This is a genomic window from Yersinia sp. Marseille-Q5920, assembly GCF_946902935.1.
Taxonomy (GTDB): domain Bacteria; phylum Pseudomonadota; class Gammaproteobacteria; order Enterobacterales; family Enterobacteriaceae; genus Yersinia; species Yersinia rochesterensis.
In genome coordinates this window covers 1-115,343 of sequence record NZ_CAMPQA010000007.1, presented here as the reverse complement: position 1 = coordinate 115,343, position 115,343 = coordinate 1, and the positions used below count along the sequence as shown (strand labels likewise).

Here is a 115,343-nt window from a genome sequence, read left to right as displayed (position 1 = left end):
AATGGCAGGATAGTCACACCTGAGTGACCACCAATAACTGGCACTTCGATATCCTGAGGTTGTTTGCCTTTCAGTTCAGCCACAAAGGTGTTTGAACGGATGGCATCCAGCGTAGTAATACCGAATAATTTGTTTTTGTCGTAAACACCGGCTTTTTTCAGCACTTCAGCGGCGATAGCAACCGTAGTATTCACTGGGTTAGTAATGATACCAATTAATGCTTTCGGGCAAGTGCGCGCGACTTGCTCAACCAGATTACGCACGATACCGGCGTTAACATTGAACAGATCTGAACGGTCCATACCAGGTTTACGTGCTACGCCCGCAGAGATCAGAACAATATCTGCCCCTTCCAGGGCTGGGGTAGCATCTTCACCGCTGAAGCCTTTAATATTAACAGCAGTCGGGATATGGCTCAGATCAACCGCAACACCAGGAGTCACTGGCGCGATATCATATAATGAGAGGTCTGAACCTGAAGGAAGCTGGGTCTTGAGTAGAAGAGCGAGGGCCTGGCCGATACCACCAGCGGCACCGAGAACTGCAACTTTCATCCTATACTCCTTATTATATTTAATTTAAATTTGCCGTGAATTCATCTATTTACGAACCATAATTTATTGCGATTTTAAACACAATCTATTAACAGTCAGATTGAGATATCACGCATCAAAAAGGCGCATAAGGTTTGTATATTTTAGAGTAAATCGCTTATTCATTAATGATATAGCGCACATTATTCTAAAATTCCTCGCAGTATTCATGACAGGTTAATCGGCGGTTACATTACACCCTTTTTTCACATCAAAACAACATCATTTTAATAACATTTTAGCTACCCAAACCAAATGTTAATAAAAGTATATTTAGCATAATTGTAACAGCGAGATGATGTTAACATTCCAGCGCACCTTGATATCAGGGCTTTTATCGCCAATACTCCATAGTCATGTTGCATAAAAATTCATTTATATGCATAATAATCCTATTCACGATTGACTGTTCAGGGCATAAACAATGCGTAACCCCGCCAAACAAGAAGATCTTATCAAGGCGTTTAAAGCGTTATTGAAAGAAGAGAAATTCAGTTCCCAAGGTGAAATCGTTTTAGCCTTGCAAGAAGAAGGTTTCGAAAATATTAACCAGTCCAAAGTTTCGCGTATGTTGACCAAATTTGGTGCGGTCAGAACACGTAATGCAAAAATGGAAATGGTTTATTGTTTACCGGCTGAATTAGGGGTTCCGACAACCAGCAGCCCACTAAAGAACTTGGTATTAGATGTCGATTATAACGATTCGGTAGTCGTGATTAATACCAGCCCAGGAGCGGCCCAATTGATTGCCCGCCTGCTGGATTCATTAGGTAAAGCGGAAGGTATTCTAGGCAGCATTGCCGGTGACGACACCATTTTCACCACGCCGGCCAGAGGTTTCACTGTCGAACAGTTACATGAAGCTATCCTCCGCTTGTTCGAGCAAGAGCTTTAACTCGGCACTTTATCTGGTGCGGCGTGATACGCCGCATTATGCTTTTGAGCCTGTTTCTCTATTCTCTCTATCATCTGCCTCTTTAGCTCTAAACCAGAGTATCCGACTTCCTATTCCTTTCTACACCACAAAATAATTCTGTTTTCCTCTTATTAACGGTCAAACCCACCAGACTCTTTCGCACTTTTAGTCAAAAATACTCATTTCATTGAAATTAATACCTTTTTTAACAAACCTGCTGTTTTTTAATCATTTTTTATTCCTTTTAGTTCTTAAAAAGTAATAACCAAGGGTAAAGTGACTCTAAATATTATTAGCGGACTATTAATATTCTCCGTTACTAGATGTATACTCATTTTCGTGACGTAAATCACACTTCCTTTGAAGTGATAAAAGAATAAATAGAGGCAATAATATGAAAGTTAAAACTACCATCGCGACCATTAGCATTCTATCTGCGCTGTCATTTGGTGTTTTTGCAGCCGATTCAATCAGCGAAAGCCAGGCCAAAAACTTACAGCCGATGGGCACTATTACCGTCAGTGGCCTGAATGGCGCACCTTCTGATATTCGTCAGGCGCTGTCTGAGAAAGCCGATGCTATGGGCGCTAAAGCTTACAAAGTGATTGAAGCTCGTGAAGAGAATAATTGGCATGCCACCGCCACTATCTACCAATAATTGTTGAGTTGGTCGTCATTTATCATCGAGATATAAAGAATGGCGGCAAAGCCACAGTTGAGATTTAAGTTGAATCAGCAGTAAAACCAACAGGCCAAAAGCACCAAAATGCATAATAAGCGCTGTTGGATTGTTAAATTTTATCTAGGAAATCATCATGAAAATCAAAACAACGCTAACCGCTTTAAGTTTACTTTCTGTTGTCGCCTTCGGCGCATCAGCAGCACAATCAGTCGATGCTGCTCAAGCTAGCAAAATGACGGATTTGGGTGCGATTAGTGTTAGCGGCATTACTGGCGCACCTTCTGATATTGAGCAGGCAATTGCCGATAAAGCAGACAGCAAAGGCGCGACTGCTTACAAAGTCATTGGCATTAATGATGACAATGGCTGGCACGCAACAGCTAAGATTTACAAATAAGATTATGCGCTAAGCATGAAAGTAAATGCCCCGCTCGTAGGGGCATACTTTCCAGCATGATGGTTTATTCAATCTGTTGAAACATTCATTTCCAGCATATTGAATAGAGTATCGATTGAAAAAAGTTGGTGAATTACATCAGCACCGCAACAGAATAATCCCTCGTCGTCTATCCGACGAACCCTTTTACCCCCGCTATGCGGGGGATTTTTTTATCCGGCTTATTCCTGAGATTGAGCTTCGCACTCTGCTTTTTGGCTCAAGGTATTCAATAACTTGTCATGGATCCCGCCGAAACCGCCATTACTCATCACCAGAATGTGATCCCCTGGTTGCGCTGTTTTGACAACCATATCAACTAACGTATCAATATCAGCACTCCAATGCGCTGGCTGAATACAGGCTTCGGCAACTTCGACCACTTGCCAAGGAATATGCTGCGGCTGGAACAGGAACACTTCATCAGCTCGGCCCAATGAAGGCGCCAGTTCGTTTTTACACATCCCTAATTTCATGGTGTTAGAACGCGGTTCTAATACAGCCAAAATTCGTGCAGTTCTACCCACTTTGCTGCGCAGGGCCGCCAGTGTCGCGAGAATTGCCGTGGGGTGATGAGCAAAATCATCATAAACCGTGACCCCATGAGCTTCACCGCGTAATTCTAATCGGCGGCGCGCATTAATAAAATCACCCAGCGCCCGACAAGCATCTGCTGGTAACACGCCGACATGCCGGGCGGCGGCAATGGCCATCAAACCATTATGCATATTATGCTCGCCCACCAATGACCAGCTGACCTCGCCCACTAACTCATTGTCGAGGAACACTTCATAGACACTGGCATCTACCGCAACTTTACGTGCAAACCAACTGCCCGTTTCGCCCACCATTTCTTGTTCGCTCCAGCAGCCCATTGCCATCACTTGTTTCAAATGATTGTCATTATCCGGCACGATAATTTTGCCTGTCCCTGGAACTAAGCGCACCAAATGATGGAATTGCTTCTGGATCGCCTTAAGATCATCAAAGATATCAGCATGATCGAACTCGAGGTTATTCATGACCAAAGTTCTTGGGCTGTAGTGAACAAATTTAGAGCGCTTATCAAAGAAGGCGCAATCATATTCATCCGCTTCAATAACAAAGAATGGGCTATTACCTAAACGGGCGGAGACATCGAAATTACCCGGCACGCCACCAATGACAAAACCGGGTTCATAACCGCAAGCTTCCAGTATCCAGGTCACCATCCCGGCAGTGGTGGTTTTACCGTGAGTACCGGCGATGGCCAATACCCAGCGCTCCGGCAACACATGATCATGCAGCCATTGTGGGCCAGAAGTATAAGGAATACCTCGTTCCAATACCGCTTCAACACAGGGATTTCCGCGAGTCATGGCATTGCCGATGATGACGAGATCTGGAGCAGGATCCAGTTGAGTCGGAGAGTATCCCTGGATCAAGTTGATCCCTTGATTCTCCAGCAATGTGCTCATCGGTGGATACACGTTAGCATCCGACCCCGTCACTTCATGACCTAATGAGCGAGCAAGCATAGCCAAGCCGCCCATAAAAGTGCCGCAGATACCTAATATGTGAATGCGCATAAATTTTCCGTATTAATAAGCTTCGAGTTTGTCACCATTCTACCGCTCAGAATCAAAGAGAAGAAATGGAATTGCCTATGAATCATTCTCACCTTTGGGCTACACTGCTGCCATTAAGTGAGTTGTTCGTTAATAAATCGATATTTAACCGTAGATTCAGGGATTGTGTCATGAAAACGTTAGGCGAATTCATCGTTGAGAAGCAGCTAGATTTCTCTCACGCCACCGGCGAATTAACTGCATTACTTTCAGCAATCAAACTCGGCGCAAAAATCATTCATCGCGACATCAACAAAGCAGGTCTGGTTGATATTTTAGGTGCCAGTGGTGTTTCAAATATTCAGGGCGAAGACCAGATGAAACTGGACTTGTTTGCCAATGAAAAATTGAAAGCAGCCCTAAAAGCGCGTGGCGAAGTGGCCGGTATCGCTTCCGAAGAAGAAGATGACATTGTTATCTTTGATGGTGGCCGCGCAGAAAATGCCAAATATGTGGTTCTGATGGACCCACTGGATGGTTCTTCAAATATTGACGTGAATGTGTCCGTCGGTACTATTTTCTCTATCTATCGTCGCATCACACCATTTGGTACACCGATTACTGAAGCTGACTTCCTGCAACCGGGCACCAAACAAGTTGCCGCAGGTTATGTGGTATACGGTTCTTCAACCATGTTGGTGTATACCACCGGTTATGGCGTTCATACTTTCACTTATGATCCGTCGTTGGGTGTTTTCTGTTTATCCGGCGAAAAAGTACGCTACCCCGCAACCGGTTGCATGTATTCCATCAACGAGGGGAACTACATTAAATTCCCGCTGGGTGTGAAGAAATACATCAAATATTGCCAGGAGCAGGATGAAGCCACTCACCGCCCTTATACCTCGCGCTATATTGGCTCATTGGTCGCTGACTTCCATCGCAACCTATTGAAAGGCGGGATTTATATTTATCCAAGCACCGCCAGCCATCCGCAAGGGAAACTGCGTTTGCTGTACGAATGCAATCCAATGGCGTTCCTGGCAGAACAAGCCGGCGGGAAAGCCACCGATGGGGTTAACCGCATTCTGGATATCGTGCCGGAGAAACTGCATCAGCGCGCACCTTTCTTCGTCGGGACTAAATCTATGGTGGAAGATGCCGAAGGCTTTATCGCCAAATTCCCGGATGAAGAAGCTCAGTAATATCATAAAAGCCACCTATTGGGTGGCTTGATATTTACGTTTTGTATCCGAGAACAGCGGCCACTAAGCCGCTGTTTTTTTATGCTACAACCGCCAGCTCATCACCCTGTAATTTAAATACCGCCATACTGGCTGACAATGCATCAGCTTGCTCCTCCAATGAACGCGTCGCCGCAGCGGCCTGTTCAACCAATGTCGCGTTCTGCTGCGCAACCTGATCCATTTGAGCAATTGCCACATTCACTTGTTCAATACCGCTACTTTGCTCATAAGAAGCTGCTGATATCTCGCGCATCAATGCCGTCACGCGACTGACTTCATCAGCAATCTCATGCATAGTTTTCCCTGCGGATTCAGCCATATCCGCGCCTTCCCGCACACGATTTTGCGATTCAATAATCAAATCTTTAATTTCTTTTGCTGATTGCGCACTGCGCTGTGCCAGGTTACGGACTTCGCCCGCGACCACCGCAAAACCACGGCCCTGCTCACCGGCTCTGGCTGCTTCAACCGCCGCATTAAGCGCCAGAATGTTAGTCTGAAACGCAATGCCGTCAATGACGGCAATAATATCGGAGATGCGGCGCGAACTGGTGGTAATTGCCTGCATTTTATCAACCACATGGCTGACGACTTTGCTGCCTTTATTGGCGATGTCCGACACACTCATCGCCAAGCGATTAGCCTGATCTGAGTTTTCAGCATTCATTTTCACTGTCGAGGTCAGTTGCTCCATACTGGCCGCAGTCTGTTCTAATGAAGATGCTGATTCTTCCGTTCGTTCAGCTAAATGGGTGTTACCTGCGGCTAACTCCCGCGAACCCACCCCAATTTGCCCACCAACATCACGAACATTACTGACCGACACCACCAGCGATTGCTGCATGGTTTCCAGTGCTCTTGCTAGCCGAGCCAATTCCGTGTTGCCTTCACTGTTAATACTGTGGGTTAAATCACCAGCGGCTATATATTCCAACTGGTGAATTGATTGCTCCAATGGCCGCAAAATAATGTATTTAAGCGCAAACCAGGCCAGTACCGCAGAAACTAAGGTAATTATCCCCGCAACCACAATGATCGTCAGTTTGATGTTGGCGGCACTATTGGCTTTATCAATTTGTAGACGGCCGGCATTCTGCGCATAACTGCGAAAGGCCACGACATCATTATTAAAAGCTTTACTGATAGCAGTAATGCTCTTTTCCAGCACCTCATAATACTCATCCGCATAGCCCGCTTTAATAGCAGCGAGCATGGGATTCACGCCCTTATCTACATAATCTTTATAGCTTTTCTGGATATTAGTCGCCAGTGTCTGTCCATCTCCCCGCTCAGATACTGCGCTAATAAAATGGGCCATCTCCTTTTGTGATAATGCCAATGACTCTTCGGCCTGCTTTGCCGTTTCTAATGATTCATCAATTAGCCCAATTTCTAACTGATGGATTGCCAGCGCGGCTTCAGTTCTGGCGCTTAATGTGGCGTTGAAGCTATTCGATAGCGCTCCCAGTTCCTCCCCCTGGATTTGATTGATAGCTTGCAATGCGCGTGAGCTTTCTCGAATTGAATTTACGCCAATGATACTAACAATTAATAAAATCAATGACATAATGCTTAACTGAGCAATAAGCCCATTTTTAATGGTAATCTTTTTTAACATCGGTTTTTTCCGGTTATATGCAAATGGTTAAGATTACAAAGTATTAGCAGTACAGAGGACGGTCTTATTGTTTGATTAAGTTATCGGCGGTCACAGAGTCGTCTTGAACTATCACCGGAAAAACAGCTTAAAATAGATACATTTAGCTAATGACGGGATTTTATCTCAATGAAATAGCCCTGATTCAGGCAATCTCACCGCCATCAAGCAATGAAAAGGACAGGAATTCAGATAAGACTTGGCTATAATAGCCAGCACTCCATTTCTGGTTTGATAAAAGGAAACCGACATGAGCTTGAACGACGTACCTGCAGGTAAAGACCTGCCAGAAGATATCTATGTTGTGATCGAAATCCCTGCCAATGCAGATCCGATCAAATATGAAATCGATAAAGAGACTGGCTCTCTGTTTGTAGACCGCTTCATGTCTACAGCTATGTTTTATCCGTGCAACTACGGCTACATCAACAACACCTTGTCATTAGATGGTGACCCGGTTGATGTGCTGGTGCCAACGCCGTATCCGTTGCAGCCAGGTGCAGTGATTCGTTGCCGCCCAGTTGGCGTGTTGAAAATGACTGACGAAGCGGGCGAAGATGCCAAGCTGGTTGCGGTTCCGCACAGCAAACTGACCAAAGAATATGATCACATTAAAGACGTGCAAGATCTGCCAGAGCTGCTGAAAGCTCAGATCAAACATTTCTTTGAGCATTACAAAGATCTGGAAACTGGCAAGTGGGTAAAAGTTGACGGTTGGGAAGATGCCGCCGCAGCTAAAGCTGAGATCTTGTCTTCTTTCGAGCGTGCGAAGAAGTAACTCTCTGTTTTACATTGAAAAAAGCACATGGCAAAAAAGGCACCTTCTGAAAAGGTGCCTTTTGAGTGAACAGCAAAAAACACCGCCATTGCGCGGTGTTTTTATTTTTCTTTATGTGGATATCTAACTTTGTGGCTTTTCATTTTCGTCATTGCGCTTGAGCCAATCACCACTGTAAATGCGCGGTAACCCTTCAATCGGTAAACGATAAAGATATATCCAAGCACTGCCGTAAGGCGTTTGGATCAACTCACGCCGATAATCCTTGGTATTACTTTTTAGTTCATCTAACTCATTCATAATAGACGAGTTAATCCGATAAACTTCACAATGCACAGTGCCGTCTCCGGGAACAACTGCCGGATAATGACCTAAATTGTACATATCAAAGCCTTCAAGGTCATGTTCGCCCAATAACTGGGCGTCCGTCATCCAGTGACTATTACCTTGCTTGCGCCGTAAACTACCGTAGACAATAATTCGCATTGTTAGAACTCAAACTGATAAAGCACATCTAATGCCTGATCAATACCAGACACCGCTTCCAGATACAACCTTGGCATCAACCGATAACGTAATGTTAACGTAGCCAGCGAATCAAATATACCTACACCGTATTTTACTTGTAGGTCTTTGGTGACATAGCCACTCACCACCACTTGTGAGCTATCGCCAACTCCTTGAGTGTCCAGCGCCAGGTTACTGACACCAAATGCCTCGCCGATTTTACCCACCAGTTTACCACTTTGCGCTACGCCCATGCCGACCAGCATTGAGGTCATCATGCCGCTGTCAGCCCCGGAATTGCCCAAGCCCTGCCCACGTAACAGATAGGATAATGCTTCTTGCTGCGACATCGCCGGGTCTGAGAATATTTCTAGCCGTGGTGAATCCGCCATGCCGGTCACCCGCACGCCCGCTGTTACGCCGTTGGCGGTCGCATCAGGGTTACGAATTGCCTCAATATTGAGTAACGGCTGATCCGGCGGCCCGGAGAACAGCAATATCCCTTTGTTAACAATCAAGTCTTGGCCATAAGCGCGGAAGCTGCCGGATGGGATATTAATCTGCCCATTCAGCCCTAACCCGCGCTGATCCTGCACCATTTTTAAATTGCCCTGTAAACGCGCTTTCAGGCCAAATGCATTCAGACGAACATCATTACCCACCCGAATCACCAGATTACTGTTAATCGGAATACTGGCTGAGCGCGGTGAAATTGGCTTCAAATCATTATTGAGCATCACTTCATCAGGCGAGACGCCGACCGCGCTTTCCGGCACTTCTTGCACGGTAATGCGCGCCCACGGGATATCAACCGAGCCATTGAGAGTAAACAGTTGCGGCGTGGCTTCAAAAACAATATCCGGCGAAACATCAATCCGCACCATCGGTGGGACAGTGACCCGCAACTTATCGCCTTTCGCCGCAATTCTGGCCCGCCAGGCATTAATATCACGCCAGTCGGCATCGCCAGAGAGATTAAGCTGCCCCTGAGAGGTGCGAATCAACCCCTCCAGTGTCGAGGTCATCCCGTCGAAATTCATCGCCAGACGCCCTTCAGTGATATCAAATGGCATCCAGCTACCATCGACATCCACGTTATCCAGCGCCAGACGGCCAAAGACTAACGGGCTTTTCGCATTGCCGCCCAAACGGAGGTTGGCGTTTAGTGTCCCAGCGGCTTTTTCACCGTCACTCAGAATCGGGTTAATCATTGCTAGCGAGAAATTACTGATAGCAATGTTACCGGATAAATTACGCCGCCCTTCCGGGTCAGCCACCTGCACCTGCCCGGAGAATTGACCATTATTCACCAGTTTAATCAACCAGTCGGCCCGCACCTGCCCATTCGCCAAACCGCCATTCAGATTCAGGGTTTCAAAAGCAATTGGCAGCGGGTTGCCCTGCACCGTTTGCTGGACTTTGACGCCATTCCCACTGAGTGACACCCGCACATCCGGCAAGCTGCCACCTGCCTTCCAGCTCACATCAGCCCGCCCGCTGAACACGCCACTCATGGTGGTATCTGGGCCAAGGAAAGGTTTTATCATGGCTAAATCAAAGCGATTCAGTACCACCGCCGCCTGCCCACTCGGGCCGGCTTCAATTGCGCGCGGCACACAAAGCTCGGCATTCGGGTTAAGCCAACAATGTGGCCCGATGGTGACCCGCTCGAGGGTGTTTTGGTAATCCAATGCAATAGCACGGCTTAAGCGCCATTCACCGACCGGTGTATCAAAGCGCGTATTATTCAGCGTTCCACGCCAGCGCTCTTGCTGCCGGTCGAAGCTTCCCTCCAACGCCAACTGCCCGGAAACCGGCTCGCCCTGCATATTGAGGCGTAACTGATGCTGTTTTTCACTGCCACGAGCATCCAACGTCAGGAGGCTGACCAGCAAGTCAGCTTGCTTGAGTTGCTCGACTCTGATGGCCAACTGGCCCTGAATTTGATCTGTCGAGCGAACATCGCCATCAATTTTGACCCGGTTAATGGTCAATTCTTGCCATTGCAGACGATTCGCCGTGAGATCCGCCAATAACTGCGGCGCTTTCAGGTTCCCGCGTAATTTCAGCGTCCCTTTAACCACACCGCCCAACCCCGGCAACGCGCCATCCAGTTGTGGCGCATCGACATTGGCATCAAGCAGCCAGTTATCATTCAGGTCGCCTTTGACATCCAGCTTATTGCGCCCTAATGCCAGATTGATGCCCGGAATATGCCACTGACCCGCTGCATTGCCGGTCAATGAACCGCGCGCAGTGACGCGATTTTGTTTTACATTGCCGTCCAGTGTTAGCTCCGGCACCTGTAATTGCCAGCTACCGCCGTGGAGACTGCCGCGCGTCACAATCTTGCCATCCAGTTTTGCTGGCCATTCCGGCCACTGTTTGGCGGTATTAATGCCCGATAAAGTTAATACCGAGTTCCAACTGATCGCTTTGCTCCAATCCACCACCCCGGTCAGGTCAGAATTACCTTGCAGTGCCGCCAGACGTAAACGTGTCAGATTGAATTGCTCGACATTCCCTTTGCCATCCAAAGTGAAAATCGCGGGCGGCAAGTCGGTTCCTTTAAAATCCGAGCGAATGGAGAGCGCATAATCTGTCGCCGCCCCATTGAAGCGCATTCTAAGATTATCGAGTTGAAACTGAGGTTCGCCGCTCAGTGGCCAATGCAATTGCTTGCTTTGCAGAGTGAGTGCCATTGGCAAACCCGCCTGCGCCAACGCGGTTTCGGCCTCTAGTTGCGCACTGACCGGGCCGGACAAATTAAGCGCGACCTTGAGTTGATCACGTAGTGCGCCGCCCACAGTCAGCTTCACTTTCTCGCCTTTCAGTGGCTCAATATTCAACCCACTATTGATGGTCATACTCAGCGGCCACTTATCCGCCAGTGTCGCCTCACCTTGGGCGGACAATGTCCCCTGCGGCGATTTTATATCTAGCGTATTCAGTATGATGCGATTTTCTTGGGTACTGGCTTGCAGTAAAACATGGGTGATAAGCACATCGGTATCACCGGTCAGCCGGAGCTGTTGCCCTGAAATTTCTTTAATCTGTAAATCCAGCGGCAGCCGGAAGTCCGGCAAATCGGGCAATAACGGCTTGGCAAACAATTCTTTTAAGGTGTCGCCCAGCGGAGTTTCAGGTAGTGCGGGAGCCGCGGCCTGTTGCTCAACCGCTTCTTTGACGGCGATGGCGGTTTCAACTGCAGGTTTAGCGGCATCAGGGACAATAGCGGGCACGGTTTTCGGCAATGCTATCAATAACCCACTGATTTTAGTCGGCATCAAATCTAACGCCCGTTGCTGCCAATGTGCGCCCGAGCGAAATTCATCCAGTGAAATCGCGGTGTCATCAATAGTCACTTTGACATTATTCAGCGATAGCAAACGTAAAGTTATGGGATACGGGGTACTCAGTTCGCCCATCGGCTCAGTGCTGGCCGGGGTTTCTGCCGCCGGCGGCATGGCTTTGGTATCCACCACCACATCCACATCTTGTGCGGTCAGCGCATTGACGCACAGTTCACTGCGTTTCAAGCATGAAAGCTGTAAAGACAGATGAAGCTGCCCGGTTTTCACACTGACACCCGGCATTTGGTACTGAATACCTTTGAGTGTCAGGTCACGCCAGCCCCCACTGACACTGGCTATATCCAAGCCAGGTACCCAACGCGCGGCGCTGTTGATCAAAAAATGCAAACCGCTGGTGGTGCCGAGTAAGCCCGCCACAGTTCCGACCAACAGCAGGATAATGAGCAGAAACGCAATACTAAGTCTCTTTACCCACCTCAGTCTCTTTACCGGCATCGGTTTCTCTACCGGCACCTGTTCCTCTATCTGCGTCGGTTCTTTTATCTGAGTCATAGTTCAGGCCCCAAACCGATATAAAATTGCACGCCACGTGCTTCGTTGTCACCAATAGGTTTCGCGATATCCAGCTTAATCGGGCCAACCGGGGAAGCCCAGCGCACCCCGACCCCGGCACCGGTTTTTAAATTACTCTTGCGAATATCATTTACCGCTTCACCGGTATCGACGAATACCGCCCCCCACCAGCGGCCGGTGACGTTATATTGATATTCGAGGGAGCCGGTGGCTAATTTAGAGGCACCGGTTAACTTACCTTCACTGTCGCGCGGAGAAACATCACGGAATTTATAGCCGCGAATGCTGCGGTCCCCACCGGCGAAGAAGCGTAATGACGGCGGCACGCGGTCAAAGTTATTGGTTTCAATCCAGCCCAAATTGCCGCGCACGACAAAACGGTTTTTCTCACCCAAGGTGCGTATCCACACGTTTTGCGCCTGGAAGATGCCGAAATCAACATCAGACCCCCAAGTGGTATCAGACCAATCAATGGAATAGCGCTGGCTATCACCCCAGACCGGCATTGCTCCACCGCGCTGGCGGGTGCGGTTAATGCTCACCCCCGGATACAGCAGCATGGTGGTGTCCGTCACACTGCCCTGAGTAAAGTGATCCAGACTCCAGCGCAAGTTGATTGCCCGCTGCCAACCACTGGATAAATCCCAGAAGCGGGCGACGTTAAGGGTGGTGGTATCTGATTCGGTGTCATTCAGATCCGTGCGTCTAAACCCGCCCTGCAACAGGTAATATTGTTCAAGCGGGTTTTTTAACAGCGGGATTCGATAGCTGAAATCCAGCGTCTGCTCAGGAGCCGAGAGAGTGGTGCTGGTGGTGAGGCTGTGGCCGTAGGAGTTCACCCAAGGTTTACGCCAACTGGCGGTCAAACGCGGGCCGATATCAGTAGCATAACCGCCCCCCAACTCAACGGTATTCTCTGTTCGTGGCGTCACGACTGCATCGAGCGGCAAAGTTCTGGTTTTTTTCGCATCGCGGAAATCGGGTGAGACGACCACGGAGTTAAACCAGTTAGTCGCAGAAAGACGGCGGTTCAGTTCAGCCAGATCATCTGCGGAATACAATTGCCCCTCATGAAATGGCACTAAATTTTGCAGAAAATCCTCGCGGATTTGTGAGCCTTGGAAGATAACTTTACCGAAGCGATAGCGCTCGCCGCTGTCGAAATCAATATCCCAGAAAGCTTGGCGCAGTTCTGCGGCAACACCTAACTGGCTTTTGATCATATTGGCATCGAAATAACCCCGGCGTAATGCCAGACCGGTCAATGAACTTTTGAAATTATCAAAAGCGCCATGATTAAGAACCGAGCCAATTTTGGGCGTATCGCGGCGCACCAGTGCCAAATAGTCGGGATCTGTTTTCGCCCCGCCTTGCAGCACAATATCCACACCAGCAATCAAGACTGGCTCTCCGGGAACCACGGTGACGACTAAAACGGAGCGCGCGGGTGCTGGGCGCTGTTGTAAATCAAAAGTGATGGTGGGGTCGTAATAACCCAAAGCCCGTAGCCCTTGGCGAATGGCTTCATCCACCCGCGAGCGAAAACGCCCATCAGCCGTGATTTCATCAGTGCCAATTGTGGATAAACGCGCCCTGACGTTTCTCTCTAAATCCCCGCTAAGGCCCTCTACCTGCAACCGAACATTGGCCGCATAGGCGATGGGTGTGGCGAGCAATACACACAAAAAACATAGAATAGGGTATCGTGGCACGCGCACTCCTAGTGAATTGTACTTTCCTATAAAAAACGATCTTACGGGCATGTAAAAAAGTGGCATCAAACGCACTATACTCTAAATAATTCGAGTTGCAGGAAGGCGGCAAACGAGAGAAACCCGATGAGCTTACTGTTTTGTAAGTGATTCGGGTGATTGAACGTAGCCAACGCACATGCAGCTTGAAGTATGACGAGTATATTATCCCGCGTACAAAGACCGATTAAAGCCTGTTTCCCCTAAAACTCCACCTTAAGCCGCTACATTAACGTGGAATGGGTCTTATTGTGTGCAAACTCGCAATCAGATACAACTGTCTATAACCATTCACTGTAAACATCTTGTTAGTTATTTACTGTAAACTTTGGACTAACTGTAAACATTGGAGCCTATTGTGGTGCAAAATTTTGATAAAACTACCGTCATTGATGTGGCAAATGCTTTACCGGGGCGACTGACACCAATGCCAGTGGCAACTCTCCATGTGGTTAATGGGCACTCCATGACGCATGTACCTGAAAATAGTGAAGTTGCTATCTTCGCCATGGGCTGTTTCTGGGGTGTCGAGCGCCTATTTTGGCAGCAACCGGGCGTTTATAGTACCGCTGCGGGCTACAGTGGTGGATATACCCCAAACCCAACTTATCATGAAGTGTGCAGCGGGCACACCGCCCATGCCGAAGTCGTGCGCGTTGTTTTTGACCCCGCCGTGATTAGCTATAAGCAACTATTACAGATTTTCTGGGAAAATCACGATCCCGCTCAAGGAATGCGCCAGGGGGGAGATGTCGGAACTCAATATCGTTCAGCCATTTACGTGCTGACACCCGAGCAGGAAGTGCAAGCGCAAGAGAGCAAAGCACTGTTCCAGCAAGCCATGGAAAAAGCCGGTGACCGCCGGATGATTACCAGTGACATCACTGCCGCCCTGCCGTTTTACTATGCTGAAGATGACCATCAGCAGTATTTATACAAAAATCCGCAGGGATATTGCGGCCTGGGCGGCATTGGCGTTTGTATGCCACCTAATTTGTAAGGCTGGCGGTGCTCTCGTCGCAACTGCTAACCCTAATGACTTGGCGTTGCAGGTAGGCAACAAGTGAATAAATCCCGATGAGCTGACACGGGTCAGTGATTCGGGTGACAAATCGGTCAGGAACCGATTTGAACGCTGCTTGCAGCGGCCTCGCAGAGGCGAGGCCCATGGACGGGCCGAGTAACGAACGTAGCTAACACCGCTGCAACTTAAAGTAAGACGGGTTATACTACTTCAGGCTGTTTACTCAGCCCGATAGCGGCTTTCTGCCGTCATCTTGAATTCAACATTGAACTCATTGAATTAACCCAATAAAACAGTATGGCCCTTCCTTACGAGCGCCGGCGCTATCGTCGGTACGACACGGACAGATTATGTTAAACAGTATTTTACTGATTCTATTTTTAATCGCAGTGAGTGCCTTTTTCTCGTTATCCGAGATTTCACTGGCAGCATCGCGAAAAATTAAATTAAAACTTCTGGCAGATGAAGGCGATATCAACGCCTTACGGGTACTTAAATTACAAGAGACTCCGGGGATTTTCTTCACCGTGGTGCAGATTGGGCTGAATGCCGTTGCTATCCTCGGCGGTATTGTCGGTGATGCCGCATTCTCCCCTTCTTTCAAAGTGATATTCGAACGCGTTATGTCGCCGGAGCTGGCTGATCAAGTCAGCTTTATCTGCTCATTTGTGCTGGTGACCAGCTTATTTATCTTGTTTGCAGATTTAACCCCGAAGCGCATCGGTATGATTTCACCTGAAGCGGTTGCCGTTCGTATCGTCAACCCGATGCGCTTCTGCATAATGATTTGTCGCCCATTAGTTTGGTTCTTCAATGGGATGGCGAATCTGATCTTCCGCCTATTCAAGCTGCCAATGGTTCGCAATGATGACATCACATCGGATGATATCTACGCCGTGGTAGAGGCTGGTGCATTGGCGGGGGTATTACGCAAACAAGAGCACGAGCTGATTGAAAACGTCTTTGAGCTGGAATCTCGCACCGTCCCCTCTTCCATGACATCCCGCGAAAGTGTGATTTATTTTGATCTGCGGGAAAGTGAAGACAGCATCAAAGAAAAGATTTCGACCCATCCGCATTCAAAATTTTTGGTCTGTGATGGTCATATTGATCAAGTGGTAGGTTATGTTGACTCTAAAGACTTACTGAACCGGGTATTGGGCAACCAAAGCTTGGTACTCAGCAGTGGGGTGCAAATCCGCTCGGCGTTGATTGTGCCGGACACACTGACACTCTCTGAAGCCCTGGAAAGCTTTAAAACGGCGGGTGAAGACTTCGCAGTTATTCTCAACGAATATGCTTTGGTCGTAGGGATAATTACTCTGAATGACGTAATGACCACGCTGATGGGCGATTTAGTCGGCCAAGGGCAAGAAGAACAGATTGTGGCCCGTGATGAAAACTCGTGGCTGATTGAGGGCGGCACCCCAATTGAAGATGTCATGCGCGTTCTGCATATTGATGAATTCCCGCAATCCGGCAATTATGAAACCATCGGCGGCTTTATGATGTATATGCTGCGCAAAATTCCCAAGCGCACCGATTTCGTCAAGTATGCCGGTTACAAGTTTGAAGTGGTGGACATTGATAGCTACAAAATCGACCAGTTGTTAGTGACCAGATTCAGTGACCAGCCGACCCCCATATTGCCAAAAGCGCCACATGAAAGCAGCGATGCATAGCCGGCCAACTAACCAAAATCGTGATTCCTGAAAACATTAGCGGCCCCTAATTAGGGGCCGCAATTAATTCTGTACGGACTGATGTCATACCCAAAGTTATTGGAGCTACAGCTAGGCAGCAAGCGAATAAACCCCGATGAGCTTACCCAAGTAAGTGATTCGGGTGAGTGAGTGCCGCTAACAACGCTGTGACTTCAAGAAAGAAGGGTATCTGTTTGTAGGCGCATCACTTGCCGGTTAACTTCCGACATCACCTCAAAATGGCGTTTATCCCTAACTTTCGGGATTAAAATTTTGCCCTTATCAAACTCAAAAGCCCCCATATCCTTGATATACAACCGGCCACGAAACAGTGTTTTGACATACATCGCGATTTTTGCCGGATTGTAACGTTGGAAGATCCTCATTGTTTTACTTTCCTCCCATAGCACTGATACGCACCCTTTGGCGCCTTAGCGACCAAGTGAGCAGGTAGCGTAAGATAATTGCAGAGTAATAGACCTAGAGTATCGTGTTAAGTTCCCGCAAAACCAGTCATTAATGCTGGACTTACACAATATTACAGTGTTATTGAGAGAAAGTGAGAGTTTGTAACAGAATAACCATCTAGTTACTGTCAGAAATAATTATTTTAGACAAACAGGACAGACCTCTGATCTGCACCTATTATTGGGTAGCTTGCCTGTTTACAGGAATAAGCACCGACATGATTCATAATAGCCATAAGATCCCAAAGGACATCCCATGATAAAAAATAGCCTGCTTATACTGTCGCTGCTGTTAACCCCCTTTATGGCTAGCGCGCTCACCATCCAAGTTGGCCAGCGGGTTCCGCCGGTGGGTGTCAGCGATAAAGGCGAATTAAATTACGATAAGGCTACTGATCAGTTTAGCTATAAAAACTGGAATAGCGCGCAATTGCCCGGAAAAGTGCGAGTTGTCCAGCATATTGCAGGCCGCACATCAGCAAAAGAACTGAATGCGCCGTTAGTGGAAGCTATCAAGCACGCTAATCTGCCACACGAACATTACCAAACGACGACAATCGTCAATACCGATGACGCTATCTTCGGTACCGCGGTGTTTGTGCGTAATAGCATCGAAACCAATAAGCGGGAATTCCCCTGGTCGCAGTTTGTAGTCGACAGCACCGGGAATGTCAAAAAGGCTTGGGGTTTAGCAGAGAAAGGCTCGGCTATTGTGGTACTGGATCAGCAAGGAAATGTTAAATTTTTCAAAGACGGCGCGCTGCCCCCCACCGAAGTGCAGCAGGTCATCGACCAACTGCACCAGCTCGTAAAACAAGAGAACTAGAATAAAGACACCCGAAAGCCGGGGTTCAGGAAAGATTCACGGGGGGTATAAGACAGTGGTTTACCCTGCCAATCGTGAACCTGTGCCCCAGCGGCCATAGCAACAACATGTCCGGCCGCAGTATCCCATATATTCGTTGGCCCGAAGCGGGGGTATAATTGTGCTTTTCCTTCGGCTACCAAACAAAACTTGAGTGATGAGCCGACAGATACCGTCTGATGCTCGCCCAATTGTGCCAAATAATCTTCCAGTTCGGCATCACTGTGGGAGCGGCTGACCACCACCAGCGGCGGGACGGCATCGCGCACCTCAATCTGCATGCGCCGACCACACTCTTCTTTCCACGCCTGACCGTTTTCCGCGCTGTACATCACCTCGGTCACCGGGGCGTAGACTACTCCCAGCACCGGCACCCCTTGGTCAATCAAGGCGATATTGACGGTAAACTCGCCATTACGGTTTAGGAATTCCTTGGTACCATCCAGTGGGTCAACTAACCAATAGCGCTGCCAGTGCTGCCGCACCGCCCAAGTCGGGGGATCTTCTTCCGATAACAGCGGGATATCGGGGGTCAATGCCGCTAACCCGGCTTTGATAATCTGGTGAGCCGCTAGATCCGCCGCCGTGACGGGAGAATCATCCTTTTTGTGGGCCACATCCAGGGGCTTCTCGCCCTGATAGACCGCCATAATCGCCACGCCTGCCTCGCGGGCCAGTTGGCAAATTTGCTCTAACATCATCCACCCCTTGGTATTATGAGTCATGTCGAATATTGATAGTGATGCTTAAATCAATAAGGGTTCCTGTAAGGTCTCACTCTATATTCATTTTAGAACGTAAAACTAAAATAAAAATTAATCATGACAAAGCCGAGCACCCCTTTGGCAGACTAATAATTTTCCAGCCAAATAGCCACCTTTGCAGGATAAGGCCCAATGAGATCAGGGGAATTAACCTGCTGCAACTGTGAGCATCTCGGCGTTATCCGAAACCATTTTCTGCCAAACTTCACACTTTGCTATGACGACCTATTAAATTTACATATTCTTTTGCGATACAGGTCGAATTGTTTTGTTAATGGAAAAGACACAATGGAGAAAGCCATGTTTAAACGTCCACTGACGTTATCCCTCCTTGCCAGCCTGATTGCTGTCGCAACCTCAACCGCGCAAGCCGCTACTGTTGATTTGCGAGTACTGGAAACCACCGACCTGCACAGCAATATGATGGATTTTGATTACTACAAAGATAAACCTACCGAGAAATTTGGTCTGGTTCGCACCGCGAGCCTTATTGAAGCCGCTCGCCAACAAGCCACTAACAGTGTGCTGGTGGATAATGGCGATCTCATTCAGGGCAGCCCTCTGGGCGATTATATGGCCGCCAAAGGGCTAAAGGCCGGTGAGATTCACCCTGTTTATAAGGCGATGAATACACTGGACTATACCGTGGGTAACATCGGCAACCATGAATTTAATTATGGTCTGGATTACCTAAAAAAATCACTGGCGGGGGCCAAATTCCCCTATGTGAATGCCAACGTCATTGATGTCAAAACCGGTAAACCGCTGTTTCAGCCCTATTTAATTGTCGACACCCCGGTCAAAGATCGCGACGGGAAAAGCCATAATCTGCGTATCGGCTATATTGGCTTCGTGCCCCCGCAAGTGATGATATGGGATAAAGCCAATCTCACCGGCAAAGTCACCGTCGATGACATCACCGAAACCGCCAAAAAGTGGGTGCCGGAAATGCGCCAGCAAGGTGCCGATTTAGTGGTCGCCATCCCCCACTCCGGCCTCTCCAGTGACCCCTATAAAACCATGGCGGAAAACTCGGTTTATTACCTCAGCCAGGTGCCGGGAATTGATGCCATTATGTTTGGTCATGCCCATGCTGTCTTCCCAAGCAAAGATTTTGCCGCTATCAAAGGGGCGGATATCGCGCAAGGGACACTCAACGGTATTCCGGCAGTGATGCCCGGTCAGTGGGGTGACCATCTTGGCGTGGTTGATTTTGTGTTGAATAATGACCAAGGCCAATGGCAAGTGACTCAAGCCAAAGCCGAAGCTCGCCCTATCTTTGATAAAGCCACACAAAAATCATTAGCCGCCGAAAATACAAACCTGGTCAAGGTGTTAGCTGCCGATCACCAAGGCACCCGCGATTTTGTCAGCCAGCCGATTGGCACAGCCTCGGATAATATGTACAGCTATTTGTCACTGATCCAAGACGATCCGACAGTACAAATTGTCAATAATGCCCAACGCGCCTATACCGAACACTTTATTCAGGGCGATCCTGATTTAGCTGATTTACCGGTGCTTTCTGCCGCCGCCCCCTTTAAAGCCGGTGGCCGTAAGAATGACCCAGCCAGTTTTGTCGAAGTGGAAAAAGGCGAACTGACTTTCCGCAATGCCGCCGATTTGTACCTTTACCCGAACACCTTAGTGGTGGTCAAAGCCAGTGGCGCGGACGTCAAGCAGTGGCTGGAGTGCTCTGCCGCGCAATTTAATCAAATTGATGTCAACAGCAGCAAGCCGCAATCGCTGATTAATTGGGACGGTTTCCGCACTTATAATTTCGATGTTATCGACGGAGTTAACTATGAAATTGATGTCAGCCAACCTGCCCGCTATGACGGCGAGTGTGCGCTGATTAATGACAAAGCCGAGCGCATCAAAAATCTGACTTTCAACGGCAAACCCATTGATCCAAAAGCGACTTTCCTGATTGCGACCAACAATTATCGCGCCTATAGCGGTAAGTTTTCCGGTACCGGTGATAGTCATATCGCGTTCGCCTCACCGGATGAAAACCGCGCGGTTCTATCAGCTTATATCAGTGCGGAAACCAAAAAACAGGGGCAAGTGACCCCGCAAGCAGATAACAACTGGCGTCTGGCGACTCTTGAGAGTCAGCATCCGCTGGATATCCGCTTTGAAACCTCGCCAAGTGCCAAAGCCGCTGAATTTATTCAGCAAAAAGCACAATACCCAATGAAAGCAATGGGGACGGACGAGATTGGTTTTGAAGTGTATCAAATTGATTTACAGAAGAAATAACTGCTAGCAACAGCGCTTTACGGAGCGCTGTTGCTAGCTCGCTTACCTCTTTAGAGCTATATCGCGAACCATAACATGTATTTATTATGCATGTTATAGATATTTAATTACTCAATGAGGTGTCATCATGGATTACCGCAATCAGTCTCTGGGTGCTTTGGCTATCGCCATTCCACGGGCAACAAAATTATTTCGTCAGCATCAGTTGGATTTCTGCTGTGGTGGCAAGCAAACACTGTTACGAGCAGCCACTAAGCTAAATCTGGATATTGACGCGCTAGAGGCGCAGTTGAGCGCCTTGCAAACCGAGCTACAATCATCTGAAGATTGGCAGCAACAACCGCTGGCAAACATCATTGATTTTATTATCAGCCGCTATCACAACCGCCATCGCGAGCAACTGCCAGAATTGATTCTAATGGCTGAAAAGGTTGAGCGCGTTCATGGCGAAAAACCAGCATGTCCTCGGGGGGTGGCGGCCGAACTTAGCGCTATTTTAGAAGAACTTACCCAGCATATGTACAAAGAGGAGCAAATTCTGTTCCCGATGATCAAACGCGGTATGGGGTCACAAGCCGGTGGGCCAATATTTGTCATGGAAGCTGAGCATGATGCGGTAGGACAACAGTTAGAAGTGGTTAAACAACTGACACAAAATATGACGCCACCAGAGGGTGCCTGTAACACCTGGCGGGCGCTTTATACCGGTATCAATGAATTCATAACTGACCTGATGGAACATATTCATCTGGAAAATAATTTGCTGTTTCCCCGCGCACTGGATGGCGAATAACCTCACTGTAGATTACAGACCCGTTCAATAAACGCAAAAAGGGCGACATCATGTCGCCCTTTCTCATGCCATTCTCTGTCTAACTTACAGAATTTCCAGCAGTTCCACTTCAAACATCAATGCGCTGAATGGTGGGATAGTCGCACCAGCACCACGCTCGCCATAGGCCAGGTTATGTGGGATATACAGCTTCCACTTAGACCCAACTGGCATCATGGACAGAGCTTCAATCCAGCCGGGAATAACGCCGCTGACTGGGAACTCGGCTGGTTGGCCGCGCTCAACTGAGCTATCAAATACCGTGCCATCAACCAGGCGACCAGTATAGTGCACACGTACACGGTCTTGGCGAGATGGAATTGGGCCATCACCCGCCTGTAATACAGAGAATTGTAAGCCGGACTCGGTGGTGGTGACATCATCACGCTTGGCATTTTCTTCCAGGAATGTTTTCCCTTCTTCTACCAAAGCCTGTTGGCGTTCAACGCGAACTTTATCAGCTTTTTCATGCACTTCTTGCAATGCGCGATGTATTACATCAACAGGGACAGTCGGTGTATTCCCTTCCATCGCGTCACGCAAACCTGCCAACAATGCTTCTGGCAATAAACCTTCCAGCCCGGACTCTTGCAATTGCTGCCCGATTTGTAAACCAATTCCGTAGCTCGCTTGCGCTTCAACGCTATCAAAAGAAGGGATTGTCATGGATTTTCCTTTAGTCACTAATCATGTCGAAGCCGCCAGCATAACAGCAGCAGGGGAGCGCGGTAAAATCTTGCTTCGTGAATGATGACTTTTATCGTAGAAAAAGAAACAATGGTAGCAAGCTAATGGGGAATATCCCCGTTTATACCCGTCATGCTTCAAGCAAGAAAGGTTATACTTAGAAGCCTATGGGTAAATTGCCCTTTTGTTATTTATGTTGTTGAAGAGAGGTCACCATGGGCAGAATCGCGCCCAGGAGAAGGAAAAACACTCGAGTTTATCAGCCATTGCTACACGCCTGGCTGAGTATCCGGCAGAAGGTATTGCCGGAGACTAAAAATGCTGATGATCAAAATCTGATGTCAGAAGTCAGTGTGTCTGAACACATTTCTCCTGCTGAGGATATCGCCTCGACTGAAAATAATGTGTCCCCGCAAACTGCCGCAGCAGTTGCACAGGAAAAAGGGATTAAAGGGCTGTTACTGAAAATCTGGCATTTACCGGACAGTTTTGAGTGGATGGAGCCGTTGCCTCTCTTTCACCGCCGCTGGGTCATTATTGCGACCACGGTATTACTGCTGGCACTGCTGTGGCCGGCTTCCCGTGATAATACCAATAACACCTTCCCGGTGAGTGCGCCGTCCACTGACGTGCCACTACAGGCCCAATTACAAGGTAATCTTGATGCTCCGCCACCTCCAACGGTGGCGTCTCCACAGATACCGCCGTTACAAGGGAACTGGCAGAGTTATCAAATTCAATCAGGAAAAACACTGGCGCAGTTGTTCCGCGATAATAACTTGCCGGTGAATGAAGTTTTTGCGATGGCGCAAGTTGAAGGGAATGATAAACCGCTCAGTAACCTCAAAGCCGGACAAGAAGTTAAAATCATGCTGGATGCAGAAGGCGTGGTGGCGGCGCTGGCCATTGAATCTACCAAAGCCATTGAATCTACCAAAGCCATTGAATCTACCAAAGCCATTGAATCTACCAAAGCCATTGAATCTACCAATAGTACGGAAGCGCTATTTACCCGGCAAAATGATGGCAGTTATCGTCGCGAACGTTAACCCCAGCCGCCCAGAACCACTTCTGTTTACCGCCTTATTTTCTTTGATAATGTTATCCCGCCGCTCCCGCAGTAGGTTGTTTATGGATGGTCCACACCATTCATAACACCAGCGAATACCCATACTTACAAGGGAGTGATTATGAAATATAAATTGCCTGTTTTATGGCTACTTTACGCCCCATTTAGCGCAGTGGCTCAGCACTGTCCGGCGATTAATACTATCCAACAAATAGGGTTATTTTATTCCGCCGAAGCCGACGGTGACGAGCAATGGACAGGCTCCTTGCAAGGGTCTATACCGCAAAACAAAACCGCGATTAAAGATTTCAGTGAGGCACTTTTAATTCTCAATAGTGAAAATGAGGAGGGAAACAGCGTCCATCAGGGGATATTTCAAAAGTGTATTTATAACTTGCAGGCCGAGGGTTGGCAGTTAGATATGTATTACGGGAATAAAACCTGGCCGGTCTCCATCAGTGGCAAGCCTCATTGGCAATATCAGCAGACGGCTTTTCTTGAAATTTACCACTGTTCAAAAGTGGCGGCTGAGGAGTGTCAGTTTGATATTTTGCCATCGGAATCAGCATCCTAACGGCCATTTACTCTTTACCAGAAAGCCAGACACTGTCAGAAAACAAAGCACCGCCAGAAAGCAAAACGCCAGCACAAGGCTGGCGTTTTAGCAGGTTAACAGCAGCGTAACTTACGCTTCTGCAACCACAATCACGTTCAGTTTAGCGAATACGTCGCTGTGTACCTGGAAGTGAACTTCATGCTCACCAGTGGTACGCAGAACGCCATTCGGCAAACGAACTTCGCTCTTGGCCACTTCAACGCCAGCTGCAGTTACAGCGTCTGCGATGTCGCGAGTACCGATAGAGCCGAACAGTTTGCCTTCATCGCCAGATTTAGAAGCGATAGTAACGCTAACCAGTTCGTTAATTTTAGCAGCGCGAGCTTCAGCAGCAGCCAGAACGCCAGCCAATTTGGCTTCCAATTCTGCACGGCGTGCTTCAAAGAACTCTACGTTTTTCTTAGTTGCCGGAACAGCTTTACCTTGTGGAACCAGGAAGTTACGAGCGTAGCCCGCTTTAACATTCACTTGGTCACCCAGGCTGCCCAGGTTTGCTACTTTATCAAGCAGAATAACTTGCATTACCTTATCCTCTCAAAGTCGTTAATGGACAGTGGCCGATTACTGATGACGATCAGTGTACGGCAACAAAGACAGGTAGCGTGCGCGCTTGATACAACGGGCGAGCTGACGCTGGTATTTTGCGCGAGTACCGGTAATACGGCTCGGGACAATTTTGCCACTTTCAGTGACATAATTTTTCAGCGTAGCGATATCTTTATAATCAATCTCTACAACGCCTTCCGCGGTAAAACGGCAGAACTTGCGACGACGGAAATAACGTGCCATTTGGCTAGTCTCCAGAATCTATAAATTCAATCTGCTCGGCATGCAGAACCAATTTGTTCAGCCCATTGCGACCTTGATGGCAGCTAATGAAGCCTTCAACGGTTAACTGACTGCCGACCGTTATGCTGTGAGTTAATGCTTGTGACTTTTGTCCGCTGACAATAACAGGCATTCTGCACCATGTTTGTCGGCTGAATCCGGCTTCCTGCTGTGTTGATCGGTGCTCAAGCACAAATTGACAATGCGGAATGCCAGAAGGACTGACTTTTCGAACCGGTGTCTTGCACACAGTGCCAGAGAGTACCAGACGATTAGTGGTCACCACGGCAATTACTCTTCAGAATCCCCAGCTTCAGAATCATCATTGGCTTCTGACGCGAAGTCGTGACGCTCACGGCGTTCGTCTTTCGCTTTAACCATTGGTGATGCTTCAGTTACCGCGTGTTTAACGCGCATAACCATGCTACGGATAACGGCGTCGTTGAAGCGGAAGTTTGTTTCCAGCTCATCGATCGCTTCCTGCGGGGCTTCAACGTTCAGCAGAACGTAGTGAGCTTTGTGCAGTTTATTGATCGGGTAAGCCAGCTGACGGCGGCCCCAGTCTTCCAGACGGTGGATCGTACCAGCAGCATTAGTGATTGTTGCACTATAGCGCTCGATCATGCCCGGAACCTGTTCGCTTTGGTCAGGATGGACCATAAAAACGATTTCGTAATGACGCATCGATTATTGCTCCTTACGGATTATTCAGCCTCCTGATAGGGTCAACCGCGGCCCATGGAGGCAAGGAACGTGTTTGTGTGCGGCTGAAAAATGACGCGTAACTATACTTGCGGGCGGATTGAAACTCAAGGATTGCCGGGGATTTATTCTTGTTCTAACCATTACTCTGCTAAAACCGCACTTTTTGTTCATGACAGAACCTATGGATGTTAATCCATTAGTCCGCTAAATCTTTCAATGAAATCATTAGCTCCGCATGAATATTATTCATTTTTTTTGACAAAGTGAATCAATTATCACGTATTTTTAAATTAACAAAAGAGACTAAAATTAATTACATCCACCGCAAAACAAGCGGCGCAGCTAACTGAAAGTTATTCAAAGTATATAAATAAGATATTGGAGTCACCGATGAAACATACACTCACCATCGCAACCCTACTCGGCTTGGTCTTATCGACCAGCACTTTCGCTGCCACAGAAATAACCGCCCAACAAGCTATGCAGCAACAGCGCGTCAGTATCGGCGCATTGTCACTGGGCCACAATGTTGTTTCTCCTGATGACGCCACGGCGCAAATCAGTCAATTAGCCGATGAACGCGGAGCCAGTTCTTATCAGATAATTGCTATGCATGAACCTGGCGATAACAGTTCCATACACGTTAATGCCGTTCTCTATCGCTAAGATTCAATAGATAAATACAACACCAGAGAAACACCCAGAAATACAGAGAAAGAAAAAGATTGCCCGCAGACCCATTCCCCCCGCTTGTCGGGGGTTTTTTATAGATATTTACTAAAGAAAAGCGTCCCCGCAGCCAAGGCGGTTGGGGTGATTTTATGCCCAATCCCTGCTTCGGTGAGATAGGTTAGGTGCTTATCGCGCCCACTGATTTGCAGAGCTTGAACCAACCGCGCACTCTCTGCCGCCGGTACCACCTCATCCGCTTCACCATGCCAAACCAATAATGGCCGATCAGCAATTTTTTCTAACTGATGGGTAAGGTCATAATCTGTCAAAGGTGCCAGACGGCGCTCAAACTCTGCCGCGCTGACCTCGCGTCCGTCCTCCAAGGGAGGAAACAGCGTGTGCGCCAGCGAGGTAAAATAACCCGACCCCATAAAATCGGCGGCGACACTGACCCACGGATAGCGGGCAAACGCGCCCAACGTCGTCATCCCGCCCATTGATGCCCCCGCAACACCAATCCGCTCTCCCTCAATCAATCCCGCCTGTTGATAATGTTGTTTAATCGCGGGCAACTCATCAATATTAGATTTCAGGATCTCCCAAAAATGAGAAAGTCGCCGAGTTTCATTACCCTCAAAACGCGCGCCATGCATGTCCGCATCCGGCACGATAGTGCGAAAACCTGCTTGTGCGAAAGCATAAGCAAAATAGGAATAAACCTCTTTTGACGAGGTGTAACCGTGATAAAAGAAAATGGTCGGTAGCGGCTGCTGGCGCTTACCCGCAGGGGCCGCATGGATGACCTCAATCCCATTAATGTTTTCCAGCGACATCTCAATCATGGCGAGAATCCTTTATTTATCAAGCACAGCATCAATACGAAAAACTGATTTATAGACTTAAAAACTTAATGCAGTTTGAAGTATGGCGGGTATAAAGTCTTAAACTAATTTCTTCCAAGATATTCCCTCATCTTGGCGCTTGAGCGTTACACTTGAGAAATAATGGGCAGGGCGGTGACGGCCCTGCTGACAAAGAGGTAAAAATGAAGATAAAACGCGCAATGGTGTTCCTACTGATCACTCTGGGACTTTCAGCTTGCAGTGCTTTTCACGTCACCCCGGCCCCGCCGCCTGTGGCTCAGCCCTATGCTCAGGAAATTACCCGCGCACAGAGCCTTAATTTACAAAAAGTGGGCACCGTCTCAGCTCAAGTATTTGGCAGCCCAATGGATATCGAAGCTGAAATTAAACGCAGGGCAAATGCCAGTGGCGCGCCCTACTATTTGATTATCATGATGTCTGACAGTATTTATCCGGGCATTTGGTATGCCAACGCACTGTTGTATAAGTAAATTATTGAATTGTCAGCCCGCAATCCCGGTGGCGCGGCTCAACAACCGCGCGCAAACAGCTTCCGGCAACATATATTGATCCCGATGATCGAGCGTCATATGGCACCAGGCATCGGCTAACGGCGGTGAGGTAAACCGCAGTAATTGCGATGCACAGCATAAATCAAACAGTTGCTGGGTTATTGCCCGCCCTTGTTCTTCCTTAGGATTTTTCAGCCGCTGCTGCAATTGCCGCCATGCGCGGTCAAATAGCCGGTTTTGCCCTCGTACGGGATAAAACTCTTGCTGAAGCATGTCTATCGCAGAGGGGAGTTTGCGGAATGTGCGCAGCACATCAAGACACATAATATTGCCGGAGCCTTCCCAAATACTATTGACCGGCATTTCCCGATAAATCCGCGGCAACTCACTTTGTTCGCAATAGCCAATCCCGCCGAGCACCTCCATCGCCTCCGCAACAAACCCACTGCCCAGCCCACAGACGCGGTATTTTGCCGCCGGTGTCAGTAATCGACTGAATATCTGCTCATGAATTTCGCCGGTTTTTTCCCATGCGCTGGCTAAGCGCATTAATAGCGCGGTGTGGCCCTCTAAACGCAATGCCATGCGGCTTAAGACTTGCCGCATCAAAGGTTGCTCAACCAGTGCTTTACCAAAAGCCTGCCGCTGCCAGGCATGATATAACGCGACGGAAAAAGCGCGCCTCATCAGGCCATGGCTACCGAGCGCGCAATCAAAACGGGTATATCCGCCCATTTTTAGAATTTGGCGAATGCCGTCGCCCTCCTCCCCCAATAACCAGGCGGTGGCGTGATCAAATTCGACCTCGCTGCTGGCATTCGAGCGGTTGCCGAGTTTCTCTTTCAAGCGCTCTAAGCGGATGGCGTTATCGGTGCCGTCCGGCAATATTTTCGGCAGGAAGAAGCAAGATAAACCGCCCTCAGCTTGCGCCAGCACCAGATGCGCATCACTTTGTGGCACCGAGAAAAACCATTTGTGCCCGACCAGTCGATAAGCTTCTCCATGGCCGCGCACTTCCAGCGGCTCGGCTCTGGTAGAGTTACTTAATACATCAGAGCCGCCCTGTTTTTCCGTCATGCCCATGCCAATCAATAAACCCCGCTTCTGGCTACCGACGGTTTGATGAGAGTCATAGCGGTCTGAAAGCAGTGGCGGTAGCCAATTTTGGAATAGTGGCGGAAGTGTTTGTTGCAGCAGCGGGATCGCGCCAAATGTCATGGTTATCGGGCATAACGTCCCTGCCTCCACCTGGGCATGCAGGATAAAGCGCGCCGCACGGGCAACAAAAGAGCCTCTCCGGGCATCTTCTTGCCACGGCAAATTATGCACCCGGTGGCTGACCAACTCTTGCATTAACACATACCAAGCCGGATGAAATCGCACCTGATCCAAGCGCTGCCCAGCGGCATCGTAGCGCAATAATTCTGGCGGATTAGCATTTGCCAGCCGCCCTAGCTCAAGTGACCCCTGCGAACCCAGTTGCAGTCCAATCCGAGAAAGATTTTCCCCATCCCAGCTAGCATGTTCCCGCAACACAGCTTCCCGCAGGGCCATATCAGACAGAAATAAATTACTGTTCGATAATGGCTCTGGTTGGTTGAAAACTAAGTGAGTCTGCCACTCCATACTTTCCTCCATTCCGATATTCATTATGAAACCGTCATTCATAAATCAGGGTTAAGTATGGTGCAGACGTGGCTTTTTGCTGGCGGACTTATCACAAACAGATATTGATCTACTCGATATCACTGATAGTGGTGAAAAATCCCCCTATCTGACAAACAAAAGGCCAACATCCGAAAATGTTGGCCTTTTTGACATGCAGGGATGAAATGAATATTAGATTTTCAGTGTTCGCTGACGCACTGCTTCAAACAAACACACACCGGTAGCGACCGACACATTGAGGGAGGAAACACTCCCCGCCATCGGGATGCTGATCAGCTCGTCGCAGTGTTCGCGGGTCAAGCGGCGCATACCTTCACCTTCGGCCCCCATCACCAGCGCCATCGGGCCGGTCATTTTGCTCTGATATAACGTGTGGTCAGCTTCGCCAGCCGTCCCGACAATCCAGACATTGTGCTCTTGTAACACTCGCAGCGTACGCGCCAAATTTGTCACTTTAATTAATGGCACGTTTTCGGCAGCACCACTGGCGACTTTCTTAGCAATAGCATTAAGCTGCGCTGAGCGATCCCGCGGCACGATAACCGCGTGGACACCCGCCGCATCCGCACTGCGCAAGCACGCGCCCAGATTATGGGGATCAGTGACCCCATCCAGCACCAACAGGAAAGGCGTTTCGACACTTTCCAGTAATGCTGGCAAGTCATTTTCCTGATACTGACGCCCTTCACGGACTCGCGCCACAATCCCCTGATGGACACCGCCTTCAACCTGTGAATCCAGCCATTGACGGCTGGCAACCTGAATCACTAAACCGGCAGCTTCCAGTTCAGCAATCAAGGGCTGTAGGCGACGATCGTCACGACCTTTCAGAATAAAAACTTCCAAAAAGCGTTGTGGATCATTGTCTAACAAGGCTTTGACGGAATGAATGCCGTAAATAATTTCGCTCATGATGCTCTTTTATAAATGATTAAATATCAATGAATTCGGGCGACCAGGGCCGCCCGACAATCAGCAGGCCATTATTGGTCGCTGCTGGTTTTTTTCTTCGCGCGCTTGGCCTTAGTGGCAGCGGCAATTTTCTTAGTCTTAGCTGATGCTCTTTTCGCTTTCGCTTTGGCTTTTTTCTCGGCCAATGCTTTTTCATCTAACTTAGCGGCAGCATCTACCGGACGGAAAGCACTATCCGGCTCAAAGTTTGCCGGTTTTTTAGCACGACGAGGGCGTTTCTGCCCACTTCCTGCCGGTGCACTATCACGGCGCGGTGCTCCAGATGAAGCGCCGCGTCCACCACGCCCCGTGGAGGTATCGCGCAGAGTGCGCTGACCATCAGCTTTTTTGGCTTTATCACGCGCCGTTTTGCCTTCGCCGCGCGGTTTACGGGTACTGGAGACCAGTGCAAAGTCAATTTTGCGCTCATCCATATGTACCGCTTCAACGCGAATTTCTACGGTGTCGCCCAGCCGATAGGTCATACCGGAAGACTCGCCGATCAAGCGCTGGCCGATGTTGTCGTAGCGATAGTAATCATTATCCAAGCTGGAAACATGCACCAGACCATCAATAAACAAGTCATCGAGGCGCACGAAGAAACCAAAGCCGGTGACACTGGCAATGATCCCGGTGAAGACTTTACCGACCTGATCCTGCATAAAATCACACTTCAGCCAATCCGCCACATTACGGGTAGCTTCATCAGCGCGGCGTTCAGTCATTGAGCAATGTTCGCCCAATTGCAGCATCTCGTCATATTCACTGTGCCAGCCACCGGTGGGTGTCCAGCGCTCTTTCACATTGCCGTGCTCTTTAGCGAGCTGGTATTTGATAGCCCGATGCATGGCTAAATCAGGATAACGGCGAATTGGCGAGGTAAAATGCCCATAAGACGCTAATGCCAAGCCAAAGTGACCCCGGTTTTCCGGATCGTAAATCGCCTGTTTCATCGAGCGCAGCAACATGGTTTGCAGCATTTCATGATCCGGACGATCCGCCACTTCATCCATCAGCACCGCATAATCTTTTGGCTCTGGTTTTAAACCGCCACCAAGAGTCAGGCCCAGCTCACCCAGCACGCTACGCAGTGCGGAGATATGGTCATCACTTGGACGGTCATGCACCCGGAACAGCGCCGGCTCGTTGTGTTTTTCCACAAAACGCGCCGCAGCAATGTTCGCCAGAATCATGCACTCTTCAATCAACTTATGCGCGTCATTACGCACCGTCGATTCAATCCGCTCAATGCGCCGTTCGGCATTGAAGATAAACTTGGCTTCTTCGGTTTCAAAGGCAATACCGCCGCGTTCAGCACGGGCCTGATCCAGCGCTTTGTACATGGTGTGCAGCTCTAACAAATGCGGCACCAGCGGCTTATATTGTTCACGCAGCGACTCTTCACCATCAATAATCCGCCACACTTTGGTGTAGGTCAGACGCGCGTGGGAGCTCATCACTGCTTCGTAGAACTTATACGACGATAACTTACCCTGGGCGGAGATGGTCATCTCACACACCATGCACAGGCGGTCTACCTGTGGATTCAGGGAGCAAAGGCCGTTGGACAGCACTTCCGGTAGCATCGGAACAACTTGTGACGGGAAGTAAACCGAGTTACCACGGCTGCGAGCTTCATCATCCAGCGCAGTGCGCGGGCGTACATAATAGCTGACATCAGCAATCGCCACCCACAAGCGCCAGCCACCACCGCGTTTTTTCTCACAATACACCGCATCATCGAAGTCACGGGCATCTTCACCATCAATAGTGACCAAAGGTAGGTTGCGTAAATCCACCCGCCCTTTTTTCGCTTCTTCCGGCACTTGCTCTTTCAGATCCGCAACTTGCTTTTCAACTTGTGGCGGCCAGGTATGCGGGATTTCATGGGTGCGCAGCGCGATATCTACCGCCATGCTGGTACCCATATTCTCGCCGAGCACTTCAACAATCTTACCCACCGCTTTAGAACGGCGAGTCGGGCGCTGAGTTAACTCGACCACGACCATATAGCCCATCCGCGCACCGCAGATAGCATCAGGTGGAATCAGGATATCAAAACTCAAGCGGCCATCATCCGGCACCACAAAACCGGTACCGGCATCAGTAAAGTAACGGCCGACAATCTGGCTGGTTTTCGGGACTAATACGCGCACGATACGTGCTTCACGGCGGCCTTTGCGGTCAGCGCCAACCGGCTGGGCCAAGACCACATCACCATGAATCGCGGTTTTCATCTGTTCTGCGGAGAGATACAGATCGTCTTTACTGCCTTCAACACGCAAAAAGCCGAAACCATCACGGTGGCCAATAACTGTCCCGCGCAATAAGTCCAGACGCTCAGGTAAGGCATAGCACTGACGGCGGGTGAAGACCAATTGCCCATCACGCTCCATTGCGCGCAGGCGGCGACGCAGCGCCTCTAGCTGTTCTTCACCAGATAAATTAAGTTCATTGGCCAGCTCTTCACGGCTGGCGGGTGTTTCGCGCTTGGCGAGATGAGCCAAAATGAATTCCCGGCTAGGGATCGGTGACTCATATTTCTCTGCTTCTCGTTCCAAGAATGGATCTTGTGACATTGCGGTTCCTCCGTTGTCAGCAGCAGGTTGCTATCCCCGTCTTACTTGAAGCCGCAGGGGCTTTAGCTGCAACTCCACGTTCTTTGGGTATATGTATCTTTTTATTAAACAAAAAGCTACTCAACAAGTAATAGCTTATAGAGCGGGGCATTATCTTGAACCATATCGGCTAAAGTATAGTTATCCAACTCGTTAAGGAAACTTTGTACTGCCTGATTAAGCACTTGTTTCAGGCGGCAAGCGGGGGTTATATGACAAAAATCACTACTGCAATTCACCAGAGAAAGAGGTTCTAACTGGCGAACAACATCACCAATTCGAATCTGGTCAGCCGGTTTACCTAACCGTATGCCGCCGTTTTTCCCCCGCACGGCAGTGACCAACCCGACACGGCTCAACTGATTGATTATTTTAACCATATGATTGCGAGACACGCCATAGACCTCAGTTACCTGAGAAATGCTGGTCATTTGGCCTTCAGGTAGCGAGGCCATATAAGTCAGCGCCCGCAAACCATAATCGGTAAAACTTGTTAACTGCACGTATACCCCTGAGTATCAGTTTACTCGGCTTAAACCCATCTAAGATGACACGTTTTGGATAGATTATAAGTGCGATTCTAAGTGCTATTTAGAAACTTATAGTTTGAATGATAAACCAGCCATAAAGCTTGCGGCTAATCTTTTAGATGGAGGGCGAGTCTTTTGATGTAAAACGGCTTATCCGAGGTCACTTCTGCACACAGTCATACCCAAAAATCTTAGCTTTGCAACTAACAACACGGCAACATCAAGTAAGAAAGGTATAAACAATAAACCGGACGTAAGCCCGGTTTATTGGAATCTGAATTCTGATTATTTAGCTATCAGCTAACTAATCATGCATCAAATGGGTCGCGCAGGATCATGGTTTCTTCACGATCTGGGCCGGTAGAAATAATATCAACCGGAACACCTGTCAGCTCTTCTACACGTTTGATGTAGTTCAGGGCTGCCTGTGGCAACTTACTGTGTTCTTTCACGCCAAAAGTAACGTCTGACCAGCCTGGCATGGTTTCGTAGATTGGCTCGATACCTTCCCAACCTTCAGCAGCCAGCGGAGTGGTCGTCACTTCGCGACCATCTGGCATGCGGTAGCCAACACAAAGCTTAACTTCTTTCAGGCCATCCAGCACGTCCAATTTAGTCATGCAGAAGCCAGACAAGGAGTTGATCTGCACAGCACGACGCACCGCAACGATATCCAACCAGCCGGTACGACGGCTACGGCCAGTGGTCGCACCATATTCGTTGCCTTGCTTGCGCAGGAATTCGCCGGTCTCGTCATTCAGTTCAGTCGGGAATGGACCTGCACCTACACGAGTGGAATAAGCTTTAACGATACCCAGTACATAATCAACATAACGTGGACCCAGGCCAGAACCTGTCGCTACGCCACCTGCGGTGGTGTTAGATGAAGTCACATACGGATAAGTACCGTGGTCGATGTCCAGCAAGGTGCCTTGTGCGCCTTCAAACATCATGAAATCGCCACGTTTGCGGGCACCGTCCAACAATTCAGAAACATCAACGACCATTGCGGTCAGAATATCGGCGATAGCCAATACTTCATCCAGCACTTTCTGGTAGTCAACCGCTTCTTCTTTGTAGTAATGCACCAACTGGAAGTTGTGGTAATCCACAATTTCTTTCAGTTTGATCGCGAAAGTTTCTTTGTTGAATAAATCGCCTACACGCAGACCGCGGCGAGCAACTTTATCTTCATAGGCAGGGCCGATACCACGACCGGTAGTACCAATAGCTTTTGCACCACGTGCTTTTTCACGCGCATTATCCAGAGCTACATGATAAGGCAGGATTAATGGGCATGCTTCGGAGAGTAACAGTCGCTCACGTACAGGCACACCGCGCGCTTCAAGTTCTGTCATCTCTTTCATTAAAGCGTCAGGTGCCAGTACAACACCGTTGCCGATGATGCTGATTACGTTTTCACGCAGAATACCTGAGGGAATTAAATGAAGAACGGTTTTCTCACCGTTAATAACCAAAGTATGGCCAGCGTTGTGACCACCTTGATAGCGCACAACATATTTAGCCCGTTCAGTCAGCAGGTCAACGACCTTGCCCTTACCTTCGTCACCCCATTGGGTGCCCAGTACGACGACGTTCTTACCCATCTCAAAAATCACCAGGTTGCTTAAAAAAGGATTCTAACATCTCATTCGGCTGCTTTCAGTAATTTTTAACACATAACTGCACAATTTTTGTGCTTACATTTAGCCACCCATGCGGCTACGCAACATGTAGTAGATAACGACGCCTGCAACCACTAATCCTCCGCCAAAACGACGTAAAGTGGCATCAGGTAATTCAGTCATTGCCTGAATCATTTTGCGCCAGGTTTTGGGGTAAAGCATCGGGCCAAGCCCTTCCAGCACCAAAACCAAACCCAATGCTAACAAGATGGTTGAATTCATTTTCTGTCTCAATCAAATGGAAAAGGCGGCCTAAAATAGAAAAGGCCCGCGTGAACGGGCCTTACTGTTGCTGTCAAAAACCGGCTGTCACGGCAGTCGTTATGGACGTTTGCTAGAGTTATCTGGCGATTTCATGTAGCGGAAGAAATCACTTTCAGGGCTCAGAACCATCACATCGTTGCCGCTGCTGAAGCTATTTTCATACGCGCGCAAGCTACGGATGAAAGCATAGAAGTCTGGATCTTTACTGAATGCGTCAGCAAACAGACGAGCCGCTTCTGCATCACCGCCACCACGCGTAATACGCGCCTGACGTTCTGCTTCTGCCAGAGTACGCGTCACTTCATAGTCAGCTGTTGCACGCAACTTCTCGGCTTCTTCCTGACCTTGCGAACGGTGACGACGGGCTACCGCTTCACGTTCAGCACGCATACGCTGGAAGATAGCGTCAGAGACTTCTGCCGGTAAGTTGATTTGCTTGATACGCACGTCAACCACTTCAATCCCCAGAGCCGCCATGCTGTTCGGGTTAACCGCTGGCTGTTTGCCACGGGTTTCCTGTTCAACACGGGCTGCCGCAGAGGCAATAGCATCATCCGCTTCAGTAGTAACGGCTTCATCGCCCACACTACCGGTATTCAGCGCATCACGAACATCTGAAGTCAGACGACCGCGTGAATCTGTTACGATGTCGCGCACATTCAGGCGACCGATTTCAGAACGCAAACGGTCACTGAATTTACGTTTCAACAGCACTTCAGCCTGAGATACATCACCACCACCGGTGGCCAGATAGTAACGGCTGAAATCGCTGATACGCCATTTCAGGTATGAGTCAACAATCAGGTCTTTTTTCTCGTTGGTCACGAAACGGTCGGCCTGGTTGTCCATGGTTTGAATACGGGCATCCAACGTCTTCACTGTTTCGATAAATGGTATTTTGAAGTGCAGGCCCGGCGCGTACACCAGCGGCTTGTTCTCACTATCACGTAATACCTTGCCAAAGCGCAGTACAATACCGCGTTGACCTTCTTGTACCACAAACAGCGAAGCGTAGAGTGCGACTAACACCACAACGACGATAAGTAAAATAGACTTACGCATTGGTTATTCTCTCCCTACGCGAGTGGAAGTATCACGCTGAGCATTCGCCCGGCGCTGATCCATGATAGAGCCACTGGTTGAACTGGTATTCGAGTTACTTGCACCAGATTCTTGGCTGCTATTAGCAGAGGAAGGCGGATTCAAACGAATCAGACTGGTGTCTTTGTTGCCATCCGTTTTCTCTGTAGCACCTTGTCCACGCAGCAGTTGATCCAACGGCAGCACCATCAGACTATTACCTTTGTCATTCGCCAGCACTTTGCGGGTATGACCGAGGACTTTCTCCATGGTTTCGATATACAGACGCTCACGGGTAATTTCCGGTGCAGCCTTATACTCAGGCAACAACTTAGCAAAACCAGCAACTTCACCCTGCGCTTCCAGCACTTTACGTGCGGCATATGCACGAGCATCTTCTAACAGACGCTGCGCCTGACCATTAGCACGAGGCTGAACTTCGTTGGTGTAAGCTTCTGCTTCACGAATATATTGTTGTTCGTTTTCACGGGCAGCAATCGCATCATCAAATGCCGCTTTAACTTCTTCCGGCGGACGCGCTGCCTGGAAGTTAACGTCCAGCAAAGTAATACCCATTTTGTATGGACGAATAGTTTCTTCCAGTACACGCTGAGTATCGCTACGCACGATGGTACGGCCTTCGGTGAGGATTTTGTCCATGGTGTATTTACCAATAACACCACGCACTGCGCTGTCAGTGGCCTGACGCAGACTGTCATCCGGGTTTGTCACGCTAAATAGATAAGCGGCCGGGTCAGTTACGCGGTACTGGACGTTCATTTCGATACGAACGACGTTTTCATCAGAGGTCAACATGACACCTGAAGCCGCCAATTCACGTACAGACTCGACGTTAACCGGAGTAACTTCATCAATAAAGGTCGGTTTCCAGTTCAAACCTGGCTGTACAATGTGGCTTAATTTACCCAAGCGAGTCACAACACCGCGCTCAGCTTCTTTAATTGTATAGAAACCACTTGCCGCCCAGATAACCACAACCGCAACCACAGCGATACCCACAATACGCCCACTGAAAGCAGGGCCTTGTGTCGCGCCATTATTGCCATTGCCGTTGCCGCCACCCTTGCCTGTGAGGCTACTTAGCTTTTTGCTCAGTTTCCGGAAGATATCATCCAGATCGGGCGGCCCTTGGTCACGGCCACCTTTATTATTATTGTTATTGTTATTTCCGCCAGAGTTGCCGCCATTATTATTGCTGCTCCCCCACGGATCGCGGTCCTGTCCGTTATTACCGGGCTGATTCCACGCCATGTTTTAGCTCCATTCTTCTATGATTGGTTTTCTTCAGGCCAAGAGCACACGCCAAAGAAGCTGGCTCTTAATCTCGCAAAATCAATCAGATAATCAATTAATTAGCCGTACTGGCTCATTAGTAATATAACTGACCAAATCTTGCTCTTGCTTACAGAGACGACGCCAATCAACGATAGGCATTCTTACCACCATACCGACGTTCCCGTCCTCGTCTATCCACTCTTTTTCAATTGCCTGAAGCTGGTAAAAACGGCTGCGTAAACGGCCTGCCTGAGGCGGCAAACGTAATTCAAAGTGTGCGATCTCACCTGAAAGACGCTCCGTTAACGCTTGAAAGAGCAACGGGATACCTGCGCCAGTTTGGGCCGAAAGCCAAACTCTGACTGGCAGATTGTCTTCGTTGCGATCAATTCGCGGGACGAAATCATCCAACAAATCAATTTTATTCATTACTAATAATGTAGGGATTTCATCCGCCTCGATTTCTGCCAATACAGAATCGACTGCGGCCATATTCTCGGCCACCCGAGGATCAGCTGCATCAATAATGTGTAGCAGTAATGAGGCTTGCCGCGTTTCTTGTAATGTCGCTTTAAAAGCAGCAACCAAATCGTGCGGCAAATGCCGGATAAAGCCTACCGTATCCGCCAACACTGTATCGCCCACATCAGCCACAGTAATACGGCGTAAAGTGGGATCCAGCGTGGCAAATAGTTGGTCAGCCGCGTAAACATCAGCTGCCGTAATTTTGTTAAACAGGCTAGATTTACCGGCGTTGGTATATCCCACCAAAGATACTGTCGGAATATCAGCACGGGTGCGCGCGCGCCGCCCCTGCTCACGCTGCTTTGCAACTCGCTCCAAACGGCTCAAAATCAAGCTGATGCGGTCACGTAGCAAACGGCGGTCGGTCTCCAACTGGGTTTCACCTGGCCCTCTTAGGCCGATGCCCCCCTTTTGACGCTCAAGATGCGTCCAACCACGTACCAAGCGGGTCGCAATATGACGCAATTGCGCTAATTCGACCTGCAATTTACCTTCATGGGTACGGGCCCGTTGGGCAAAAATATCTAAAATCAGCCCAGTACGATCAATAACCCGACACTCACACAAACGCTCAAGATTTCGCTCCTGCGCTGCGGAAAGGGCATGATCAAACAAGACAACAGACGCACCACTGGCTTTCACTGCATCAGCAATTTCTACTGCCTTTCCCTCGCCCACAAAAAACTTAGGATGTGGAGCTTTGCGACTACCCGTCACAATTTGCAAAGCTTCTACGCCCGCAGAAGATACCAGCGCTTCGAACTCACGCAGATCCTCTGAGTTTTTGTCTTGCGAGAAATAGATATGAACCAGTACGGCCTGCTCACCGCCTTCATAACGGTCAAACAAACGTGCAACCTCTCAAACGGATCAAAACCGCTAGTGCGGAGAACATAAACCCGAATCCGTTGCTTATGTTCCCCGTCATGGTTGACCAGCAATGCGCTTTATTCAGCGTCATCGCTATCCTGCTGCGGTGATTGCGGCGCAGATGGATTACTACCATGATAATTATTAGTGCTACCACTCGGACTATTGCTGTGATGCGAAACCGGGCGAGAAGGCACAACAGTAGAGATGGCGTGTTTATAAACCATCTGGCTGACTGTATTTTTTAACAGAATGACAAACTGATCAAAAGACTCAACTTGGCCCTGCAGTTTAATACCATTCACTAAATAAATAGAAACCGGAACCCGTTCACGACGCAATGCGTTCAGGAACGGATCTTGCAAAGATTGCCCCTTAGCCATTCTGTATTTTCCTTATTTGCTTGTTGTTATTAACTAAGAACCTATCGGCTCGAAAATAAACTGCGTAAAAAAATCCGCGCGTTGAGTACTAATCAATTGTACACAATCATTCAACCTATGCACTAACAACCTGTATTACAGAGTCTAAAGCCTCTCCCGGCTTATCGCTGTCAAGCCACTGGACTGAACCCCAGCCCCGCAACCAGGTCATTTGGCGCTTTGCCAGTTGGCGTGTCGCACAGATTCCGCGGTAAACCATGTCGTCGTAATCAATCTCACCGGACAGATAAGACCACATCTGCCGATATCCCACACAACGAATGGCTGGCATATCCGTATGCAAATCACCGCGGCCAAAAAGCGCCCTAGCCTCGGTTTCAAACCCTGCATCCAGCATTTGACGAAAACGTAATTCAATCCGCTGGTGCAACAGTTCTCGGCTAACAGGCGCAATCGCAAATTGGTGAACCCGATACGGTAAGGTTTCACCCGAAATTTTAGTCAGTTCTGTTAGAGTTTTACCTGAAATAAAAAAAACTTCCAGTGCTCTGGAGAGCCGTTGGGGATCATTAGGATGAATTCGCGCCGCCGCGACGGGATCGATTTCAGCCAATTGTTGGTGTAATGCTTCCCAACCCAGTAATGCTGCCTGCTGTTCAATACGCTGGCGCACTTGCGGGTCTGCGCTCGGCAATGGCGATAACCCATCCAACAGCGCTTTAAAGTACAACATCGTGCCGCCCACCAGCAGCGGAATACGCCCGGCTGCGGTAATCTCGGCCATTTCTTTTAATGCGTCTTTACGGAAATCAGCGGCAGAGTAGGATTGCGCGGGATCACGGATATCAATCAGCCGATGTGGCGCTAATGCCAGCTCTTCTGCACTGGGTTTCGCGGTACCGATATCCATACCGCGATAAATCAGGGCAGAATCGACACTGATAAGTTCGACAGGTAGCCGCTGTCTCAGCGCAATGGAGAGCGCCGTTTTACCCGAGGCAGTTGGCCCCATAATAAAGATTGCCGGTGGCCGGTCTAGATTTTCAATATCATTCATGTTTCAGGGTTGCCAATGCAGCCTTTATATCAATAGGTTGTAATAGCCCAGTTGGTGGTGATTTTACCAACTGTGGACAAAGACGTTCAACATCTGCCAATAATTGTATCGCTTGAGACACATTCCATACCTCATGTTCACTGCCAAGATGGCGAGAAATCCATGTGGCGAGAGCATCTGGCGATATCTCTTCATGCTGCGACAGATAGCCTAACAGTTCCGGCATCAGTTTTTGTAAATTTTGTTGGCGTAATGGTAAAGATACTGCGCGTAAAGTCGCCTTTTCGTGTTCCACGGCCAATTCTATTCCCATGGTCACTAACAATTTCTGATGACGCTGGCACGCGGCTGCTTCATTTTTATCCAATGTCAGTTTTAAGGGGATTAATAGCGGCTGAGGGCGCAACCCTTCCGCGGGCGGATTCAACTGAGCTTGTTTCAACCAACGCTCAGCAACCCTTAATTCCAGTAATGCCACGCCCTGTTTATATTCAATAAGAGCATAGCAAGGCGGAAACACGGTGAGCACCCGGCCAAAGCTGTAATTATCGCCGTGCAGTGGCTCGTCATTAAGTCTCTGACGTGGCGCAGGCGAGGCCGGAGGTTGGCTAACCGCCGCCGGTTTATTCACTACGGCCGGTTGCACCAGTTGGCGATATAATTCACCTTGTTGTTTTTGGTAGGGTTGACCGGCGTTATAAGTCGGGGCGGGTTCACGAGCGACTGGCCGTGCTGCCATGGCAGCCCGCTCCGGAGAAGAAACTCGTGCTACTGGCGCGGTTTTCGCCGGTTCCGGTTGGGCATATTTATTCCCCCCTGCTGCCACGCGATTTTCTGGTTGCCAGCGCGGGGCTTCGATTTCTTCACCATCTTCATTGATGTTCAGCAGCGGGGTAGCGGCTTGCTGTAAAACCGTGGTAACCGCTTGATAAATAAAATCATGCACCAGCCGTGCTTGATGGAAACGCACCTCATGCTTAGCCGGATGCACATTGACATCCACCTGATGTGGGTCAATATCCAAATACAACACATAGGCGGGTTGCTGGTCGTCTTTGAGTAAATCTTGATAAGCCTGGCGGATTGCGTGATTAATCAGCCGATCACGCATCATCCGGTTATTAACGTAGCAATATTGCATTTCACTCAGTGTGCGGCTCGCGGCGGGATCTGCCACCCAACCGCGAATGGTCAAATCACCGTGCTGCCAGGAAATCGCCAGCGCATGTTGCAAAAACGCCGGGCCACAGATACTCGCCAGCCTGCGTTCATGTTGGGAAGGATCTGTCGCGGCACGGTACTGCCGCATTAACTTACCGTTATGGCTGAGATTGATCGCCACATCAAAGCGCGCCAGCGCAATGCGCCGCACCACTTCATCAATATGACCAAATTCGGTTTTTTCGGTACGCATAAATTTGCGGCGAGCAGGCGTGTTATAAAACAGATCCAGCACTTCAAGGGTGCTGCCGACCGGATGAGCAGCAGGTTTGATGGTCACCGCCATATCGCGACCTTCGGCATACGCCTGCCAGGCTTCATTTTGTTCCGCCGTGCGCGAGGTCAAAATCAGGCGCGAGACTGAACTGATGCTGGCTAATGCTTCGCCACGAAACCCCATACTAAGGATGGCTTCCAAATCTTCCAGCGAACTGATTTTACTGGTGGCGTGGCGCGCCAACGCCAATGCCAAATCGTCTTTACCAATGCCACAGCCATTATCACGGATGCGAATCAGTTTCGCGCCACCACGGTCGATATCAATATCAATTCGGGTAGCACCGGCATCCAGACTATTCTCTACCAACTCTTTCACTACCGAGGCAGGCCGCTCTACCACTTCACCGGCGGCAATTTGGTTAGCAAGCTGTGGGGGTAGAATCTGAATTGGCATAGCAGTTCCTTTCGCTTACGACTGTGGAATAGTGAGGGTTTGCCCCAGTTGGACATTCCCTGACTTTATCTTATTCGCCCGCTCAATCTCACTCATCGACACACCATATCTGGCAGCAATAGCCGACAATGTATCACCGCGTTTTACCTGATGTTTAACCGGCTGGCTTTTGCTCGGCTTTGCTTTAGCCACTGCTCTTGGCGCGGCAGCCGCAGCGGTGCCCGAGGCGGGAACTTTCAAGCGCTGCCCGACCCAGACGACATCATTTTTCAGGGTGTTATTTTGCCGCAACAGCGCCATGCTGACGCCGTATTGGCTAGCAATACCGGATAAGGTTTCGCCACGCTGTACTTTATGAATCTGACTTTTACCCGTCGCAGCCGGTTTGGCGGCAGATGGCCTGCCGCTGCTTGCTATGTTGTTAACCACCGGCTCTGGCTGGCTAACACTTGAGCGCTGTGAAGATGAATCAACCGCCGCGGTTTCAATAAGCGGGCGGTTTTCGACCTTTGGGTCGGCTTGTAGCGGATGCGCAAGGAAATAACTGCGCAAACCTTTATAAATGGCTTGAGCAATTTTCTCCTGATACGCGCTACTGCCAAGCAGCCGCTCCTCCGTACTATTACTGATAAAGCCGGTTTCCACTAATAATGACGGAATATCCGGTGAACGTAACACCCCAAGACTGGCGTGTTCCGGCCGACGTTTGTGAATATCGCCCACTCTTTGCAGCTCATTCAGCACCTTAGTGGCGACGTCATAACCTACCCGCTGTGAGTGACCAAATTGTAAATCCAGCACCGCCTGACTTAAATAAGGGTCAGAGGCGGTGTTGGCCAATACATCACCGGCCCCACCAAGCAGTTCGGATTGTTTCTCATGCTGCTCCAGCCAATTACCCATTTCACTGTTAGCGCGGCGATTCGACAATACCCAAACTGACGCCCCGGTTGCGCTGCGGTTAGGCGCCGCATCAGCATGAATGGAGACCAACACGTTAGCGCCCTGCTTACGCGCCACATCAGAACGGCCCATTACCGAAATAAAATAATCGCCATTGCGGGTCAATACCGGTTTAAACATCGGGTCACTGTTAAGCAGTGCTTCAAGCCGACGGGCGATGGCGATAGTGACACTCTTCTCTTGCAAGCCATTTTGCCCAATCGCACCGGGATCCTGACCACCATGACCGGCATCAATCGCTACCACCACTCGGGAGCTGTTCGCCGCACTGGCAGTGTTGGTCTGGCGGGCAGTTTTGATCGGTCGCGCAGTATTCGTCGTGATGTTCTCGCTGCTCACCACCACAGTCGGCTTGTTGTTAAACGGGTTTTTAGCTACTGACGTGGTATTGGCGCTCGTGATCCGTGATTCCGTATTCGCATTCGTCGCCGGTGAAGTTAACCGCCCGGCATTAGGGCTAGGCGTATTGGTTTGGTTCAGCGGCGTATTATTTGGGCTTAAAGACTGAGTTTGCCGCACAGGGGCACTCGCCGACGCTGTCATGGTGATCACGACGGTGTAATTGTTACCCGACTGCTGAGTCACCGCGTGAGTTTTGACTTTTTGTGTCAATTCCAGCACCAGACGGGTGCTTTGTTCATCTTTCGGGGTACTGGAGCGGATTCTTTTCAGCAGATTCTGCCCACTGAATTCCAGTGGTAATCCGGAAAGATTGCCGCTTTGACGGACATCAAGCACCACCCGCTCGGGTGAATTTAAAGAAAAGAAAGCATAAACCGGCTGACCATCAAAACTGAGTGTCACTTTGCTTTCAGTCGAGCCATTGTTCACCTTAATATCGGTAAGCTTGGCGGCGAATGCAGAAGGCAGAGCAAATAAACTCACCATAATCAGCATTACGGCAGCCAATGATGGTCGCCAGAAAGTCTTTTTCGTCCAACAACCTGGTCGCGTAAAGCTATTTATTAGTCGCGTAGAGCTATGCATCATTATTAAATCGTCCTTGCACAGCAGCTAAACGGCGCAATACATCCGCGCCGGCATCAGAAAGGGCCACCAGGCGGGCTTCGCGCCCCTCGGCCTGATAAGTCAAATGCAGCTCAACATCCGCTTGAGGTAAGAACCCAGCCCCTTGTTGTGGCCATTCCACCAGGCAAATTGCTTGCTTATCAAAGTAATCACGAATGCCCATAAACTCCAGCTCCTCGGGGTCAGCCAGACGATATAGGTCAAAATGGTAAACCGGCCTTGGGGCTAGCGCATAAGGTTCAACCAAGGTATAAGTCGGGCTTTTAACATGCCCTGAATGGCCAAGGGCCTGAAGAAAGCCACGGCTAAAAGTTGTTTTTCCGGCACCTAAGTCACCGAACAGATAAATAACGCTGGCACCCTCGAAGGCCTGAGCCAAAGTGCCCCCTAATGCAACGGTCGCTGCCTCATCAGGCAGAGGTAAAACGAGTTCTTTCATTCTGTGATATCTATTTTGCTAACTCAGGATTAACGTACTTCGGAATAACTGACAGCAAATCTGTGGCCAGTAAACCCCGGGTGCCTTGAACTTCAGCCAGTTTGTCTGCGGCAACGCCATGCACAACACAACCTGCACAGGCGGCATCATACAGCACCAGCTTTTGTACTATCAAACTCCCAATAATGCCGGACAGAATATCCCCCATACCGCCGGAGGCCATACCCGCATTACCGACATCAGCAATCGCCATCTCGCCCTGTTCACTGGCAATAAGAGTACCAGCCCCTTTCAAGACCACCACACCACCATATTGTTTAACGATGTTACGGGCAGAAAGTAAGCGGTCACTCTCAATATCAGCAACGCGGCAACCGAGCAGGCGGGCAGCTTCGCCAGGATGGGGAGTTAATACCCGATTCTGACGCTTCAGCGGATTTAATGCCAGCAAGTTGAGTGCATCAGCGTCCCATAATGCTGGTTTATCACTTTGTTGCAATAAATTCAGAGCATTTCGGCCCCAATCAGATTGCCCTAACCCCGGGCCGACCACCAATACATCAGCCCAACTCATACTTTGCGCCAGGGTTTCAGGGGTTAACTCCTGCACCATTAGCTCTGGACGAGCGGCCAAAATCGGGGCCACATGCTCAATGTGAGTGAGCACTCGCACCAGCCCAGCACCGCTACGCAGCGCAGCTTCTCCCGCCATGCGAATCGCGCCGCCAAACCCTTTATCGCCCCCTACCAGCAATAACCGCCCATGCTCACCTTTATGGGCGCAAGGGCGACGCGGTTTCAACCATTGTGGCAAATTACCGGCGGTCAGGCGCTCAATTTGGACGGGTTGAGCAGCCAGCCAGGGTGTCAATCCTAAATCATTACAGTGTAAATGCCCGACCCAATCACGGGCTTGCCCAGTGAGCAAACCGGGCTTTAGGGTGACAAACGTCAGAGTGTGATCCGCGCGAATGACGGAGCCGGGAGCCGCGCCGCTATCAGCACTCAGCCCTGACGGGATATCCAAGGCGATTTTTGCTGCACGGTGGCGGTTTGCCGTGTCAATCAACGTAGCATAAACACCTTGCGGCGCGGCTCGCAGGCCAATACCTAGCAAACCATCAATAATTAAATCGATATGTTGTGGCCATAAGATATCAGGTTGATTAATCACGCCGCCCGCTGCCAGCCATTGAGATTGCGCCTGATGGGCTTCTGCGGGCAGGGGCCGATTGCCAGGGCAAGCAATCAGTGTCACATTCAGACCCGCGGCCAATGCCCGGCTGGCAACAATGTAGCCATCGCCACCGTTATTACCGTGGCCGCATAAAATTAACCAGTGGCGCGCGGCGGGGTATTGCTTTCGCGCCAGTTCAAATGCTGCATTTCCGGCTCTCACCATCAGGTCAAATAAGCTCAGGGAGAAGTGTGCCGCGGCGATCGCCTCATTCTGGCGCACCCAGTCCGCAGAAAAAACAGAGTGTGGTAAACTGACACTGATTTGTTTCTTACTATGGTCCGTCATGGCACATCCCCTCGATCTGAATCAATTAGCCCAACATATCAAGCAATGGGGGCAATCGCTAGGTTTCCAGCAAGTCGGCATCTGCGATACAGATCTGTCAGCGGAAGAACCGCGCTTACAGGCCTGGCTTGATAAACAATATCATGGCGAAATGGCCTGGATGGCCCGCCACGGTATGCTGCGCGCGCGCCCCCATGAATTATTACCCGGAACTTTGCGGGTAATTAGCGTGCGAATGAATTATCTGCCTGCCAAGGCCGCATTTGCCAGCACATTAAAGAATGCAGAACTCGGTTATGTCAGCCGTTATGCATTAGGCCGCGACTATCATAAATTATTGCGCCAGCGCCTGAAAAAGCTGGGCGATATGATCCAGAGCTATTGCCTGGAACAGACCGGTGACGATATCAATTTCCGCCCGTTTGTCGATTCAGCCCCGATAATGGAGCGGTCACTGGCGGCTAAAGCAGGGATTGGCTGGGTTGGTAAGCACTCACTTATTTTAAATCGTGAGGCCGGATCCTGGTTCTTCTTGGGCGAGCTGCTCATTGACCTACCGCTGCCGATCGATAAACCCCAAGAAGAACAATGCGGGCGTTGTGTTGCTTGCATCACCACCTGCCCGACCGGGGCCATCGTCGCGCCCTATACTGTTGATGCGCGCCGCTGTATCTCCTATCTGACCATTGAGTTGGAGGGCGCAATACCGGAAGAGTTTCGCCCGTTAATGGGCAATCGTATTTATGGTTGTGATGATTGCCAGCTTATCTGCCCGTGGAACCGCTTTTCGCAATTAACTGACGAAGAAGATTTCAGCCCTCGTGTTGTGCTGCACACCCCACAGTTGCTGGATTTATTTAGCTGGAATGAAGAGAAGTTCTTACGGATAACCGAAGGCTCTGCCATCCGGCGAATTGGTCACCTGCGCTGGTTACGCAATATCTCAGTGGCATTGGGTAATGCGCCCTATCTCGATAATATCGTGTTGGCATTGGAAGCGCGCCGCGGCATAGATCCGATGTTAGATGAACATATTGAATGGGCCATCTCACAGCAATTGAAAAGACGGTCTACACTGATTGGGGATGTTCAATCGCCGCAGAAAAAACGGCTGGTGAGAGCGATTGAAAAAGGCCTGCCACGAGATGCCTGAAGCCGCTTTTGCCTGATATCACATGATATTGAGCAGGGTTTTTTCAATTATTTTTAATATGAATGAACCCAGACTTTTCCTGTGCATAAAAATAAAAACACCTTGGCAATCAAGTGCGAAAAAAAGCACAAGTGATCGGCATAACGTTTTTACATAAAAATATATGCAATAAAATCAAATTGTTATTAAATCAGGAATTTAAGTGGTTAAATAATGAACTGAATATAAAAACAGCAGAATCTGTGGATAACTCTGTTGAAGAAGTTAATACAATGTATGTGAAACGAGGTGCAGCGCACGATTGGGCTGTGGATAATTAAGACAAGATTGAATGAAACATTTTGGAGCGGGAAACGAGACTCGAACTCGCGACCCCGACCTTGGCAAGGTCGTGCTCTACCAACTGAGCTATTCCCGCATTGAGATGCCGTTAAAACAGCATTTGACTATCTGAAATGACCAGCGCAAAAAAATAAAAATTTGGAGCGGGAAACGAGACTCGAACTCGCGACCCCGACCTTGGCAAGGTCGTGCTCTACCAACTGAGCTATTCCCGCGTCGCTGTCATGCACTATAAAAGAAAAACAGCGCATCAATTTCTATACTTTTTATCTCTATACTGATTATTTCTTTATGACCAATCTCTTTTGATTCAAGAAATTGGAGCGGGAAACGAGACTCGAACTCGCGACCCCGACCTTGGCAAGGTCGTGCTCTACCAACTGAGCTATTCCCGCTCTGTGTCATACTTTCCAGTACTGAATCTGTTTGCGCAAGCTCGCGAATTCTTCATCGGTACGGGGTGCGCATTATACGAGAAATCCGTTTTGCCGCAAGCCCCTGAAAGCAAAAAAATCATTTTTTGATTCAAGTGCCGATTAAAACAGCAATATGCTGTTTTTACCAGCGCCTGACACAGTATATACCCAAAGTTATTGACATTGCAGGCCGGGCTACTCGCAAGCCCCCCACAGCTTCAAGGCCGAAAGGTTCCCCAAAGTCATTGGAGTTGTAGGTAGGCAGCCAGCAAACGCGCCCCGATGAGCTTACATCAGTAAGTGATTCGGGTAAGTGCGCGCAGCTAACACCCCCACAGCTTCAAGGCCGAAAGGGACTAAGATTGAATAAAATGCTCGCGATAATAAGCAAGTTCAGCGACTGACTCGCGGATATCATCCAGTGCCTGATGAGTATTTTTCTTTTTAAAACCAGCCAGAATCTCGGGTTTCCAGCGGCGGGCCAGTTCTTTTAAGGTGCTCACGTCCAGATAACGGTAATGGAAGTAGGCTTCAAGCTCTGGCATATAACGGAACAGGAAACGCCGGTCTTGGCCCACGCTGTTACCACAAATAGGGGAAACGCCTGCCGGAACCCACTGCTTTAGAAATTCAATAGTTTGCAATTCAGCATCACTATCACTAAAGGGGCTGTCTTTAACTCGCTGAACCAACCCACTGCCGGTATGCGTACGCACATTCCACTCATCCATTAGCCCAAGCTGCTCATCAGACTGGTGGACGGCCAACACCGGGCCTTCTGCCAGGATATTAAGGTTAGCATCGGTAACCAGAGTAGCTATCTCGATGATCCGATCCCGCTGCGGATCAAGACCGGTCATTTCCAGATCGATCCAGATTAGATTATTTTGATTTTCTGTCATGATTTTTCCTGCCTGTTAGCGGGTGAGCTACCGAACAAACGGTTAATTGATAAAATAATGTGTATCATAGCCCTTTTGGTCGCAACCAGCGATATACCCAAAGAAATTGGAGTTGCAGGCAGGCAGCAAGCGAACGAGTTCCGATGAGCTTACTCAAGTAAGTGATTCGGATGAGTGAACGTAGCGAACACCCCTGCGGCTTCAAATACTAAGGGTATTAATGCAGATTCAAGTGAGGCACAGTGAGTAAGAATAAACTGTCGAAAGGTCAGCAACGCCGTGTACAGGCTAACCATCAGCGCCGGCTACGCACTGATAGAAAACCTGAGTTAGATGACTCTCAGCTTGGCGATGCGCAAGAAGGTATCGTAATCAGTCGCTTCGGTCAGCATGCTGATGTCGAAGCTGCCGATGGTGTTCAGCATCGTTGTAATATCCGCCGTACCATCAAGTCACTGGTGACGGGTGACCGTGTGGTTTGGCGTCCCGGCCTGCAAGCGCAGGAAGGTGTGCGAGTTAAAGGTATTGTCGAAGCCGTTCATGAGCGGACATCCGTTCTAACGCGCCCTGATTTGTATGACGGTGTGAAGCCGATCGCCGCGAATATTAATCAGATTGTGATCGTTTCGGCGATTTTGCCCGAACTTTCGCTCAATATCATCGACCGCTATCTGGTGGCCTGTGAAACATTAGATGTCGAGCCGTTAATCGTACTGAATAAAATCGATTTACTGGACGCCGATGGCCGTAAATTCGTTGATGGCATGATGGATATCTATCGCCGTATTGGCTACAACGTATTAGAAGTTTCCAGCCAAACCCGTGAAGGGATGGAAGCCTTTGAACAGGCGCTAGCTGGGCGGATAAGTATCTTTGCCGGTCAGTCAGGGGTGGGTAAATCCAGCCTATTGAATGCCTTGTTGCCGCCAACAGATAATGAAATTTTGGTCAATACCGTGTCCGGCAACTCAGGGCTGGGCCAGCACACCACCACCGCCGCTCGTTTATATCACTTCCAGCATGGTGGTGATGTGATTGATTCACCGGGGGTACGTGAATTCGGTCTGTGGCATCTGGCTCCGGAACAAATTACGCAAGGTTTTGTCGAATTCCGTGATTATCTTGGTCATTGCAAGTTCCGCGATTGTAGCCACACCACCGATCCCGGCTGTGCGCTGCGCGAAGCGGTAGAGCAAGGTAAAATTGCCGAGGAGCGCTTTGATAATTATCATCGCATTCTGGAAAGTATGGAGCAGGCGAAGCCGCGCAAGACATCAGATAGTGATGAGAAATAGTGGCGAAAAATGATGTTTTAGTCGCAGCTTTCTATTCGATACAATTTATCACAAACAGCTTACCCAAGAGGTCTACGTGCTGGATAGTCTCAAAATCAGATTACAATATTTACTTCCTAAGCTTGGTCTGACCCGTTTGGCGGGCTGGGGCGCAGATAAACAAGGTGGCTGGTTGACGCAACTGGTTATCAAGGCGTTTGCTCGCTATTACAAAGTTGATATGAAAGAAGCACAAGCACCTGAATTCTCTGCTTATCGCACATTTAACGAATTCTTTGTGCGCCCGCTCCGTGCCGGTGCGCGCCCCGTTGTGGTTGAAGAAAATCTATTAGTTCAACCCGCTGATGGCGCTATCAGTCAGTTAGGCACCATTCATGATGGGCAAATCTTGCAGGCAAAAGGCCACGACTACAGTGTGGAAGCTTTGTTGGCAGGTAACTATATGCTGGCTGCTGAGTTCCAGAATGGGCAGTTCGTCACCACTTATCTGGCTCCGCGCGATTATCACCGCGTGCATATGCCATGTGATGGTGTGTTGCGTGAAATGATTTATGTTCCGGGTGATTTATTCTCGGTCAATCCATTGACCGCAGCGAATGTTCCTAACCTGTTCGCCCGTAACGAGCGCGTCATTTGTATCTTTGACACCGCCTTTGGCCCGATGGCACAAATTCTGGTGGGTGCCACTATCGTGGGCAGCATAGAAACCGTCTGGGCGGGCACTATTACCCCACCGCGGGAAGGTGTGATTCGCCGCTGGACTTACCCGCAGGCTGGGGCTGAAGGTGCTGTCACGCTGGAGAAAGGGCAAGAAATGGGCCGCTTTAAGTTGGGCTCGACGGTGATTAACTTGTTTGCTGAGGGCAAAGTACATTTAGCGCCACAGTTAAACAGCGGTTCGGTTACCCGCATGGGTGAAGTATTAGCCGAAGCTATCCCCGCGACCCCGCCGTGCTAGCTCTCGGCTGACAAGACATTGATGTTAAGGAACCCTTACGTGCGCCTAATAATTTCATGGTTTTCAGCCATTTTACTGTCATTAGTCATGTTGTTGTCCCTGCCGCTTCATGCGGCAACTCAGCCGAATGAAGATCAGCTCAGACAAGAGCTGAAACAGGCTGAAGCCAATAAAGGGATGGTAAATCAGGCAGAAATTGTTCAGGCGCTGCAAGGGGCTCTTAGTTGGTTAGCGGATGCCAAAGAATCTGATATCCGCGCCCAGCAGTATCAAAAAGCCATTGATGACTTTCCTAAGCTCACCCGTGAGTTACGCCAACAATTGGCGCAGGAAGGGGATAAACCCCTGCCAGTCCCTAATAATCTGTCCACGTCCGAACTGGAACAGCAAGTGCTGCAAGTCAGCAGCCAATTATTAGAGTTAAGCCGCCTGTCACAGCAGGAGCAAGACCGCGCACGGGAAATCAGTGAGTCACTGAATCAGCTGCCGCAACAACAATCAGAAGCCCGGCGCATTCTGGCAGAAATCAGCACGCGACTTCAGGCGCAAAGTAGCCCCACCACCCCAGTAGCACAAGCGCAGTTGGCATTATTGCAAGCTGAAGCCGTGGCCCGCAAAGCGAAAGCCAATGAGCTGGAGCTTTCCCAACTCTCCGCCAATAATCGCCAAGAGCTTTCCCGGCTACGGGCCGAGCTATACAAAAAGCGCCAGGAGCGGGTCGATGCTCAACTCCAGAGCTTGCGTAACAACCTGAATAGTCAGCGCCAACAAGCCGCAGAACAAGCGCTCGAGCGCACAGAATTACTGGCCGAACAAGGCGGTGATTTACCTGAATCTATTACCCAACAGTTGCAAATAAACCGCGATTTGTCTCAAGCGCTAAATCAGCAAGTGCAGCGCATTGACCTGATTTCCTCGCAGCAACGCCAGGCCGTCACACAAACTCAGCAGGTTCGTCAGGCACTTAGCACTATCCGTGAGCAAGCTCAATGGTTGGGGGTTTCAACCGCATTGGGTGAAGCATTGCGAGCACAAGTGGCGAGGTTGCCCGATGTGCCCAAAAATCAGCAATTGGATCGCGATATGGCCCAATTGCGAGTTCAACGTCTGCAATATGAAGACATGCTGGAGAAGTTACAGCAGCAAAATGTCAAATTAACACAAGACGATGGCACGCCACTGACCACTGAGCAACAGCGAATTCTCGATGCTCAGTGGCGCACGCAGCGCGAATTACTGAATTCTCTGTTATCCGGTTATGACACTCAGATTCTTGAGCTGACCAAGCTGAAAGTGGCCAACAGTCAGTTAGTGGATGCCTTAAGTGAAGTTCGCGAAGCGACCCACCGCTACCTGTTTTGGGTGGCGGATGTTAGCCCGATATCACTCTCTTATCCGCTTAACGTCGCCCATGACCTCACCCGTTTGCTGTCACTCGACACCCTTTCGCAGCTCAGCCAAGCCTTTGTCATGATGATGACTAGCCAAGAAACATTGCTGCCAATTATTGGCGCGCTACTGTTTGTCGGTTTCAGTATCAGCTCTCGCCGCCATTATCATGCTTTCCTGGAGCGCGCCAGCAGCCGTGTTGGCAAGGTTACACAAGACCATTTCTCCCTGACGTTGCGCACCGTATTCTGGTCCATTCTGATGGCGTTGCCGTTGCCTGTCTTATGGGCGGCGGTCGGATATGGTTTGCAAAATGCCTGGTCATATCCGATGGCTATCGCCATTGGTAATGCTGTCACCGCGACCGTGCCGGTGCTGTGGGTATTTATGATAAGCGCCTCATTTGCCCATCCACATGGCCTGTTTATTACCCACTTCCGCTGGTCACCAACCCAAGTGGGCCGGGCAATGCGCTTCTATCGCATGTCAGTGTGGTTGATTATCCCACTGATGATGGCGCTGATTACATTCGAGAATTATAACGACCGCGAATTCGCTGGCACACTGGGCCGGCTGTGCTTTATTTTGCTGTGTATTGCCTTAAGTTTGGTCACCAACAGCTTGAAGCGGGCGGGTATTCCACTCTATCTGGATAAAAAAGGTTCTGGCGATAATATTGTTAACACCGCGCTGTGGGGGCTTTTACTGTCTGCGCCATTGATGGCAGCATTGGCATCTGCTCTGGGTTATCTCACCACGTCACAAGCATTGTTAGCCCGTCTGGAAACCTCGGTCGCTATCTGGTTCTTCTTGTTGGTGGTTTATCATATTATCCGCCGCTGGATGCTGATTCAGCGCCGCCGCATTGCCTTTGATCGCGCCAAACAGCGCCGTGCTGATATTCTGGCGCAACGTGCCCGTGGCGAAGACGATACAATACCGCACAATAACAGCACGGAAGGCTCCATTGATGTTGAAGAACCGGTGATTGATCTGGATGTGATCAGCGCGCAGTCTCTGCGACTGGTGCGATCCATTCTGACCATGATCGCGTTAGTTTCTGTGATAGTGCTGTGGTCTGAGATTCATTCAGCTTTTGGTTTCCTGGAAAATATTCGCTTGTGGGACTCGTCATCGACGATAAACGGTATTGAGTCAGTACAGGCGATCACCATGGGATCACTGCTGATCGCTATTCTGGTGATGATCGTGACAACCCAACTGGTGCGTAATTTCCCAGCCCTGCTGGAGCTGGCACTGTTACAACATTTGGATCTGACCCCCGGAACCGGCTATGCCATCTCCACGATTACCAAATATCTGTTGATCCTGATTGGGGGTTTGGTTGGTTTTTCTATGCTGGGAATCGAATGGGCGAAATTCCAATGGCTGGTTGCTGCTCTGGGTTTGGGGCTAGGCTTTGGTTTGCAGGAGATTTTCGCCAACTTCGTCTCCGGCTTGATCATCTTGTTTGAAAAACCGATCCGCATCGGCGATACCGTGACTATCCGTGACCTCACCGGTAGCGTCACCAAAATTAATACTCGCGCCACGACCATCTCAGATTGGGATCGTAAAGAAATTATCGTGCCGAATAAGGCCTTTATTACTGAGCAATTTATTAACTGGTCGCTGTCGGATTCCATTACCCGTGTGGTCTTGACGGTACCGGCCCCAGCAGAAACCAGTAGCGAAGAAGTGACGGAAGTATTACTGACCGCGGCGCGCCGCTGTACCTTGGTCTTGGATAACCCGCCACCCGAGGTCTATTTGGTCGATCTCCAGCAAGGGATCCAAATTTTCGAGCTGCGTATTTACGCCGCCGAAATGGGCCACCGTATGCCGCTGCGTCATGAGATTCATCAGTTGATTCTGGCCGGTTACCGCGAGCACGGTATTACTCTGCCATTCCCACCTTTCCAGGCCCGTCTGGAAACTTTGGGCCGTGGGCGCGTGGTTTCGTCGAATCGCAGCCGCACACCGGGCAGCTTGTAAGATCAGTGAGTAAGAAACAAAAATGCCCTGAGCCTTCACAGGTCAGGGCATTTCTTTTAGCACCGCTGCGGCGCCAAGAACACTCGCATTCCTCAAAGTCATTGGTGTTACAGCAAGGCAGCAAATAAGCGCATCCCGATGAGCTTACTGTAGTAAGTGATTCGGGTGAGCGAGTGCAGCGAACACCGCTGCGGCGCCAAGAACACTCGCATTCCTCAAAGTCATTGGTGTTGCAGCAAGGCAGCAAGTAAGCGCATCCCGATGAGCTTACTGTAGTAAGTGATTCGGGTGAGCGAGTGCAGCGAACACCGCTGCGGCGCCAAGAACACTCGCATTCCTCAAAGTCATTGGTGTTGCAGCAAGGCAGCAAGTAAGCGCATCCCGATGAGCTTACTGTAGTAAGTGATTCGGGTGAGCGAGTGCAGCGAACACCGCTGCGGCACCAAGGACGAAGAGGAATTAGGCAATATCGACCGGGAAGGCAATAACATCACTCAACCTTTCTGCGCCCAGCGCCAACATCACCAGACGATCAACCCCGAGCGCCACACCGGAACAATCCGGCAGGCCGTGCTTGAGGGCGGCAATCAAATTCATATCAATCGGATGCTGTGGCAAACCACGTTTTTCACGGCTGCGATTATCTTGCTCAAATCGTTTCAGTTGTTCATCACCGTCAGTCAGCTCATGGAAGCCATTCGCCAGTTCCATACCTTTAAAGTAAACCTCAAAACGTTCTGCTACACGATGATCTTCAGTGCTGATCACGGCGAGGGACGCCTGAGAGGCGGGGAAATGATAGACAAAAGCCGGTTTTTCGCGGCCAATGTGAGGTTCAACCCCGACGGTGAACAGTAATTGCAGCAGCGTATCGCGATCTTCTTCGGTATCGGCAATATTGCTTAAATCCAGTTTTGCCGCAGCTTCGCGTAATTGCGCTTTGTCCGCCGACAAGGGATCAATATCCAAATGGCGCAAGAATGCTTGTTGATAGGACAAGGTTTCCGCGCTGTTGCAATCCAGAATTTGCTGCAACAGGTCATCGACCTCATTCATTAAGCGGTACATATCATAATGCGGGCGATACCATTCCAGCATAGTGAATTCAGGATTGTGATGACGGCCAGCTTCTTCATTGCGAAAGCTGCGCCCCATTTGATAGATAGAACCACTGCCCGCCGCTAGCAGGCGCTTCATGTGATATTCCGGGCTGGTCATCATGTACAGCGTCAAACCATCGGCAGCGCCCGGGCCAACAAACCGGGTTTCGAATGGGACCAAATGAATGTCCGTCACTGTCGCTTGGCTCATGGTGGGCGTTTCAACTTCTAATACGCCGCGATCGGTAAAGAAACGCCGGATCTCTGCCATTATTGCTGCGCGCTTCAACAAATTGGCGATGGGTGCACTCGGCTGCCAGCTTGCCGTTTCGCTCATGGTGGTTAACTCCGAAATCAAACAGGGGGTGCAGTCTACTCGTATCTACTCACTCAGACAAATCTGTCACTCACTTGGCCGATTTCCCGCCCGGATTCAGCATTTCACTCTGCGAAAAAGACTTTTGCCCAGCATATCCTGTTTGGGATCACGTTTTTGCTAGTAATGCCCTTGAGGCGGTTCAAATAAAACAAAACAATCGATCACATCAAATTTCTACTGATTAGCATTGGGTATAATTATTCCCATGCAAAAAGTAAGAAATAGCTATTCTTAATAACATCATTCTGGTTAACAACCAATCAGTTAGCCAGCTAATAATATTAAAAGCCATTAAGAATAGAGATTCACTTTATATATTTTTCACTTGAACATTTGAACAATGGAGAAGCGCAGTGCAAACCTTTAACGCCGATCTTGCCATTATCGGGGCCGGGGGCGCTGGTTTACGTGCAGCAATAGCCGCAGCGGAAGCCAACCCTCAGCTGAAGATTGCTCTGATCTCGAAAGTATACCCAATGCGCAGCCACACTGTGGCCGCCGAAGGGGGATCAGCTGCTGTCACACAGGACCACGATACCTTTGACTATCATTTCCACGATACCGTCGCTGGTGGTGACTGGTTATGCGAACAAGATGTTGTCGACCACTTTGTTCATAGCTGCCCGGAAGAAATGGCGCAGTTGGAAATTTGGGGCTGCCCATGGAGCCGTAAACCCGACGGCTCTGTTAACGTTCGCCGCTTTGGCGGGATGAAAATTGAACGTACGTGGTTTGCTGCGGATAAAACCGGCTTCCACATGCTGCATACCCTGTTCCAAACCTCGTTAAAATATCCGCAAATTCAACGTTTTGATGAGCATTTCGTGCTAGATATTCTGGTCGATGATGGCCAAGCTCGCGGTGTTGTTGCCATGAATATGATGGAAGGCACGCGGGTGCAAATCCGTGCGAATGCTGTGATCATGGCCACTGGCGGCGCAGGTCGTGTTTATCGCTATAACACCAACGGCGGTATTGTTACCGGTGATGGTATGGGGATGGCATTCCACCACGGCGTTCCACTGCGTGACATGGAGTTTGTGCAATATCACCCAACCGGCCTACCGGGTTCTGGCATCTTGATGACGGAAGGTTGCCGTGGTGAAGGCGGTATTCTGGTCAATAAAGACGGCTACCGTTATTTGCAGGATTACGGCATGGGGCCAGAAACCCCGCTCGGCGAGCCAAAGAACAAATACATGGAATTAGGCCCGCGCGATAAAGTTTCGCAAGCTTTCTGGCATGAATGGCGTGCTGGCCGCACTATCGCGACTCCGCGTGGTGATGTTGTCTATCTGGACTTGCGCCACCTTGGCGAGAAAAAACTACTTGAGCGCTTGCCATTCATTTGTGAACTGGCAAAAGCTTATGTCGGTGTCGATCCGGTTAAAGAGCCCATCCCAGTGCGCCCAACCGCGCATTACACCATGGGCGGCATTGAAACCAACCAGCAGTGTGAAACCCGAATCAAAGGGCTGTTCGCCGTCGGTGAATGTTCTTCTGTTGGTCTGCACGGTGCAAACCGTCTGGGTTCTAACTCATTGGCAGAACTGGTGGTCTTTGGCCGTCTTGCTGGTGAACAAGCCGCTTTGCGCGCCATGGAAACCGGCCCGGCTAACGGCAGTGCGCTGGATGCCCAGGCCCGTGATGTGGAAACCCGCCTGAGCAACTTGATGAAGCAGGAAGGGACTGAAAACTGGTCTAAAATTCGCGATGAGATGGGTCTGTCAATGGAAGAAGGCTGCGGCATTTACCGCACACCGGAACTGATGCAGAAAACCGTGGATAAACTGGCAGAGCTGAAAGAGCGCTTCAAACGCGTGAAAATCACCGACAACTCCAGTGTTTTCAATACTGACCTGCTCTACACCATTGAGCTGGGTTATGGTCTGGATGTGGCCGAATGTATGGCTCACTCAGCACTGAACCGTAGAGAGTCCCGCGGCGCGCACCAGCGCTTGGATGAAGGTTGTACCGAGCGTGATGATGTTAATTTCCTCAAGCACACACTCGCTTTCCATAATCCAAACGGCGCACCACGCCTTGAACTCAGCGACGTAAAAATCACCAAACTGGCACCAGCAAAACGCGTTTATGGTGGTGAAGCCACCGCGCAAGATGCTAAAGACGCCAAAGATGCGAAAGATTTAAAGGATAAGGAGCAGGCGAATGACTGATATGAAACTCCTGAAAATGGAAGTCATGCGCTATAACCCAGAACGTGATAGCGAACCTCACTTCGAAACCTTTGAAGTGCCTTACGATGAGCAGACTTCTCTGCTGGATGCACTGGGTTATATCAAAGATAATTTGGCACCTGACCTGTCTTATCGCTGGTCTTGCCGGATGGCGATTTGCGGTTCGTGCGGCATGATGGTCAACAAAGTGCCAAAACTCGCCTGTAAGACTTTCCTGCGCGAATATACCGGCGGGATGAAAGTCGAGGCACTGGGTAACTTCCCTATCGAGCGCGATTTAGTGGTTGATATGACTCACTTTATTGAGAGTTTGGAAGCTATCAAACCTTATATTATTGGTAATGAGCGCAAACCAAAAGACGGCCCGAATAAGCAGACTCCGGCTCAGATGGCGAAATACCACCAGTTCTCTGGCTGCATTAACTGTGGCCTATGCTATGCCGCTTGCCCACAGTTTGGTTTAAATCCTGAGTTTATTGGCCCAGCAGCCATCACTCTGGCCCATCGTTACAATCTGGATAACCGTGACCACGGTAAGAAAGAGCGTATGCCACAGCTTAACGGCAAAAATGGTGTCTGGAGTTGTACTTTCGTCGGCTACTGTTCTGAAGTTTGTCCAAAACACGTAGACCCTGCCGCAGCTATCCAGCAAGGCAAGGTTGAGAGTGCGAAAGACTTCATGATCGCCATGCTGAAACCACAATAAGGGAGGGGAAACAGTAATGACTACTAAACGTAAAGCTTACGTCCGTACCATGGCCCCGAACTGGTGGCAACAGCTCGGTTTCTATCGTTTTTATATGTTGCGTGAAGGCACCTCCGTGCCCACAGTGTGGTTCAGTATCCTACTGATTTACGGAGTGTTCGCACTGAAAAGCGGCCCGGCTGGGTGGGAAGGTTTCGTCGGATTCTTGCAAAATCCGCTAGTGTTATTAATCAATATCATTACGTTATTGGCCGCCGTGTTACATACCAAAACCTGGTTTGAACTGGCACCGAAAGCCGCCAATATTATTATTAAAGACGAAAAAATGGGTCCAGAGCCAGTTATCAAGGCGCTGTGGGTTGTGACTATCGTGGCTACCGCGATTATTCTGGCCGTTGCCTTACTCTAACCCGGAGGAGAACAAGATGAATCAAGTCCCTAAGCGCTCCGATGAACCTATCTTCTGGGGTCTGTTCGGTGCGGGCGGCATGTGGAGTGCCATCATTGCACCGGCTGTTATTCTGTTGGTCGCTATTTTGCTGCCTCTGGGTGCTTTCCCCGGTGAAGCATTGAGCTATGAGCGGGTGCTGGCATTTTGTCAGAGCTTCATTGGCCGGGTATTCCTGCTGCTGATGATTATTCTGCCACTGTGGTGCGGTTTACACCGTATCCACCACGCCATGCATGATTTGAAAATCCACATCCCTGCTGGGAAATGGGTTTTCTATGGTCTGGCTGCCATTTTGACTGTGGTTGCTATCATCGGTGTTTTGACACTGTAATTGCCCAAGCTCTCTCAGCGGCCCGTGCTTATGCCGGGCCGTTTTTTTGCTATACCGCCAACAGCCCATCCCGCCAATACCCATTTTGCCAATAACTCGGATTCATCCATTTGCCTCTTTCATAGATGATAGCTATTCTCAGTCACAGACTAATAATTGAAATACTAAGGAATACAGATGCGTCTGTGGTCAAAATTATCCGTAATAGCAGCAACATTACTTTCGGTCGCTTGTAGCGTAACGCCGCCAAAAGACGTGAAAGTCGTCGATAATTTCCAATTACCCCGCTATCTCGGCACTTGGTATGAAATTGCCCGGCTGGACCATTCCTTTGAACGCGGGTTAGACCGTGTCACGGCCAATTACTCACTCCGCGATGATGGTGGCGTAAAAGTCATTAATCGGGGTTATAACGCGAAGAAACAGCAATGGCAGGAAAGTGTCGGTAAAGCCTATTTCATTGGCTCGCCGCAGCAAGCTTCATTGAAAGTCTCTTTCTTTGGCCCATTCTATGGCGGCTATAACATCATTGATTTGGATGATGAATACCAACATGCTTTGATTGCTGGCCCTAGCCGCGAATATCTGTGGATTTTATCGCGCACGCCGACGATTGATAACCAAACTCGCGATCGCCTGATTGCCATCGCGAAGAATTATGGTTTCCCGGTGGAACAATTGATCTGGGTGAAACAGGGGAAAGTTATCGCCGGGCAATGATATTGAACTCTATAATCGACTAAGGGGGGAAGCCCCCCCTTGTCATTTATGACGCTAATTTCAACCCAATTATTCCCGCTAAAATCAGCCCCAAACTGAATACTCGCGCCAAACTGGCCGATTCGCCAAGCAGCACAATACCTAAAATGGCCGTCCCCACCGCACCAATACCAGTCCAAACCGCGTAAGCCGTGCCCGCCGGTAAGGTTTTCATAGCATAAGCCAATAAGAAAACACTGGCGGCCATCGCGATCAAAGTGATAATACTGGGTGTCAGCCGCGTAAAACCATGGGAATACTTCAGACCGATAGCCCAAATCACTTCCAATAAACCTGCAATAGCCAGAATAATCCAAGCCATGGTAAACCCCTTCACTCAGGCGGGGTCGTCCCCAGAAAAATAGATGCGTGCTAGGTCGTCCCAGACAGCAGATAGATAAGAATGATAGGTTAGCATGCTAAATAATAAGCAGCAATCTCTTACCCTGCCAAAGAAATCCGGCGGCAATGGCCGCCGATAACAATGCCTATATACCCTAAATAATTCGAATTGCAGGAAGGCGGCAAGTGAGAGAGTCCCGATGAGCTTACTGTATTGTAAGTGATTCGGGTGATTGAACGCAGCCAACGCACATGCAGCTTGAAGTATGACGGCTATAGCTATTTATTCAGCACTGCGTTCAATAGCACTACCCGCGCTTTGAACATCTTTACCGACACCTTTGGTGGTATTGCAGGCGCTCAATGAAGAGATAACTAATAATGAGAAAATAATAGCGATGCTTTTCTTCAACATGATAAAAATTCCTTATGGCGCGTGAGTATATTCACCCTATAAGGATAGTCAAAAAAACAATATTGCACTTTTTCTGACTTAAATAACTTTTATCAATGGGTCAAACCCAGATAGCAGAAAACCGCCGATTAAGCGGTTTTCTTTTGTTCTCAACGCAGTTTTATCACAGCTTAACGGCTGTAGCTTACTTAACGCGAGAAACGTATTCGCCAGAGCGGGTATCAACTTTGATGACTTCGCCAACCTGTACGAATAGTGGCACTTTGACCACTGCACCGGTGCTCAGAGTTGCAGGCTTACCACCGGTACCGGCAGTATCACCTTTCAGACCTGGGTCAGTGTCAACAATTTCGAGTTCAACAAAGTTTGGTGGGGTGACAGCGATAGGCTGACCATTCCACAGAGTTACAATACATTCAGCTTGGTCAATCAACCACTTAGAATTTTCGCCAATGGCTTTAGCATCGGCTTGCAGCTGTTCGTAAGTCTCGTTATTCATGAAGTGCCAGAACTCACCGTCGTTGTACAGGTAAGTCAGGTTCAGATCGTTAACGTCAGCGCCTTCCAGAGAATCTGTTGATTTGAAGGTCTTTTCAACGCGTCCGCCGGTCAGCAGGCGGCGCATTTTAACACGCGCGAAAGCCTGGCCTTTGCCGGGTTTTACGAACTCGCTGGACTCAACTGAATAAGGCTCGCCCTCGAACATGATTTTAAGACCGGGACGAAAATCGTTGCTATAATAACTGGCCATGATGGTCCTCAAGAAACTGGTAATAAGCCTAAAAAATGGCAAGTATTGTAACCCGAAACATGCCAATTAGAGAAGATTGGTTGCAACAACTCGCCGATGTAATTACTGATCCGGACGAATTGCTAAGAATTTTGCTGTTAAATGAACATCCTAGCCTACAACAAGGTACTGCTGCGCGCCGTTTATTTCCCTTAAGAGTGCCCCGCGCATTCGTTTCGCGCATGCAACCGGGGAACCCATCAGACCCATTATTGCTTCAAGTGCTCACCGCACGGGAAGAATTTATTGCAGCTCCCGGTTTTACCAACGATCCGCTTGATGAACAGCGCAGTGTTGTTCCCGGCCTATTGCACAAGTATCGTAACCGCGCGCTATTGCTGGTCAAGGGCGGCTGCGCTGTCAATTGCCGCTATTGCTTCCGCCGTCATTTCCCTTATCAGGATAACCAAGGCAACAAGGCCAATTGGCGCCAGGCGCTGGATTATGTGCGCCAACACCCTGAACTGGATGAGATCATTTTTTCCGGCGGCGATCCGTTAATGGCAAAAGATAGCGAACTCAACTGGTTATTGGACGAGATCGAAAATATCTCTCACATCAAACGGCTGCGTATCCATACTCGCTTGCCGGTCGTCATCCCGGCGCGTATTACCACTGAGTTATGTCAGCGGCTGAGTGACTCGCGATTACAGGTGGTGATGGTGACACATATCAACCACGCCAATGAGATTGACGCATCTTTCCGTGACAGCATGGCGCTGCTGAAACAGGCCGGTGTAACCCTGCTAAATCAGAGCGTGTTGTTACGAGGGGTCAATAATGATTCAGAGGTGTTGGCAACATTAAGTAATGCATTATTTGATGCCGGAATTCTACCTTATTACATCCATGTGCTGGATAAGGTACAAGGTGCAGCTCATTTTATGGTCGATGACGATGAAGCTCGGCAGTTAATGAAAGGATTACTGCGACGCGTGTCTGGATATCTGGTGCCGCGCTTAACGCGAGAAGTTGGGGGGCAACCCAGTAAAACACCACTAGACCTCCGGTTAATGCAGGATGAATGATTTGGGTGACAAATCTGCCGGTTACAGCCAACATACCTGTAACTTGAAAGATGACGGCAAATATACCCTATAGATTTCGAGGTTCAGGAAGGCGGCAAGCGAAAGAACCCGATGAGCTTACTCAGGTAAGTGATTCGGTGATTGAGTACAGCCAACACACCTGCAAATTGAAAGATGACGGGTATAACAGGGGACGCCATTGCATCCCCTGTGCACCCTTAAAATATATCAAGGGCACTTGTAAACTTCGCCGACCATTTTGCTGTCTAGCGGTGCAAAGCTTGATAAGAAAGTTTCACTCGGGCTGGTTGCGCCATAGATAACATTACCGCCCATTGCCGCTGCTTTATTGCGTAGGTCATTTGCCGCACCGCGCATAGAGCTGCTTTCACCGCTTGAGATCCAATTGCTCTGAGTACCCGTCACCTGCCCAACCAACTGGCATTCACTACCCGGTTTGGTATCAGAGAACTTCACTTGCTCGCCCGCTGAACTCAATTGATTAGTGGAGCTACAGCCTGCCAGCAACAATGCCGCTGAAAGACCAAGTAACACTTTAATCCGCATTTTTTTCCCCATTCTAAGTTGAGAATCACGCTAAAGATTACCAGAAAGCACCGCTGCCGTTGGGGCATTCGCTGCCGAAATTATCCAAGTACCCGATGTCGAGACTGATGGCTAATGATTAACAGTTTACACATTAAATCTGTCCCGCAGATAAAAAAAGTCCTGCAATCATCACACCGAGCAAAATAAAACTGCTTTTGAGGCGCGAGTTTGCAAAATGTGAATCAGAAAAGGCTGAGTGTAAAACGTGGACGAGGCAAGGTTATGACAGGTATTGGCTGTATAGCCGTTTTTTTCCTATAAAAAAAGCGAGCAGGTTTCCCCACTCGCTTTAGGTTTATAGCTTAATCGAAGCTATAGGGTGGGGCATTACATCATGCCGCCCATGCCACCCATACCACCCATGCCGCCAGCACCCATATCACCGCCTTTGTCATCACGTGGCAGATCGGTGATCATGCACTCGGTGGTGATCATCAGGCCAGCAATAGAGGCTGCGTACTGCAGAGCAGAACGAGTCACTTTAGTTGGATCCAGGATACCCATCGCGATCATGTCGCCGTATTCTTCGCTGTAAGCGTTGTAACCGTAGCTACCTGAACCCGCTTTAACGTTGTTCGCGATAACTGAAGCTTCTTCACCGGCGTTAACTACGATCTGGCGCAGTGGAGATTCCATCGCACGCAGCGCAACTTTGATACCTACGTTCTGGTCTTCGTTGTCGCCTTTCAGGCCAGACTTAGTGATAGCAGATGCAGCACGAATCAGTGCAACACCTCCACCCGCAACCACGCCTTCTTCTACCGCAGCACGAGTTGCGTGCAGAGCATCTTCAACGCGCGCTTTTTTCTCTTTCATTTCAACTTCAGTTGCAGCGCCAACTTTGATAACGGCAACGCCGCCAGCCAGTTTAGCCACGCGCTCTTGCAGTTTTTCTTTGTCGTAGTCAGAAGTTGCATCTTCAATTTGCTGACGGATCTGAGCAACACGGCCCTGAATCGCAGCTTCGTCGCCTACGCCATCGATGATGATGGTGGTGTCTTTGTTGATAACAACACGTTTCGCCTGACCCAGATCTTCCAGAGTGGTTTTTTCCAGTTCCAGACCGATTTCTTCAGAAATCACGGTACCAGAAGTCAGGGTAGCGATGTCTTGCAGCATGGCTTTACGGCGATCGCCGAAACCAGGTGCTTTAACCGCTGCAACTTTAACAATGCCGCGCATGGTGTTAACCACCAGAGTCGCCAAGGCTTCGCCTTCAACGTCTTCTGCAATGATCAGCAGTGGTTTACCGGCTTTCGCTACGGCTTCCAGAACTGGCAGCATTTCGCGGATGTTAGAGATTTTCTTGTCAGCCAACAAGATGAATGGGCTTTCAAGTTCAATAGAACCCGTTTCTGGTTTATTGATGAAGTAAGGAGACAGGTAGCCGCGGTCGAACTGCATACCTTCTACTACGTCCAGCTCGTCTTGCAGACCTGAACCTTCTTCAACAGTGATAACGCCTTCTTTACCGACTTTTTCCATCGCTTGTGCAATCAGCTCACCCACAGTTGAGTCTGAGTTTGCAGAGATGGTGCCTACCTGAGCAATCGCTTTAGAATCAGAGCACGGCACAGACAGTTTTTTCAGCTCTTCAACAGCTGCGATCACTGCTTTGTCGATACCACGTTTCAGATCCATTGGATTCATGCCGGCCGCAACTGCTTTCAGGCCTTCAGTGATAATGGATTGAGCCAATACAGTTGCAGTAGTGGTACCGTCGCCCGCTGCGTCATTCGCTTTAGAGGCAACTTCTTTAACCATCTGTGCACCCATGTTCTCAAACTTGTCTTCCAGTTCGATCTCGCGCGCAACCGAAACACCATCTTTGGTGATAGTTGGGGAGCCAAAAGACTTGTCCAGAACTACGTTACGGCCTTTCGGGCCCAGGGTCACTTTTACTGCATCAGCAAGAATGTTTACGCCGCGTAGCATTTTGATGCGTGCGTCGTTACCGAATTTTACGTCTTTAGCTGCCATTGGTATGATTTCCCTTAACTTGTTCAGTTCAGAAGATTAGAGAGCGTGAATTACGCTTCAACAATTGCCAGAATGTCGCTTTCGGACATGATCAACACTTCTTCATGGTCGATCTTCTCTGACTTCACGCCGTAACCATCGTTGAAAATAACGATGTCGCCAACTTTCACATCCAGTGGTTTGATCTCACCGTTATCCAGGATGCGGCCATTGCCGACAGCTAGAACTTCACCACGGGTAGATTTACCCGCTGCTGTGCCAGTCAGAACGATGCCGCCAGCAGATTTGGATTCAACTTCTTTGCGCTTGACGATAACGCGGTCATGCAATGGACGAATTTTCATTGATAGCTCTCCTATTGAGAAGGTCCGTATCAGGTTTAGGATGAGTACCGGCTTGCCTTCATAACCGATACCGTGGCTATCTTAATGGGGGCGACTTCACATCCCTTCAAGGGAGAGGACAAAAAAAAATTCAGTTTTTTCTTGTCCTGAGAGGGCTAATTTTAGCCATCTCTCCACCGACCAACCATAGAAAGCACTGTCATTTACTTTATGAATTTATGATTAATAAACAATAAATTAGAAAGTATCGCGAGTTACTTATCATCTTTAAAGCGGTTATCTGTCGATTTATCATCCTCTTCCGGATGATGCTCTACGATGAAGTGGTCATCGGCTTTGCGCTGAAACTCACCATCAAAGGTATTTCCGCCGCCCATAGGGCCAGAATTATTGTGATTAAAACCACCAGCACTAAAACCGCCACGATAAATATTCAAATGTGGCATCAACTTTAGTGTCAAGGATTTTTGAATTGGTGGTAATAACAGCAACAAGCCGATGAAGTCGGTAAAGAAACCGGGGATCAATAATAAGAAACCGGCCAATACCAGTGAAACACTTTTCACCATTTCAGCCGCAGGGCTTTCACCCGCCGCCAGTTTTTGCTGCATCTGCATGAAAGTTTTTATCCCCTGATTACGCACCAGAGATATCCCCACACAGGAACTGAAGATCACCAGCAATAGGGTAACCATCACACCCAATACGGCTGCGACCTTGATAAATATCGATATTTCTATATATGCCAATAAAAATATCAGCGCTAACGGTAACCAACGCACCGCATTCTCCTTATTCCAATCATTCAGTACCTCTCATCAGGGTAAACCTGCCTGACAGATACCATGAAAACCTTGACCCGACTGGCGCTGACACTGTTTTTTCCTTTTTTAGCGGATTTCAGCATCAGCAACCCCTTCAACGAGGGTCGACCTTAATAAAATGGTGATGGCTGAATCGCTTTTCAAGTTAGGGGAATACTTTTATTACTTATTAGTACAACTGTGAGAGAAATCACAGATATCAGATCATCTCAATTAATTCCGACCATATAGTGATCCTAGTTCAAGGCTTTTTATCATTAAGCAGCATATGATCCTGTCAGCAATAAGATGAATGGTTAATCTTTCCGTACTCAAGGTTCATTTCCGCATCATATTGCTCACGGCGGCATAATGTAGTTAACAAATACAAAACAAGACAGCAGATTAGAGAAGGTTCTCATGTCAAATAACATTCGCATTGAAGAAGACCTGTTAGGTACACGAGAAGTCCCCGCAGAGGCTTACTACGGTGTTCATACCCTGCGTGCGATTGAAAACTTCTATATCAGTAACAGCAAGATCAGTGATGTGCCAGAATTTGTACGCGGCATGGTCATGGTAAAAAAAGCAGCGGCGATGGCGAACAAAGAGTTGCATACCATCCCACGCAAAATTGCTGATGTCATTATTCAGGCATGTGACGAAGTTCTGGATAAAGGGAAGTGTATGGATCAGTTCCCGGTTGACGTGTTCCAAGGCGGCGCCGGTACCTCTTTAAACATGAATACCAACGAAGTTCTGGCCAATATCGGTCTGGAACTGATGGGTCACCAAAAGGGGGAATATCAATACCTCAACCCTAACGACCATCTGAACAAATGCCAGTCCACCAACGATGCCTACCCAACGGGCTTCCGCATCGCGGTTTATGCTTCCATCATGAAGCTGATTGATGCCATCAATCAGTTAAAAGAAGGCTTCGAAAGAAAATCCAAAGAATTCGAGAAAATTCTGAAAATGGGTCGCACCCAATTGCAGGATGCAGTACCCATGACGCTGGGGCAGGAATTCAAAGCTTTCTCGGTGTTATTAAAAGAAGAAACCAAAAATCTGCAACGTACCGCAGAATTGCTGCTGGAAGTTAACCTGGGTGCCACCGCCATCGGTACTGCGCTGAACACACCTGAAGGTTACTCACAGTTAGCGATACAAAAACTTTCTGAAATCAGTGGGTTGGCTTGTGTTCCAGCAGAAGACTTGATTGAAGCGACATCAGACTGTGGTGCTTACGTGATGGTGCACAGCGCCCTGAAACGTTTGGCTGTTAAGATGTCAAAAATCTGCAACGACTTACGTTTGCTTTCTTCTGGCCCACGCACGGGTCTGAATGAAATCAATCTGCCAGAATTGCAGGCCGGTTCTTCCATCATGCCCGCTAAAGTGAACCCGGTGATTCCTGAAGTTGTTAACCAGGTTTGTTTTAAGGTGATCGGTAACGACACTTGCATTACTATGGCGGCCGAAGCAGGTCAGCTCCAATTGAACGTCATGGAGCCGGTAATTGGCCAGGCGATGTTTGAGTCTATCCACATCCTGACAAATGCTTGTTATAACCTGTTGGAAAAATGCATTAATGGCATTACGGCCAACAAAGAAGTCTGCGAGCGTTACGTCTTTAACTCTATCGGTATCGTCACCTATCTGAACCCATTCATTGGTCACCATAACGGTGACATCGTGGGCAAAATTTGTGCAGAAACTGGTAAAAATGTGCGGGAAGTGGTTCTGGAACGCGGCCTATTAACTGAGGCCGAGTTGGACGATATTTTCTCTGTCGAGAACCTGATGCATCCGGCCTATAAGGCAAAACGTTATACCGATGAAAATGAACAATAAAATAATCATCCGGTAGCCCTATAAGGCACGCATGCTCCTCTGGACAGCGTGCCTTTTTACTTTCTAGCAAACACAACTTTTTAACTTTAATTTTTCATTTGGATCAAGGAGTAAACACTATGATAGCCGTAGAATTAGTCATCGTTCTGCTGGCCATTTTTTTAGGGGCCAGGTTAGGCGGTATCGGTATAGGTTTTGCAGGGGGTATTGGTGTTCTGGTATTGGCGATTATTGGTGTCAAACCCGGCAGCATTCCATTCGATGTTATTTCAATTATTATGGCTGTTATTGCCGCCATCTCTGCAATGCAGGTTGCGGGCGGTATGGATTATCTGGTGCAACAAACTGAAAAGTTACTGCGCAAGAACCCAAAACACATCACCATCCTTGCTCCGCTGGTCACGTATTTTCTGACCATCTTTGCCGGGACAGGTAATATTTCTCTGTCAGCCCTGCCGGTGATTGCAGAAGTGGCGAAAGAACAAGGCATCAAACCTTGCCGCCCACTGTCTACCGCGGTAGTCTCCGCGCAAATCGCCATTACCGCATCCCCAATTTCTGCGGCAGTAGTCTACATGTCTTCCGTCATGGAAGGTCATGGCGTCAGTTACTTACACTTATTGATGATAGTCATCCCATCCACCCTGTGCGCGGTGTTTGTGATGTCACTGATTGTTTCCTGGTGCTTTAACTCCAAACTGTCTGATGACCCAATCTATCTAAAACGTTTAGAAGAAGGTTTGGTCACTCTGCGTGGCGACACGGTCAAAGTGATTAAACCACGGGCTAAAACCTCCGTGCTGTTGTTCCTGGCCGGTGTGTTGTGTGTTGTGGCCTATGCCATCATCAACAGCCCAAGTGTCGGTTTGGTGGCTACACCGCTGATGAACACCACTAACGCCATCCTGATCATCATGTTAAGCGTAGCAACTATCACTACCTTAGTGTGTTCGGTTGATACTGATTCAATCCTGAATTCCAGCACATTTAAAGCAGGGATGAGTGCGTGTATTTGTATCCTTGGTGTAGCCTGGTTGGGCGATACCTTTGTACAGCACAACCTGGACTGGATTAAAGAAACTGCTGGTAGCTTGATTCAAGCTCACTCATGGTTGCTGGCCGTAATTTTCTTCTTCTGTTCAGCACTGCTTTACTCTCAAGCTGCAACTGCCAAGGCATTGATGCCAATGGCAATGGCACTGAATGTTTCACCACTGGCGGCCATTGCTTCTTTCGCAGCGGTTTCTGGTCTGTTCATTCTGCCAACCTACCCAACACTGGTTGCAGCAGTACAAATGGATGACACCGGCACAACGCGTATTGGTCGTTTCGTGTTCAACCATCCGTTCTTCATCCCAGGCACCATTGGGGTTGCACTGGCCGTTTGTTTCGGCTTCGTGATGGGCGGTCTGGTTCTGTAATCTATCAGCTGTAAATGGGGCGCGCGATGCGCCCCACTCTCATTTGCGAGCGTCATCGCATCTATTCCACTGCGATATAAATCATCTTCTGACCTACCCCTGCTTCAGGGTATAGTGCGTTTTATAAGCCGATGACTTCACACATTGCGCTATCTCGTAACTTCCCACGCCACCATAGAACAGCACTACCAATGAGGTTAAAATGTCTGATTGTGATGCAATTGTGGTATTGTGCACCGCACCTGATGAGGCCAGCGCGCAGGATTTAGCCGCGCAGGTTCTGGGTGAAAAACTGGCCGCCTGCGCCACATTGTTGCCGGGTGCGACCTCAATTTACTACTGGGAAGGTAAACTCCAGCAAGAGTATGAAGTCCAGCTTTTGTTCAAGAGCAATACTGGCCATCAGCAAGCGCTTCTCAGTTATATCAAACAACATCACCCCTACCAAACACCGGAATTACTGGTGCTGCCGGTACGGGACGGAGATAAAGATTACCTGTCATGGCTCAACGCTTCATTACTCTGATTCTACTGCTGTGCAGCATTTTACTCGCACCGCACAGCGCACAAGCGTCACTGTTTGGTGATAATGCCGCTTTTGGCCAAAAAAGCGCCCAGAGCCGATTTATTCCGGTCGATCAAGCGTTTGCCTTTGATTTTCGCCAACAGGGTGACCAGCTCACCTTAAGTTGGCAGGTTCATCCTGATTATTATCTGTATCGCCAGCAAATCAAAATTGTGCCGCAAGACGCCACGCTCGGGGTATTTACTCTGCCGGAGGGTATCGCGCATCACGATGAGTTCTATGGCGAAGTCGCTATTTTCAAACAACAGTTAATACTGACAATACCCATTACACAAGCCGGTGAGCACGCCAGTGTCAGTGTGACTTATCAGGGCTGCGCCGAAGCGGGTTTCTGCTACCCCCCGGAAACACGGGTGGTTCCACTCTCCGCTATTACTGCCGGTTCATCCGCAGTCACTGCGCCGCCAATCACCGCCCCTGCAACTCCAGCGCCAGCTGAGTTGCCATTCTCCCCTTTGTGGGCGCTACTCATTGGTATTGGTATTGCTTTTACCCCTTGTGTCTTGCCGATGTACCCGCTGATTTCAGCTATTATTCTCGGGCGTGAAAAGCCCCACAGTCAGCGGCGGATATTGCTGTTGGCAGTGGTGTATGTGCAAGGGATGGCGCTGACTTACACCTTGCTCGGCTTAGTGGTGGCAGCGGCGGGCTTACAATTTCAAGCCGCGCTACAACACCCTTATGTGCTGATTGGGCTATCGGCGTTGTTCGTGTTGCTGGCGCTCTCCATGTTTGGCCTCTATTCGCTGCAACTGCCCTCGTCACTGCAAACCCGATTGGTACAGTGGAGTAGCAGCCAACGCGGCGGCTCACTGGCAGGCGTTTTTGCTATGGGCGCACTGGCGGGCCTGATTTGCTCACCCTGCACCACTGCCCCGCTGAGCGCCATCCTGCTCTATATCGCGCAAAGCGGTAATATGCTGGCCGGTGGTGGGACGCTATATTTATATGCTTTAGGAATGGGTATTCCACTGGTGATTGTGACGCTGTTCGGCAACAAGCTGCTGCCGCGCAGTGGCCCGTGGATGCAGTACGTCAAAGAAGCTTTCGGTTTCGTGATTCTGGCGCTGCCGGTGTTCTTGCTGGAAAGAGTGCTAGGCGATGTTTGGGGCTTACGTTTATGGAGCTTGCTGGCGATTGCCTTCTTCGGTTGGGCCTTTGTCTTGAGTCTGAAAGCCCACTCAGGATGGGCGCGAGCCTTCCAATTGCTGCTGCTGGCGGCCTTGCTGGTAGCCGCCCGTCCGCTACAGGATTGGGCTTTCGGTAATCACATACAACAGAGTGAAATTAAGCACTTAGGTTTTAAGTCAGTGGCCGATTTACCTCAGTTACAGGCGGCATTAGCCCAAGCAAAAGGTCAGCCGGTGATGCTGGACTTGTACGCCGACTGGTGTGTCGCCTGCAAAGAGTTTGAAAAATACACTTTCAGTGATGACAAAGTTCAGCGCCAGCTAGCCGATACTGTGCTGCTCCAGGCTGACGTGACAGCCAACAGCACCGAACAGGCCGCGATGTTGAAAAAACTAAATGTATTGGGCTTACCGACCATCCTGTTTTTCGATGCACAGGGGAACGAGATAACCGCCGCCAGAGTGACCGGTTTTATGGATGCCGCGCAGTTCTTGCAGCATCTACAAAACCAGCAGCGGTAACCCGTTTAGCCCAGTAGTGACAGCTCTGCCGTTACTGGACCATCGCCGCATCGAGTAGCCGTTTTTTCAGCAGGTGATATTGCTGCTCGACATACTGCTCGGCCGCACTTTGATCGCCGATAGCCTCCACCTTGACCGCACAGTGTTTGAATTCCGGTGTTTTTGACACCGGATCAACATGATCCACCGTCAGCTCATTACAGGCACCAATCCACCACTGATAGGTCATGTACACTGCGCCGCGATTAGCCCTCTCCGTCACACTGGCGCGCGCAATCACCTTGCCGCGTCGGGAAGAAATCCAGATAAGTGCTTGATCAATAACACCTAACTGACTGGCATCATCAGGGTGAATCTGAACATAACCCGGCTCATCAGCCAAAATTTTCAGGGTGGCGCAGTTACCGGTCATGGAGCGGCAGCTATAGTGCCCCACTTCGCGCACGGTACAGAGTGCCAGCGGATAATCGCGGTCAGTCTGCTCATGGGGCGGCTGCCATGGCGCACAGCTCAGCACACCTTTGCCATCCTCGGTCGCAAACTGGCTATCAGTATAGAGATAAGGCGTGCCGGGGTGATCCTCACTCGGACAGGGCCATTGTACATAGCCCAAACCGGCCATTTTTTCGTAGGTCGCGCCATAAAATGGCGGGCACAGGTTGCGCATCTCATCCCAGATTTGCTGGGTATTCTGGTAAGCCATCGGATAGCCCATCGCCGTGGAGATGAGACTGATTATCTCCCAATCCGGCTTCACATCCCCTTTCGGTTCAATGGCTTTGTTAAAGTGCTGGAAACCACGATCCGCGCTGGTATAGACCCCTTCATGCTCGCCCCACGATGTCGCGGGCAGCACCACATCTGCCAACTCGGCGGTTTTGGTCATAAAAATATCCTGCACCACCACCAGTTCTAATGCCGCAAAAGCGGCGCGCATGGCGGCCAAATCCGGCTCAGTCTGAATTGGATCTTCGCCAAAGACGTAATAGGCTTTCAGCTTGCCATCCGCCACTTTATGGGGGACATCGGTAATCGAGTAGCCCACATGGGCGGGCAACTCAGGCACCCCCCAAGCCGCCGCAAAACGCCCTCTGGCCGCATCGTCAGTGACTTTCTCATAACCGGGGAAGGTATTGGGCAAGACGCCCATATCACAGGCCCCCTGCACATTATTCTGGCCGCGCACCGGCCCGACACCCACATTGGGCCGCCCGAGATTGCCAGTTAATAGCGCCAGCGAAGATAGCCCTTTCACCACATCCACCGCCTGCCCCCATTGTGTCACCCCCATGCCCCATAAAATGGTGGCAGCCGGGGCGGCGGCATAGGTGCGCATCGCCAGACGAACCGCTGATGCAGGTAATCCGGTGATCTGCTCGACCGCCTCTGGGCGGTAATCCGCCACGCCCGCTTTCAGCTCCTCAAAGCCGCGAGTATGGGCACGAACATAATTATCGTCGTAGAGTTTCTCTTCAATCAGCACGTAAATGAAGGCATTTACCAAAGCCATATTCGCGCCATTGTTCAGCGGTAGCCATTGATCGGCAATGCGGGCGGTTTCAATGTGCCGTGGATCACAGACGATCAGTTTCGCCCCCTTGCTTTTGGCCTTTAAGATCCGCCGTGCGACGATCGGGTGAGAGTCGGCGGCGTTATAGCCAAAGACCAATACGCAGTCAGTATTTTCGATTTCGCCGATGGAGTTGCTCATCGCGCCATTACCCAGCGTTTGCTGCAATCCCGCCACCGAGGGGCCGTGACATAAGCGGGCGCAGCAGTCGATATTGTTGGTGCCGATGGCGGCGCGGGCAAACTTTTGCATCACATAATTGGCCTCATTCCCCGGCCCTCGGGAGGAGCCAGTCATCATGATGGCATCTGGCCCACTCTCTTTTTTGATAGTTTTCAGTTTAGCCGTGATGAAAGCAATGGCTTCTTGCCAGCTCACGCGCTGAAACGCCTCGCCCCGCTGACGGCGCAATAAGGGGGCTGTCAGCCGTGGGGTTAGCAGGCGGGTATCATTGAGAAAATCCCAGCCATAGTAGCCCTTCAAGCACAACTCGCCTTGATTAGTAACGCCATTGGCGGGCTGTGCGCCAACAATTTCGCCGCCTTCAACCAATAAATTCAATTTACATCCGGAGCCACAATAGGGGCAGACCGTGAGGATCTTGTCCATTTTCTTATCCTTACTTATGGCCACAGAAACTTATGACCACAGGAGCTTATGACCATAAAATTTAGCGGGTGATACCCGATGTCGCGCCACGAGCCGCTCGCCATTGCCGCTCCCGCTGTAGTGTTTCCAAGGCCATCGGCGTCACCAGTTTCAGTGCTTTGGTAGGGCAAACCTCAATACAGGCCGGGCCTGCCTCCCGCGTATGACACAAATCACACTTGTGCGCCCGCGCCCGCTCGGGGCTGTGATTATTCGCCTGCTCAATGATATTCATCGCCCCAAATGGGCAGACCAACATGCAGGTTTTGCAGCCGATACAGTGCGAAGCCAACACCTGCACCCCATGCTCGCCAGTAACAATCGCCCCATTTGGGCAAGAGTTCTCACAGGGGGCATCCTCGCATTGATGGCAGAGAATCGGGGTGCTGACCGCAAAACTTTTCATCACGCTCAGACGCGGGTGGAACTGTTCCGGCGTAAGGGTGCTGGCCCTATTATCCGCGCTGTGGGCCACCACACAGGCGATTTCACAGGTGCGGCAGCCAATGCACTGGGTCATATCGGCAATAACAAATCGGTTCATCTTCTCTCCTGGCCACCAGCTAAAAAACATTAATCACTTACAAAACATGAAGATAATAAGCAATGCTTTCGGCCGCTTTGCGCCCCTCGGCAATGGCAGTCACAATCAGGTCCGCACCGCGCACGATGTCCCCCCCAGCAAAGATCTTGGGATTACTGGTTTGATACGGATAGCCTGAGATGGTCGGCGCAACCACCCGCCCCTGTTTATCCAGCACCACATTGTGCTCGGCCAGCCACGACATGCGGTGTGGGCTGAAACCAAATGCCATGATCACCGCATCGGCAGGAATAATATGTTCGGAACCGGCGATAGCCTGCGCCTGCCGCCGCCCTTTGGCATCCGCCTGACCCATTTCGGTACGCACCATTTTGATACCCGTCACCTGCCCCTGTTCATCGACCTCAATCCGTTGCGGTTGGAGATTAAACATAAAATCAGCTCCCTCTTCGCGCGCATTTTTGACCTCGCGCTTGGAACCTGGCATGTTCTTTTCATCGCGACGATAGGCGCAAATGACATTCGCGGCTCCATGACGCAATGAGGTGCGCACACAATCCATCGCCGTATCACCGCCACCTAATACCACCACCCGCTGGTTTTCCATGCTGACATAGGGGTGAGCGCTGCTGGCGGTATAGCCCATCAGATGTTGGGTATTACCAATCAGGAATGGCAGGGCATCGTAAACCCCTGAGGCATCTTCATTTTCCAGCCCAGAGCGCATCGAGCGGTAGGTGCCGACCCCCAGAAAGAGCGCGTCATAATCACTGAGCAAACTCTCCATCGTGATATCGCGACCAATCTCGGTATTCAGGCAAAACTCGACCCCCATCTCGCTGAAGATCTCACGCCGGCGGCTCATCACCCCTTTTTCTAATTTGAATGCGGGGATACCAAAGGTCAGTAAACCGCCGATTTCGGGATAGCGGTCAAACACCACGGGCGTGATGCCATTGCGCACCAAAATATCTGCACAACCTAGGCCCGCAGGCCCTGCGCCGATAATCGCCACCCGCTTGCCTGTCGGTTTGACCTGCGACATATCGGGCCGCCAGCCCGTGGCTAATGCGGTTTCCGTGATATGCCGCTCAATCTGACCAATGGTGACGGCACCGTCATGGTCATTGAGTGTGCAAGCCTGCTCACACAGGCGATCTTGTGGACATACGCGGCCACAGATCTCTGGCAAGCTGCTGGTTTGATGGGATAATTCTGCCGCTTCATGGATGCGTCCCTGATGGGCCAAAGCAATCCATTTTGGAATCTCGTTATGTAGCGGGCAAGTCCACTGGCAGATAGTTTTATCGCCACAATTCAAGCAGCGCTCCGCTTGCTCATTGATCTGACCGTCGGTGAACGGCAGATAGATTTCAGCAAAGCTGCTTTTCCGTTCCGCCAGTGGAATCTTTTTCGGCTCCCACCTTGGGGTGCGTGGGCGCTGCAACAAATTGACGGGGGCAGCATCGCGGATATTTTTGCTTAGCGGGCTGAAAGAGTGCGTCACACCGGCAGAAGTGGCGCTGCTAAACAGGCGGCCATTGTGCTCATTCAGTGCCGTGCGCTGACGTTTTAGCCGCTGCTGGTTCAGCAGATAGTGCTGATCGACCAGTGTCAGCGCCTGAGTTGGGCAGGTTTTGATGCAGGCGGGGCCATCAGGCTGGTCAATACAAAGGTCGCATTTCTGTGCCTCAGTGCGCTGATAAGCATCGGCCAGACGATGGCTGGCGGGCTGGACGGTCTCAGTCACCACCGTCATCATGCCAAATGGGCAGGCAATCATGCAGGTTTTACAGCCGATACATTTTTCCTGAATAACCTGAATACTATTATTCATCTCAACAATGGCCCCATTGGGACAAGTGCTGGCACAGGGGGCGTCTTCGCAGTGATGGCAAAAAACTGCCGTCGCACTCAATGTGCCATTAACACTCTGCGGGTCATTGAAATCTTGCCGGCCCTTAAACACCTTAAGCCGGGGCGTGAAGTATTCCGGTTTATCAGGGAATTTGCCCTCATGATGTGCCACCACACAAGCAACTTCACAACTCCGACACCCAATACAGCTCTCGGCGTCAGCAACAATAAATGGATTCATCTTATTTTCCCAGAAGTCATACTATTGCCGGATAAATAGTTATTATTTGCAACAACGTTTCACAACTCTATCAATTCATTAACCTTACAAACATAGTGGCTATAATGCGATATTATTACAATTAATTTTTGATGCAAAAGAATTGGGTTAATGCTGATATTTTTGGTTAATTAAATTGGCAAACGCCCTAATGAAAAAGAATTAAATCCAGGAGGAAGAGATTCAAAATAGGCGATTACCCCGTTTATTCTTTTTTATAAAGGGGATTAATTGGTTCAGGATGAACTGACCCTTTAATTAATCTCGTAGTTTCACTGATTAAAGAGTGATCTAGATCACTTTAATTCCAGATATCAACCGGATTTTATTAAAATCAAGATGAATTGTGATGTTAAGCCCATTGTGCTGTACAGCCACACAACAATTAAATGATTTACCCACATTTTTTTGGGCCGATGCACAATGCGATTTATTGCCCATCTCCATATAATGTCCACAGCGCTAATGAAGACATTTTGATAATTAAATTTTGCACTTATATGACACCAAATAAAAAATAGGTTATTGCATCTGATTCATAACGAACATAAATGCGGCAACCTAAAAAATGATTTATAGAGGGTATAAAAATGAGTCTGGAAGCCGCTGTACCTGAAAAACGGACCCACGTCCGATATATAATATTATTGATTATCTTTATTGTGACGGCAATTAACTATGCTGACCGGGCAACATTATCTATTGCGGGCACCGAAGTAGCAAAAGAGCTGCAATTAGATGCCGTGGCAATGGGCTATATCTTCTCTGCATTCGGTTGGGCTTATCTGCTGATGCAAATACCAGGCGGCTGGTTGCTAGACCGCTACGGCTCCAAACGTGTCTACACCTACAGTTTATTCTTCTGGTCACTCTTCACCTTTATGCAAGGCTTTGTTGACATGTTCCCGATAGCTTACGCTGCTATCTCCATGTTTATCATGCGCTTTATGTTAGGTTTTTCTGAGGCACCCTCTTTCCCGGCTAACGCCAGAATTGTCGCGGCTTGGTTCCCGACGAAAGAGAGGGGCACCGCATCAGCCATATTTAACTCTGCACAATACTTCTCACTGGCTATATTCTCTCCACTGTTAGGGTATTTAACCTTTGCTTGGGGCTGGCAGCATGTATTTACCGTCATGGGCGGGTTGGGTTTTGTATTAACCATCGCTTGGGTTAAATTTATTCATAACCCAACGGATCACCCTGATATGTCCGCTTCAGAGCTTGAATACATCAAACAAGGCGGTGCCGTTGTTGATATGGATCACAAGAAACCTGATGGTCATAAAAGTGGTCCTAAATTAGATTACATGAAGCAATTGTTATCCAGTCGAATGATGTTGGGCGTCTTCTTCGGGCAATACTTTATTAATACCATTACCTGGTTCTTCCTCACCTGGTTCCCTATTTATCTGGTGCAAGATAAAGGAATGTCTATTTTAAAAGTGGGTATGGTGGCCTCAGTTCCCGCCTTATGTGGATTTGCCGGGGGTGTATTAGGCGGCGTATTCTCAGACTCACTCATTAAGCGCGGCCATTCACTGACCTTCGCCCGTAAACTCCCTATCGTGTTAGGGATGCTATTGGCATCCAGTATTATTCTGTGTAACTACGTCGACAGTGACGTTGTGGTCGTGGCATTAATGGCATTAGCCTTCTTTGGCAAAGGTTTCGGTGCCTTGGGTTGGCCGGTCATTGCCGATACCGCACCTAAAGAGATTGTTGGCCTGTGCGGGGGAATGTTTAACGTCTTTGGTAATGTCGCTTCTATCGTCACCCCTTTGGTTATCGGCTACTTGGTGAGAGAGTTACACTCCTTTAATGCCGCATTAATCTTTGTGGGTTGTTCTGCCCTAATGGCGATGTTCTGCTACTTATTTATTGTCGGTGATATTAAGCGACTGGAATTAAAAACTTCCTAATGGCATAAAAATAGAATTTAAGATGAATAGTATTCAAGATAAATAATGGCTGTATTGAGAAGAATAACAGTTATATTATCGATATAAATATTATAAGGATAATATTATGAGCACTTGTAATCGTCCTGTAGATAACCCGCTTTATATTAAAGTACAGGACGCGGATAACGTTGCCATTGTGGTGAATAACAATGGGCTTTGTGCTGGCACCCGGTTTAAATGTGGCCTCGAACTGATTGAGCATGTCCCACAAGGCCATAAAGTCGCCTTGGTCGATATCCCTCAAGGCGGGCCGATTATCCGCTATGCCGAGGTGATTGGCTTGGCAGTCCGCGATATTGCCCGTGGTGGCTGGATAGATGAATCACTGGTCGAGTTACCTGCCGCCCCCGCGCTGGAAACTTTGCCCCTTGCCACCGCCGTCCCCGCCCCATTGCCGCCACTGGAGGGTTACACCTTTGAGGGCTACCGCAACGCGGACGGCAGTGTCGGCACCAAAAACCTGCTCGCCATTACCACCAGCGTCCATTGTGTGGCGGGCGTCGTCGATTATGTAGTCAATATCATTGAGCGCACGCTGCTGGCGAAATACCCAAATGTCGACGGCGTGGTCGCGCTCAATCACCTTTATGGCTGCGGGGTTGCCATCAATGCCCCCGCAGCGGTTGTGCCCATTCGCACCATTCACAACCTGGCACTCAATCCCAATTTTGGCGGGGAAGTCATGGTGGTGGGCCTCGGCTGTGAAAAGCTGCAACCTGAACGCCTACTGGAAGGGACGCCGGATGTGCAGGTTATCTCACTGGATGAGAGCAATATTGTGCGCCTACAGGATGAGAAACACGTGGGCTTCCGCTCAATGGTCGATGAGATCCTGCAAGTGGCTGAAAAGCACCTGCAACGCCTGAACCTGCGCCAGCGCGAGACCTGCCCGGCCGCTGATCTGGTGGTGGGCATGCAATGTGGCGGCAGTGATGCTTTCTCTGGTGTGACCGCTAACCCTGCGGTGGGCTACGCCTCTGACTTGCTGGTGCGCTGCGGGGCGACAGTCATGTTCTCGGAAGTGACCGAAGTCCGCGATGCCATCCATTTGTTAACACCGCGCGCCGTCAACGAAGAGGTAGGCAGACGGCTGCTCGAAGAGATGAAATGGTACGATGACTATCTCGAAACCGGTAAAACTGACCGCAGCGCTAACCCTTCTCCGGGGAATAAAAAGGGCGGGCTGGCAAATGTGGTTGAGAAAGCACTGGGTTCAATTGCCAAATCGGGCCGCAGCGCCATTGCGGAAGTGCTCTCTCCCGGTCAGCGCCCAACTCAGCGGGGGCTGATCTTTGCCGCCACACCCGCCAGTGATTTTGTCTGCGGCACCCAACAATTGGCCTCTGGCATTACCGTGCAGGTATTTACCACCGGGCGCGGCACCCCCTATGGGCTAGCGGCAGTGCCGGTGATCAAAATGGCGACGCGCACTGATCTGGCTAACCGCTGGCATGATTTGATGGATATCGACGCCGGAACCATTGCCACTGGTGATGCAACCATTGAAGAGGTCGGCCAGAAATTATTTGAATTGATTCTGGATATTGCCAGTGATCGCAAGCGCACGTGGTCAGATCAGTGGGGGCTGCGCAATGCCTTGGCGGTGTTTAACCCCGCGCCGGTGACCTAACACTCTCTGCACCGCGACTTTCTGCACTGCTCTTGGCCGAGTCACTGACTCGGCCTTGTTTGTTCACCCCACGACTTTTGCTCACCCCGCTACTCCTGTTCCCCCAACTGCAAGGCCACATACAGCAACAGACGGTCATCAAAGTTCGCCAAATCCAGCCCTGTCAGCTCCGAAATACGATTCAGTCGATATTCCAAGGTGTTACGGTGAATGAAAAGCGCTTTTGCCGTCGCCGTCGGCTGTACATTGTGGCGAAACCAACAGGCTAACGTCCGGCGCAGCAGGCCATTGCTGTCCATTGCCCGCAATTTGGCTAACGGCAACGCCAGCTCATTGGCTTGCCAGCCGCCGCGCAGACTGTCCAGCAGAACCGGCAGCACCAAATCCTGATAGTAATAGCTACGTTGCTCCGGCAACCGCTGTTTGCCCACCGCCATCGTGGTGCGGGCTGTTCGGTATGAGCGGGCGATGCTGCCGGGGCCAGTAAAAAAGTTCCCCAATGAGAGCCGCACCCGCAGGCGGCCTCGCTCCGTCATGCGGGAGAGTAACAACTCCATCCGCCGCCGATGGTCAATAGCATCCCAGCGGCCATGACTGTTCAGCGCCGGTTTCAGCACCACCATTTCAGTCAGGGAGACAATCGCGATCAGGTTGTTGCGCTCCGGCGTCGTCAGCAGGGTTTGCAGCTCCTGCAACTCCGACATGGCGCTGTCGACACTCAACTGGCCGCTGTCCACATCCACCACCGCCACCACCCGCGGCTCATTGATATCTACCCCAAGCCGCTGCGCCCATTCAATCAGCGCGGGTGATATCTCTTCAGTACGAATTAGGTTGAGTACCAGCTCTTCACGTAAACGGCTGTCTTGCGCCAGCAGATGCACTAGCCGCGCCTGCTCCATCATCATCTCTGCGGCCATGCAGACCAGTTCGCCATATTGGCGCAGTTGGCCCGGATTGCCAGTCAAACCAATCACCCCGACGATCTCCCCCTCAAGGCGCAACGGCAGGTTGATCCCCGGCCTCACGCCGTGCAACTGGCGAGCCACCGCGTCATCAATATCGACGATCCGGCCATGAGAGAGCGACAATAGCGCCCCTTCATGCAGCTCGCCGAGGCGCTCTTCATCGCCGCTGCCAATGATCCGCCCTTTGCCATCCATTACATTGATATTGGTATCAATGATCTTCATGGTACGGGTGACGATCTCTTGGGCTAGTCGGGGGTCAAGATTATATACACTCATGGAAGGGCCTCAATCTGGGCTGATGCACCAGCATATGAGGTCTGACGAGGGATTACATTGGACAAATGCCCAACTTACATCATGAAGAGAAAGAGTTGCGGCGAGGGTCACAAAAATGGCGAATACAAGCGGGGTGTTGTGGGAAATAGGGGCGGTCAGACAGGAGATCGGGGCCAATCCATCGTCAGCCCTGATCACCTGCAAATTAGGCTTTGCCCGCCGCCATACCTATCGCCAGTGTCGCGGCGATATTCCGTGCGGTTCGGAACACATTATCGGCGGCATTATCCAGCGCCTGCTCTAAAGTGCAAATACTGTAAATCACACTGAATACCGCATCCAGACCCTGCTCATACACCACATCCACATCGTCTGTCAGGCTACCGGCAATCCCAATCACCGGTTTGTTATAACGTTTAGCCACTCTGGCGACCCCAATAGGAACCTTGCCGTGAATGGTTTGGCTGTCGATGCGCCCTTCGCCAGTAATCACAAAAGTGGCGTCCCGCACCAGTGCGTCCAGACCGAGCGCATCCGTCACAATATTGATGCCAGGACTTAAGGTCGCCCCACAAAATGCGAGCAGTGCCGCACCTAATCCCCCTGCCGCACCCGCCCCTTCAACCTGATCAACGTCAATATCCAGATAACGTTTTATCACGCCAGCATAGTGCAATAACCCCTCATCCAGTTGGGCGATCATGTCTGGTGTCGCGCCTTTTTGCGGCCCGAAAACTGCCGAGGCCCCTTCGCTGCCGGTTAGCGGATTAGTGACATCACAGGCGACATCAATTTGGCACTGCTGAATACGGGGGTCGAGGGCGGTGATATCAATCACATCCAGATCAGCCAGTTTATCGCCCCCCAACCCCAGCGGCTGGCCCTGCTTATTCAGCAGCTTAACCCCCAGCGCCTGCGCCATACCTGCGCCACCATCATTGGTTGCGCTGCCACCGATACCGATAATGATATGTTTCACCCCCTGATTCAGCGCGTGCAAAATCAGTTCACCCGTGCCATAGGAGGTGGTTTTCAGTGGATTACGCTGTGCGATGGGGACAAGCTCCAGCCCGCTGGCGGCGGCCATTTCAATAAATGCGCACTTTTCATCACCGGAGATACCGTAAAAAGCATCGACGTTATCCCCTAACGGGCCGGTCACATCGACCTTGATAATTCTGCCAGCAGTCGCCGCGACCATGGCTTCTACTGTGCCTTCGCCACCATCAGCAACCGGCAACTTGATATAGTGCGCGTCAGGAAACTGGGTGCGAAAACCCGCTTCAATCTGCACCGCAACCTCTAGCGCGGATAAACTTTCTTTATAAGAGTCCGGGGCGATGACTATTTTCATAAATGATTCAATCTCATGAGCTATCCGACATCACGCAGGCTCAGACTTTATCAATCAGCCGTTCAGGATATCGGGATGCTTATCAGTATAGCTTTGCTACTCAATGGTCGGCACCTGAGAGTGCCGACATCACTGATTAACGTGTCACTTCAACAACTAACGTGTCACTTCAACCTTGGCCAATTTCTCGTAATAACAGGCCAACGCGCTGTGGTCGGCATCACCCAACCCATCCGCTTTCAGTGCCTGCATCATCTCCATGACGGCCGCAGTCAGTGGCAATTGCGCCCCTACGCCGTGAGACGTGTCGAGAGCATTAGCCAAGTCTTTGATATGTAAATCAATGCGGAAGCCCGGTTTGAAGTTACGATCCATCACCATTGGCGCTTTGGCTTCCAGTACGGTACTGCCCGCCAGCCCACCACGAATGGCCTGAAACACCAGATCAGGATTCACGCCCGCTTTGGTCGCCAAGACCAGCGCTTCAGACATCGCCGCAATATTCAGCGCCACCACCACCTGATTAGCCAGTTTGGTCACATTACCAGCACCGATATCTCCGGTATGCACCACAGAGCCACCCATAGCTTTCATGATGTCGAAGCACTTATCGAACACCGCTTTATCGCCGCCGACCATTACGGACAAGGTGCCATCAATAGCTTTTGGCTCGCCACCACTGACCGGCGCATCTAACATGGCGACCTGTTTTACCTCCAGTGCTTCGCTGATTTCACGGCTAACCAAAGGGGCAATCGAACTCATATCAATCAGCACAGCCCCCGGTTTTGCCCCTTCAATCACGCCATTCTCACCTAACACCACCTCTTTCACATGGGGGGAGTTAGGCAACATGGTGATAATAATGTCGCACTCTGCTGCTAGCGCTTTTGGGGTGGCCGCCGCAGTCGCACCGGCACTGAGCAGCTCATCCAGTGCCGCAGAATTCCGATCAAGAACCATTAATGAGTAGCCTGCTTTCAACAGATTTTTACTCATTGGCTTTCCCATAATCCCTAAACCAATAAAGCCGATTTTCATTTGTCACTCCTCAATTTAAGTCGCAAGGCCGTCAATACGGCAGCGCTGAATGCTTGATACAGACTCACTACTATTTCTTAAATTTGTCGCACAGCGCCTGAGTTGCACTGCGGAATACCCCCAAATCACTGCCGACCGCCACAAAAGTGGCGCCCCACTCCAGATAGCGGCGGGCATCAGCATCAACAGGGGCCAGAATACCGCTCGGCTTACCCTGCGCTTTGGCACGGTCAAAAATATGACGAATCACTTTTTGTACTTCGGGATGGTTTGGCTGCCCCAAATAACCCAGCGCAGCGGAGAGATCCCCCGGCCCGACAAATATGCCATCCACCCCCTCGACTGCGGCGATAGCATCTAGATTGTCGACCCCTAGCTGACTTTCGATTTGCACCAGCACGGTAATGTTGTCATTGATGGTAGCGAAGTAGTCCGGCACAGTGCCGTAATGGTTGCCACGATGGGAGACGGAAACCCCGCGTATCCCTGCGGGCGGATAGCGGGTTGAAGCCACCGCACGTACCGCCTCCTCCTCACTCTCAACAAAAGGAATCAGGAAGTTGTAGAAACCGATATCCAATAAGCGCTTGATAATAATTGGCTCATTGCAAGGTGCGCGTACCACGGGGGCGCTGCCGCTACCTGTCAGAGCCATAAGCTGCGGAATAAATGTCGTGACATCATTCGGGGCGTGTTCACCGTCCAATACCAACCAATCAAACCCCGCCAGACCCAGAACTTCCGCTGAGATATGATTTGCCAGCGCACTCCAGCAGCCAATCAGGGTTTGCCCTTGCTGTAGGTTGCGGCGGAACTGATTAGGATAATTTGGGAGACTCATTTTCGATCCTTATGATAGAACGCCCGGCCTGAAACGAAGGCTCGATGCAGGGCGTTATGCAATTCAGGTTGCCAGCGCACACAGCACGCATTTTGTGGCTTAATCTTGTGCCTGTTTCTGTACGATTCGGTATCGCTACAATTCACGGTAATCATTATAAAAACTACGTTCCAATAAACCATCGGGCAAAAGAACAAGAATAATAAGTTATTCGCGAATGCTTATAGGCAGATGCACAATACAATGCAGACTGCTTCACAGACTCTGGCCGCGTAAAATCACCTAATACTTAGGATGCTATCGATGAGCCACTAAAGAGTTCACCAGATCTCGCCACAGTAGTGATAAGGTACAGAGTCGGCAGGTGGAGAGTGTCAATCCGTTTTGAACTCTCTGCCGCTGGCACTATTTGCGCAATAGGCCAAGGTAAACCACACTTGCCAGAGACGAAGTTGGAGGAGAGCAACGTGCAACGTGAACAAGTATTAAGCAGTGCGCTCAATCTGTTAGAGCTACAAGGATTGGCAAATACGACTCTGGAGATGCTGGCAAAAGAGGTCTCGGTTGAAATCAGTGACCTAACCCGTTTTTGGCCCGACCGCGAGGCACTACTATATGACTGCCTGCGCTACCACGGTCAGCAGATAGATACCTGGCGGCGTCAATTGCAGTTGGATGAGACATTATCGCCGAAACAAAAGCTACTGGCGCGCTATCAGGCGCTCAGTGAACAAGTACAAAATCAGCGCTATCCCGGCTGCTTGTTTATTGCAGCCTGTAGCTTTTATCCCGATGATATCCACCCTATCCACCAATTGGCAGAGCAACAAAAAGAAGCCTCGCTGCACTATACTCTGGAATTGCTGAGAGAGATGGAGGCTGATGATGCCGAGATGGTCGCCCAGCAAATGGAGTTGATTTTGGAAGGTTGCTTGAGCAAGTTGCTGGTAAAACGCCAACTGGCCGATGTTGACGTCGCTAAATGTCTGGCAGAAGATGTATTGGCCGTCGCCCAGTGCCGAAAAAATGGTGCATTAAGCTAAGCTATGCCAGGGTAGGATTTCAGGCCAATTTGCGCAGAACTTTGCACTTTTGCCTGAAAAGAGAGCGATCAACACGCTTTTAGGGATTTTAAGCTATAAATTCGTTGACGATCAGCGCCCAATACGGTTTAATGCGCCCCGTTGCCCGGATAGCTCAGTCGGTAGAGCAGGGGATTGAAAATCCCCGTGTCCTTGGTTCGATTCCGAGTCCGGGCACCAATTTCAGAGCCTGTTCGTTAAGAGTTGAGATCCTTAACGTGCATGACATAAGTACCCGAAACAGCGTCGTGTGATAAATATACTTATCGCATCGATTGTTGAACACTCGGGACTAAGAAGCCGGAGAGTGTTTAGACCACTCTCTGGCTTTTCTCGTCCTTCCGATAAGAATTCTTACAGTTTCTGACCGGTAGTGTCAATCTTATGTAAAGGAAAGCAGCATTTTTTTGCTTTCAATCACTTAGATTTGACTTAAGATTAATCTTGTCCGCCAAAAACCTCCTCTAACGCTATACGTAAACTGTCCATATTGCCTTCAACATACTCCAGCGTCACAGCCACACTTGAATGTCCCAACAGTGTTTGAACCACTTTCAGGTTACGGTCCGGGGATTTCATCATGTCAGTAGCAATGGTATGTCGGAAACGGTGTGGAGTGATGGTGCACTGACACTCCGTTGAGAGCCGGCGGAAAAAACCGCGCAGGGGTTGATAAGCCATCACATCTGTTAAGATATTTTTTCGCCCATCAAACCGGCTTGCGTTAAACAACATATCACCGTGCGTAGCACCACGCTCTGTGGCAGACAAAACTAGCCGTTCCAGTCTTGGCCGCAGTAATCGGGTTATAGGTACCCGGTGTTCCCGGTGATTTTTTGAGGCTTCCGGCCGTAAATTTATCCATCCCCCCTCTAGATGCACATCCTCAAGACGAATATTGAGCAGCTGATTCTGTCTCATTCCCGTGTAGCGAAGCGTATCTACCACACTGAGCCAGAACCAGGCTGGTCGCAGAGCTGAGCGAAACTTTCCAATCACACCTAAGCTTTCCTCTCTTTCCCTCGCTTCCAGCAGCAAATAGATTTTTTTTATCTCTGTCTGAGTGAGCGTTTTTTTCCGTTTAATATCGGGTCTGGCAATCACGCCATTAAAGGGATTGTCTTTTAGGGAAATAAATTCTTGCAGCAGCGCATGATTATAAATTGCACGCATATGAGCCACTTTGTTATTCCATGTTATCGATGACAGTCCCTGTTCACTTAAGACATGCCGCCGCCAGTTTAATACGGTCAGCCTGTTGACCTGACCAGGTGAAACCTTATCGCCTGTGTAACGTCTGAATGAATTAACAACCTTCCTGTAACTCCACTCTGTAGCGGGCCTCAATGTTTTGCTGAAAAAATAATCCTGCAGAATATCGTCATAATTAGTTGAATCCATTTCATTCTCCCTATTACTTAATTAAATAAGCCCTAATGCTATTTATTGGGTGACAACCACCGGCTGTCTGCGAGCACGACACCTGGTTTAAAGAGTTGTGAGGCCAAAATCATATAGCCTGACATTCGGGTAAATCGCCCTTCCCTGCTCTCACTCTCATATTTCCTGTAGATATATATCCCCTTACCACTCCTCGAATAATGCTTATTCAGTGCTTCAAAGCTTTTTTGGGTCTCATCTTTATCTCCCGCCATATTTTCCTGCGCGGCCAGGTACCGGTAAAAACAATCCGGTGTCTGAATAAAGACGTACTGCGCCATAGCATGCAGCAGGCTGTCCTGCCCATTCACACTTAAAGCGCCCTCCTCAATAGCATCAATCAGCCAACGCCAGAAATGTTCCCCCAGTGTGAGCGGCCCGGCAGGAGCAGGCTGCACCGGTACCGCCACCGGAAGACCATCAGCAGGACAGGCCTCATCCACGAGTTCCCCACCGGTCATTTTATCCAGCAACGTCAGCAACTCCCCCGGCGTACCGCCACCATGTTGCGACACCTCCCTCGGTTCAGCATCCTCATCACTCATCCCGGACTGGCTGATGGCAGAAACCAGCTCTGGCATGACCGAAATGACAGCCTCACCGCCCAGCAACTGAGTCTTATTATCATCAGTTACAGCAGAAACAATGGGACTGACAGCAGATTCAATTGAGGGATGTTCGGCAAAGTCTTGAGGCGCGCTCCCGCGTAAAGGTTCCGTATTTTCTGCTACCAATTTGAGTGAAGGTTGTAGAGATGTGCGCAGTGAAAGCAGCCCGCATTTTTCGCGGGCCTCGCTCACAGCAGCATGAAGAATGGCACCCGCAGGTTTATCACCCGAAGGTAACCCAGTAACGCGTCCGTCAGTGCCGGCCAGCGGGCTGCCCACCGTAAGCCCTCATAAGGTAGTAGGCGATAAGCCGATGCGGCAGCCCTCACTGTTGAATTCGTGGTCTGCTCACAAAATCTGACCCGCCAGGGCGCATCCGGTACCTCGAGCCCCGCATACCACCGGCGACCGTCTTCATGAAACACCGCCATTTGTTCAAGACTGCCCAGGTCATGCAGCAGTGCTGACCAAAAAATCGCCGTACACCACGCAGCACCCTGCTCAGCCTGTTCTTCCGGGGCAGCTCCCGGTGGCAGCATCCATCCCCGGGATAATCTGACGGCGCAAACGGCCACCTCCAGCGCCTCATCCAGCATGCCCCCCTCACGGGCATAGGGACCCGTGGATGATGCCGGTAATTGCTGGAGTCTGACCGCCAGTTGCTTAACAGGCTCCAGCCAGAACGCTTCCCAAACAGGCCTCGAGAAAGGACTGTTGTCCCACAGCTGTTGCAGCGCCTGCTGTCGGGCCGATGTGCCAAGAAGCATTTCAGCGCTTTGCGGTGAAAACCAGCCGCCAGTGCTGCGGTGATCCAGCACCTCCGCGCCCTGAGCCGAAGCCCCCTTTGCCTGGTTATGTAACTTGCCTGCAATCCACTTTAACATTGCCCCCCCTGCCAATCCTCAGTAAAGGGGCATTACGCTATGCTTTGCCACTGTCTTGGCAAGCGGGAACTCTTTATTCATTATCTGCATTAATCCCTTGATCTTTATTTTTAGAAACTGCAGGAAGAGTTTCTGCAGGTCAGGAATAAAGGGATGTGCATAAATGTGGTTTTTCTTGTCACCGGGAAAGCACACACATGAAATCAGACACCGCCTGCCTGGCCCTCATTGTGGTCGGCTGGTTTTTTATCTGCGTCGTTATCACTACCACCATGACAAAGGGGCCCCTCAGCCCGGACAGACTGGTTGTGCTGGGCACCCTGTTTTTTACGCCTGCATTGCTCAAGCCGTTATCACGGTGCATGCTGTTATTCAGAAAGCCCCCGTTTGTCCTGATGAAAAAACAGCACCGGACCTGGCTGCACCTAAACCCCTGGCTCTCCACCGGTCAGCCGGGCCTCAGGGATATCAACCGGTATTGGCGGGCATTAACAGACACACTCAGCGCCGGGCTGGCACAACCCGAGTACCCTAAGGACGTACTAGAATGCTTGTCAGCATTGAATCAACGACTAGAAAATTTTGGACTGAAAGTCCATCCGGATCAAACCCGGTTGGTACGTTTTGGGCGACTTGCCCTTAAGCAGTATGAAGAACGACCTTACAGGGGAAAACCGGGAACGGTTGATTTCCTGGGATTTACCCACTACATCGGTCGCCTGCATAACCTCTGTCCTACCGCGACTGCTATAACTTCCTGTAATCGTGGATCCAGTTAAATCTCCGGACTCGGTGGTCGGGATTACTTCGTAAGGCAATATCATGCAAAAATAAGATAAATCCAAACAATATAGAGAAGCCTCGCTAGCCATAAAAGTAAATTATTAATACTAATTTTTCTTTCTAAGAAGAATTCTTTTAGAAACTCAATTCCATTTTCATTTTCGAATCGTCGGCTTGATAAGAGCCTACAATGAAAGAAAAATAAAACTATTGAAGCTAATCCTATAGTATTAGAAAAAATCAAACCAACCCCTTCATCTTTGATAAAACTAAGGAAAGTTCCAAATATATAAATAAACATGAAAAATGTCATAGCGTAATTAGATGAAATTCTTTTTTCAAAAAAACAGAAATCAAAGAATTTTAAAGGGGCAGTTACATCCCTAAACGAAAATTTCCTATAATGGCAAAAAATAATAAAACATACTACAAAGCCTATTAAACTCAACGCCATCAAAGAAAAAATATACAGTATCATTACTATTTCCCTTCAAAATCATGTTTATATATTTCAGAACTAGTGGAACCATTCATATCTATCTCACCAAATGGGGTTTGTTTTGAAAAACCAGCCCACCCAAAGGTGTAATGATGTGATGGACGCCCCTTACTAACGTAGCCAGTGCCATACTTTTACGGACTGCATTAATCTGGGAGTAACATCACATGAGCAAGATTAGAGTTGTTGGTATCGATATTGCAAAATCTGTTTTTCAAGTATGTGTCTGGATGGTTGATGGCTCCGTTGCCTGGAACAGGAAAATATCGCGTCAAAAATTACTGGATACTCTCCGTCAGTTTGAACCAGGTACGTTAATTGCGATGGAAGCCTGTTCAACCTCTCATTTCTGGGGGAGGACCCTCAGCTCTATGGGATATAGCGTGAGGCTTATCCCTACCCAGCACGTGAAAGCGTTTGCCCGAAACCAGAAGAACGATGCAAACGATGCCCTGGCAATCTGTGAAACAGCATGCCGCCCAGGTATTCACTTTGTTCCGGTCAAGACCACGGAACAGCAGGATATCAAAGCGCTGCGCAATACCCGTCAACTTATGGTTGAGCAGAGAACCGCGCTGGCTAACCAACTTCGTTCTTTGCTCGCTGAATATGGTCTCATTATTCCTGCCGGGATCCAGCGTCTCCAGCAGCAGCTACCTGAACTTATTGAGGATGCATCCAATGGTCTGACATTCACGCTTCGCCGTTTACTTTATTCATTGCGGGAAGATATTCAATCATTGAATGAACGGATTATCTGCCTGGATAAAGAAATTGCTGCATTGTCTTCACAACAGACCGCATATCGCCATTTATTAACGATCCCAGGTGTCGGTCCGCTTATCGCAGCCGCATTTATCAGTGAAGTGGATGCCGTACAGTTCTCCAACGGCAGAGAGTTATCCGCCTGGTGCGGTCTGGTCCCCCGGCAGCACAGTTCGGGAGGAAAGCAAAGATTGTCTTCTGTGACAAAAAGCGGTAATCGCAGCCTGAGAACATTAATCATCCATGGCGCGCGGTCAGTAATGCGCTGCGTGAAAAAACGCGATGACCACCTGGGCCTGTGGCTGAAAAGGCTTGAGGCCCGGCGAGGATTCCTAAAAACGACCGTAGCTCTGGCGAATAAACTGACCCGAATCATCTGGCGCATACTGACCGATGGTGTTGATTTTAATATGAGCAAGGCTTTTGCTGCGAGTTAACGCAATACAGCGTTAAAGAAAACACGTTTCACTGAGTTTGCAGGCACTGATGAGAAAACGGCTACCGTCCCTGTAACAGCCTGAATTAGACCTGGGTAATCGCATACCGGTGTAGTGATAAGGAAACAGGGTTCGGATAACATCATGGCGCAGGTAACTTTACCTACTATGACGCCGGATATATGGTCGCAAACCGTATCGAACCAGTACTTGTAACACCCGGGGCGTCCATATATGGTCTAATCAAACCGGACACTTTGTTAGAGATATAATGAGCAATGCTAACGAGGTGAGAATGCGAAGAAAAACGTTTACCCATGAGTTCAAGCAGGAATGTGTCAATTTGGTTCTGCAACACAAGTATCCGGTGACCCAGGCTGCTGAAACGATGAATATCGGTCTTTCAACATTGCAACGCTGGTTACGCCAATATCGTGGAGAAGTCAGGGGAGATACTCCCATCGCCACCGCGATTACGTCTGAACAACGACGAATACAGGAACTTGAAAAGCAGGTACGTCAGTTGCAAAGCGACAATGACCTGTTAAAAAAGGCTTCAGCCTTCTTCGCCATGGAAATGAACAACGACAAAAAGTCGCGGTGAAGCTGAAGAAGGCCGGGGCAAATATCCAGCAAGTATGTCGATGCCTGTCGCTCACGCGCAGTGTATTTTACGCCCAGAGCAGGCGGCCAGCTCTCAGAGCAGATGTTCTGATGCTTCATGCGGCGGCCAAGTATGTTCATGCTGAAATGGATGCGACGTATGGCAGTCGGCGCATGTGTATTGAGCTGCGTGAGCAGGGTTTTAATGTTGGCCGATACCGTGTCCGTCAGATAATGAAGACCCTGATGCTGGTTGCGAAGCGCCCAGAACGTCATCACTATCCACGTGGTGGTAAACCGGCTGTAGTGGCGGCTAATCTGTTGAATCGACAGTTTAATCCAGAGACATTAAATACCTGGTGGTCAGGTGATATCACCTATCTCCGGACAGCTCAGGGCTGGTTATATCTGGCTATCGTGATGGACTTATGTTCAAGAAAAATAGTGAGTTGGGCCTTCTCGGACAAACCGGACAGCGCCCTGACTATCCGGGCATTACGACTGGCGGTTAATAAACGACGGCCAACAGACCCAGTCGTATTTCATAGCGATCAAGGTGCTCAGTATACCAGCGCCCAGTTCCAGTCCTGCCAGCAGGAACTTGATGTGACGGGCAGTATGAGCCGCAAGGGTAACTGTCTGGATAATGCCATTACGGAGAGGTTCTTCCGCAGCCTGAAAGCAGAGAGAGTTAACTACCGTCGCTATGAAATCCGAAGTCAGGGTATTGCAGACATTATCGATTATATCGACAGTTTTTATAATCTGAAGCGTCGGCATTACCGGCTGGGCAATATATCGCCGAATGAATATGAACGCCGATTACAACAATGTGCCTAAATCCGTGTCCGGTTTTTGTTGACCATTACACATAAAAATGGGTTAAGGATCGTGACCATACCGGACAGTCTACGAATCAGAATCATTGATAAAGTGGATGATGAAGGTAAACCAATAAATGATATTACCCGCTACGTGCAGAGTTACAACGATATTTATCATTTTAGCTTTATCGATACAGCAGAATTAACCACAGCCGAACGTTATATATACGCTAAAAAAGAAAAAATAATAGAAATTTATAGCGGTATTCTAGCTAATGTGGCTGACATAAAAATATCTGAAACATTGAGGCCGGATATATATTCATCAGCAGAAACACTTGGCTGTTGGGATCCTGAAACTCAGTCTGTGGTAATAGCTAGAAAATGTCTTTCTTCTCTCGATATCTTTGCCGGTGTACTGATACATGAGCTTATTCATGCTAAAACAGGTTTCAGCGATGTAAGCAGGGATTTTGAAAATTCACTAACAGATTCAATCGGGGCGTTATGTGCAATAATACTTGAGAATGAAAAAAATCATTCTCAGCCCCTTATTCATCAGATGCCGAATGAAGCCGTGAAGAAAACTAAGCTAAGGTATAGGCCGTGGTATAAGTTCTGGTGAGGATATAATATCTGAGAGTAAAATCTTACCTCTGTACTAACAAATCGTGGTAATCATCCCATGCCCCGCTCAAACTAGATCGGTACATGGGAATAGCCGGATCTCAAAAAGAAAGACTAATTCAATAAAACCACACCATAGAAAGCAGCCACGGCAGCGCCACCCAGCAGATAGACCGGCAACATCACCACATCTGCAGCTACGGCTACCGGATAAAGGGCCCTCTTAGCAGAAGAGGCATTTTTGCTATAAAAATTCACCCGTAAAGGATGCTCAAAACGGAAAATATCGGGCGGTGTAGCACCTTTTCTGTGAATAGTGCCAACCAGATTATCCAGGCTAATGTTGCAAACACCTGTTGTTTCAGTATTGCTTGAGCAATTCCAGTCAGTACTTTTTATCAAAAACTTTATTTTATCTCTCTCTACCGCAGTCTGATAAATATACTTCAGTTCAATATTACCTATGAACCTATCTTTTTTATCATTAAGTCTAAAGCTACCATTCCTGACGACCTGAATTCTTTTTTTATCAATCTGTCCGGTAACTAACAGTGTTGAGAATTCGTCGACTCCCGATGACAACACATAATCGAAATACGTACCAACAAACGCCCAGTTTTTATTACTATCTTGCTGAGCCAAAGACATTCCGATAATGACATCATCATTATAATGAGTATAGCCTGTTTCATGATCCTTGATATCAGCCGAAAGCTGCTTAGTTACGCAGGCCGAAAGAAAAAATGGTAACATAAATATTACCACCAATTTACACGTTAATTTAAAAAAATTAATCACACTGACTCCTTATTGTATTTTTATTTTTCCAGACCAAATTTTTGTCCTATAAGACATATTTTATAGGTTTGCTATTCCAGTATTAGAGACGTTTCTGATAAGCACTAGAGAAAAGCCTCCAATAATGATTCGGGAAGTATTCATTAAATGTGTAGGATAGGTAGGACGTCAGAAATATATTTCGCAGTATTTCATAAGCCCTCCATTTCCAGGCCCGATAATAAATACTTACCCATTACAATAAGCTATCTGGCTCTTCATTAGATTGAATCGGTACGACTCTGTAACAGATTCGTCAGTTAGATGACGTAGTTATATCTAGGCCAAACCAACAGTACATACAGGAAATTCTAACTAAGAGTATTCTTGCTTCTACCTGGCATAGTGTTACGTTTTCTTAATCTTTCTTTCGCCTTTTCAATCGCTAATTTTGTACGATTTGGAAATAACACCGTCATCTCCGAGGGGAACAAATGTAGGTTCTTCTCCAGCAAGCTCCACTCGTCATCACTCCAGCGCTGAACGGGTGTCTCACGCACTTTGAGTCTTGTGTATTTCAGGCCCAGTTGGCTTGCCTTGATTTTGATCGACTCAACACTTCTGCGCGGCAGTTTTTGGACCACTTTGGTGCCCATCTTGGGGTAAAACTGCGTCAAAATACGAACTTCATCAGGGTGCCAGTTACGCGCACTGGTTATTCCCATATCCCGCGCCTTTTCCGTAATCGAGTGTTTGGCCCGACCTGGCAGTTGCGTTTGTACATAAGCAATGCCTGCCCCATCAGCATAATGAGTGCGCAGAACTGCTTTTTCCTCTTCAGTCCAAGAACCCGCCTGCACCTTACAAAGGCCTAACACCTTGGCTGCCAATCTTATTGCGGTCACTGTACGGCCCAAGTGAACCGCTATCTCAGCGACAGGGATCCTCCCATAGTGGCTTTCCACAAACGTCAATTCGCCCACGGTCCAGGCGGTACGGTGGTTTCTGTATTCTTCACTCATCGCGCAGCTTCCTGATGCAATACCCCTAGTCAACCTTTACCGCCACAGGCAATAAACCCTTTGTTTTTGACTGCGTGATATGGTCAGTCGCGCATCATACCTACGGTGATGTCATTTCGGGCAACGTGAGTAACGCATATCGATTCAACAGTTGAGTAAACCGGCTGTCTATCTGTTGGCGCAGTGCCGAAGACGGGGTTTGCCCTGACTCGGACTGCACCTGATACTGACGCAACAACTCTTCCAGCGGTAATGCCTGTGTCAGTGGTTGCTGAATCGCAAAAACTACCGATTTAAGCTCCGATACCGTCATATAACGCCCCTTCTTTTCATCCAATCCATTCAGTCGATCTGCCAGTTGCCGCAAACGCTCTTGTGCCAAGGCATAGTGTTTTAACTCCACCAACGGCGCAGCACCGGCTTCTCGCTGTTGCTGCCACAAGGCACTCAGTCGTTTAACCTGTTGGTTGGCTGGCCACAGTTGTTGCGCCTGAGCTAACAACCCATCCCCCCACATTTGTGCCCATAACGGTGGTAACTGTGTTAGTTGTTCCAACTGTATGCCACTGGCTTGCAATACGGGCTCAGCCAAACGCCCCAACCCGGCGTCTGAGGTCTGTTTTCTCAGTTCATCGATGGATTTGGCTACCAGTGGCGCAGGTAATGGCGCGACACTGGTCAGCAATGCCTCGCGCAATGGATTAGATGACAGCGACTGCCAGATAAAGAAACTCCCCGCCATCAAAACAGCCATCAGCGATAGCCCGGCGACAAACCCCTGCCCCGCTTTCCAACGTGGTGAGGGCGGCGAAGGCGGCGACAACTCCACCTCAACACGCGCCGGGGCCGGTTCGTTGACAAGATAAACCAGTGGTTCGCTGACCGCTGCCGACGAGAATGTCGGTTGTGGCTGTCGTTGTGGTCCAGAGACACCGGCATGCCGTACCGGAATACTTAATCGGTCTGGCGTATCAGCGGCGGTCTCAGCACTCTCCAGACGTAGTGCTGCGTTATGCAACATCAGGCGCACCCCATCCAATTTACTCAGATGTTTGAGCTCTAGCGTTTGCAACTGCGTGCACAACTGTTCCAACGCACGCTCTGCCCGGTACACCTGAGCCAGGTCACCGTAGCATAATGTCATGGTGCGCCAAACTTGCTGCAACCGGTCACTCAACCAGGCCAGTAACGCCACCCGGGCATGGGTTTGCGGTGGCCACAAGGCGCTCCATTGATGAGAGATTAATCCCGCCAACAGTTCCAGCCCCTCACACAATCCAGCCAGTCCTGCGATGTGAGTCCGCGCCAAGGTAAAATCTACCGTGGTCTGTAACTCAACCCCATTTTGACGAAACAGCGCCAAACAAAGCTGCTCAACCCGCGCCCAATCAACATCCGGGCGAGCTGGATGATGTAATTTGCCGATTTCGTCACGTAAGGCACTAAATTCAGCAAAATGGCGCGGGTCGCCGCCGGTTTTCAGGTGGCGTTCAGGTAAGTGTGTCATGGTAATAACTCAAGAAGGGTAAAAGTATCCGATGGTCAGTACAATGACACTCGGGGATCACGATACTGTGGCTATCTGGGGTATTGAAGTCATGCCTAATATCTGTCGATTATATTCAGTGAGCCATTTCTCTTCCTGTAGACCTGTCCAAGCATCGCTCTGTAACAGGTTCCCAATACGCATTGAGATCCTTACTGTTTGCGCATTGTGTCCTCACATCCGGTGGTGGAGAGACCGCAGGTAATACAGGACTGCTGGCCTTTCGTTCGTTCACCGGTCTCCCACTTTCCGCTGCTCTTGTTCCGTTCTCTTTTTTCTCAGAACGTGATTTTTCTTTTTTAACCGGGGTTGGCGTTGCATCCTGGCCAACATAATCAACCTGCCGACTTCGACCACCATGACAGTGATACTCACCCGTTTTGCGGTTACTATGACAGCCCTCGGCGTTGGTTCGCCCGGAGTGTGCCATTGATGGCGTGTTCATAATGACACTGAGCAGTAGCGCCAGCCTGATGCCGGTGTGCAGTTTCATCGAAATATCCTTATCAGAAACAGAAATAAAGAGCAGGGACTCCAGAGTTCAGAACCCGATAATGCACTTCAGACTCCCATTGTTTTATCAAGATACTGCTGTTTAAGATGACGAATCAACACCCGCCCTTCTGGCATAAATGCGGTGCCGTAACGCACCAATCCCAGACCTTTCAGTTCCGCCTCAATGGCGTACTCCAGATGGCCGGGAGCAGATTGTGGCAGTAGCACCACGTTGATACTTTTCAGCCGTGGCTCATATTTTAGCAACGTGGCTGAGAGCGTGGTCAGCAGCGCGTGCGCACTGCCCGGCAATCCCTGTAGGATTTCACTCATATCCGGCAGACCATAATCGGGCAGATGACTGAGTGTCCCCGCCCGGCAATTGAGAATGCGCTGCATATTATCCAGCACCGAGAGAATGACCTGATTAGCTTCACTGACCTGATGTAGTTCAAGCCCGCCAGTGAAATTGCCCAGCAATTGCTCATACAGTGACGGCGAGGAGGCGTCCGGCATTACTTTGTCTCCGCCCGTAATGTCAGGCTGTTATTACCCAACTCAAGGGTCCGAGGTTTATCGGGATGCAGGTCGTCCAGCGTCAGAATCAGACGCCAGTGGTCTTTGGCCATATTTGGATGGCGGAACAGCGCCACTACTGCCACAAACCGGGTATCTTTTTCCATCGGCATATCCAAGGTTACCGCACCGCCCGGTTTCACTACCACGCTGCGGCTGGCCAGCAGGTCATCTTTAAGTGCCGCCTCCCCGTCGCTCGCCAGTTGTTGATACACCGTTTTTAAGAAGGTTTTATCATCACGTAACTGATAAACCCGCACCATCACCGGTTCCGATGACGAGTTCGCTTCGTGCTCATCGGTATTCAGAGCTTCACGGGCGGTAAAATCCAAATGCAGTACCTTTATCTGCTTATAAAACAGTGATTTTGTGGCAGACACGGTGCCATCAGTCACTGCTTGCGTCAGCCCACAGCCACTGAGCAATAAGACCAATGCTGGGATGCAGATTTTATTTTTCCAGGCGGCCCAAGTTTTATTTTTCGAAGTACAGATTTTATTTTTCGAAGTCATAGCTAACACGTCGGTTTCCTTCTTGGTATTTCTGTGGAGTCAGTCCACTGTAGTGTCCCAGCTCCACGGTATAGTATTCAGGTATATCGTCTGACAGCGTATCGTCATCCAGCCCTAGCACCCCGGTCAGTCCCAACCTTACCGGCGTCTCATCCAACACCAACGCCGGCAGCAACCGTGTTGCGACAGTCAGTTGAATACAGGCTCGATAGCGCCAGCCCAGATACACCCGCAACAGCACCAGAAAATCGGTATACAATGGGCCATCCGGTAACCAGTCACCGGCCTCGTCGCGATCTTCCGTCTGCAGAGAAATCAATAACTGACTGTTGGCATCGATGGCCTCATCGCCCAGTACGGTGTAACCGTCCAGCCAGTTGCCCCCTTCGTCGGCAAATGTCATCTGTGAGGTCAGACGAACCGTACGCAGGCAATGGGGCGTCACATCAGCCTGCGTAAAGGGGGCCAGCAGTCGGACCAGTGCCTGTACCCCTTCGGCAGTTCGCCCCGGTTGACGCATCACCCCCAGCAGGGCCAGAAAGCGTGATGTCGGGGTGGCAAAATGCTGCTGCGAACCTGGGATACCCATGCCAATCAGCCCCAACAGGCTTTGGGAGGTGTTATCTTTGCCGCCCGACTCAAAAGTGGCCGGATAGGAATATTTGCGCCAAATGCGATAAAACTGCGTCATAAAACGATGGTTGAAAATATCGAGGAACCCTTCCAGCGCCTCATGCCCTTCCCGCTGCTGGGTGATATCGTCGATATAGGCTGTCGGCAGGGGAGAATCCACACCGTACAACCCCATAAAGGTGGTGCGCGCCGTCAGCGGTGCATCAGGCTGATCCGGGTCAGTTTCCAGCGCCTTCAGCTCACTGACCGGGAACCCCATGCCCGGATGCGGACGAAAGCGCACCGGATCATCAACTGGGCTATTGGTACTCCCCAGCGGCAAGGTGCCCGGTTGTTGCTCCAGTAACTGACAGAAACGGTAAAAATTGATCTGTCCGATATCTCGCTTAAGCCGGGCATTTAGCCAGGAATACGGGACTGGTGATTCTCTTCCCATTCCAAACGTTCTCCTGTCGGTTGCAGTATCAAGGTCAGGCGATTAAACAGATGAATATCGGTATACAGGGAAAAGAAGCGACTGAGCATTTCCCCGAACAGACAAATATCCCCGGTACCGGTAAAGCCGTTGCTATCGAGAGTGATTTCAATGTGCACCCCGCGCAACAGATAGCCTCGCTCAAAGCGTTCAATCTCGCTATGTTTAACCTCGGCGATAGCCTCCAGTCGACGTCGGTTCATTTCGTTGTCCGTCCAGTCATACAGCGCCAGCGTGCCGCGCAGCACTTCAGCGTTATCCATCATCCACAAAAAACTGCTGCCCAGATGGCTCAGTACCCGCCAATGAAAACGGTCACGGTTGGGCGGATAGCACGGCAACGAAGGCGCCGACAGATTACGCACCCGAACCTGGGCACCGGTAGACTTCACCACAGTATCCAGTACCGTGCTTTGTAGCGCTTTACGCGGTAACTGCCCATTGGTGCCGGTCAGGCTCAGTGACAAGTTTTCATTATCCGGTACGCTGTGGTTATCAAACGCCTCCCCCCCCAGCACCAACCAGGTATCGTGTAATCCCGAAGGCCCGCGTTTGACCCGCGTATGGTAGTAATACTCAGGCGCATCATGGCGCAACATTCCGCCCTTGTGGCGGAAACTGGTGAAAGGGACATAGACCTGATGCCCACTATGGCGGGAAGAAATCACTGAATCTACCGAATAAATTTCGGTATAGCCGTCCTGAATGCGCATCGGGCGCAGCTGATATTCAGTCTGTAATGAAGATAGCGACAACGGGTCAGATTCCAGCGGGAACAGGTTAATCACCGGCACACAATGCAGGCGCAGATTCTTTTCGGAGAATGAAAAATCATGTTCCCAGCGTTTTTCCAGCACCACATCAATCTCAAACCAGGGCAGTTCTGCTGGCAGTTCGACCCCCTCCAACCCCTTCAACGCAACAAACATAAACTTTTCGCGGAAGGTGAAGTACTCCAGCAGGAGCTGATAACCACTGAACGCACTGTCGGCCTTCGGCCACAAGGTATCCTGCTCACCAAACCCCTGCGGGGCAAAATAGCCGTCCAGCGGCTGGCGATCAGCCTGCCCCGGCAGACGGATCCAGAGTTTGGCAGTATTCAGGGTCAGCGCCTCATGCAGGGCGCAAGCCAGTGGCGCATCGGCATCAAAATAGAGCGGCAGGCGGCTCAGGTTGATACGGCTCCAGTCGGCCAGTGCGCTGCAATCAAAGCGCAGCCGGATAACCGATCGGCCATCGGGTTCGCTGTCCAATTCGGCACGGCGTAGTGTCAGCGGGAGCAAGTCCATATCCTGCGTGGTGGTGTAGCGACAACGGGTTTCACGCTCCCCAATGGGGCGGGAAAGCACTTCAAAACCTTTGCTCACCCCCATGCGCTCTTTCATCCCTTGCCATTGTGGGGTGAACTCCACAATGGCAAGCGACGGAATGGTGCGCAGGTAGTGCGGCCACAGCAGGCTGACCAACCCTTCAGTCAGCTCCGGCAGGTCATCATCCAATTTCTCCCGCAGTCGGCCCATCAGAAAGGCAAAGCCTTCAAACAGACGTTCCACATAGGGGTCACGCGCCCCGGCTTTATCCAGATTTAATCCGGCAGCCCGATCAGGGTGCGCACGAGCAAACTCTTCGCCCGCTTCGCGCAGGTAGCGCATTTCGGCGTCAAAATAACGCAGGGTTAAATCGTCCATAAGATTCTCTATGAAACCAATAAAATAGAAGCTAATAAGTTCGGTTTAATTTTATATTCAATAATGCTAGGGTAATTTTGGTATTAATTGCCATTATAAATAATTGGCAAAAATCATGTAGTCAATAATGAGATATCCTTAACCATATAAAGATATTAATCCTACATAAATTTACCAACCGAAGTTTCACCTTATTTTTCAACCAAACCAGATAATGCCCTACCATCTTCATCTAACTAATCCCCAAGCTGAATCAGCTAAAAGGATAGGGATTTATATATCGAAAAAATGAAATACTCTTCATACCTGCGAGCACATGTAAATATCAATAATAAATAGCATCTTCATTATTGTCTATTTTTATGACTTTCTTGTTTTCATCATATTGCCTGTACGTATTATTATCAATTGAGAAGTCTGTTACCATTTTATCTTGATGCCGAGAATCTCTGTGGCGAGATATAGAAAGCAGACTATCTTTCTCTATGCAATTATTATTATCTTCCATATCATCGAAGCATATAAGATAAGATGTATCTACGCTTGGGGCCATCCAATCCTGCTTTGGTACTTCTTGTTTATATCCTTCCCCTATATTCCAGATGATGATATTAAACCCCCCATCCTCAGGGTTTATTACGGGTATTTTATATTTTAACTTCAAGTTGGTTGCGTTATTTTCCCACCATTCTACTCTCCCTTTATCAGTGATGGGGAAGTTTTTTACAATTATATGTGTCCAGTACTGATCTTGATGCACACCAGCTATTTTCGTTGAAAGAAATATCGGACGCACTATGTAAGTAAACGTGCTGATAATTATTACTGTTAAAATAATCCATTTTATCTTCATAATCGGCGTTGCCCATGGATAGTTACAGTTGCATTCATTTCCGTTATGAACGGTTTGTAATTATATTCTTTTGAGCGCTGAAGGAAGAACCAAATTCGAAATATCCTAAATTGTTTATATATTTTATTAGCTATATCTTCATCATCGAGGCCAAAATGGTCTTGAATTCTGTAGTGTATAACCGCTGTATAAGTACTGCCTGAGACTTTTAGTGACTGTAATGTAATATGGGTTGACCATGTGTCATGAACCGTAATTACCAAACCATTCCCTCTATCTGCCCAATCATTAAATTTTGGAAGGACTGAGTTTTTTATTGCCCGCAGTATATTGTCTTTCTTTAGCAAAGGATAAAGCTCATTTTCCCAGTCAATATTATTAGCAATCGCCGACTTAATTAACCGTAACGAACTTTTATTGGTAGTGTCACCTAATATATGCTCCTTTAACGCTTTGTTCAGCGATGGGTCGCTGAACGGTTTTCCGGTATTCCCCTGCATATGAGTAATCATTTTACGCATGACGTTCTGGTATTCCCCATAGAAGGAAAACAGACCTGATAAATCACGAAACTCATCAAACAAGATTTTCGCTATAGCTTCTTTATCTAAACGAACATCTTCTTTAGGAAAGTAATAGCCATTATAGGCAGAAATATCAAATTTAACGCCGGTATAGGGGTTAACCTTCGCAGAAACACTGTTCAAACCAAACGTATTTTTTAACACGTCGTCGGTGAGATCCCCATGAAGCATATCCTTTGCCGCATAGTCATCCATTTTTCTCTTTGTTTCAAAGATTCGAACAGGAGGGATTAGCGGTTCTGGTTTTTTCTTATCCTGCTGAGTGCCTGAAGTTTGAGTTTGTTGCTCATTTGATCCTCCCGTGATCATAGAAGAAAACTCATACGTATCGTTCACCAACGAAGGAATAAACCACGCCTTGCACGGGCAATTGCTTTGACTATTCAAGGTGCCAGCAAACTTACGGCCATGAATAGAATCACCGGGAATGTGGCCGACAATGATATAAGTTCCCGGATGCTTGCCGCAGGTTACTCTATCTTGCTCACGGGCCACGGCTTTGCCCATCAGGATATGTGTGGCATCACCTTCGATGATCACGCCACCACAGGTTGTTTGATCCCCAACACCAAGGTAATAACCTTTTGCCATTGTCTATTCCTTTTCGGTTATCCACATAATACGGCCGCACGGGCCGGGTCAAGGGCAATAAGCCCACTGAGCAGGCTTTCCATTTCGACATGCAGGCGGGTTTTGTCACTGTCGCTGCGTTGTGCTTTCATCCGCAGCAGCTTCAGGCTTCGGGCTTTGACTTCAAACGCCAGCCCCGGCTCCCACTGCGGCAAGGTTAGCAATGCGCCGCTGCTATCAAGGTCACTCAACAGATGCAGTGCCATATCGTTCTTGCCGTACTGCTCCGCCACGCGGGCCATCACCAAACGCAGCAGCCACTGATGGCGGGCAGTGGTAATACCCGGACGGGATTGCAACCAGTTAAGTGCGGCTTCAATCCCTTCACTGTCCGCCTGAGCCAGAGCTTCTGGCTCCAGCAACAGAATGCCATCTTCACCGGATGACACCACGGCAGCAGGCTCGCTGCCCCAGCCCGACACCGACTCCAGCACCTGCTGGTTTATCCACCCCAGCGTCACCTCATCAGCAAACGGCGTGCCGTCACTCCAGCATAGCCCTTCCAGCCCCGGCAACCGGGTCAGCAGCAAACGCAAATCCTGGGTGATACAAGCGGCCCAGCCATCGAATGGGGCTCCCGCTTTACTGAGTGCCTGATGCAGATACCACTGCACATCGAGCCAGAAATGGTTGACCCCTTCGGCAAATATCGATTCCGCCTGTTCCAACAACTCCAGCCAGTTTTGTTGCAGATAAAGACGCTTGAGCAGCGCGCGATATTCCGGGCGCGGCGGTACCAGTCGGGTTCGTCCACTCACATCCAACGGCGGTGACTGGTGTACCGTATCCCAGCGCACGCTCTTGATAAGATGATGCCCGGAGAGCCATCCCTGCGGCTGGTTACGCAGGTATTTTGCTAACGTTTTAGTCTGGTCGAGCAGGTCACGCCCCGACTGGACTGGCCGCAACTCCGGTGAAACCATAGCAGTCTGGCCCTGACTCCCTGCCGATGATGACCCGCTGCTGTTTTGTGGCACCACCGCATTCGGTCCACCGGACTGCGCCAGACGATGTTCCAAGGCAAGATACAATCCACCAAACTGCGGACGGGATGCGTCATCCCAGCCGCTAAGGCTCTGTTCGATTAACGCCAGTGCGCCAACGATGCGTTCAAAATCCGCATTATCCACTTCAGGATAGAGCGACAAACTGTCCAGCACGCGAGAACTCGATAGCCATTCCAGCGCAGTTTTCCGACTGGCTGCGCGCAACGGATGCAGGGTTTCACCAAAACGGCTGATAAGCCCGGCCAGCAGTGCCAGTCCATCCGCCAGCCCAGCCTCGCCATCACGGTGTAAACGCGCCCAAATGTAATAGGTTGCCACCCGCACATCTTTGCCATGCAGGGTTAACAGTTTTTCTGCCAGCTCGCAGGTTAACGTGGTATCGGCACCCGAGAGTTTATTGACCTCTTCACGCATCTGCTGGAAGTCGTCATTGTAGCCAGGGTCTTCTCCGCTGTGCTGGTCAGTCGTCACCGGCTGCAACCAGCGAACCCAGAGCGCAACCTGTTGTTCTGCCTGCACTAACAGTGACTCAGGGGCCGCGGCACAGGCGGTTATCAATGTAGTTATCGTAGCCATAACGGTTCCCGTCGGTGGATATCGGGGGTGATGAAGAGTATTACTCCTCCATCACGCCCTCATTGTCTGATGTATCAGAAACCCCTGTGGTAGCGCTCTGTATCAGAAAAATTTGCGCAGGCAGGGTGAAGTTACGCAGTTGCAGCAGACCTAATGGGCCTTTGCCTAGCTCGGTGCGTAATATCCATTGCAGTGATTGGTTATCCATGGTGGTGAAGGTCAGTTGATAACGCCCTTCATCCAGCTTTTTCTGTTTTGCCTGTTCCAGCCAGCGGATCAGCCCCCATGTTCCCTGATAATCACCGTACAAACGGGCGCCGGAACTCACACCGGTCCAGGTCAACAGCGTGCCGGGTTTGTAGGTATCACCCGGCCAGCGGAAACTCTGCCAACTTTCCATCTGGTTGAAATAATGCAATTTCTGTCCATCAATCACTAAATTGGTTTCCACCACATTCGGAACCGGACGTGCCAGTAGCTCAAAGCGCAGCCCCTGACTGCCGTCAGTGAACAGAATATCGGAGACTTGACTCAGTTGATTAATGGCCGCCAGAAAGTCCGGGTTAAACGTTAGCCCCTGGCTGTTCACTTTACTCGGAACCCAGCGCGTCCCTTCTTTATGCAGCACGCCACCCAGCTCACGGGTCAGGAAGCTGTCGATACGCCCGCTATCCTTACGAATAAATTCGGCCAGCATCGGCAGTGAAGCATCGCTTTTACTGGCGGCAAACGGGTAACGCCCGTCAAAGGCTGATTTCCAATTGGCCACCACCGCGTTTTTCCACTGGTCGTTAAGGCTGGCCGAGGAAGGTTGCAACACGGTTTCCCACGCCTGCGTCAGCGGCTGAACGAACATCGTCTGCCCGAAGCTGCTCCACTCCTCCCCCAGACTGGCGGCAATCAGGCTGCCGTACTCCTGCGTGTCCGTCAGATCAACACTTTTGCCCTGAAAAACGGTCTGGGCCAGCACCTGTGTCATCTCCTGTGGATCTGAAGCATTAACCACCTGCTGGAGTTTAAGCCGCACCCGGGTCACGCGGGTAAGTAACGTTTGCAGGCTCAACGAACTGTCGGACGACATCCTGTTTTGTGCATCACCTTTGCCCATCAATGCCAACAGCGGGCCAAAGGTCTCGTCCAGCGGGCCTACTGGCCCATCGGCACTCTGGTCAATGGCCGGGGTCTGATCTTTATGCATCAGCGCCTTGGCGGACTTCACCAGAGAATCCGATAACGCCTGATTCTGCTGCCCAGTCTGTCCTTGCCACGCCAGCGTGTTCATCAGCGCAATCAGCGGCGACTGGCGTACATCACTCATCAGCGTCAGTTGGTCAATCACATCCGACAAGTTATGCGCCTCATTCCAGTGCAAACTGTTGAGAAAACTCAGCCAACTCCCGGCAAAATCGGTGAAATAACGTTCCGTCAGCCGCTTTTTCAACGCTTCCGGTGAAATGTCTTCTGATATCGCACGGCGGTTATCACTCAATACCCAGTCAATTTCTTCGCGACGGGAGGCCACCGTTTTATCTATTGCCTGCTGAATTTGCTCATCCCAGGCCTTGCGGGTAAACATACCGGGCACAGATTCCGAGGTCTGGAACAGACGCTGAGCATCAGTGTCGCCAGTCATGTCCGTCAGCGTCATGTCAGCATAGTTGCGACGCACCGATAGCAGCATGTTTTCATACAGCGTACTTTCTGCATTGCGCTGACCAATCTGCCCCAGCAAGACCTGCCGTACCTGGCTTACCAACTCGGTATCCGGTTTAATTTTCCAGTCCGGCTGAGCAGGCAGATTTTGCGCATAAAATTGCCATAAGTCTGGGGCCAGACTCTGCCACAGACCAGGAGAGACACCGGCACGCGCAGGCTCGGTAGTCTGCATCACCTGTGCATAAAATGCAGCATCGGCTTTTTCCGGGCGTGACATCATCAAATAGGCCTTTAACTGGTCATAGCCTGTTTTTGCCCGTGCCGCACGTTGCGGGCTGTTAGCCGGCAGTTCCGCCAGTTCACTGAGTTTCTGATGCAGGCTTTGCGCGGTGGCATCCCTAAGAATGCGGTTGTTGGCCTGGCCATACCACGGCATCAGGACCTCAAGCAGCGGCGCATTATGATCCAGGCCAAAGCGCTGATACCAAGGTGCCCCCTGCGCCACGCGAGATTGTAAGCGCCCGATATCATTGCGCAGGGCTTGTAGGGCCATGAGTTGCTGGTCAGAGACCGCTTGCGACTGCGCCAGTTGCTGTGCCTGCTGCGCGGCAGAGACCATTTGGTGACGGTTGACCGCAAATGACACCACACTGCCCACACCCCACAGCACTATCAGTGCCAGCAAGCTGTAGCACACTGTCTGCTCCCACGGCAGCCCGACACGGCGTCCACGGGCAGAACGACAGTCATCTAGTACCCCCTGCCAGCGGTCAGATGCAGTCCAGTTTTTCTCGTGCACACGCGCCGCCGATGTTGATACCTCCGGCAAACTGAACATCAACCCACGCAGGGGAATACGCGTCGCATACTCGGTAAACCACGGTGTCAGACGCTGCCGCCAGTGGGTGGCATCGCCCTGCTCCAGCGACTGCGCCAGGCGCAACAAGAAATCATGGTGTGGTTCGACAGAAAGCTGCTGCATCCCCTGCTCACGTAACTGCGGCAACAGAGCGCGCAGTTGAAGCTCAACTGCCTCTGGCGTGGCTTTCGCCGGGAATACCACCCCGACTGGCTGCTCCACCCTCGTATCCTGAGCCCACTCGCTGTCGCAGACCTGCCACAGATACACCGGTGGTTGATAACGCAAGGTTGCACCCATTTTTTCCAGGGTTCGCAGGCCGTTGTCCATCCACTGTGGATGACTACTTTGCGCGGCGGTTATCGCCCAAACAATGCCATCAAACGGGCGACCACGGCGCAGTTTACGCCATTCACTCAGCCCGGTTTCATCGGCCGGATTTTGTACGCTACCACCGTGAACCAGCACCGTACGCTGCCCTTCCAGCCAGCCCTGTTCCGCCAGTTGCGGGGCCAGTGCGGTGATTTCGTCAGGCTCTCCCACCACCATCAGCAACCGGACTTTGTAGCGCCAGAACAGCCCGTAACGGCGGCGCAAGCGGGTTTTCAGACGGGACGGTTCGCCCTGCTGAATATCTCCCACCTTCGCGTTTTCTTTCAGCAACGGCACATCATCGCCTAGTGCCCGCTGTCGTATCTCATCAAAGTGCTTTCTGCCAGATAACCGGGTTCCGACATACGATAGTAATGCACACAGGGTCAGTATCCCTGTTCCCACCACCAGTCCCGTCAGCCAGCGATCACGTTGCGGTGTTCCCTGAATTAATCCCACCCGTTCTGGATATTGCCAGACCAGCCAGCACAACACGGCACCCGCCAGCAAAAATAATAGGGCAACAATCCAGAACCAGACTTCTGGTTTTTTAATCGGTAAGGCAATGCGCTTCACGTTTCATTCTCCTTGCGGGAAGCATAAGGGGATACAACAGTACTCCAGACAGTGTCACTGCCTTGTTCACAACTGAGGATCATATGTGGTACCGCGGAATGACCGATGGCCTGCGCGGCGGCAGCTATCGCCAGCCAGGGAGCAGCACATCCTGGATATCCTAAGAATTCATTAAAATTATGGACATCCGGGCCGGGTGTGATGCGTGCCAGCGGTGCTTTACCCTGAACACCGATGGCACTGCGATATCCCTCACTCTTTGCAAATAACCCCGCCAACCAGAGATGTTGTATGACATTCGGGGGTAACGGCACCCAGTCAGCCGCCTGTAACACCCCCGCCTGCAATGTCTCCTGCTGTGGGGGGGTGGATTCCGGGCGGTGTAACAGCGCCAATGGGGTAAGCACTTTCTGCGTCAGGCGGTTGGCAAATAGCAACCCCACCACTGCCTCTCCGGTCATTTCGGGCTGTTCAGGGGCTATCTGCACGGCGACAACCAACAACAGCGCATTATCTTTGATACGGTGATCAAGCCAGTGGTCGATAACACTCAACCCGACGCCCGATAACAACGTAGTAGGCTGACAAATATCGCTCTCCTGCCAGGCTTGCTGCCAGAGCGCCTGCACCCGAGGTCTGGGCACTGATGAAGAAGACTCCAACAGAATAGCGACCGTATTGTCGGGAGGAAGCAGGAACAGGGGGTCAGCCAAGTTTTCCAGCAGAGCAGAAAACACGGTAAGGAGGTGTGCCTCCGGGGACAGGCCTTCAGTGACCGGTAACCGACTGTGCCGAACACTGCTTTCTCTATTCCAGGCAGTCTGAGGAATAATTTTATTGTCATTACGCAGTAACGCATCAACTATCTCGGTAAATTGCAGGTCAGAGTCATGCGCCGTACTGCATTCAGCAGCCAGAATTTGTAACGCCCGACGCCCACGGCGAACTTCCTGCAATATGACCTGCTCGCGCCGTCTATCCCAGGCGTTTGCCTGGATCTGCTGTATCAGATAAATCGCCAGACGAAACCCCATGAGAACCAGCCAGAAAACCACCGGGATACCGATGGCAAACCACCAGAATTCGGTATTGCCCAGCACTTTCCCCAGAAAACGCATCAGTAATATTCCTGCCGCAGTAAGACCCAGCAATACAATCAGCCAACGTAATGGCTTGGGCGGCGAAGGACGTAATGATGGGCCGGGAATGGTGGTTAATTTTACGGGCATAAGAGGACTCGAATATTAAATAACGAAGAGGAAAGCATTCTGTCATGACGTAATTAGACTGGTGTTTCGCGTATGCAGTGTGATAACACGCAGCTAGTTAGATGATTTAACCCATACTTGTCATATATTAACCAAGGTTTATATTAGGGTACTGATCAGTCACTTCCCTTTAGATTGATTTATTTTTTCCTATTGGGCCATCACACCACCATTTGTCATGGTCACGCGCCCATTTTGATATGTGAATTCAGATTTATCATCGAAACTCATAGTAGATTTATCTGTTCCCCATGAAACGTGCATTAGTATAGAATTTAACACTGGAGGATAAAATTAATCAGATATTACTAATGGGTCATTAAGATCAATAATTCTAAATTTAGCACATCGAAACATTGTATTATCTGAATACGCAATCTTTACCATCATATATAATTAATAGCTTTTCAATGACTTTAGATTTATTTTTTTGATGTGGTAAATCATAATAAACGAAAGCCTCACTTACGTCATTTGCTTTAAGCGAGGAAATTAAATTATCATTTAAATAAATACCAATCTGTTCTGCATCTATTTTTTTGATATTAGCAACCCTTTAGTGGTGTTACAACCAGTAGAGCCTAGTTTACAACTCAACTCTGCATGCGCACTAGAAAAATAGCATGATAATATACTTAAAAATAAAATACGACTCAACATACACCCTCCATTATAATTTATTTATCACATCAAAAAGCTCTACACCTTACATTGACTCCCTTATGTAGTTAAATAAGTAAAATAATCATGGGATAAAGTGACGATCAAATGGTGAAAGTGATTCACATAATAGTTTATCTATGAATTCGGATTTATTTACATTTATATTAGCCTTATGTTCCTGTTGAACTTTATTTATACTTCCATATGATGGTATGGATAAAACGCTCATCATGTTATTTTTTTCTTTCATAATAAGCATACCATCAAAACCATGCGTTATCTGGTCATCTCTATAGTTTTTAAGTATATATTGTATTTGGGAAATAGAACTCGCATCTCCAGACAATGCTCGGTTCACTAACTCTATATTAATTCCATTTGGAACTAAATTAACATAGGCTATTGATATCCCGTTCCCATATCTTTTAGCCCAACATTCTTTATTTTTTATATACTCATTACTATTTTCACGATATTCGATAAACGTTTTTTTACTTATATCATCTCCCCATACAAAAACAAAATATCCGCGTTCACCTGAATATCCAGAAAAACTAGATAATAAAATAAAAAAAAATATTATTAGTTTGAATGATTTCATATCATTAACGATCCTTAACTGGTTTTTTAACTTTACCTTTGGATTTTCTGGCATAGGTTATACCAAACTCTTTGTTTAACTCAACAATATCATACTCATCTAACTTCTTTTCAAAGTCTGGGTTGTAAATGGCAGGAACATAGTAGCCAACAAAATTCTTTGTTGTGTCAGATTCAAGCATGAAATTTATAGAATCATCCTGGTTACCACCTAATACAATAATTTGATCGGTCACACTATCTTTCCCATAAACAAAAGCAACATGACCATTACCCGATTTTTGCCAAATCATTAAACAACCAAAAACAGATTTTTTTATTTTTTTAAAATTCACATCCTTATCTGCAAAAGAGTTTGATCCTGCGTAATTATGTGAAGTTTTATAATTAGTTGAATAAAAACAATAATTTACAAATGAAGCGCACCATGGCGTATTAGATAATGTTCTTTTCGTATTAGCACTTAATAATTTATGGAAATTATCACCTATGACAGACTCATCAACCCCCCCCCATTTTTCAGCTTCTTTAACTGCAACTACCATCCAAGGAGCTTCGTTCTGGAGTAAAGGTATGTGTGCCTGCCCATTCCCACTATTTTTTCCACCTACCGTAGCAAGTTTTTGTGACTTCTGGGCAACTGGTTTGGGTTTAGCTTCTAGTTTGGGTTTAGCTTCTGGTTTGGATTGCGTTTCTACTTTTGGCTTAACTTCTGATTTAGGAATCCTCTTTAGTTCGATATCTTTTTTTGAAGGATATGGAGGTACTGGGAACGACGTCCCCTTTTCTTCCCAAGGCTGTTGCTCGCTTAAGTCAATACCTTTATCAGCATTGCCATATATAATTAGCACTTTACCTGGGTATATTTTATTAATGTTTTTTATATTATTATTCTTGGAAATATCGGAAATACTTACATTAAAACGATTTGCAATTTTTGATAGAGTATCTTTTGACTCAACAATATACTCAATAGGTTTAGGCTTGCTTTTTTCTCTGGGTTTCTTTGGCTGTTCAGGTAAAGTATGAGCAGTATATTGAGCTGATTTTTTTTTCAGTACTATTCTCTTTGACTCGAGTCCTGTAGCTGCATAAATAACCTCTTCTTTACCTGATGGGCTACTCGACTTTACCTCAATCCTCATCCCATCATTAAGATGCGCAATAAGAGGAAGCTCGCCATAATTATTGGTTAACCACTCATAGGTACAAGTGCCAAGCGTCACTTTCAGTGGATAACCCACAACGGGTTTTGTACCATCAGATAGGGTAATTTTAGTTGTCTTTATCCATTCTTCTTTCCCTTCTTTTCCACTACCCTCTTTTTTCTGAATTGCCTGCATCACCTTTTCAAAAGTAGCATTATCCATGTCACTAATTTTTTGTGTTCGTGACGCACCACTATAATTAATTATATGATCTGCATATCCTTTAGGGTCATTCCCATCACTTTTGGGTGCATATTTCGCTATCATTTCATCTATCGTAGAACTCCCATACTTACCTTTTAATAATAATTTTTTTGCATTAACACCATCCTTGTAACTAGCAAAAATAGCAAAATCATGCTTATTAGGATTATTAACTGTGCCAATACCAATTCTACCAGGCTGCTTTGATATATCTTTGGAGGCTATAAGATTTCCTGGATTATTAAAGCGCCAGCTTAGATCCCCACCAATTTTTAATAAAATTGAACCATCATCGGCTTCATATTCGACAGTCTTTTTATTCTGATGGTTAGTAGCCGTTATAAATTTAACTGGTTTCATTTTTTCCACTATTGATTAGTTCGCGAAATTGATGAAATATCATCCAACAGAACAGGTGTCATATGGTACCCAGTCTGGGCCAGAAAAATACGGCCGGTTACACTGACCTGTTTTTCAAGAAACTGACGATAATCCTCATACTCATTTTTTTCAAGAATAAGTTGGACATCATTCCCCCATCCTTCTTGGGTATCATTTGCCTCTATGACACATGTTAATGGATTATCAAGATGTAAAATCCAGTAAGTTAGCTTCTTATCATTTTTGGGATCCTCTCCCCAGCCTGGAGGGCCAAAAAACACTTCTTTTTTCAAGCTACCGGATAACTTTACCGCATCACCTTCGTTTAAACATGCAGCATGAATAAGTAAGGAAGGTACGATCAATACAAAACTCAAAATAAATTTGTAAATATACGTTTTCAATACTAGATATCCTCTTCTACATAGCCAATAAATTTATTAATTATCGTATCAGGCAATCTATTACTTTGTTGTTCTTGAGCGATATTCTCGAAATAAGGATCACTATCTATATCGTATTCCTCAGGTTCGCTAAACTCCTCACCGATAGGGTCTTCTGTTGACGCTATAAGCTCTTCTACTGTCCATTTTTCCTCACCTAAAGTCAGCGTTAACTCATCCGCTTCTTGAGTTTTTACTCTTGGGAAACGGCCGGATTGATCTAATACTCCTGAAGCTATAACTTCACCAGCGCTATTACGGATATTGTAAGGCTGACCGACAAGATGCCCCATAGACCCAATAACATGATCGTCACCATAGAATGCAAACCGTAAACTATGTTCTCCAGGTTCAATAATAGGAAAAACAGGTATTATAGATTTTAAACTCGCCTTTTCCTGCCGCTCGTAATGTCCTGCTTTGGTCATATATTCACCAGCAGTGCCTGACTCAATCCGATTCTCATCCAGCGTGATATAACTGCCTCCCGCATTCAGCGTAATCCTCTTCTTGGCGGTGATTTTTATCTCATCCTCGGTACTGGTGATCGTTATCGCTTTACGCGCCAATAACTCCATCAGATCATTTTGCGCCTGAACTGTTATCGGCCCCTGATTGGCTATCAGCTTCATCCCCAGTTTTCTGACGAAGATACTTAAGGTATTTCCCACACCAATAAAGAAGTTCTTTGCTACGCTGATGTCGCTGTTCTTACCGGCAGTGGCTATCAGGTTTTCGCTGGCAGATATTTGCAAATGCTCACCACTGCTCAGGGCAATGCCTTTGGGGGCGCTCAGCAATACTACCGCTTGTTTCAGCTCGCTCAGATTTTGCTGCAACAAACTGATTTGTGCTTGCAGGTCGGCCGGACTGGCGGTGGCGGTTTGTGCATCCGCGGAGATAGCCTCCATCTGTTCCTGAGCACCTTGCAACAGGCCAATAGCCGGTTGCATCTCCAGCACCTGCCCCTGGGCTTTGGCCTGACCGTCGGCACTGATAAAGAGGCCTTTTTCTGCACGCAATGCACCAAAACTGTCGGTACGCAGCTCAAAACCTTCACCCCGTGGCTGTTTCTCGTTATCAACCAAATGCCCCAGATTCAGTTGGCTTTTGCCGCCATATTCGGTGCTGAGCTTGATATGCTCTTTACCCCGTTCATCTTCAAGGCGCAGTTTGTTATTCGACGGAGTGCGTAGTACGTTGCGTTTGTAGTTGCTGATGGTGACATGGTCGCCGTGCGCCGAGTCGTGCAACACAGAGGCAATATACGGCCGGTCCGGGTTGCCATCCTCAAACGCAATCGCCACTTCGGTGCCCGCCAGCAGCGGCAGGTGCAGGCCGTAGGTGTCACCCGCATACGGTC

The 115,343-nt window shown here is 49.3% G+C and carries 102 protein-coding genes and 4 tRNA genes (1 of these 106 running past the window's edge); 38 read left to right on the top strand and 68 right to left on the bottom strand.

Annotated elements, in window-relative coordinates:
* Positions 1-554 carry the 5' portion of a malate dehydrogenase gene (gene mdh, locus OVO64_RS12140; protein ID WP_267248798.1) on the bottom strand. Its footprint begins 382 nt before the window's first position, so the window shows 554 of its 936 coding nt (coding positions 1-554); the start codon lies at positions 552-554; its stop codon lies off the left edge, out of view.
* A 463-nt stretch (positions 555-1,017) separates the two neighbouring features.
* Between mdh and argR the strand changes: the two genes are divergently transcribed.
* The 3 genes from argR to OVO64_RS12125 all read left to right on the top strand — a co-directional run bounded on the left by argR (position 1,018) and on the right by OVO64_RS12125 (position 2,588).
* Complete coding sequence (gene argR / locus OVO64_RS12135; RefSeq protein WP_004389210.1) at positions 1,018-1,488, top strand: transcriptional regulator ArgR; 471 nt, start codon at positions 1,018-1,020, stop codon at positions 1,486-1,488.
* A 415-nt stretch (positions 1,489-1,903) separates the two neighbouring features.
* A complete protein-coding gene (yhcN, locus tag OVO64_RS12130; protein WP_038636844.1) occupies positions 1,904-2,167 on the top strand; it encodes a peroxide/acid stress response protein YhcN in 264 nt (87 codons plus the stop codon).
* 157 nt (positions 2,168-2,324) lie between these two features.
* Positions 2,325-2,588, top strand: a complete 264-nt coding sequence (locus OVO64_RS12125) for a YdgH/BhsA/McbA-like domain containing protein (protein ID WP_038636847.1) — start codon at positions 2,325-2,327, stop codon at positions 2,586-2,588.
* A gap of 221 nt (positions 2,589-2,809) precedes the next feature.
* Here the strand turns inward: OVO64_RS12125 and mpl are convergent, their stop codons facing one another.
* Complete coding sequence (gene mpl, locus OVO64_RS12120) at positions 2,810-4,195, bottom strand: UDP-N-acetylmuramate:L-alanyl-gamma-D-glutamyl-meso-diaminopimelate ligase (protein ID WP_267248797.1); 1,386 nt, start codon at positions 4,193-4,195, stop codon at positions 2,810-2,812.
* A 170-nt stretch (positions 4,196-4,365) separates the two neighbouring features.
* Here mpl and fbp point away from each other — a divergent pair, with 170 nt between their 5' ends.
* Entirely contained in the window at positions 4,366-5,379 is a 1,014-nt protein-coding gene (fbp, locus tag OVO64_RS12115) for a class 1 fructose-bisphosphatase (RefSeq protein WP_004389206.1), read from the top strand.
* A gap of 79 nt (positions 5,380-5,458) precedes the next feature.
* On the opposite strand, the gene OVO64_RS12110 is transcribed toward fbp, so the two are convergent.
* The gene (locus tag OVO64_RS12110) at positions 5,459-7,039 is read right to left on the bottom strand and encodes a methyl-accepting chemotaxis protein (RefSeq protein WP_267248796.1); all 1,581 of its coding nucleotides are present in this window, start codon (positions 7,037-7,039) and stop codon (positions 5,459-5,461) included.
* Positions 7,040-7,328: 289 nt separating this feature from the next.
* On the opposite strand from OVO64_RS12110, the gene ppa reads away from it, so the two are divergent.
* On the top strand, positions 7,329-7,856 hold the full coding sequence (ppa, locus tag OVO64_RS12105) for an inorganic diphosphatase (RefSeq protein WP_038636859.1): 528 nt from the start codon (positions 7,329-7,331) through the stop codon (positions 7,854-7,856).
* Between the two features lie 123 nt (positions 7,857-7,979).
* Here the strand turns inward: ppa and OVO64_RS12100 are convergent, their stop codons facing one another.
* The 3 genes from OVO64_RS12100 to tamA form a co-directional block, all read right to left on the bottom strand.
* On the bottom strand, positions 7,980-8,342 hold the full coding sequence (locus tag OVO64_RS12100) for a gamma-glutamylcyclotransferase family protein (RefSeq protein ID WP_038636863.1): 363 nt from the start codon (positions 8,340-8,342) through the stop codon (positions 7,980-7,982).
* Between the two features lie 2 nt (positions 8,343-8,344).
* Positions 8,345-12,157, bottom strand: coding sequence for an autotransporter assembly complex protein TamB (gene tamB / locus OVO64_RS12095; RefSeq protein ID WP_145509883.1), 3,813 nt, complete (start codon positions 12,155-12,157; stop codon positions 8,345-8,347).
* A 68-nt stretch (positions 12,158-12,225) separates the two neighbouring features.
* Positions 12,226-13,962 (bottom strand): autotransporter assembly complex protein TamA, encoded by a 1,737-nt coding sequence (gene tamA / locus OVO64_RS12090; RefSeq protein WP_038636870.1) that lies wholly within the window; start codon positions 13,960-13,962, stop codon positions 12,226-12,228.
* A gap of 400 nt (positions 13,963-14,362) precedes the next feature.
* Between tamA and msrA the strand changes: the two genes are divergently transcribed.
* A complete protein-coding gene (msrA, locus tag OVO64_RS12085) occupies positions 14,363-15,001 on the top strand; it encodes a peptide-methionine (S)-S-oxide reductase MsrA (RefSeq protein WP_072103611.1) in 639 nt (212 codons plus the stop codon).
* Between the two features lie 374 nt (positions 15,002-15,375).
* Complete coding sequence (locus tag OVO64_RS12080) at positions 15,376-16,707, top strand: hemolysin family protein (protein ID WP_038636876.1); 1,332 nt, start codon at positions 15,376-15,378, stop codon at positions 16,705-16,707.
* A 194-nt stretch (positions 16,708-16,901) separates the two neighbouring features.
* Here OVO64_RS12080 and OVO64_RS12075 read toward each other — a convergent pair whose 3' ends face one another.
* Positions 16,902-17,114, bottom strand: a complete 213-nt coding sequence (locus OVO64_RS12075) for a DUF1107 domain-containing protein (protein ID WP_005175427.1) — start codon at positions 17,112-17,114, stop codon at positions 16,902-16,904.
* A gap of 337 nt (positions 17,115-17,451) precedes the next feature.
* On the opposite strand from OVO64_RS12075, the gene OVO64_RS12070 reads away from it, so the two are divergent.
* Positions 17,452-18,021, top strand: a complete 570-nt coding sequence (locus tag OVO64_RS12070; protein ID WP_038636882.1) for a YtfJ family protein — start codon at positions 17,452-17,454, stop codon at positions 18,019-18,021.
* Here the strand turns inward: OVO64_RS12070 and cysQ are convergent.
* On the bottom strand, positions 18,018-18,758 hold the full coding sequence (gene cysQ, locus OVO64_RS12065; protein ID WP_038636884.1) for a 3'(2'),5'-bisphosphate nucleotidase CysQ: 741 nt from the start codon (positions 18,756-18,758) through the stop codon (positions 18,018-18,020). The genes OVO64_RS12070 and cysQ overlap by 4 nt on opposite strands.
* A gap of 354 nt (positions 18,759-19,112) precedes the next feature.
* Between cysQ and OVO64_RS12060 the strand changes: the two genes are divergently transcribed.
* Together OVO64_RS12060 and ytfE are read left to right on the top strand one after the other, a co-directional pair.
* On the top strand, positions 19,113-21,086 hold the full coding sequence (locus OVO64_RS12060) for a bifunctional 2',3'-cyclic-nucleotide 2'-phosphodiesterase/3'-nucleotidase (RefSeq protein ID WP_038636888.1): 1,974 nt from the start codon (positions 19,113-19,115) through the stop codon (positions 21,084-21,086).
* Positions 21,087-21,213: 127 nt separating this feature from the next.
* On the top strand, positions 21,214-21,879 hold the full coding sequence (ytfE, locus tag OVO64_RS12055; protein WP_038636891.1) for an iron-sulfur cluster repair protein YtfE: 666 nt from the start codon (positions 21,214-21,216) through the stop codon (positions 21,877-21,879).
* Between the two features lie 84 nt (positions 21,880-21,963).
* Here the strand turns inward: ytfE and OVO64_RS12050 are convergent, their stop codons facing one another.
* The gene (locus OVO64_RS12050) at positions 21,964-22,584 is read right to left on the bottom strand and encodes a peptidylprolyl isomerase (RefSeq protein WP_038636897.1); all 621 of its coding nucleotides are present in this window, start codon (positions 22,582-22,584) and stop codon (positions 21,964-21,966) included.
* Positions 22,585-22,820: 236 nt separating this feature from the next.
* On the opposite strand from OVO64_RS12050, the gene OVO64_RS12045 reads away from it, so the two are divergent.
* Both OVO64_RS12045 and OVO64_RS12040 read left to right on the top strand, forming a co-directional pair.
* Positions 22,821-23,654 carry an OapA family protein gene (locus OVO64_RS12045; RefSeq protein ID WP_145509864.1) on the top strand — a complete coding sequence of 278 codons (834 nt, stop codon included), beginning with the start codon at positions 22,821-22,823 and terminating at the stop codon, positions 23,652-23,654.
* A gap of 141 nt (positions 23,655-23,795) precedes the next feature.
* Positions 23,796-24,248, top strand: coding sequence for a DUF3757 domain-containing protein (locus OVO64_RS12040; protein WP_038636903.1), 453 nt, complete (start codon positions 23,796-23,798; stop codon positions 24,246-24,248).
* Between the two features lie 111 nt (positions 24,249-24,359).
* Here the strand turns inward: OVO64_RS12040 and rplI are convergent, their stop codons facing one another.
* From rplI to rpsF, 4 genes are read right to left on the bottom strand one after another with little or no spacing between them, the layout of a single operon-like run.
* The gene (rplI, locus tag OVO64_RS12035; RefSeq protein ID WP_038636905.1) at positions 24,360-24,812 is read right to left on the bottom strand and encodes a 50S ribosomal protein L9; all 453 of its coding nucleotides are present in this window, start codon (positions 24,810-24,812) and stop codon (positions 24,360-24,362) included.
* Positions 24,813-24,851: 39 nt separating this feature from the next.
* On the bottom strand, positions 24,852-25,079 hold the full coding sequence (rpsR, locus tag OVO64_RS12030) for a 30S ribosomal protein S18 (RefSeq protein ID WP_004392491.1): 228 nt from the start codon (positions 25,077-25,079) through the stop codon (positions 24,852-24,854).
* Positions 25,080-25,083: 4 nt separating this feature from the next.
* On the bottom strand, positions 25,084-25,404 hold the full coding sequence (gene priB / locus OVO64_RS12025; protein ID WP_049613473.1) for a primosomal replication protein N: 321 nt from the start codon (positions 25,402-25,404) through the stop codon (positions 25,084-25,086).
* A gap of 5 nt (positions 25,405-25,409) precedes the next feature.
* Positions 25,410-25,802 carry a 30S ribosomal protein S6 gene (rpsF, locus tag OVO64_RS12020; RefSeq protein WP_002210153.1) on the bottom strand — a complete coding sequence of 131 codons (393 nt, stop codon included), beginning with the start codon at positions 25,800-25,802 and terminating at the stop codon, positions 25,410-25,412.
* Positions 25,803-26,213: 411 nt separating this feature from the next.
* Between rpsF and OVO64_RS12015 the strand changes: the two genes are divergently transcribed.
* Positions 26,214-26,489 carry a DUF1471 domain-containing protein gene (locus tag OVO64_RS12015; protein WP_038636909.1) on the top strand — a complete coding sequence of 92 codons (276 nt, stop codon included), beginning with the start codon at positions 26,214-26,216 and terminating at the stop codon, positions 26,487-26,489.
* Between the two features lie 98 nt (positions 26,490-26,587).
* Here OVO64_RS12015 and yjfP read toward each other — a convergent pair whose 3' ends face one another.
* On the bottom strand, positions 26,588-27,337 hold the full coding sequence (yjfP, locus tag OVO64_RS12010) for an esterase (protein WP_038636911.1): 750 nt from the start codon (positions 27,335-27,337) through the stop codon (positions 26,588-26,590).
* A gap of 203 nt (positions 27,338-27,540) precedes the next feature.
* On the opposite strand from yjfP, the gene bsmA reads away from it, so the two are divergent.
* The gene (gene bsmA, locus OVO64_RS12005) at positions 27,541-27,849 is read left to right on the top strand and encodes a biofilm peroxide resistance protein BsmA (RefSeq protein WP_038636912.1); all 309 of its coding nucleotides are present in this window, start codon (positions 27,541-27,543) and stop codon (positions 27,847-27,849) included.
* A 12-nt stretch (positions 27,850-27,861) separates the two neighbouring features.
* Here the strand turns inward: bsmA and OVO64_RS12000 are convergent, their stop codons facing one another.
* From OVO64_RS12000 to nnr, 15 genes are all read right to left on the bottom strand, one after another.
* The gene (locus tag OVO64_RS12000) at positions 27,862-29,508 is read right to left on the bottom strand and encodes an isovaleryl-CoA dehydrogenase (protein ID WP_038636915.1); all 1,647 of its coding nucleotides are present in this window, start codon (positions 29,506-29,508) and stop codon (positions 27,862-27,864) included.
* 201 nt (positions 29,509-29,709) lie between these two features.
* Positions 29,710-30,450 carry a 23S rRNA (guanosine(2251)-2'-O)-methyltransferase RlmB gene (gene rlmB / locus OVO64_RS11995; protein ID WP_038636918.1) on the bottom strand — a complete coding sequence of 247 codons (741 nt, stop codon included), beginning with the start codon at positions 30,448-30,450 and terminating at the stop codon, positions 29,710-29,712.
* A gap of 71 nt (positions 30,451-30,521) precedes the next feature.
* Entirely contained in the window at positions 30,522-33,068 is a 2,547-nt protein-coding gene (gene rnr, locus OVO64_RS11990) for a ribonuclease R (RefSeq protein ID WP_038636920.1), read from the bottom strand.
* A 116-nt stretch (positions 33,069-33,184) separates the two neighbouring features.
* Positions 33,185-33,610: a nitric oxide-sensing transcriptional repressor NsrR gene (gene nsrR / locus OVO64_RS11985; protein WP_004707017.1), complete on the bottom strand. Its 426-nt coding sequence runs from the start codon at positions 33,608-33,610 to the stop codon at positions 33,185-33,187.
* A gap of 335 nt (positions 33,611-33,945) precedes the next feature.
* Positions 33,946-35,244 (bottom strand): adenylosuccinate synthase, encoded by a 1,299-nt coding sequence (locus OVO64_RS11980; protein ID WP_038636925.1) that lies wholly within the window; start codon positions 35,242-35,244, stop codon positions 33,946-33,948.
* Between the two features lie 99 nt (positions 35,245-35,343).
* Positions 35,344-35,544: a DUF2065 family protein gene (locus tag OVO64_RS11975; RefSeq protein ID WP_004392478.1), complete on the bottom strand. Its 201-nt coding sequence runs from the start codon at positions 35,542-35,544 to the stop codon at positions 35,344-35,346.
* A gap of 99 nt (positions 35,545-35,643) precedes the next feature.
* The gene (gene hflC, locus OVO64_RS11970) at positions 35,644-36,648 is read right to left on the bottom strand and encodes a protease modulator HflC (RefSeq protein WP_038636928.1); all 1,005 of its coding nucleotides are present in this window, start codon (positions 36,646-36,648) and stop codon (positions 35,644-35,646) included.
* A gap of 3 nt (positions 36,649-36,651) precedes the next feature.
* Positions 36,652-37,938 (bottom strand): FtsH protease activity modulator HflK, encoded by a 1,287-nt coding sequence (gene hflK, locus OVO64_RS11965; protein WP_038636930.1) that lies wholly within the window; start codon positions 37,936-37,938, stop codon positions 36,652-36,654.
* A 93-nt stretch (positions 37,939-38,031) separates the two neighbouring features.
* Positions 38,032-39,336, bottom strand: coding sequence for a ribosome rescue GTPase HflX (hflX, locus tag OVO64_RS11960; RefSeq protein WP_038636933.1), 1,305 nt, complete (start codon positions 39,334-39,336; stop codon positions 38,032-38,034).
* A gap of 98 nt (positions 39,337-39,434) precedes the next feature.
* The gene (hfq, locus tag OVO64_RS11955) at positions 39,435-39,740 is read right to left on the bottom strand and encodes an RNA chaperone Hfq (RefSeq protein WP_042562589.1); all 306 of its coding nucleotides are present in this window, start codon (positions 39,738-39,740) and stop codon (positions 39,435-39,437) included.
* Between the two features lie 115 nt (positions 39,741-39,855).
* Entirely contained in the window at positions 39,856-40,797 is a 942-nt protein-coding gene (gene miaA / locus OVO64_RS11950) for a tRNA (adenosine(37)-N6)-dimethylallyltransferase MiaA (protein WP_145509868.1), read from the bottom strand.
* Entirely contained in the window at positions 40,790-42,691 is a 1,902-nt protein-coding gene (mutL, locus tag OVO64_RS11945) for a DNA mismatch repair endonuclease MutL (RefSeq protein WP_145509869.1), read from the bottom strand. The genes miaA and mutL overlap by 8 nt, the downstream gene beginning before the upstream one ends.
* A gap of 15 nt (positions 42,692-42,706) precedes the next feature.
* Complete coding sequence (amiB, locus tag OVO64_RS11940) at positions 42,707-44,551, bottom strand: N-acetylmuramoyl-L-alanine amidase AmiB (RefSeq protein ID WP_186377446.1); 1,845 nt, start codon at positions 44,549-44,551, stop codon at positions 42,707-42,709.
* 82 nt (positions 44,552-44,633) lie between these two features.
* Positions 44,634-45,122: a tRNA (adenosine(37)-N6)-threonylcarbamoyltransferase complex ATPase subunit type 1 TsaE gene (gene tsaE / locus OVO64_RS11935; protein ID WP_038636943.1), complete on the bottom strand. Its 489-nt coding sequence runs from the start codon at positions 45,120-45,122 to the stop codon at positions 44,634-44,636.
* A 10-nt stretch (positions 45,123-45,132) separates the two neighbouring features.
* Entirely contained in the window at positions 45,133-46,647 is a 1,515-nt protein-coding gene (nnr, locus tag OVO64_RS11930; RefSeq protein ID WP_145509870.1) for a bifunctional ADP-dependent NAD(P)H-hydrate dehydratase/NAD(P)H-hydrate epimerase, read from the bottom strand.
* Here nnr and queG point away from each other — a divergent pair.
* On the top strand, positions 46,646-47,800 hold the full coding sequence (queG, locus tag OVO64_RS11925; RefSeq protein WP_004392468.1) for a tRNA epoxyqueuosine(34) reductase QueG: 1,155 nt from the start codon (positions 46,646-46,648) through the stop codon (positions 47,798-47,800). The genes nnr and queG overlap by 2 nt on opposite strands.
* A 113-nt stretch (positions 47,801-47,913) precedes the next feature.
* A complete protein-coding gene (locus OVO64_RS11920) occupies positions 47,914-48,120 on the top strand; it encodes a hypothetical protein (RefSeq protein ID WP_032820824.1) in 207 nt (68 codons plus the stop codon).
* Positions 48,121-48,142: 22 nt separating this feature from the next.
* Here OVO64_RS11920 and OVO64_RS11915 read toward each other — a convergent pair.
* The 4 genes from OVO64_RS11915 to orn form a co-directional block, all read right to left on the bottom strand.
* Positions 48,143-48,218 (bottom strand) — tRNA-Gly (locus OVO64_RS11915).
* A 63-nt stretch (positions 48,219-48,281) separates the two neighbouring features.
* A tRNA-Gly gene (locus OVO64_RS11910) sits at positions 48,282-48,357 on the bottom strand.
* 104 nt (positions 48,358-48,461) lie between these two features.
* A tRNA-Gly gene (locus OVO64_RS11905) sits at positions 48,462-48,537 on the bottom strand.
* A gap of 377 nt (positions 48,538-48,914) precedes the next feature.
* Positions 48,915-49,460, bottom strand: a complete 546-nt coding sequence (gene orn, locus OVO64_RS11900; protein ID WP_145509871.1) for an oligoribonuclease — start codon at positions 49,458-49,460, stop codon at positions 48,915-48,917.
* Positions 49,461-49,702: 242 nt separating this feature from the next.
* On the opposite strand from orn, the gene rsgA reads away from it, so the two are divergent.
* The 3 genes from rsgA (at position 49,703) to mscM (ending at position 55,097) form a co-directional block, all read left to right on the top strand.
* Complete coding sequence (gene rsgA / locus OVO64_RS11895) at positions 49,703-50,755, top strand: small ribosomal subunit biogenesis GTPase RsgA (RefSeq protein ID WP_038636955.1); 1,053 nt, start codon at positions 49,703-49,705, stop codon at positions 50,753-50,755.
* A 76-nt stretch (positions 50,756-50,831) separates the two neighbouring features.
* The gene (gene asd, locus OVO64_RS11890; protein ID WP_038636959.1) at positions 50,832-51,713 is read left to right on the top strand and encodes an archaetidylserine decarboxylase; all 882 of its coding nucleotides are present in this window, start codon (positions 50,832-50,834) and stop codon (positions 51,711-51,713) included.
* 39 nt (positions 51,714-51,752) lie between these two features.
* Complete coding sequence (gene mscM, locus OVO64_RS11885) at positions 51,753-55,097, top strand: miniconductance mechanosensitive channel MscM (protein ID WP_038636962.1); 3,345 nt, start codon at positions 51,753-51,755, stop codon at positions 55,095-55,097.
* A gap of 459 nt (positions 55,098-55,556) precedes the next feature.
* Here mscM and epmA read toward each other — a convergent pair whose 3' ends face one another.
* Complete coding sequence (gene epmA / locus OVO64_RS11880; RefSeq protein ID WP_049561644.1) at positions 55,557-56,534, bottom strand: elongation factor P--(R)-beta-lysine ligase; 978 nt, start codon at positions 56,532-56,534, stop codon at positions 55,557-55,559.
* A gap of 395 nt (positions 56,535-56,929) precedes the next feature.
* On the opposite strand from epmA, the gene frdA reads away from it, so the two are divergent.
* From frdA to blc, 5 genes are all read left to right on the top strand, one after another.
* Complete coding sequence (frdA, locus tag OVO64_RS11875; RefSeq protein ID WP_038636966.1) at positions 56,930-58,753, top strand: fumarate reductase (quinol) flavoprotein subunit; 1,824 nt, start codon at positions 56,930-56,932, stop codon at positions 58,751-58,753.
* A complete protein-coding gene (locus OVO64_RS11870; RefSeq protein WP_005156463.1) occupies positions 58,746-59,480 on the top strand; it encodes a succinate dehydrogenase/fumarate reductase iron-sulfur subunit in 735 nt (244 codons plus the stop codon). Before frdA ends, OVO64_RS11870 begins: the two co-directional genes overlap by 8 nt.
* A gap of 16 nt (positions 59,481-59,496) precedes the next feature.
* Positions 59,497-59,889 (top strand): fumarate reductase subunit FrdC, encoded by a 393-nt coding sequence (gene frdC / locus OVO64_RS11865; RefSeq protein ID WP_032820814.1) that lies wholly within the window; start codon positions 59,497-59,499, stop codon positions 59,887-59,889.
* 16 nt (positions 59,890-59,905) lie between these two features.
* On the top strand, positions 59,906-60,262 hold the full coding sequence (gene frdD, locus OVO64_RS11860; RefSeq protein ID WP_004392449.1) for a fumarate reductase subunit FrdD: 357 nt from the start codon (positions 59,906-59,908) through the stop codon (positions 60,260-60,262).
* Positions 60,263-60,439: 177 nt separating this feature from the next.
* Positions 60,440-60,982, top strand: coding sequence for an outer membrane lipoprotein Blc (gene blc, locus OVO64_RS11855; protein WP_038636970.1), 543 nt, complete (start codon positions 60,440-60,442; stop codon positions 60,980-60,982).
* Between the two features lie 46 nt (positions 60,983-61,028).
* On the opposite strand, the gene sugE is transcribed toward blc, so the two are convergent.
* The 3 genes from sugE to efp form a co-directional block, all read right to left on the bottom strand.
* A complete protein-coding gene (gene sugE, locus OVO64_RS11850) occupies positions 61,029-61,343 on the bottom strand; it encodes a quaternary ammonium compound efflux SMR transporter SugE (RefSeq protein WP_038636972.1) in 315 nt (104 codons plus the stop codon).
* 303 nt (positions 61,344-61,646) lie between these two features.
* The gene (locus OVO64_RS11845) at positions 61,647-61,778 is read right to left on the bottom strand and encodes an entericidin A/B family lipoprotein (protein WP_004392446.1); all 132 of its coding nucleotides are present in this window, start codon (positions 61,776-61,778) and stop codon (positions 61,647-61,649) included.
* Between the two features lie 184 nt (positions 61,779-61,962).
* Entirely contained in the window at positions 61,963-62,529 is a 567-nt protein-coding gene (gene efp, locus OVO64_RS11840) for an elongation factor P (protein WP_038636974.1), read from the bottom strand.
* Between the two features lie 35 nt (positions 62,530-62,564).
* Between efp and epmB the strand changes: the two genes are divergently transcribed.
* Positions 62,565-63,596, top strand: a complete 1,032-nt coding sequence (gene epmB / locus OVO64_RS11835) for an EF-P beta-lysylation protein EpmB (RefSeq protein WP_038636976.1) — start codon at positions 62,565-62,567, stop codon at positions 63,594-63,596.
* A 228-nt stretch (positions 63,597-63,824) separates the two neighbouring features.
* On the opposite strand, the gene OVO64_RS11830 is transcribed toward epmB, so the two are convergent.
* The 4 genes from OVO64_RS11830 to OVO64_RS11815 form a co-directional block, all read right to left on the bottom strand.
* Complete coding sequence (locus OVO64_RS11830; protein ID WP_005175566.1) at positions 63,825-64,163, bottom strand: DUF4156 domain-containing protein; 339 nt, start codon at positions 64,161-64,163, stop codon at positions 63,825-63,827.
* 369 nt (positions 64,164-64,532) lie between these two features.
* Complete coding sequence (gene groL / locus OVO64_RS11825; protein ID WP_038636978.1) at positions 64,533-66,185, bottom strand: chaperonin GroEL; 1,653 nt, start codon at positions 66,183-66,185, stop codon at positions 64,533-64,535.
* 50 nt (positions 66,186-66,235) lie between these two features.
* Positions 66,236-66,529, bottom strand: coding sequence for a co-chaperone GroES (locus tag OVO64_RS11820; RefSeq protein WP_004391824.1), 294 nt, complete (start codon positions 66,527-66,529; stop codon positions 66,236-66,238).
* 254 nt (positions 66,530-66,783) lie between these two features.
* On the bottom strand, positions 66,784-67,311 hold the full coding sequence (locus OVO64_RS11815; RefSeq protein ID WP_038636980.1) for an FxsA family protein: 528 nt from the start codon (positions 67,309-67,311) through the stop codon (positions 66,784-66,786).
* A gap of 441 nt (positions 67,312-67,752) precedes the next feature.
* Between OVO64_RS11815 and aspA the strand changes: the two genes are divergently transcribed.
* The 4 genes from aspA (at position 67,753) to OVO64_RS11795 (ending at position 72,848) form a co-directional block, all read left to right on the top strand.
* Positions 67,753-69,189: an aspartate ammonia-lyase gene (aspA, locus tag OVO64_RS11810; RefSeq protein ID WP_038636982.1), complete on the top strand. Its 1,437-nt coding sequence runs from the start codon at positions 67,753-67,755 to the stop codon at positions 69,187-69,189.
* A gap of 119 nt (positions 69,190-69,308) precedes the next feature.
* Positions 69,309-70,610 carry an anaerobic C4-dicarboxylate transporter gene (locus tag OVO64_RS11805; RefSeq protein ID WP_050291540.1) on the top strand — a complete coding sequence of 434 codons (1,302 nt, stop codon included), beginning with the start codon at positions 69,309-69,311 and terminating at the stop codon, positions 70,608-70,610.
* Between the two features lie 202 nt (positions 70,611-70,812).
* A complete protein-coding gene (cutA, locus tag OVO64_RS11800) occupies positions 70,813-71,136 on the top strand; it encodes a divalent cation tolerance protein CutA (RefSeq protein ID WP_004391819.1) in 324 nt (107 codons plus the stop codon).
* Entirely contained in the window at positions 71,112-72,848 is a 1,737-nt protein-coding gene (locus OVO64_RS11795; protein WP_038636993.1) for a protein-disulfide reductase DsbD, read from the top strand. Before cutA ends, OVO64_RS11795 begins: the two co-directional genes overlap by 25 nt.
* Before the next feature lie 31 nt (positions 72,849-72,879).
* Here OVO64_RS11795 and fdhF read toward each other — a convergent pair whose 3' ends face one another.
* The 3 genes from fdhF to aegA all read right to left on the bottom strand — a co-directional run bounded on the left by fdhF (position 72,880) and on the right by aegA (position 77,708).
* Complete coding sequence (gene fdhF / locus OVO64_RS11790) at positions 72,880-75,027, bottom strand: formate dehydrogenase subunit alpha (RefSeq protein WP_038636995.1); 2,148 nt, start codon at positions 75,025-75,027, stop codon at positions 72,880-72,882.
* 61 nt (positions 75,028-75,088) lie between these two features.
* Positions 75,089-75,610 carry a 4Fe-4S dicluster domain-containing protein gene (locus tag OVO64_RS11785; RefSeq protein WP_267248794.1) on the bottom strand — a complete coding sequence of 174 codons (522 nt, stop codon included), beginning with the start codon at positions 75,608-75,610 and terminating at the stop codon, positions 75,089-75,091.
* 37 nt (positions 75,611-75,647) lie between these two features.
* Positions 75,648-77,708, bottom strand: a complete 2,061-nt coding sequence (gene aegA / locus OVO64_RS11780) for a formate-dependent uric acid utilization protein AegA (protein WP_038636999.1) — start codon at positions 77,706-77,708, stop codon at positions 75,648-75,650.
* A 629-nt stretch (positions 77,709-78,337) separates the two neighbouring features.
* Between aegA and OVO64_RS11775 the strand changes: the two genes are divergently transcribed.
* Positions 78,338-79,669: an MFS transporter gene (locus OVO64_RS11775; RefSeq protein WP_050291539.1), complete on the top strand. Its 1,332-nt coding sequence runs from the start codon at positions 78,338-78,340 to the stop codon at positions 79,667-79,669.
* A gap of 106 nt (positions 79,670-79,775) precedes the next feature.
* Positions 79,776-81,341 (top strand): galactarate dehydratase, encoded by a 1,566-nt coding sequence (garD, locus tag OVO64_RS11770; protein ID WP_050291538.1) that lies wholly within the window; start codon positions 79,776-79,778, stop codon positions 81,339-81,341.
* A gap of 89 nt (positions 81,342-81,430) precedes the next feature.
* Here garD and OVO64_RS11765 read toward each other — a convergent pair whose 3' ends face one another.
* From OVO64_RS11765 to garL, 4 genes are all read right to left on the bottom strand, one after another.
* Positions 81,431-82,588, bottom strand: a complete 1,158-nt coding sequence (locus OVO64_RS11765) for a CdaR family transcriptional regulator (RefSeq protein ID WP_038637004.1) — start codon at positions 82,586-82,588, stop codon at positions 81,431-81,433.
* Between the two features lie 205 nt (positions 82,589-82,793).
* On the bottom strand, positions 82,794-83,942 hold the full coding sequence (locus tag OVO64_RS11760) for a glycerate kinase (RefSeq protein WP_038637006.1): 1,149 nt from the start codon (positions 83,940-83,942) through the stop codon (positions 82,794-82,796).
* A gap of 156 nt (positions 83,943-84,098) precedes the next feature.
* Positions 84,099-84,983, bottom strand: a complete 885-nt coding sequence (gene garR / locus OVO64_RS11755) for a 2-hydroxy-3-oxopropionate reductase (protein ID WP_038637012.1) — start codon at positions 84,981-84,983, stop codon at positions 84,099-84,101.
* Positions 84,984-85,053: 70 nt separating this feature from the next.
* Positions 85,054-85,824 (bottom strand): 2-dehydro-3-deoxyglucarate aldolase, encoded by a 771-nt coding sequence (garL, locus tag OVO64_RS11750; RefSeq protein WP_038637013.1) that lies wholly within the window; start codon positions 85,822-85,824, stop codon positions 85,054-85,056.
* A 467-nt stretch (positions 85,825-86,291) separates the two neighbouring features.
* Between garL and OVO64_RS11745 the strand changes: the two genes are divergently transcribed.
* The gene (locus tag OVO64_RS11745; protein WP_038637015.1) at positions 86,292-86,867 is read left to right on the top strand and encodes a transcriptional regulator; all 576 of its coding nucleotides are present in this window, start codon (positions 86,292-86,294) and stop codon (positions 86,865-86,867) included.
* Between the two features lie 143 nt (positions 86,868-87,010).
* Positions 87,011-87,086: transfer RNA gene (locus OVO64_RS11740), tRNA-Phe, on the top strand.
* Between the two features lie 258 nt (positions 87,087-87,344).
* Here the strand turns inward: OVO64_RS11740 and OVO64_RS11735 are convergent.
* From OVO64_RS11735 to OVO64_RS11725, 3 genes are read right to left on the bottom strand one after another with little or no spacing between them, the layout of a single operon-like run.
* A complete protein-coding gene (locus OVO64_RS11735; protein ID WP_099462406.1) occupies positions 87,345-88,307 on the bottom strand; it encodes a tyrosine-type recombinase/integrase in 963 nt (320 codons plus the stop codon).
* 38 nt (positions 88,308-88,345) lie between these two features.
* Positions 88,346-89,233, bottom strand: a complete 888-nt coding sequence (locus tag OVO64_RS11730; RefSeq protein ID WP_267248793.1) for a conjugal transfer nickase/helicase domain-containing protein — start codon at positions 89,231-89,233, stop codon at positions 88,346-88,348.
* Positions 89,143-89,838 carry a TraI domain-containing protein gene (locus tag OVO64_RS11725; RefSeq protein WP_267248792.1) on the bottom strand — a complete coding sequence of 232 codons (696 nt, stop codon included), beginning with the start codon at positions 89,836-89,838 and terminating at the stop codon, positions 89,143-89,145. Before OVO64_RS11725 ends, OVO64_RS11730 begins: the two co-directional genes overlap by 91 nt.
* Before the next feature lie 197 nt (positions 89,839-90,035).
* Here OVO64_RS11725 and OVO64_RS11720 point away from each other — a divergent pair, with 197 nt between their 5' ends.
* The 5 genes from OVO64_RS11720 (at position 90,036) to OVO64_RS11700 (ending at position 94,374) form a co-directional block, all read left to right on the top strand.
* Positions 90,036-90,617 carry a hypothetical protein gene (locus OVO64_RS11720; RefSeq protein WP_267248791.1) on the top strand — a complete coding sequence of 194 codons (582 nt, stop codon included), beginning with the start codon at positions 90,036-90,038 and terminating at the stop codon, positions 90,615-90,617.
* 670 nt (positions 90,618-91,287) lie between these two features.
* On the top strand, positions 91,288-92,322 hold the full coding sequence (locus OVO64_RS11715) for an IS110 family transposase (RefSeq protein WP_050073401.1): 1,035 nt from the start codon (positions 91,288-91,290) through the stop codon (positions 92,320-92,322).
* A 271-nt stretch (positions 92,323-92,593) separates the two neighbouring features.
* Positions 92,594-92,926, top strand: coding sequence for a transposase (locus OVO64_RS11710; RefSeq protein WP_112197747.1), 333 nt, complete (start codon positions 92,594-92,596; stop codon positions 92,924-92,926).
* Positions 92,923-93,765, top strand: coding sequence for an IS3 family transposase (locus OVO64_RS11705; protein WP_235896320.1), 843 nt, complete (start codon positions 92,923-92,925; stop codon positions 93,763-93,765). The genes OVO64_RS11710 and OVO64_RS11705 overlap by 4 nt, the downstream gene beginning before the upstream one ends.
* Positions 93,766-93,858: 93 nt before the next feature.
* Complete coding sequence (locus OVO64_RS11700) at positions 93,859-94,374, top strand: hypothetical protein (RefSeq protein ID WP_145509875.1); 516 nt, start codon at positions 93,859-93,861, stop codon at positions 94,372-94,374.
* Positions 94,375-94,490: 116 nt separating this feature from the next.
* On the opposite strand, the gene OVO64_RS11695 is transcribed toward OVO64_RS11700, so the two are convergent.
* The 17 genes from OVO64_RS11695 to OVO64_RS11610 form a co-directional block, all read right to left on the bottom strand.
* Entirely contained in the window at positions 94,491-95,174 is a 684-nt protein-coding gene (locus OVO64_RS11695) for a hypothetical protein (protein ID WP_416371390.1), read from the bottom strand.
* A 350-nt stretch (positions 95,175-95,524) separates the two neighbouring features.
* On the bottom strand, positions 95,525-96,175 hold the full coding sequence (locus OVO64_RS11690) for a hypothetical protein (RefSeq protein ID WP_099462372.1): 651 nt from the start codon (positions 96,173-96,175) through the stop codon (positions 95,525-95,527).
* A gap of 100 nt (positions 96,176-96,275) precedes the next feature.
* Positions 96,276-97,682 (bottom strand): VasL domain-containing protein, encoded by a 1,407-nt coding sequence (locus tag OVO64_RS11685; RefSeq protein WP_145509876.1) that lies wholly within the window; start codon positions 97,680-97,682, stop codon positions 96,276-96,278.
* 115 nt (positions 97,683-97,797) lie between these two features.
* Positions 97,798-98,214: a DUF1283 domain-containing protein gene (locus OVO64_RS11680; protein WP_235896321.1), complete on the bottom strand. Its 417-nt coding sequence runs from the start codon at positions 98,212-98,214 to the stop codon at positions 97,798-97,800.
* A gap of 68 nt (positions 98,215-98,282) precedes the next feature.
* Entirely contained in the window at positions 98,283-98,732 is a 450-nt protein-coding gene (tssE, locus tag OVO64_RS11675; RefSeq protein WP_057532637.1) for a type VI secretion system baseplate subunit TssE, read from the bottom strand.
* Positions 98,732-99,304, bottom strand: a complete 573-nt coding sequence (tssJ, locus tag OVO64_RS11670) for a type VI secretion system lipoprotein TssJ (protein WP_145509888.1) — start codon at positions 99,302-99,304, stop codon at positions 98,732-98,734. Before tssJ ends, tssE begins: the two co-directional genes overlap by 1 nt.
* Positions 99,288-100,373 (bottom strand): type VI secretion system baseplate subunit TssG, encoded by a 1,086-nt coding sequence (gene tssG / locus OVO64_RS11665; RefSeq protein WP_145509877.1) that lies wholly within the window; start codon positions 100,371-100,373, stop codon positions 99,288-99,290. The genes tssJ and tssG overlap by 17 nt, the downstream gene beginning before the upstream one ends.
* On the bottom strand, positions 100,337-102,100 hold the full coding sequence (tssF, locus tag OVO64_RS11660) for a type VI secretion system baseplate subunit TssF (protein ID WP_145509878.1): 1,764 nt from the start codon (positions 102,098-102,100) through the stop codon (positions 100,337-100,339). Before tssF ends, tssG begins: the two co-directional genes overlap by 37 nt.
* A gap of 325 nt (positions 102,101-102,425) precedes the next feature.
* Positions 102,426-102,953 (bottom strand): DUF943 family protein, encoded by a 528-nt coding sequence (locus tag OVO64_RS11655; RefSeq protein WP_099462363.1) that lies wholly within the window; start codon positions 102,951-102,953, stop codon positions 102,426-102,428.
* Positions 102,950-104,128, bottom strand: a complete 1,179-nt coding sequence (locus tag OVO64_RS11650; RefSeq protein ID WP_099462361.1) for a PAAR domain-containing protein — start codon at positions 104,126-104,128, stop codon at positions 102,950-102,952. The genes OVO64_RS11655 and OVO64_RS11650 overlap by 4 nt, the downstream gene beginning before the upstream one ends.
* A gap of 17 nt (positions 104,129-104,145) precedes the next feature.
* Positions 104,146-105,750: a type VI secretion system protein TssA gene (tssA, locus tag OVO64_RS11640; RefSeq protein ID WP_145509879.1), complete on the bottom strand. Its 1,605-nt coding sequence runs from the start codon at positions 105,748-105,750 to the stop codon at positions 104,146-104,148.
* A gap of 40 nt (positions 105,751-105,790) precedes the next feature.
* The gene (locus tag OVO64_RS11635) at positions 105,791-109,213 is read right to left on the bottom strand and encodes an ImcF-related family protein (RefSeq protein ID WP_145509880.1); all 3,423 of its coding nucleotides are present in this window, start codon (positions 109,211-109,213) and stop codon (positions 105,791-105,793) included.
* Positions 109,210-110,442, bottom strand: a complete 1,233-nt coding sequence (locus tag OVO64_RS11630) for a hypothetical protein (RefSeq protein WP_050292384.1) — start codon at positions 110,440-110,442, stop codon at positions 109,210-109,212. Before OVO64_RS11630 ends, OVO64_RS11635 begins: the two co-directional genes overlap by 4 nt.
* Positions 110,443-111,226: 784 nt before the next feature.
* Entirely contained in the window at positions 111,227-111,745 is a 519-nt protein-coding gene (locus tag OVO64_RS11625) for a hypothetical protein (protein WP_050292385.1), read from the bottom strand.
* Positions 111,746-111,749: 4 nt separating this feature from the next.
* Positions 111,750-113,516, bottom strand: coding sequence for a TIGR02594 family protein (locus tag OVO64_RS11620; RefSeq protein WP_050292387.1), 1,767 nt, complete (start codon positions 113,514-113,516; stop codon positions 111,750-111,752).
* 8 nt (positions 113,517-113,524) lie between these two features.
* Entirely contained in the window at positions 113,525-113,941 is a 417-nt protein-coding gene (locus OVO64_RS11615; RefSeq protein ID WP_050292389.1) for a DUF4431 domain-containing protein, read from the bottom strand.
* 2 nt (positions 113,942-113,943) lie between these two features.
* A partial coding sequence (locus tag OVO64_RS11610; RefSeq protein ID WP_267248790.1) for a DUF2345 domain-containing protein occupies positions 113,944-115,343 on the bottom strand: 1,400 nt, incomplete at its 5' end.

Coding starts and splice junctions, on each gene's coding strand:
- OVO64_RS12050 (WP_038636897.1), bottom strand. CDS start 22,584: ATGACAATCCCTTCTTTTGATAGCGTTGAAGCGCAAGCGAGCTACGGA.
- OVO64_RS11870 (WP_005156463.1), top strand. CDS start 58,746: ATGACTGATATGAAACTCCTGAAAATGGAAGTCATGCGCTATAACCCA.
- hfq (WP_042562589.1), bottom strand. CDS start 39,740: ATGGCTAAGGGGCAATCTTTGCAAGATCCGTTCCTGAACGCATTGCGT.
- mutL (WP_145509869.1), bottom strand. CDS start 42,691: ATGCCAATTCAGATTCTACCCCCACAGCTTGCTAACCAAATTGCCGCC.
- frdD (WP_004392449.1), top strand. CDS start 59,906: ATGAATCAAGTCCCTAAGCGCTCCGATGAACCTATCTTCTGGGGTCTG.
- OVO64_RS11685 (WP_145509876.1), bottom strand. CDS start 97,682: ATGACACACTTACCTGAACGCCACCTGAAAACCGGCGGCGACCCGCGC.
- OVO64_RS11765 (WP_038637004.1), bottom strand. CDS start 82,588: ATGAGTGTATATAATCTTGACCCCCGACTAGCCCAAGAGATCGTCACC.
- nnr (WP_145509870.1), bottom strand. CDS start 46,647: ATGACGGACCATAGTAAGAAACAAATCAGTGTCAGTTTACCACACTCT.
- OVO64_RS11625 (WP_050292385.1), bottom strand. CDS start 111,745: ATGAAATCATTCAAACTAATAATATTTTTTTTTATTTTATTATCTAGT.
- OVO64_RS12075 (WP_005175427.1), bottom strand. CDS start 17,114: ATGAGGATCTTCCAACGTTACAATCCGGCAAAAATCGCGATGTATGTC.
- OVO64_RS12040 (WP_038636903.1), top strand. CDS start 23,796: ATGAAATATAAATTGCCTGTTTTATGGCTACTTTACGCCCCATTTAGC.
- yjfP (WP_038636911.1), bottom strand. CDS start 27,337: ATGATTGAGATGTCGCTGGAAAACATTAATGGGATTGAGGTCATCCAT.
- OVO64_RS11720 (WP_267248791.1), top strand. CDS start 90,036: ATGAAATCAGACACCGCCTGCCTGGCCCTCATTGTGGTCGGCTGGTTT.
- OVO64_RS12070 (WP_038636882.1), top strand. CDS start 17,452: ATGATAAAAAATAGCCTGCTTATACTGTCGCTGCTGTTAACCCCCTTT.
- OVO64_RS11820 (WP_004391824.1), bottom strand. CDS start 66,529: ATGAAAATTCGTCCATTGCATGACCGCGTTATCGTCAAGCGCAAAGAA.
- epmB (WP_038636976.1), top strand. CDS start 62,565: ATGGCAAGTATTGTAACCCGAAACATGCCAATTAGAGAAGATTGGTTG.
- OVO64_RS12080 (WP_038636876.1), top strand. CDS start 15,376: ATGTTAAACAGTATTTTACTGATTCTATTTTTAATCGCAGTGAGTGCC.
- tssJ (WP_145509888.1), bottom strand. CDS start 99,304: ATGACTTCGAAAAATAAAATCTGTACTTCGAAAAATAAAACTTGGGCC.
- cutA (WP_004391819.1), top strand. CDS start 70,813: ATGTCTGATTGTGATGCAATTGTGGTATTGTGCACCGCACCTGATGAG.
- OVO64_RS11710 (WP_112197747.1), top strand. CDS start 92,594: ATGAGCAATGCTAACGAGGTGAGAATGCGAAGAAAAACGTTTACCCAT.
- OVO64_RS11715 (WP_050073401.1), top strand. CDS start 91,288: ATGAGCAAGATTAGAGTTGTTGGTATCGATATTGCAAAATCTGTTTTT.
- OVO64_RS11620 (WP_050292387.1), bottom strand. CDS start 113,516: ATGAAACCAGTTAAATTTATAACGGCTACTAACCATCAGAATAAAAAG.
- tssA (WP_145509879.1), bottom strand. CDS start 105,750: ATGGCTACGATAACTACATTGATAACCGCCTGTGCCGCGGCCCCTGAG.
- OVO64_RS11845 (WP_004392446.1), bottom strand. CDS start 61,778: ATGTTGAAGAAAAGCATCGCTATTATTTTCTCATTATTAGTTATCTCT.
- OVO64_RS12060 (WP_038636888.1), top strand. CDS start 19,113: ATGGAGAAAGCCATGTTTAAACGTCCACTGACGTTATCCCTCCTTGCC.
- miaA (WP_145509868.1), bottom strand. CDS start 40,797: ATGAATGATATTGAAAATCTAGACCGGCCACCGGCAATCTTTATTATG.
- rplI (WP_038636905.1), bottom strand. CDS start 24,812: ATGCAAGTTATTCTGCTTGATAAAGTAGCAAACCTGGGCAGCCTGGGT.
- OVO64_RS11785 (WP_267248794.1), bottom strand. CDS start 75,610: ATGAACCGATTTGTTATTGCCGATATGACCCAGTGCATTGGCTGCCGC.
- OVO64_RS12100 (WP_038636863.1), bottom strand. CDS start 8,342: ATGCGAATTATTGTCTACGGTAGTTTACGGCGCAAGCAAGGTAATAGT.
- OVO64_RS12015 (WP_038636909.1), top strand. CDS start 26,214: ATGAAACATACACTCACCATCGCAACCCTACTCGGCTTGGTCTTATCG.
- garL (WP_038637013.1), bottom strand. CDS start 85,824: ATGAGTCTCCCAAATTATCCTAATCAGTTCCGCCGCAACCTACAGCAA.
- OVO64_RS11760 (WP_038637006.1), bottom strand. CDS start 83,942: ATGAAAATAGTCATCGCCCCGGACTCTTATAAAGAAAGTTTATCCGCG.
- tssF (WP_145509878.1), bottom strand. CDS start 102,100: ATGGACGATTTAACCCTGCGTTATTTTGACGCCGAAATGCGCTACCTG.
- efp (WP_038636974.1), bottom strand. CDS start 62,529: ATGGCCAGTTATTATAGCAACGATTTTCGTCCCGGTCTTAAAATCATG.
- OVO64_RS11980 (WP_038636925.1), bottom strand. CDS start 35,244: ATGGGTAAGAACGTCGTCGTACTGGGCACCCAATGGGGTGACGAAGGT.
- rnr (WP_038636920.1), bottom strand. CDS start 33,068: ATGTCACAAGATCCATTCTTGGAACGAGAAGCAGAGAAATATGAGTCA.
- blc (WP_038636970.1), top strand. CDS start 60,440: ATGCGTCTGTGGTCAAAATTATCCGTAATAGCAGCAACATTACTTTCG.
- garR (WP_038637012.1), bottom strand. CDS start 84,983: ATGAAAATCGGCTTTATTGGTTTAGGGATTATGGGAAAGCCAATGAGT.
- OVO64_RS11805 (WP_050291540.1), top strand. CDS start 69,309: ATGATAGCCGTAGAATTAGTCATCGTTCTGCTGGCCATTTTTTTAGGG.
- OVO64_RS11680 (WP_235896321.1), bottom strand. CDS start 98,214: ATGAAACTGCACACCGGCATCAGGCTGGCGCTACTGCTCAGTGTCATT.
- OVO64_RS12110 (WP_267248796.1), bottom strand. CDS start 7,039: ATGTTAAAAAAGATTACCATTAAAAATGGGCTTATTGCTCAGTTAAGC.
- bsmA (WP_038636912.1), top strand. CDS start 27,541: ATGAAGATAAAACGCGCAATGGTGTTCCTACTGATCACTCTGGGACTT.
- frdC (WP_032820814.1), top strand. CDS start 59,497: ATGACTACTAAACGTAAAGCTTACGTCCGTACCATGGCCCCGAACTGG.
- amiB (WP_186377446.1), bottom strand. CDS start 44,551: ATGCTGATTATGGTGAGTTTATTTGCTCTGCCTTCTGCATTCGCCGCC.
- OVO64_RS12000 (WP_038636915.1), bottom strand. CDS start 29,508: ATGGAGGAAAGTATGGAGTGGCAGACTCACTTAGTTTTCAACCAACCA.
- orn (WP_145509871.1), bottom strand. CDS start 49,460: ATGACAGAAAATCAAAATAATCTAATCTGGATCGATCTGGAAATGACC.
- aegA (WP_038636999.1), bottom strand. CDS start 77,708: ATGAATCCATTTATTGTTGCTGACGCCGAGAGCTGTATTGGGTGTCGG.
- fbp (WP_004389206.1), top strand. CDS start 4,366: ATGAAAACGTTAGGCGAATTCATCGTTGAGAAGCAGCTAGATTTCTCT.
- aspA (WP_038636982.1), top strand. CDS start 67,753: ATGTCAAATAACATTCGCATTGAAGAAGACCTGTTAGGTACACGAGAA.
- OVO64_RS11650 (WP_099462361.1), bottom strand. CDS start 104,128: ATGGCAAAAGGTTATTACCTTGGTGTTGGGGATCAAACAACCTGTGGT.
- OVO64_RS11975 (WP_004392478.1), bottom strand. CDS start 35,544: ATGAATTCAACCATCTTGTTAGCATTGGGTTTGGTTTTGGTGCTGGAA.
- tsaE (WP_038636943.1), bottom strand. CDS start 45,122: ATGAAAGAACTCGTTTTACCTCTGCCTGATGAGGCAGCGACCGTTGCA.
- OVO64_RS12045 (WP_145509864.1), top strand. CDS start 22,821: ATGGGCAGAATCGCGCCCAGGAGAAGGAAAAACACTCGAGTTTATCAG.
- OVO64_RS11690 (WP_099462372.1), bottom strand. CDS start 96,175: ATGAGTGAAGAATACAGAAACCACCGTACCGCCTGGACCGTGGGCGAA.
- hflK (WP_038636930.1), bottom strand. CDS start 37,938: ATGGCGTGGAATCAGCCCGGTAATAACGGACAGGACCGCGATCCGTGG.
- tssG (WP_145509877.1), bottom strand. CDS start 100,373: ATGGGAAGAGAATCACCAGTCCCGTATTCCTGGCTAAATGCCCGGCTT.
- rpsR (WP_004392491.1), bottom strand. CDS start 25,079: ATGGCACGTTATTTCCGTCGTCGCAAGTTCTGCCGTTTTACCGCGGAA.
- epmA (WP_049561644.1), bottom strand. CDS start 56,534: ATGAGCGAAACGGCAAGCTGGCAGCCGAGTGCACCCATCGCCAATTTG.
- sugE (WP_038636972.1), bottom strand. CDS start 61,343: ATGGCTTGGATTATTCTGGCTATTGCAGGTTTATTGGAAGTGATTTGG.
- OVO64_RS11725 (WP_267248792.1), bottom strand. CDS start 89,838: ATGTTAAAGTGGATTGCAGGCAAGTTACATAACCAGGCAAAGGGGGCT.
- OVO64_RS12125 (WP_038636847.1), top strand. CDS start 2,325: ATGAAAATCAAAACAACGCTAACCGCTTTAAGTTTACTTTCTGTTGTC.
- fdhF (WP_038636995.1), bottom strand. CDS start 75,027: ATGGACAAGATCCTCACGGTCTGCCCCTATTGTGGCTCCGGATGTAAA.
- yhcN (WP_038636844.1), top strand. CDS start 1,904: ATGAAAGTTAAAACTACCATCGCGACCATTAGCATTCTATCTGCGCTG.
- cysQ (WP_038636884.1), bottom strand. CDS start 18,758: ATGTTAGAGCAAATTTGCCAACTGGCCCGCGAGGCAGGCGTGGCGATT.
- OVO64_RS11630 (WP_050292384.1), bottom strand. CDS start 110,442: ATGCCCGTAAAATTAACCACCATTCCCGGCCCATCATTACGTCCTTCG.
- mpl (WP_267248797.1), bottom strand. CDS start 4,195: ATGCGCATTCACATATTAGGTATCTGCGGCACTTTTATGGGCGGCTTG.
- OVO64_RS11655 (WP_099462363.1), bottom strand. CDS start 102,953: ATGAAGATAAAATGGATTATTTTAACAGTAATAATTATCAGCACGTTT.
- hflC (WP_038636928.1), bottom strand. CDS start 36,648: ATGCGTAAGTCTATTTTACTTATCGTCGTTGTGGTGTTAGTCGCACTC.
- ppa (WP_038636859.1), top strand. CDS start 7,329: ATGAGCTTGAACGACGTACCTGCAGGTAAAGACCTGCCAGAAGATATC.
- queG (WP_004392468.1), top strand. CDS start 46,646: ATGGCACATCCCCTCGATCTGAATCAATTAGCCCAACATATCAAGCAA.
- garD (WP_050291538.1), top strand. CDS start 79,776: ATGAGCACTTGTAATCGTCCTGTAGATAACCCGCTTTATATTAAAGTA.
- groL (WP_038636978.1), bottom strand. CDS start 66,185: ATGGCAGCTAAAGACGTAAAATTCGGTAACGACGCACGCATCAAAATG.
- OVO64_RS11830 (WP_005175566.1), bottom strand. CDS start 64,163: ATGCGGATTAAAGTGTTACTTGGTCTTTCAGCGGCATTGTTGCTGGCA.
- rlmB (WP_038636918.1), bottom strand. CDS start 30,450: ATGAGCGAAATTATTTACGGCATTCATTCCGTCAAAGCCTTGTTAGAC.
- argR (WP_004389210.1), top strand. CDS start 1,018: ATGCGTAACCCCGCCAAACAAGAAGATCTTATCAAGGCGTTTAAAGCG.
- tssE (WP_057532637.1), bottom strand. CDS start 98,732: ATGCCGGACGCCTCCTCGCCGTCACTGTATGAGCAATTGCTGGGCAAT.
- rpsF (WP_002210153.1), bottom strand. CDS start 25,802: ATGCGTCATTACGAAATCGTTTTTATGGTCCATCCTGACCAAAGCGAA.
- OVO64_RS11795 (WP_038636993.1), top strand. CDS start 71,112: ATGGCTCAACGCTTCATTACTCTGATTCTACTGCTGTGCAGCATTTTA.
- ytfE (WP_038636891.1), top strand. CDS start 21,214: ATGGATTACCGCAATCAGTCTCTGGGTGCTTTGGCTATCGCCATTCCA.
- OVO64_RS11775 (WP_050291539.1), top strand. CDS start 78,338: ATGAGTCTGGAAGCCGCTGTACCTGAAAAACGGACCCACGTCCGATAT.
- OVO64_RS11735 (WP_099462406.1), bottom strand. CDS start 88,307: ATGGATTCAACTAATTATGACGATATTCTGCAGGATTATTTTTTCAGC.